The 115343-nt window shown below is 65.9% G+C and carries 97 protein-coding genes, 2 tRNA genes, 1 rRNA gene and 2 pseudogenes (1 of these 102 cut by a window edge); 35 read left to right on the forward strand and 67 right to left on the reverse strand.

Annotation, left to right across the window (positions count from 1 at the left end; translation table 11 throughout):
- Window positions 1–244: 244 nt before the first annotated feature.
- The 10 genes from LXE91_RS23575 to phnS all read right to left on the reverse strand — a co-directional run bounded on the left by LXE91_RS23575 (window position 245) and on the right by phnS (window position 9823).
- Window positions 245–320 (reverse strand) — tRNA-Ala (locus LXE91_RS23575).
- 38 nt (window positions 321–358) lie between these two features.
- Window positions 359–435, reverse strand: a tRNA-Ile gene (locus LXE91_RS23580).
- A gap of 63 nt (window positions 436–498) precedes the next feature.
- Window positions 499–2031 (reverse strand): 16S ribosomal RNA (locus LXE91_RS23585).
- Window positions 2032–2537: 506 nt separating this feature from the next.
- Entirely contained in the window at window positions 2538–3089 is a 552-nt protein-coding gene (locus LXE91_RS23590; protein ID WP_039339474.1) for a phosphonate degradation HD-domain oxygenase, read from the reverse strand.
- Between the two features lie 4 nt (window positions 3090–3093).
- A complete protein-coding gene (phnY, locus tag LXE91_RS23595; protein ID WP_039339476.1) occupies window positions 3094–4548 on the reverse strand; it encodes a phosphonoacetaldehyde dehydrogenase in 1455 nt (484 codons plus the stop codon).
- Window positions 4545–5852, reverse strand: coding sequence for a phosphonoacetate hydrolase (gene phnA / locus LXE91_RS23600; protein ID WP_039339477.1), 1308 nt, complete (start codon window positions 5850–5852; stop codon window positions 4545–4547). The genes phnY and phnA overlap by 4 nt, the downstream gene beginning before the upstream one ends.
- Window positions 5849–6709, reverse strand: coding sequence for a 2-aminoethylphosphonate ABC transport system, membrane component PhnV (phnV, locus tag LXE91_RS23605; protein ID WP_039339479.1), 861 nt, complete (start codon window positions 6707–6709; stop codon window positions 5849–5851). The genes phnA and phnV overlap by 4 nt, the downstream gene beginning before the upstream one ends.
- Window positions 6699–7619, reverse strand: a complete 921-nt coding sequence (locus LXE91_RS23610; RefSeq protein WP_039339481.1) for a 2-aminoethylphosphonate ABC transporter permease subunit — start codon at window positions 7617–7619, stop codon at window positions 6699–6701. Before LXE91_RS23610 ends, phnV begins: the two co-directional genes overlap by 11 nt.
- The gene (gene phnT / locus LXE91_RS23615; protein ID WP_039339483.1) at window positions 7597–8700 is read right to left on the reverse strand and encodes a 2-aminoethylphosphonate ABC transport system ATP-binding subunit PhnT; all 1104 of its coding nucleotides are present in this window, start codon (window positions 8698–8700) and stop codon (window positions 7597–7599) included. Before phnT ends, LXE91_RS23610 begins: the two co-directional genes overlap by 23 nt.
- 34 nt (window positions 8701–8734) lie before the next feature.
- Window positions 8735–9823, reverse strand: coding sequence for a 2-aminoethylphosphonate ABC transporter substrate-binding protein (gene phnS, locus LXE91_RS23620; RefSeq protein WP_039339485.1), 1089 nt, complete (start codon window positions 9821–9823; stop codon window positions 8735–8737).
- 259 nt (window positions 9824–10082) lie between these two features.
- Here phnS and LXE91_RS23625 point away from each other — a divergent pair, with 259 nt between their 5' ends.
- On the forward strand, window positions 10083–11192 hold the full coding sequence (locus LXE91_RS23625) for a 2-aminoethylphosphonate--pyruvate transaminase (protein ID WP_039339486.1): 1110 nt from the start codon (window positions 10083–10085) through the stop codon (window positions 11190–11192).
- Between the two features lie 312 nt (window positions 11193–11504).
- On the opposite strand, the gene LXE91_RS23630 is transcribed toward LXE91_RS23625, so the two are convergent.
- The 4 genes from LXE91_RS23630 to aroQ all read right to left on the reverse strand — a co-directional run bounded on the left by LXE91_RS23630 (window position 11505) and on the right by aroQ (window position 15349).
- Window positions 11505–12530: an IS110 family RNA-guided transposase gene (locus LXE91_RS23630; protein WP_046543588.1), complete on the reverse strand. Its 1026-nt coding sequence runs from the start codon at window positions 12528–12530 to the stop codon at window positions 11505–11507.
- 131 nt (window positions 12531–12661) lie between these two features.
- Window positions 12662–14005: an MFS transporter gene (locus LXE91_RS23635; RefSeq protein WP_039339244.1), complete on the reverse strand. Its 1344-nt coding sequence runs from the start codon at window positions 14003–14005 to the stop codon at window positions 12662–12664.
- 37 nt (window positions 14006–14042) lie between these two features.
- The gene (locus tag LXE91_RS23640; protein WP_039339246.1) at window positions 14043–14897 is read right to left on the reverse strand and encodes a shikimate dehydrogenase; all 855 of its coding nucleotides are present in this window, start codon (window positions 14895–14897) and stop codon (window positions 14043–14045) included.
- Window positions 14894–15349, reverse strand: coding sequence for a type II 3-dehydroquinate dehydratase (gene aroQ / locus LXE91_RS23645; protein WP_039339247.1), 456 nt, complete (start codon window positions 15347–15349; stop codon window positions 14894–14896). Before aroQ ends, LXE91_RS23640 begins: the two co-directional genes overlap by 4 nt.
- 256 nt (window positions 15350–15605) lie before the next feature.
- Between aroQ and LXE91_RS23650 the strand changes: the two genes are divergently transcribed.
- Both LXE91_RS23650 and LXE91_RS23655 read left to right on the forward strand, forming a co-directional pair.
- Window positions 15606–17498 carry a bifunctional sugar phosphate isomerase/epimerase/4-hydroxyphenylpyruvate dioxygenase family protein gene (locus LXE91_RS23650; RefSeq protein WP_039339249.1) on the forward strand — a complete coding sequence of 631 codons (1893 nt, stop codon included), beginning with the start codon at window positions 15606–15608 and terminating at the stop codon, window positions 17496–17498.
- Window positions 17499–17786: 288 nt separating this feature from the next.
- The gene (locus LXE91_RS23655) at window positions 17787–18050 is read left to right on the forward strand and encodes a hypothetical protein (RefSeq protein ID WP_039367795.1); all 264 of its coding nucleotides are present in this window, start codon (window positions 17787–17789) and stop codon (window positions 18048–18050) included.
- 78 nt (window positions 18051–18128) lie between these two features.
- Here the strand turns inward: LXE91_RS23655 and LXE91_RS23660 are convergent, their stop codons facing one another.
- Window positions 18129–18923, reverse strand: coding sequence for an AraC family transcriptional regulator (locus tag LXE91_RS23660; protein ID WP_039367798.1), 795 nt, complete (start codon window positions 18921–18923; stop codon window positions 18129–18131).
- A gap of 661 nt (window positions 18924–19584) precedes the next feature.
- Here LXE91_RS23660 and LXE91_RS23665 point away from each other — a divergent pair.
- Both LXE91_RS23665 and LXE91_RS23670 read left to right on the forward strand, forming a co-directional pair.
- A complete protein-coding gene (locus tag LXE91_RS23665; RefSeq protein ID WP_039367939.1) occupies window positions 19585–20721 on the forward strand; it encodes a branched-chain amino acid ABC transporter substrate-binding protein in 1137 nt (378 codons plus the stop codon).
- Window positions 20722–21041: 320 nt separating this feature from the next.
- The gene (locus LXE91_RS23670) at window positions 21042–22352 is read left to right on the forward strand and encodes an MFS transporter (protein ID WP_039367800.1); all 1311 of its coding nucleotides are present in this window, start codon (window positions 21042–21044) and stop codon (window positions 22350–22352) included.
- Between the two features lie 103 nt (window positions 22353–22455).
- Here LXE91_RS23670 and LXE91_RS23675 read toward each other — a convergent pair whose 3' ends face one another.
- The 4 genes from LXE91_RS23675 to garD all read right to left on the reverse strand — a co-directional run bounded on the left by LXE91_RS23675 (window position 22456) and on the right by garD (window position 25806).
- Window positions 22456–22893, reverse strand: coding sequence for a DoxX family protein (locus LXE91_RS23675; RefSeq protein WP_039367803.1), 438 nt, complete (start codon window positions 22891–22893; stop codon window positions 22456–22458).
- 193 nt (window positions 22894–23086) lie between these two features.
- Window positions 23087–23542, reverse strand: coding sequence for an RbsD/FucU family protein (locus tag LXE91_RS23680; RefSeq protein ID WP_039367805.1), 456 nt, complete (start codon window positions 23540–23542; stop codon window positions 23087–23089).
- Window positions 23543–23621: 79 nt separating this feature from the next.
- Window positions 23622–24023 carry a nuclear transport factor 2 family protein gene (locus tag LXE91_RS23685; RefSeq protein ID WP_039367808.1) on the reverse strand — a complete coding sequence of 134 codons (402 nt, stop codon included), beginning with the start codon at window positions 24021–24023 and terminating at the stop codon, window positions 23622–23624.
- 229 nt (window positions 24024–24252) lie between these two features.
- Window positions 24253–25806, reverse strand: coding sequence for a galactarate dehydratase (garD, locus tag LXE91_RS23690; RefSeq protein ID WP_039367811.1), 1554 nt, complete (start codon window positions 25804–25806; stop codon window positions 24253–24255).
- A gap of 229 nt (window positions 25807–26035) precedes the next feature.
- Here garD and kdgD point away from each other — a divergent pair, with 229 nt between their 5' ends.
- Window positions 26036–26950 carry a 5-dehydro-4-deoxyglucarate dehydratase gene (gene kdgD, locus LXE91_RS23695; protein WP_039367815.1) on the forward strand — a complete coding sequence of 305 codons (915 nt, stop codon included), beginning with the start codon at window positions 26036–26038 and terminating at the stop codon, window positions 26948–26950.
- Window positions 26951–27087: 137 nt separating this feature from the next.
- Here kdgD and LXE91_RS23700 read toward each other — a convergent pair whose 3' ends face one another.
- Window positions 27088–27639 (reverse strand): hypothetical protein, encoded by a 552-nt coding sequence (locus LXE91_RS23700; protein WP_039367818.1) that lies wholly within the window; start codon window positions 27637–27639, stop codon window positions 27088–27090.
- A gap of 451 nt (window positions 27640–28090) precedes the next feature.
- Window positions 28091–29668 (reverse strand): aldehyde dehydrogenase (NADP(+)), encoded by a 1578-nt coding sequence (locus LXE91_RS23705; protein ID WP_039367820.1) that lies wholly within the window; start codon window positions 29666–29668, stop codon window positions 28091–28093.
- Between the two features lie 303 nt (window positions 29669–29971).
- Between LXE91_RS23705 and LXE91_RS23710 the strand changes: the two genes are divergently transcribed.
- Entirely contained in the window at window positions 29972–30154 is a 183-nt protein-coding gene (locus LXE91_RS23710) for a hypothetical protein (protein ID WP_039367824.1), read from the forward strand.
- Window positions 30155–30232: 78 nt separating this feature from the next.
- Here LXE91_RS23710 and LXE91_RS23715 read toward each other — a convergent pair whose 3' ends face one another.
- Window positions 30233–30958 (reverse strand): site-2 protease family protein, encoded by a 726-nt coding sequence (locus LXE91_RS23715; RefSeq protein ID WP_039367827.1) that lies wholly within the window; start codon window positions 30956–30958, stop codon window positions 30233–30235.
- Complete coding sequence (locus tag LXE91_RS23720; protein ID WP_039367830.1) at window positions 30955–31917, reverse strand: DUF2167 domain-containing protein; 963 nt, start codon at window positions 31915–31917, stop codon at window positions 30955–30957. The genes LXE91_RS23715 and LXE91_RS23720 overlap by 4 nt, the downstream gene beginning before the upstream one ends.
- Window positions 31918–32113: 196 nt before the next feature.
- Here LXE91_RS23720 and LXE91_RS23725 point away from each other — a divergent pair, with 196 nt between their 5' ends.
- On the forward strand, window positions 32114–32959 hold the full coding sequence (locus LXE91_RS23725) for a helix-turn-helix domain-containing protein (protein WP_039367832.1): 846 nt from the start codon (window positions 32114–32116) through the stop codon (window positions 32957–32959).
- Window positions 32960–32966: 7 nt separating this feature from the next.
- On the opposite strand, the gene LXE91_RS23730 is transcribed toward LXE91_RS23725, so the two are convergent.
- From LXE91_RS23730 to LXE91_RS23780, 11 genes are all read right to left on the reverse strand, one after another.
- Entirely contained in the window at window positions 32967–34349 is a 1383-nt protein-coding gene (locus LXE91_RS23730) for a dihydroorotase (RefSeq protein ID WP_039367835.1), read from the reverse strand.
- A gap of 3 nt (window positions 34350–34352) precedes the next feature.
- Complete coding sequence (locus LXE91_RS23735) at window positions 34353–34913, reverse strand: gamma carbonic anhydrase family protein (protein WP_039367838.1); 561 nt, start codon at window positions 34911–34913, stop codon at window positions 34353–34355.
- Window positions 34913–35491 carry a 6-pyruvoyl trahydropterin synthase family protein gene (locus LXE91_RS23740; protein ID WP_039367841.1) on the reverse strand — a complete coding sequence of 193 codons (579 nt, stop codon included), beginning with the start codon at window positions 35489–35491 and terminating at the stop codon, window positions 34913–34915. Before LXE91_RS23740 ends, LXE91_RS23735 begins: the two co-directional genes overlap by 1 nt.
- The gene (folE2, locus tag LXE91_RS23745) at window positions 35485–36411 is read right to left on the reverse strand and encodes a GTP cyclohydrolase FolE2 (RefSeq protein ID WP_172625563.1); all 927 of its coding nucleotides are present in this window, start codon (window positions 36409–36411) and stop codon (window positions 35485–35487) included. The genes LXE91_RS23740 and folE2 overlap by 7 nt, the downstream gene beginning before the upstream one ends.
- A 58-nt stretch (window positions 36412–36469) precedes the next feature.
- Window positions 36470–37678 carry a zinc metallochaperone GTPase ZigA gene (gene zigA, locus LXE91_RS23750; protein ID WP_172625562.1) on the reverse strand — a complete coding sequence of 403 codons (1209 nt, stop codon included), beginning with the start codon at window positions 37676–37678 and terminating at the stop codon, window positions 36470–36472.
- Window positions 37679–37813: 135 nt separating this feature from the next.
- On the reverse strand, window positions 37814–39025 hold the full coding sequence (locus LXE91_RS23755) for an acyl-CoA dehydrogenase family protein (protein ID WP_039367850.1): 1212 nt from the start codon (window positions 39023–39025) through the stop codon (window positions 37814–37816).
- The gene (locus tag LXE91_RS23760) at window positions 39022–39864 is read right to left on the reverse strand and encodes a hypothetical protein (RefSeq protein ID WP_039367853.1); all 843 of its coding nucleotides are present in this window, start codon (window positions 39862–39864) and stop codon (window positions 39022–39024) included. The genes LXE91_RS23755 and LXE91_RS23760 overlap by 4 nt, the downstream gene beginning before the upstream one ends.
- A gap of 53 nt (window positions 39865–39917) precedes the next feature.
- Entirely contained in the window at window positions 39918–40574 is a 657-nt protein-coding gene (locus LXE91_RS23765) for a methionine ABC transporter permease (RefSeq protein WP_011353926.1), read from the reverse strand.
- Window positions 40567–41763 (reverse strand): methionine ABC transporter ATP-binding protein, encoded by a 1197-nt coding sequence (locus LXE91_RS23770; RefSeq protein WP_039367855.1) that lies wholly within the window; start codon window positions 41761–41763, stop codon window positions 40567–40569. Before LXE91_RS23770 ends, LXE91_RS23765 begins: the two co-directional genes overlap by 8 nt.
- Before the next feature lie 18 nt (window positions 41764–41781).
- Window positions 41782–43194, reverse strand: a complete 1413-nt coding sequence (locus LXE91_RS23775; RefSeq protein WP_039367857.1) for an LLM class flavin-dependent oxidoreductase — start codon at window positions 43192–43194, stop codon at window positions 41782–41784.
- A gap of 10 nt (window positions 43195–43204) precedes the next feature.
- The gene (locus tag LXE91_RS23780; protein ID WP_039367858.1) at window positions 43205–44035 is read right to left on the reverse strand and encodes a MetQ/NlpA family ABC transporter substrate-binding protein; all 831 of its coding nucleotides are present in this window, start codon (window positions 44033–44035) and stop codon (window positions 43205–43207) included.
- On the opposite strand from LXE91_RS23780, the gene LXE91_RS23785 reads away from it, so the two are divergent.
- From LXE91_RS23785 to LXE91_RS23810, 6 genes are all read left to right on the forward strand, one after another.
- Entirely contained in the window at window positions 44034–44366 is a 333-nt protein-coding gene (locus tag LXE91_RS23785) for a hypothetical protein (protein ID WP_157644949.1), read from the forward strand. The genes LXE91_RS23780 and LXE91_RS23785 overlap by 2 nt on opposite strands.
- Before the next feature lie 100 nt (window positions 44367–44466).
- The gene (locus LXE91_RS23790; protein ID WP_039367860.1) at window positions 44467–45831 is read left to right on the forward strand and encodes a 2-hydroxycarboxylate transporter family protein; all 1365 of its coding nucleotides are present in this window, start codon (window positions 44467–44469) and stop codon (window positions 45829–45831) included.
- A 127-nt stretch (window positions 45832–45958) separates the two neighbouring features.
- Window positions 45959–47842, forward strand: a complete 1884-nt coding sequence (locus LXE91_RS23795) for a sensor histidine kinase (RefSeq protein ID WP_039367862.1) — start codon at window positions 45959–45961, stop codon at window positions 47840–47842.
- Window positions 47832–49193: a sigma-54-dependent transcriptional regulator gene (locus LXE91_RS23800; protein WP_039367864.1), complete on the forward strand. Its 1362-nt coding sequence runs from the start codon at window positions 47832–47834 to the stop codon at window positions 49191–49193. The genes LXE91_RS23795 and LXE91_RS23800 overlap by 11 nt, the downstream gene beginning before the upstream one ends.
- Window positions 49194–49215: 22 nt before the next feature.
- Complete coding sequence (locus LXE91_RS23805; RefSeq protein WP_039367942.1) at window positions 49216–49545, forward strand: DUF3579 domain-containing protein; 330 nt, start codon at window positions 49216–49218, stop codon at window positions 49543–49545.
- Window positions 49546–49817: 272 nt separating this feature from the next.
- Window positions 49818–50669, forward strand: a complete 852-nt coding sequence (locus LXE91_RS23810; RefSeq protein ID WP_039367866.1) for an alpha/beta fold hydrolase — start codon at window positions 49818–49820, stop codon at window positions 50667–50669.
- Window positions 50670–50815: 146 nt separating this feature from the next.
- Here the strand turns inward: LXE91_RS23810 and LXE91_RS23815 are convergent, their stop codons facing one another.
- Window positions 50816–51259 carry a PACE efflux transporter gene (locus LXE91_RS23815; protein WP_039367945.1) on the reverse strand — a complete coding sequence of 148 codons (444 nt, stop codon included), beginning with the start codon at window positions 51257–51259 and terminating at the stop codon, window positions 50816–50818.
- A 100-nt stretch (window positions 51260–51359) separates the two neighbouring features.
- Here LXE91_RS23815 and LXE91_RS23820 point away from each other — a divergent pair, with 100 nt between their 5' ends.
- Window positions 51360–52250, forward strand: coding sequence for a LysR family transcriptional regulator (locus LXE91_RS23820; RefSeq protein ID WP_039367867.1), 891 nt, complete (start codon window positions 51360–51362; stop codon window positions 52248–52250).
- 23 nt (window positions 52251–52273) lie between these two features.
- On the opposite strand, the gene LXE91_RS23825 is transcribed toward LXE91_RS23820, so the two are convergent.
- On the reverse strand, window positions 52274–53248 hold the full coding sequence (locus tag LXE91_RS23825) for a LysR family transcriptional regulator (RefSeq protein ID WP_039367868.1): 975 nt from the start codon (window positions 53246–53248) through the stop codon (window positions 52274–52276).
- 161 nt (window positions 53249–53409) lie between these two features.
- On the opposite strand from LXE91_RS23825, the gene LXE91_RS23830 reads away from it, so the two are divergent.
- Window positions 53410–54714: an MFS transporter gene (locus LXE91_RS23830; RefSeq protein WP_039367869.1), complete on the forward strand. Its 1305-nt coding sequence runs from the start codon at window positions 53410–53412 to the stop codon at window positions 54712–54714.
- Between the two features lie 100 nt (window positions 54715–54814).
- Window positions 54815–56308, forward strand: a complete 1494-nt coding sequence (locus LXE91_RS23835; protein ID WP_039367871.1) for a M81 family metallopeptidase — start codon at window positions 54815–54817, stop codon at window positions 56306–56308.
- Between the two features lie 237 nt (window positions 56309–56545).
- On the opposite strand, the gene LXE91_RS23840 is transcribed toward LXE91_RS23835, so the two are convergent.
- The 5 genes from LXE91_RS23840 to LXE91_RS23860 form a co-directional block, all read right to left on the reverse strand.
- Window positions 56546–57547, reverse strand: a complete 1002-nt coding sequence (locus LXE91_RS23840; RefSeq protein WP_039367874.1) for an SLAC1 anion channel family protein — start codon at window positions 57545–57547, stop codon at window positions 56546–56548.
- Between the two features lie 416 nt (window positions 57548–57963).
- Window positions 57964–59505, reverse strand: coding sequence for a multidrug efflux transporter outer membrane subunit OpcM (opcM, locus tag LXE91_RS23845; RefSeq protein ID WP_039367876.1), 1542 nt, complete (start codon window positions 59503–59505; stop codon window positions 57964–57966).
- A 10-nt stretch (window positions 59506–59515) separates the two neighbouring features.
- Window positions 59516–62731: a multidrug efflux RND transporter permease subunit CeoB gene (gene ceoB, locus LXE91_RS23850; RefSeq protein WP_039367878.1), complete on the reverse strand. Its 3216-nt coding sequence runs from the start codon at window positions 62729–62731 to the stop codon at window positions 59516–59518.
- Between the two features lie 45 nt (window positions 62732–62776).
- Complete coding sequence (gene ceoA / locus LXE91_RS23855; RefSeq protein WP_039367880.1) at window positions 62777–63994, reverse strand: multidrug efflux RND transporter periplasmic adaptor subunit CeoA; 1218 nt, start codon at window positions 63992–63994, stop codon at window positions 62777–62779.
- 32 nt (window positions 63995–64026) lie between these two features.
- A complete protein-coding gene (locus LXE91_RS23860) occupies window positions 64027–64887 on the reverse strand; it encodes an alpha/beta hydrolase (RefSeq protein ID WP_039367881.1) in 861 nt (286 codons plus the stop codon).
- Window positions 64888–65061: 174 nt separating this feature from the next.
- Between LXE91_RS23860 and ceoR the strand changes: the two genes are divergently transcribed.
- Complete coding sequence (gene ceoR, locus LXE91_RS23865; RefSeq protein WP_039367883.1) at window positions 65062–66066, forward strand: putative multidrug efflux transcriptional regulator CeoR; 1005 nt, start codon at window positions 65062–65064, stop codon at window positions 66064–66066.
- A 408-nt stretch (window positions 66067–66474) separates the two neighbouring features.
- Window positions 66475–66768 (forward strand): DUF4148 domain-containing protein, encoded by a 294-nt coding sequence (locus tag LXE91_RS23870; RefSeq protein ID WP_039367886.1) that lies wholly within the window; start codon window positions 66475–66477, stop codon window positions 66766–66768.
- A 229-nt stretch (window positions 66769–66997) separates the two neighbouring features.
- Here LXE91_RS23870 and LXE91_RS43760 read toward each other — a convergent pair.
- Window positions 66998–67090 (reverse strand): annotated as a pseudogene (locus LXE91_RS43760) (hypothetical protein); the annotation flags it as partial.
- Between the two features lie 451 nt (window positions 67091–67541).
- On the opposite strand from LXE91_RS43760, the gene LXE91_RS23875 reads away from it, so the two are divergent.
- The 3 genes from LXE91_RS23875 to LXE91_RS23885 all read left to right on the forward strand — a co-directional run bounded on the left by LXE91_RS23875 (window position 67542) and on the right by LXE91_RS23885 (window position 69634).
- The gene (locus tag LXE91_RS23875; RefSeq protein WP_223274449.1) at window positions 67542–68105 is read left to right on the forward strand and encodes a PAAR domain-containing protein; all 564 of its coding nucleotides are present in this window, start codon (window positions 67542–67544) and stop codon (window positions 68103–68105) included.
- A gap of 61 nt (window positions 68106–68166) precedes the next feature.
- Window positions 68167–68853, forward strand: coding sequence for a M35 family metalloendopeptidase (locus LXE91_RS23880; RefSeq protein ID WP_039367888.1), 687 nt, complete (start codon window positions 68167–68169; stop codon window positions 68851–68853).
- A 13-nt stretch (window positions 68854–68866) separates the two neighbouring features.
- The gene (locus tag LXE91_RS23885) at window positions 68867–69634 is read left to right on the forward strand and encodes a hypothetical protein (protein ID WP_039367891.1); all 768 of its coding nucleotides are present in this window, start codon (window positions 68867–68869) and stop codon (window positions 69632–69634) included.
- A gap of 124 nt (window positions 69635–69758) precedes the next feature.
- Here the strand turns inward: LXE91_RS23885 and LXE91_RS23890 are convergent, their stop codons facing one another.
- From LXE91_RS23890 to selD, 3 genes are all read right to left on the reverse strand, one after another.
- Entirely contained in the window at window positions 69759–70838 is a 1080-nt protein-coding gene (locus LXE91_RS23890; protein WP_039367894.1) for a purine-nucleoside phosphorylase, read from the reverse strand.
- A 250-nt stretch (window positions 70839–71088) separates the two neighbouring features.
- A complete protein-coding gene (locus LXE91_RS23895; RefSeq protein WP_039367897.1) occupies window positions 71089–71679 on the reverse strand; it encodes a LysE family translocator in 591 nt (196 codons plus the stop codon).
- 73 nt (window positions 71680–71752) lie between these two features.
- Window positions 71753–72817, reverse strand: a complete 1065-nt coding sequence (gene selD / locus LXE91_RS23900) for a selenide, water dikinase SelD (RefSeq protein WP_076841442.1) — start codon at window positions 72815–72817, stop codon at window positions 71753–71755.
- A 116-nt stretch (window positions 72818–72933) separates the two neighbouring features.
- Between selD and LXE91_RS23905 the strand changes: the two genes are divergently transcribed.
- Window positions 72934–73770 (forward strand): DMT family transporter, encoded by an 837-nt coding sequence (locus LXE91_RS23905; RefSeq protein ID WP_039367901.1) that lies wholly within the window; start codon window positions 72934–72936, stop codon window positions 73768–73770.
- 34 nt (window positions 73771–73804) lie between these two features.
- On the opposite strand, the gene LXE91_RS23910 is transcribed toward LXE91_RS23905, so the two are convergent.
- Window positions 73805–74908: a porin gene (locus LXE91_RS23910; RefSeq protein ID WP_039367903.1), complete on the reverse strand. Its 1104-nt coding sequence runs from the start codon at window positions 74906–74908 to the stop codon at window positions 73805–73807.
- A 349-nt stretch (window positions 74909–75257) separates the two neighbouring features.
- On the opposite strand from LXE91_RS23910, the gene LXE91_RS23915 reads away from it, so the two are divergent.
- Genes LXE91_RS23915 through LXE91_RS23925 form a run of 3 tightly spaced genes read left to right on the forward strand, consistent with a single transcriptional unit; the run spans window position 75258 to window position 78489 of the window.
- Complete coding sequence (locus tag LXE91_RS23915) at window positions 75258–76157, forward strand: N-formylglutamate amidohydrolase (protein WP_039367904.1); 900 nt, start codon at window positions 75258–75260, stop codon at window positions 76155–76157.
- On the forward strand, window positions 76154–76927 hold the full coding sequence (locus tag LXE91_RS23920) for an IclR family transcriptional regulator (RefSeq protein ID WP_039367906.1): 774 nt from the start codon (window positions 76154–76156) through the stop codon (window positions 76925–76927). Before LXE91_RS23915 ends, LXE91_RS23920 begins: the two co-directional genes overlap by 4 nt.
- A gap of 29 nt (window positions 76928–76956) precedes the next feature.
- On the forward strand, window positions 76957–78489 hold the full coding sequence (locus LXE91_RS23925) for an SLC13 family permease (protein ID WP_039367908.1): 1533 nt from the start codon (window positions 76957–76959) through the stop codon (window positions 78487–78489).
- Between the two features lie 118 nt (window positions 78490–78607).
- Here LXE91_RS23925 and pdxR read toward each other — a convergent pair whose 3' ends face one another.
- Window positions 78608–80119, reverse strand: a complete 1512-nt coding sequence (gene pdxR, locus LXE91_RS23930; protein WP_039367910.1) for a MocR-like pyridoxine biosynthesis transcription factor PdxR — start codon at window positions 80117–80119, stop codon at window positions 78608–78610.
- A 126-nt stretch (window positions 80120–80245) separates the two neighbouring features.
- On the opposite strand from pdxR, the gene LXE91_RS23935 reads away from it, so the two are divergent.
- Together LXE91_RS23935 and gabD are read left to right on the forward strand one after the other, a co-directional pair.
- Window positions 80246–81529 (forward strand): 4-aminobutyrate--2-oxoglutarate transaminase, encoded by a 1284-nt coding sequence (locus LXE91_RS23935; RefSeq protein WP_083266220.1) that lies wholly within the window; start codon window positions 80246–80248, stop codon window positions 81527–81529.
- Window positions 81530–81621: 92 nt separating this feature from the next.
- Entirely contained in the window at window positions 81622–83091 is a 1470-nt protein-coding gene (gene gabD, locus LXE91_RS23940) for an NADP-dependent succinate-semialdehyde dehydrogenase (protein ID WP_039367913.1), read from the forward strand.
- 118 nt (window positions 83092–83209) lie between these two features.
- Here the strand turns inward: gabD and LXE91_RS23945 are convergent, their stop codons facing one another.
- Together LXE91_RS23945 and LXE91_RS23950 are read right to left on the reverse strand one after the other, a co-directional pair.
- Window positions 83210–84754, reverse strand: coding sequence for a methyl-accepting chemotaxis protein (locus LXE91_RS23945; protein WP_039367948.1), 1545 nt, complete (start codon window positions 84752–84754; stop codon window positions 83210–83212).
- 412 nt (window positions 84755–85166) lie between these two features.
- Window positions 85167–86711, reverse strand: a complete 1545-nt coding sequence (locus LXE91_RS23950) for a methyl-accepting chemotaxis protein (RefSeq protein ID WP_039367914.1) — start codon at window positions 86709–86711, stop codon at window positions 85167–85169.
- 324 nt (window positions 86712–87035) lie between these two features.
- Here LXE91_RS23950 and LXE91_RS23955 point away from each other — a divergent pair, with 324 nt between their 5' ends.
- The 3 genes from LXE91_RS23955 (at window position 87036) to LXE91_RS23965 (ending at window position 89059) form a co-directional block, all read left to right on the forward strand.
- Complete coding sequence (locus tag LXE91_RS23955) at window positions 87036–87893, forward strand: class I SAM-dependent methyltransferase (RefSeq protein WP_039367915.1); 858 nt, start codon at window positions 87036–87038, stop codon at window positions 87891–87893.
- Complete coding sequence (locus tag LXE91_RS23960) at window positions 87890–88450, forward strand: GNAT family N-acetyltransferase (RefSeq protein WP_039367917.1); 561 nt, start codon at window positions 87890–87892, stop codon at window positions 88448–88450. Before LXE91_RS23955 ends, LXE91_RS23960 begins: the two co-directional genes overlap by 4 nt.
- 108 nt (window positions 88451–88558) lie before the next feature.
- Entirely contained in the window at window positions 88559–89059 is a 501-nt protein-coding gene (locus LXE91_RS23965) for a 2-thiouracil desulfurase family protein (protein ID WP_095146163.1), read from the forward strand.
- An 88-nt stretch (window positions 89060–89147) separates the two neighbouring features.
- Here the strand turns inward: LXE91_RS23965 and pcaF are convergent, their stop codons facing one another.
- The gene (gene pcaF, locus LXE91_RS23970) at window positions 89148–90350 is read right to left on the reverse strand and encodes a 3-oxoadipyl-CoA thiolase (RefSeq protein ID WP_039367922.1); all 1203 of its coding nucleotides are present in this window, start codon (window positions 90348–90350) and stop codon (window positions 89148–89150) included.
- Window positions 90351–90578: 228 nt separating this feature from the next.
- Between pcaF and LXE91_RS23975 the strand changes: the two genes are divergently transcribed.
- Complete coding sequence (locus LXE91_RS23975; protein ID WP_039367952.1) at window positions 90579–91367, forward strand: IclR family transcriptional regulator; 789 nt, start codon at window positions 90579–90581, stop codon at window positions 91365–91367.
- Window positions 91368–91630: 263 nt separating this feature from the next.
- On the opposite strand, the gene LXE91_RS23980 is transcribed toward LXE91_RS23975, so the two are convergent.
- Together LXE91_RS23980 and LXE91_RS23985 are read right to left on the reverse strand one after the other, a co-directional pair.
- On the reverse strand, window positions 91631–92746 hold the full coding sequence (locus tag LXE91_RS23980) for a succinylglutamate desuccinylase/aspartoacylase family protein (protein WP_039367924.1): 1116 nt from the start codon (window positions 92744–92746) through the stop codon (window positions 91631–91633).
- Between the two features lie 60 nt (window positions 92747–92806).
- A complete protein-coding gene (locus tag LXE91_RS23985) occupies window positions 92807–93580 on the reverse strand; it encodes a transporter substrate-binding domain-containing protein (RefSeq protein WP_039367926.1) in 774 nt (257 codons plus the stop codon).
- A 136-nt stretch (window positions 93581–93716) separates the two neighbouring features.
- Here LXE91_RS23985 and LXE91_RS23990 point away from each other — a divergent pair, with 136 nt between their 5' ends.
- The gene (locus LXE91_RS23990) at window positions 93717–94637 is read left to right on the forward strand and encodes a LysR family transcriptional regulator (RefSeq protein ID WP_039367928.1); all 921 of its coding nucleotides are present in this window, start codon (window positions 93717–93719) and stop codon (window positions 94635–94637) included.
- A 46-nt stretch (window positions 94638–94683) separates the two neighbouring features.
- Here LXE91_RS23990 and LXE91_RS23995 read toward each other — a convergent pair whose 3' ends face one another.
- A complete protein-coding gene (locus tag LXE91_RS23995; RefSeq protein WP_039367931.1) occupies window positions 94684–96015 on the reverse strand; it encodes an MFS transporter in 1332 nt (443 codons plus the stop codon).
- Window positions 96016–96073: 58 nt separating this feature from the next.
- Window positions 96074–97264 carry a M20 aminoacylase family protein gene (locus LXE91_RS24000; RefSeq protein WP_039367934.1) on the reverse strand — a complete coding sequence of 397 codons (1191 nt, stop codon included), beginning with the start codon at window positions 97262–97264 and terminating at the stop codon, window positions 96074–96076.
- Window positions 97265–97922: 658 nt separating this feature from the next.
- On the opposite strand from LXE91_RS24000, the pseudogene LXE91_RS24005 reads away from it, so the two are divergent.
- Window positions 97923–98342, forward strand: a pseudogene (locus LXE91_RS24005) (helix-hairpin-helix domain-containing protein); the annotation flags it as partial.
- A gap of 123 nt (window positions 98343–98465) precedes the next feature.
- Here LXE91_RS24005 and LXE91_RS24010 read toward each other — a convergent pair.
- Complete coding sequence (locus LXE91_RS24010) at window positions 98466–99524, reverse strand: porin (RefSeq protein WP_052760104.1); 1059 nt, start codon at window positions 99522–99524, stop codon at window positions 98466–98468.
- Window positions 99525–99981: 457 nt separating this feature from the next.
- On the opposite strand from LXE91_RS24010, the gene LXE91_RS24015 reads away from it, so the two are divergent.
- The gene (locus LXE91_RS24015) at window positions 99982–100719 is read left to right on the forward strand and encodes a helix-turn-helix transcriptional regulator (RefSeq protein ID WP_039350043.1); all 738 of its coding nucleotides are present in this window, start codon (window positions 99982–99984) and stop codon (window positions 100717–100719) included.
- A gap of 63 nt (window positions 100720–100782) precedes the next feature.
- Here the strand turns inward: LXE91_RS24015 and LXE91_RS24020 are convergent, their stop codons facing one another.
- The 12 genes from LXE91_RS24020 to LXE91_RS24075 all read right to left on the reverse strand — a co-directional run.
- Window positions 100783–101466, reverse strand: a complete 684-nt coding sequence (locus LXE91_RS24020) for an ABC transporter ATP-binding protein (protein WP_039350041.1) — start codon at window positions 101464–101466, stop codon at window positions 100783–100785.
- A gap of 20 nt (window positions 101467–101486) precedes the next feature.
- Window positions 101487–103262 (reverse strand): branched-chain amino acid ABC transporter ATP-binding protein/permease, encoded by a 1776-nt coding sequence (locus LXE91_RS24025; protein WP_039350038.1) that lies wholly within the window; start codon window positions 103260–103262, stop codon window positions 101487–101489.
- A complete protein-coding gene (locus LXE91_RS24030; RefSeq protein ID WP_039350036.1) occupies window positions 103240–104085 on the reverse strand; it encodes a branched-chain amino acid ABC transporter permease in 846 nt (281 codons plus the stop codon). The genes LXE91_RS24025 and LXE91_RS24030 overlap by 23 nt, the downstream gene beginning before the upstream one ends.
- A 4-nt stretch (window positions 104086–104089) precedes the next feature.
- Window positions 104090–105274 carry a substrate-binding domain-containing protein gene (locus LXE91_RS24035; RefSeq protein WP_039350033.1) on the reverse strand — a complete coding sequence of 395 codons (1185 nt, stop codon included), beginning with the start codon at window positions 105272–105274 and terminating at the stop codon, window positions 104090–104092.
- 36 nt (window positions 105275–105310) lie between these two features.
- Window positions 105311–106732, reverse strand: a complete 1422-nt coding sequence (gene iaaH, locus LXE91_RS24040) for an indoleacetamide hydrolase (protein WP_046196360.1) — start codon at window positions 106730–106732, stop codon at window positions 105311–105313.
- 116 nt (window positions 106733–106848) lie between these two features.
- Window positions 106849–108081 carry an MFS transporter gene (locus tag LXE91_RS24045; RefSeq protein ID WP_198113719.1) on the reverse strand — a complete coding sequence of 411 codons (1233 nt, stop codon included), beginning with the start codon at window positions 108079–108081 and terminating at the stop codon, window positions 106849–106851.
- 151 nt (window positions 108082–108232) lie between these two features.
- The gene (locus tag LXE91_RS24050; protein ID WP_063779165.1) at window positions 108233–109285 is read right to left on the reverse strand and encodes a carbon-nitrogen hydrolase family protein; all 1053 of its coding nucleotides are present in this window, start codon (window positions 109283–109285) and stop codon (window positions 108233–108235) included.
- 151 nt (window positions 109286–109436) lie between these two features.
- Entirely contained in the window at window positions 109437–110396 is a 960-nt protein-coding gene (locus LXE91_RS24055; RefSeq protein WP_052760105.1) for an AraC-like ligand-binding domain-containing protein, read from the reverse strand.
- Between the two features lie 83 nt (window positions 110397–110479).
- Window positions 110480–111625, reverse strand: coding sequence for an alpha-hydroxy-acid oxidizing protein (locus tag LXE91_RS24060; RefSeq protein ID WP_039350027.1), 1146 nt, complete (start codon window positions 111623–111625; stop codon window positions 110480–110482).
- A gap of 125 nt (window positions 111626–111750) precedes the next feature.
- Complete coding sequence (locus LXE91_RS24065; RefSeq protein WP_039350024.1) at window positions 111751–112923, reverse strand: 4-hydroxybenzoate 3-monooxygenase; 1173 nt, start codon at window positions 112921–112923, stop codon at window positions 111751–111753.
- A gap of 114 nt (window positions 112924–113037) precedes the next feature.
- The gene (locus tag LXE91_RS24070; protein ID WP_039350021.1) at window positions 113038–114384 is read right to left on the reverse strand and encodes an MFS transporter; all 1347 of its coding nucleotides are present in this window, start codon (window positions 114382–114384) and stop codon (window positions 113038–113040) included.
- A 263-nt stretch (window positions 114385–114647) separates the two neighbouring features.
- On the reverse strand, window positions 114648–115343 hold the end of the coding sequence (locus LXE91_RS24075) for an aldehyde dehydrogenase (protein WP_039350017.1). The gene runs 756 nt beyond the window's last position; the window shows 696 of its 1452 coding nt (coding positions 757–1452); the start codon falls outside the window, past its right edge; its stop codon occupies window positions 114648–114650.

The raw sequence follows: 115343 nt of genomic DNA on the forward strand, positions 1-115343 counted from the left end.
TCGCGTTGTGCCGTATTCCAATTGAGTCAAACATAGAGTTCGAATCATCTTGAGATACATCGATACAATCACAACCCGGATAACTTTCACGTCCATCTCAAGACGCTTCCGCTATCCAAATTACTTACTTCTTCCAGATTGTTAAAGAACGACAGCCGATACATACTACGTATCACTCTGACTGGCTCAATCGCCAATGACAAAGACTCGAACAATCGTCATTCGAATGTTTGTCATTGAAGATTGGTGGAGGCAGACGGGATCGAACCGACGACCCCCTGCTTGCAAAGCAGGTGCTCTCCCAGCTGAGCTATGCCCCCATGAGTACAGATTTGCCTCAGGTGTTACCGCCAGACAATGGTGGGTCTGGTTGGATTCGAACCAACGACCCCCGCCTTATCAAGACGGTGCTCTAACCGACTGAGCTACAGACCCCTGAGTCTGTCTTTAAATTTACAGCCGATAAGCGTGAGCGCTCAACTTTGCGAGAAGCTCTGGAAAGGAGGTGATCCAGCCGCACCTTCCGATACGGCTACCTTGTTACGACTTCACCCCAGTCATGAATCCTACCGTGGTGACCGTCCTCCTTGCGGTTAGACTAGCCACTTCTGGTAAAACCCACTCCCATGGTGTGACGGGCGGTGTGTACAAGACCCGGGAACGTATTCACCGCGGCATGCTGATCCGCGATTACTAGCGATTCCAGCTTCATGCACTCGAGTTGCAGAGTGCAATCCGGACTACGATCGGTTTTCTGGGATTAGCTCCCCCTCGCGGGTTGGCAACCCTCTGTTCCGACCATTGTATGACGTGTGAAGCCCTACCCATAAGGGCCATGAGGACTTGACGTCATCCCCACCTTCCTCCGGTTTGTCACCGGCAGTCTCCTTAGAGTGCTCTTGCGTAGCAACTAAGGACAAGGGTTGCGCTCGTTGCGGGACTTAACCCAACATCTCACGACACGAGCTGACGACAGCCATGCAGCACCTGTGCGCCGGTTCTCTTTCGAGCACTCCCACCTCTCAGCGGGATTCCGACCATGTCAAGGGTAGGTAAGGTTTTTCGCGTTGCATCGAATTAATCCACATCATCCACCGCTTGTGCGGGTCCCCGTCAATTCCTTTGAGTTTTAATCTTGCGACCGTACTCCCCAGGCGGTCAACTTCACGCGTTAGCTACGTTACTAAGGAAATGAATCCCCAACAACTAGTTGACATCGTTTAGGGCGTGGACTACCAGGGTATCTAATCCTGTTTGCTCCCCACGCTTTCGTGCATGAGCGTCAGTATTGGCCCAGGGGGCTGCCTTCGCCATCGGTATTCCTCCACATCTCTACGCATTTCACTGCTACACGTGGAATTCTACCCCCCTCTGCCATACTCTAGCCTGCCAGTCACCAATGCTGTTCCCAGGTTGAGCCCGGGGATTTCACATCGGTCTTAGCAAACCGCCTGCGCACGCTTTACGCCCAGTAATTCCGATTAACGCTCGCACCCTACGTATTACCGCGGCTGCTGGCACGTAGTTAGCCGGTGCTTATTCTTCCGGTACCGTCATCCCCCGACTGTATTAGAGCCAAGGATTTCTTTCCGGACAAAAGTGCTTTACAACCCGAAGGCCTTCTTCACACACGCGGCATTGCTGGATCAGGCTTTCGCCCATTGTCCAAAATTCCCCACTGCTGCCTCCCGTAGGAGTCTGGGCCGTGTCTCAGTCCCAGTGTGGCTGGTCGTCCTCTCAGACCAGCTACTGATCGTCGCCTTGGTAGGCCTTTACCCCACCAACTAGCTAATCAGCCATCGGCCAACCCTATAGCGCGAGGCCCGAAGGTCCCCCGCTTTCATCCGTAGATCGTATGCGGTATTAATCCGGCTTTCGCCGGGCTATCCCCCACTACAGGACATGTTCCGATGTATTACTCACCCGTTCGCCACTCGCCACCAGGTGCAAGCACCCGTGCTGCCGTTCGACTTGCATGTGTAAGGCATGCCGCCAGCGTTCAATCTGAGCCAGGATCAAACTCTTCAGTTTAAACCTGTTACTGTTTTCGGTTCAGTTAAGAACCGGTCGCTCACTCAAAGCTGACAGGAATATGAATCACTTCATAAACCTGACTTACTTTAGTGTGAGACTCTTGATACTTTCGCTATCTGATCCGAGGATCAGCTCGCTGCCATCAAGCGCCCACACTTATCGGCTGTTAATTTTTAAAGAGCATTCTGCGAGGAACTTCGTGTTTCCCGGCAGCGCTGCGTTTTCAGCAGCAGAGAAGCGAGATTATGAACCGTGTTTCGCAGTTCGTCAACAACTTTTTACACTACATCGTTGCGACTGCGGGGCTCAACTTCCAGGCCGGCTGCGCGCTACAGACTGCTGCGCTCCACCAACCTTGCTTCCCTCTCCCGCGCCGCGTTTCCGTTAGCGCGAAAGAGGCGTGATTGTAGGCACCCGCTTCGATCTGCGCAAGGGGTTTCTCAAAAAATATAAGGCCCCGCACGCTACCGCGTGCGGGGCCTTATATAGAAGCAGCCGAACCGTCAGGCTGCGCGCACCTGGCGCGCGACGATCTCCATATAGTGATCGAGATCCGGCGTCACCTTGCCTTCTTCCTTCGCCGTGTCGTCCCAGCGGCGCAGACGCAGTGCGTCCTCCGCGAACGGGCGCTGCATGAACGCCGCGGTCTCCTCTTCACTGAAGATGCCGCCCTGCAGCGCGAGGCTACGCACCGAGTCCGGCGACAGGCTCTCGAAGTAGCCGGCGTCCGTGCGGCACAGGCAGCGCTTCGCGTCGACGTGCAGCCGGATCGGCTCCAGTACCGCGTCGGAAAACAGCGGCCGCAGGAACGGCAGCACGTAATACTGATGCAGATCGTCGATCCCGCGCGCGCTCGGCGTCTCGCCCTGGCGATTCAGCAGATGCCCGAGGTCATGCAGGAACGCCGCCGCGACCAGCGCTTCGTCAGCCCCCGCCTCTTCGGCCAGCAATCCGCTCTGCAATGCATGCTCGAGCTGCGTGACCGGCTCGCCGCTATAGGCCACATGGCCATGCTCACGATACAGCCCGTGGATCTCTTCCACCGTCAATGCCATTCATTCACTCCCAAGGCAGCGAAAACGTCTTCAGGTTCGTGAAGCTCTTCATCGCCTCCTGTACGCCTTCCTTGTAACCGAGCCCCGAATCCTTGATCCCGCCGAACGGCGAAAGCTCGATCCGGTATCCGGGCACTTCCCATACATTCACTGTGCCGACGTTCAGCTCGTTCACGAACCGCACGACCGCCGCCGTGCTGTCCGTACAGACGCCCGACGACAGCCCGAACGCCGTTCCGTTGCTGATCCGGATCGCGTCGTCGATCGTGTCGAACGTGATCACCGGCGACACCGGGCCGAAGGTCTCCTCGCGCACGATCGTCATCGATGGATCGACGTTGTCGAGCACGGTCGGCGCATACAGCGCGCCGCGCCGCACGTTGCCGGTCAGCAGGCGCGCGCCCTGCGCGACCGCCTCCGCCACTCGCGCCTCGAACAGCCGCGCCGCTTCCTCGTCGATCACCGTGCCCATTTCGTTGGCGGGATCGAACGGATCGCCGTACTTCCATGCGCGCGTCTTCTCGACGAGCAATTCGGTGAACGCCGGCGCGATCGAACGCTGCACCAGCATCCGCTTGACGGCCGTGCAGCGCTGGCCCGAATTCCGGTACGAGCCGAGCACGGCCAGCGACGCCGCGCGTTCGAGATCGGCATCGTCGAGGACGATCAGCGGATCGTTTCCGCCCAGCTCCAGCACGATGCGGCGGTAGCCGGCCCGCGCGGCAATCGCCTTGCCGATCGCCACGCCGCCCGTGAAGGTAATCAGCGACGCATGCGGGTGCGTGACGAGCTCGTCCGCGATCTCGCGCGGATCGCCGGTCAGCACCTGCAGCATCGGCTCCGGCAAACCGGCCTCGTAAAGCAGGTCGGCCAGGTAGAACGCCGACAGCGGCACCTTCTCCGAAGGCTTCACGATCACGCGGTTGTTGGTCGCGATCGCCGGCGCAATCTTGTGCGCCACCTGGTTCATCGGGTGATTGAACGGCGTGATCGCGACGATCACACCGTCGAGCGGCTGGCGCTGCGAGAACACGCGGCGCGCCTTGCCGTGGGGCGTCAGGTCGCACGAGAAACTTTGCGCATCGTCGCGCAACGCCTCGACCGCCGCAAACTTCAACACGTCGGCCACGCGGCCGATTTCGTAACGCGAGTCCTGTTTCGACAACCCCGATTCGAGCGTGATCAGGTCGGACGCTTCCTCGGTGCGCTCGCGCAGCAGCGCGGCCGCACGCTCGAGGATCTGCGAACGCTCGTACCGCGTGAGCGTCGGCCGGTACGCCATCGCGTAGTCGAATGCCACGCGCACATCGTCGACGCTCGCCAGCGGCGCCGTCCCGACACGCGTGCCCGTATACGGGTCCATCACGTCGAGCGTGCGTTCCCGCATCGCGCGCGTGCCGCACCAGCGCAGCGCCTCCGCGCGAAACGCCGGGTGATCGTGTCGGGGATGAGCCATCATGTCGCGACCCGGTTCAGCACGAAATCGAACACGTCGAAGTTGCGCGGGCGACGCGCAGGATCGTCCGGCTCGATACGGCGATTGAACAGCAAAGGTACTTCCTGCTCCGACACGCCGCCGTGCGAACGCAGCGGCACCGTGAGGCCCGACAGATCGTGTTCGCGCTCGCGCGTGCCGAGCGTCATGTCGCGGCGGCCGATTACGACGAGATCGCCGATCCGGTCGGGCGGCAGTTCGAAACGCGCAGCGGCTTCCGCGTTGTCGAGCACGAGCTCGACGCCGTCGAGGCCGCCGACGCGCCACATCGCCTCGGCCCGGTCGACGCCCGGCGCCAGATAGATGGTCGCAAACGACCCAAGCGCACCGTGGTGCACGACGTACGGATCCGTGATCGGCAGGATCACGCGCGCGGCCTGCGCGCCGTACCAGCCGTCGAATGCGTCCTGCAGATAGATGACATTCGGCCGGCCCGTCACGGGATCGTGCTTTGCGTTCATCCCGTGGTCGGCCGTGAGGCCGATCACCCAACCGAGCACGTCGAGCTGCGCGAGGTAGCCGTCCATCATCGCGTAGAACGCGTTCGCGCCGGCACTGCCCGGCTCGCACTTGTGCTGCACGTAATCGGTGGTCGACAGGTACATCAGGTCGACCTGGCGCGTCTGCGCAAGCCGCACGCCGGCTGCGAACACGAACTCGGACAACGCCGCGCTGTAGACGTCCGGCGACGGCAGGCCAACCCAGTCGAGCACGTCGACGATCCCGTTTTCGGCGAGATTCGCCTGCGCGGCCTTCTCGGCCGAAAAGCAGATGCCGTTCAGTTGCCAGCCGAGCAGCCGGCGCAGCTTGTCCTTCGCCGTCACGACAGCGACCCGCGCACCGGCGTCGGACGCCGCCGCGAGCAGCGTGCCGGCCCGCAGGTAGGCCGGGTCGTTCATCATGACTTCGGCGCCACGCCCGCCGTCGGCGGCCGGATCCCAGAAATAGTTGCCGCAGATCCCGTGGACCGCCGGCGGCACGCCGCAGACGATCGACAGGTTGTTCGGGTTGGTGAAGGTCGGCACGACGCAATCTGCGCGCCAGGCCGTGCCTTCCGCGATCATCCGGCCGATGAACGGCGCGACGCCCGCTTCCACCGCCCGTTCGAGATAGTCGTACTCGCAGCCGTCGACGCAGACGACGACGGTCGGTTCGGCCGGCAGCCGGTAGTGCCGGCCGTTGACGTCGACGGAACGTCCCGCGAGACCCGTCGACGTGCCGGCTGCCGACGCTTCACCCGGCTGGCGCAATGCGAACGCGGCGTTCATGATGCCACCCGCTTGCCGCGCGGCACGCGCGCGGCGATCAGCAGCAGCGCCGCGAGCGACGCGCCGAGCATCAGCAGCGACAGTGCCGATGCCGGAAGGTAATACCCGCGCTCCACCTGGCCGATCACGACGATCGGCACGGTCGCGAAGCCCGGCGGATAAACCGTGAGCGTTGCGCCGAGCTCGCCGAGCGACAGCGCGAAACCGAGCGCGAGGCTCGCGCGCAGCGCCGGCACGAGCTGCGGCAACAGCACGCGGCGCAGCACCATCGCGGGCGGCGCGCCAAGGCTTGCCGCCGCTTCGCGCAGCACGGTCAGTTCCGGACGCAGCGCGGCGGCCGCGCAGCGATAGCAGAACGGCAAAATCAGCGCGAGCTGCACGAGCACGACGATCGCCGCCGAACTCGACAGGTCGACCGGCTTCTGGTGATACGCGATCAGCACCGCGAGCCCGAGCACGACGCTCGGCACACCGTTCGGCACCATCACGAGCGCGTCGACCACCGCGCCGAGGCCGCGCCGGTCGCGCCCTTCGAGCGCCAGCGCAAGCCACAGTCCGAGGATCGTGCCGACCGCCGACACGCCGAAGCCGATTTCCAGGCTCGTCAGCAGCGCGTCGTATTCCGGCGACCCGAGCCGCTCGAACCAGCGCAGGCTGTAGCCGGCCGGCAGAATCGTGCCCGACCACTGCGTCGACACGCTCGACAGCGCGACAACGATGACGGGCAACACGAACAGCCAGAAGCACGCGAACGCGGCCAGCGCGAGCGCCACGCGCGACGCATGCTTGAGCACCGTGTCACTCCAGCCGATCTGGTGGCGCGGCACCGCTTGCCCGATACGAAATTCAGCGGACATCGTTTCCTCCCGTCGCACGCCGGTTCACCCGGCGATAAACCGCATACAGCGCCAGCGACAGCGCGAGCATCACGACCGCGCCGGCCGACGCGGTCGGCAGGTCGAGGTCGACCGTCGCGCTGCTGTAGATCGCAACCGGCAGCGTCACGAGCCGTGCGCTGCCGAGCACCAGCAGAATCCCGAATTCGTTCAATGTCAGCAGGAAGCACAGCACGGTGCCGGCGGCGATGCCCGGCCACGCGATCGGCAGCACGACACGGCGCGCCAGCATCCAGCCGGACGCGCCGAGGCTGCGCGCGGCTTCGATCAGCCGCAGGTCGAGCGTCGCGAACGACGCGAGCGTCGGGCGCACGACGAACGGCGTGTAGAACACGGTCTGCGCGAGGATCACGCCGCCTATGCCGAACAGGAAGTTCAGCGGCGGCTCCTCCAGATGAAACAGGTGCTGCAGCGCGATGCTGATCGAGCCTTGCGAGCCGTACAGGAAGATCAGCGTGAACGCGACGAGGAACGACGGGAACGCGACGTACAGTTCCAGGAAACGCGTGACGAGCGATGCGCCGGGAAACGGCTTGAAGAACAGCAGCGCGGCCAGCAGCACGCCGAGCACCGACGCGGTGCCGGCGCTCGCGAACAGCACGCCGAGTGTGGTCAGCAGCACGCCGCGGGTATCGGGGTTGCCGAAGAACGTGCGGTACGCCGCAAAACTCAGCCCGTGGTCGCCCGACACGCTCAGCAGCACGAGCCGCACCAGCGGATAGACGACGAGCGGGCCCAGCAGGATGATCGCGAGCGCGGCCAGGTGCAGGTCACCCATGCGCTTGCGGCGCCGCGCGGCGGCGGCGTGCGCGGCGGCCGATGCGAGCACGTGCGGCGGCAGGCCGGCTTCAGGGCTCGATAAGGACGACATCGTCTGCCTCGCAATGCAGGGAAACGCGCGCACCGCGCTCGGGAGCCGCGCCGCGGCCGCGTTGCATCGTGACGCGCACGGGCTCGTCGGGGGCTGCATCGATCGTGACCGCGATCGACAGGTCCGCGCCCTGCCATTCGACGGACGACACCGTGCCGTGCAGCCCGCCCGCGGCCAGCGGCATCAGGGTCAGGCGCTCGGGGCGCACACAGGCCACCTTGCCGCGCACTTCGTGGCGCGGATCGCCGAGCGGGAAGATCACGTGCGGCGGCAGCAGGTTCGCCGGGCCGAGATAGCGTGCGACGTAGCCGTCCTGCGGCGCGTCGTACAGCTGCTGCGGCGTACCGAGCTGCGCAATGTGGCCGTCGCGCATCAGCAGCGCGCGATCGGACAGCACGAGTGCGTCGTCGCGGTCGTGCGTCACGCAGACGACGGTCAGGTTCGGCAGGCGCTCGTGCAGCGCCTTCAGTTCGCTGCGCACCGACGCGCGCAGGTTGGCGTCGAGCGCCGACAGCGGTTCGTCGAGCAGCAGCACGTCCGGCTCGATCACGAGCGCGCGCGCCAGCGCGACGCGCTGCTGCATCCCGCCCGACAGTTGCGCGGGCAGGTGATGGCCCGCATCGCCGAGCTGCACGAGCTTCAGCGCATCGGCGACGCGGCGCGTCACTTCCGACGACGCCATGCCGCGTGCGCGCAGCCCGAATGCGACGTTCTCGAACACCGTCAGGTGCGGGAACAGCGCGTAATTCTGGAACAGCAGACCGAGATTGCGCTTGTGCGGCGGCGCATAGGTCAGGTCGCGTCCGGCCACGGTCAGCGTGCCGGTCAGGCCGTCGGCCTTCACGAACCCGGCGATGAAGCGCAGCAGCGTGGTCTTGCCGCAGCCGCTCTTGCCGAGCACGGTCAGAAATTCACCGGCACCGATCGACAGCGACAGATCTTCCAGCACCGTGCGTGCGCCGTAGCGCACGCTCAGGTGCTCGATCTGCACGCCGCCCGGCGCGCCGGACCGCAGCGTTGCCTGCGGTTCGGCGGCGCCGAATGCGCCGGGATGGGTCAGGGTGGTTTCCACCGGGTTCATCCTCTTGCTCACAAATACAGGCGGCGTGCGCCGATCACTTCGGCTTGACGACGTCGAGCTGCTTGCCCGAGCTGCCGATCACGTCCTTCTTCCAGCGCTCGATCCATACCGGCTTCTTCGCCATCACCTGGGCCCAGTCGACCGGGATCAGCTTCACGCCCGCGATCGCCTTCTTGACCGCTTCGCCGTTCTTGCCGGCTAGCGGCACGTCCGTGCGGCCCGGGATGCCGTACATGTCCGGCACCTTCGACTGCACTTCCGTCGACATCAGGTAGTCGATCAGCTTCTTGCCGGCGTCCTGGTTCGGGCCGCTCTTGATCAGGCCAATGCCGTACGGGAGCTGGAACGTGGTCGGCTGGTCGCCTTCCTTCGCGGCCAGGAAGATCGGCTTGACGGACAGCGCGCCGTGTTCGGCATCGTCGAGGTCCATCTGCAGGTCGCCGTTCGCGACGCTGATTTCGTTACGCGACAGCAGCACGTTCAGGTAGCCCGTGCCCTTCGTGTGGAACTTCACGCTCTGCGACAGCTTCGCGAGATAGTCGAACGCCTTGTCCTCGCCCATCAGCGACGTCGTCAGGATCAGCACGGCCATCCCGTCGCCGGCGGTGGCCGGGTTCGAGTACGCGACCTTGCCGGCATAGGCCGGAGCGAGCAGATCGGCGAACGTCTTCGGCTGGTTCTTCACGACGTCCGGGTTGATCGCGAACGAGAAGTAGTTGTTCACGAACGTCGCCCACGTGCCGTCTTCAGCCTTCGCGATGGCCGGCACGTTCTTGTAGTTCACGCTCTGGTACGGCTGCAGCAGGCCCATCTGGCCAGCTTGCTGAATGAACGGCGGCAGCGTGACGATCACGTCGGCCTTCGGGGAATTCTTCTCGATGTTCGCGCGGTTGACGACTTCACCGCTGCCCGCCGTCACGATGTTGACCTTGACGCCTTCCTTCTTCTCGAAAGCCGGCAGCACATCGCGATAGAGGTTCTCGAGACCGTCTGCCGTATACAGCACGACCGCGCTCGCCGCATGGGCGGGCAGCGCGGCGCCCATCAGACCGGCGACGCTGGCGGCCAGCGCAAGCTTGCGGAACGCACCGGCAGCGGTGCGCGAGGGTTTCTGCAGTGTCATCAGACTTCTCCGTAGGCGGAACACCAAATGGCCGGGGCACGATCCGGCTCTCCTGTTATCTCCGGGCGAGGCCGATCGACGGCCCGCCTCGCTACCGCGCCGAGGTGAGGTTTCGCGCGGCAAGCGAAGGATCACAGCGTTCGATGACAAACCCGTGACGAATGCGGCAATTTCCAAAAAATGACACATTTTGCCAATATCATGCAAGTCATTCAGAAATGCTTTCCGGCGTTTCTTCCGACCTTTGCAGAGGAAAACCATGTCCGATCCGATTCTTCTTACGCCTGGCCCGCTCACCACGTCCGCCACAACACGCCACGCAATGCAACATGACTGGGGCTCGTGGGATGCCGCTTTCAACCAACTGACGGCCAGCGTCTGTGCGGATCTCGTCGCGATCGCGCACGGCGGCGACGAGTACGTGTGCGTGCCGATGCAGGGCAGCGGCACGTTCTCGGTGGAAGCCGCGCTCGGCACGCTGGTGCCGCGTGACGACGTCGTGCTGGTGCCCGACAACGGCGCGTACTGCGCGCGCATCCTGAAGATCCTCGGCCGGCTCGGTGTCGAAGCAATCGCGTTGCCGTTCGGCGAGGACGCGGCCGTCGATCCGGCCGCGATCGAAGCCGCGTTCGTGCGCGAGCCGCGCATCACGCACGTCGCGCAGGTGCACCTGGAGACGAGCGCCGGCATCCTGAACCCGCTCGACGACATCGCCGCCGTGTGCCGACGCCACGGCAAGCGGCTGATCGTCGACGCGATGAGCTCGTTCGGCGCGCTGCCGATCACGCTGGCCGGCAGCGGCATCGATGCGCTGATCTCGGCGAGCGGCAAATGCCTGGAAGGCGTGCCGGGGATGGGATTCGCGATCGTGCGGCGCGACGCGCTCGACGCGAGCGAAGGCAACTCGCCGTCGCTCGCGCTCGATCTCCACGATCAGTACGCGTACCTGCGCAAGACGGGCCAGTGGCGCTTCACGCCGCCGACACACGTGATCGCCGCGCTGCGCGCCGCGCTCGACCAGTATCTCGCCGAAGGCGGCCAGCCGGCACGCGGCGCGCGCTATGTGGACAACTGCCGGACGCTGGTCGAATCGATGCACGCGCTCGGCTTCACGCCGTTCCTCGATGCGAGCGTGCAGGCGCCGGTGATCGTCACGTTCCACGCGCCCGACCACCCGGCCTACGATTTCCGCCGCTTCTACGACGCGGTGCGCGACGCGGGCTTCATCCTGTATCCGGGCAAGCTCACGCAGCTCGAAACGTTCCGCGTCGGCTGCATCGGCGCAATCGACTCGAACGATATCCGTCGCGCGGTCGCGGCCATTGCGCAGGCGGTCGAATCGCTCGGCATCGCGGTGCAGCGCGCGTAAGCGCCGTGCCACGCCAGCCGGCGGAGCCGCCGGCACGCGCATGCAAAAATCTATGGTCAGCCCGATTTTTGCAAGCGAGGCAGTGTTGACCTAAAGTGGACTTGCTCGAATCTATCCGGGGTCGCGGATGGGAAAGATCCCGCCCCATGATGGGAGCCGCGCCGGGCAAACCTCAAAAAGCCCACAGCATTGAGGTGCTGTTTTTTGTGTCAGGTTACTTGCCCGGCCGTTGAGTCGTTTATGCCTTCACGTATCTCGCGTCGCAAAACCAGAGGTGACTACTGAAACTGAAGCCGTAAGCGATAGGAAGCGTCAGACTGAGGGAACAGCCTCGATGCTCCGGTAGTGTGTCCCTTTGGCGAGGATGGCCCAGGCGATCCTCGCCAGTTTGTTGGCCAGGGCACAGGCCACCACGTTCGAGTGTCGCCGCGCCAACAGGCTGCGAATCCAGACGCCCAATGCATCCGTGCGGTGCTCGATGCGCTGCATGATGGCCCGCGCACATTGCACCAGCAATCGTCGCAGTTCCTTGTCGCCACGCTTGCTGATGCCCAGTAGCGTTGGTTTGCCGCCGGTGCTGTACTGCCGCGGCACCAGACCAACCGAAGCTGCAAACTGCCTTGCTGAGCCATATTGCTGGGCATCGCCCAACTCAGACATCAACACGCTGGCGGTCATCGGGCCAATGCCAGGAATCTCGAGCAGTCGTTCACTGCGTTCATCCTCGTGTAGCTGGGTAAGCAACTCACGTTCGAGCTGGTGGATCTGCTCGTCCAGATACTTGAAGTGCGCCTGCAAACGTTCGAGCACGACCACCAGCCTCGGCGGCAACGATTCTGCCTCGAGCACGGCAGGCAGTCGCCGGATCACTGCCATGCCGCGCGGCAAGCTGATACCGAACTCCAACAGAAACGCATGAATCTGATTGATCGTGCCGGTGCGGTCACGCACCAGCCGCTCGCGCACACGGTGCAAGGCTGAAACGATTTGCTGGGCTTCGTTGTGCGGGCTCACGAAACGCATGCTCGAACGAGCGGCTGCTTCGCAGATCGCCTGGGCGTCCGCGAAATCGTTCTTGTTGCCTTGCCGGAACGGTTTGACGAATTGCGGAGAAATCAGCTTGGCCTCATGGCCCAGCGCTTGAAGTCGACGTGCGATCCAGTGAGCACCGGCGCAGGCCTCCATGACCACAATGCAACGCGGAAAATTGCCCAGCAGCGTGAACATCTGGCTACGCGTGAGCTTTTTACGGAACACCATCCTGCCTGACGCATCCTGTCCATGCAGGTGGAAGCAGTGCTTGCCGAGATCGATTCCGATCAGCGATACCGTGTCCATGATGGCCCTCCAGAAGGACAAAATCCTCACTCAGCGTAGTCCACTGAGTGAGGATCGGGCTGACCATCCTATTAAGCCCGGCGGCCTTGCGGCTGCCGGGCTAACGCACAGGAACTGCGTGGAGCAGGTGCTTACAGCTCGATTCGCTTGATGTCGCCGACGACGAAGATGTACGACGCCGCGCCGACCAGCGCGATCACGCCGATGAACACGAGCGCGCCGACAAACGACCCGGTCGATGCGACGATGAAGCCGACCACGAGCGGCGTCACGATCCCCGCGAGGTTCGCCGCGAAGTTGAAGATGCCGCCCGTAACGCCGAGCAGGCCGTCCGGTGCGATGTCCGACACGAGCGTCCAGCCGAGTGCGGCCATCCCCTGCGCGAAGAATGCGACCGACATGATCGCGATCACGGCCTCGTTGCTCTGCACGTAGTTCGCGAGAATGATCGTCGATGCGAGCAGCAGGCCCGCGATGATCGGCAGCTTGCGCGCGAGGTTGGCGGACTTGCCGCGACGCAGCAGCCAGTCGGAGAAGATCCCGCCGAACATCACGCCGACCGACGCGGCGATGAACGGCATCACCGCGAAGAAGCCGATCTTCAGCCAGCCCATGTGGCGTTCGGTGGCGAGGTAGGTCGGGAACCAGGTCAGGAAGAACACGAGCGTCGAGTTGCCGGCGAACTGGCCGAGGCAGATGCCCGCGAGCTGGCGCTTCTTCACCAGTTGGCCGACCATCGACCAGCTGAACTTGGCCTGCGCCGGCTTGTCGCCCTTGTCACCGCTCTTGCGCGCACCGTGCACGAGACCGCCGCCCGCCTCGATATAGGCCAGCTCCTCCGAATTCGCACCCGGATGGTTGCGCGGTTCGTGATAGAACTTCCACCAGACCAGGCCGAACACGATACCCACCGCGCCGACGACCCAGAACAGCGAGCGCCAGCCGAACGCACCCATCAGCGCGAACAGCACCGGGCTGAAGAACGCGAGGCCGATGTACTCGCCGACGGTGTAGGTACCCGTCGCCATCGCACGCTCGTTCTGCGGGAACCACGTCGCGACGACACGGCTGTTGGTCGGGAAGCATGGCGCTTCCGTCACGCCGAGACCGAGCCGGCAAGCGAGCAGCGTCGCGACGCCCGGCACGAAGCCTTGCAGGAACGTGCACAGCGACCACAGCGTCATCGACCAGTAATAGGTGATCTTGCTGCCGAAGCGGTCGAGGAACAGGCCGCCGGGAACCTGCATCGCGACATACGTCCACGAAAACGCGGAAAACATGATGCCCATCACGGCCGCGTTGATGCCGAGCTCCTTGGTGAGCTGCGGCGCAGCCACCCCCAGCACGGTGCGGTCGAGATAGTTGATCATCGTGCCGATCGCGAGCAGCGCGAGAATCTTGTAGCGCGCCGAAGTGCGCCGGACGGTGCCGGACGCCTGCGCCGGCGCGGCGCTCGTGTGGGTGGTGTGCTGCATGGTCGTCTCCTGGTCTCTTTCTGTGTCTGTAAGGGGGTCAGCGCGCGACGAGCGACTGAAAGTGTTCGAACATCCGCTCGGCGTCGGGCGTGCGTCCGGTGAAGATCTCGAACGCGTCGACCGCCTGGTAGACGGCCATCCCGCCACCCGGCAGCGTGGCGCAGCCGGCCGCGCGCGCCGCGTGGATCAGTTCGGTTTCGAGCGGGAAGTACACGATGTCGGCCACCCACATGCCCGCATGCAGCAGGTCGGCCGGCAGCGGCAGGCCCGGATGCTTGGCCATGCCGGTCGGCGTGCAGTGGATCAGGCCGGTCGCCGCGCGCATCGCGGCCGCGAGATCGCTGCCCGGCGTGACCCGGGCGGCAGGGAAGCGCTGCTGCAGTTCGGCCGCGAGCGCGGTGGCGCGCGTGCCGTCGACGTCGAAAATCGTCAGTTCGGCCGCGCCCATCTGCAGCGCCGCATGCGCGACGGCCGCGCCCGCGCCGCCCGCGCCCAGCTGGACGACGCGTTCGAGCGACGCGCCGGGCAACCCGCGGCGGAACGATTTCGCGAAACCCGACCAGTCGGTGTTGTGGCCGATCCGCTTGCCGTCCTTGAACAGCACGGTGTTCACCGCGCCGAGCGCACGCGCGTCGTCCGACAGTTCATCGAGGTGCTCGATCACGCGCTGCTTGCACGGGTGCGTGATGTTCAGGCCGTTGTAGCCCATCCGCTGCGCGGCATCGAGCAGTTGCGGCAGTGCGTCGACGGTCACGCCGAGCACGTCGAGGTCGATGCGCCGGTAGACATAGCCGAAGCCCTGGCGGAACCCCTCTTCCTCGTGCATCGCGGGCGACAGCGAACCGCCGATGCCCTGGCCGATCAGGCCGATCAGAAACGACGGGCGGCTCATCGCGCGGCCCCCTGCGCGAACAGCGTCGCCAGACGCTGCAGCGCGAACACGTAGCCTTCGGTGCCGCAGCCGCAGATCACGGCTTCGGCGAGCGCCGATACGTAGGAATGGTGGCGGAACGCTTCGCGGCGATGGACGTTGGAGATATGCACTTCGATCACCGGCTTCGCGATCGCGGAAAGCGCGTCGGCCAGCGCCACCGACGTATGCGTATAGGCGGCCGGGTTGATCACGATGCCGTGCGTGTCGTGACGCGCGGCATGCAGCCAGTCGATCAGCTGGTGCTCGGCGTTCGACTGGCGGAACTCGATTTCCAGCCCGAGCGCCTCGCCCGCCGTACGGCAGCGCTGCTCGACATCGGCGAGCGTTTCCGCGCCGTAGATATGGGGCTCGCGTGTGCCCAACAAATTCAGGTTCGGGCCGTTCAGCACGAGCACCTTGTGCTTGCTCATCGTGTTTCTGCTCCTGAAACAGGGGCAGACCACGATCGGCGCCGCCCCGAAGACATCGGAATGTGGCGCTAGTGTGCGCTCGTGCAAGCGGGCTGTCTTTTCGGGTTTTCGCTAATTTGTACCATCTAGTTAGTTTGTACAATATGCATCACTAGCCTAGTAAATTCGGGATATGGCGTCCGCCAGGAACTCAACGACTGGTTCACTCAGGGTCGGTTCGGCCGACGCCACGCCCGCTCATCCTCAGGAATCGCCCATGCAGCGCTCGATCGCCACCGTGTCACTGTCCGGCACGCTCGCCGAGAAACTCGCCGCCGTCCAGGCCGCTGGCTTCGACGGCGTCGAAATCTTCGAAAACGACCTCGTCTACTTCGATGGATCGCCCGCCGACGTCCGGCGCATGGCCGCCGATCTGGGCCTCGACATCGTGCTGTTCCAGCCGTTTCGGGACTTCGAGGGGGTGAGCCCGGCCCAGCTCGCCCGCAACCTCGACCGGATCAAGCGCAAGTTCGACGTGATGCACGCGCTCGGCACCGACCGCATCCTCGTGTGCAGCAACGTGTCGGCCGACACGATCGCGGACGACGGGTTGCTCGTCGACCAGCTCGGCGCGCTTGCCGAAGCCGCGCGGCAGGCCGGCGTGGTCGCCGCGTACGAAGCGCTCGCGTGGGGCCGCGTCGTGAAACGGTACGGCCACGCGTGGAAGCTCGTGAATGCCGTGAACAGCCCGCATCTCGGCCTGGCGCTCGACAGCTTCCACACGCTGTCGCTCGACGATTCGCCGGACGCGATCGCCGACATCCCCGGCGACCGGATCGCGTTCGTGCAGATCGCCGATGCGCCGAAGCTCGCGATGGACGTGCTCGAATGGAGCCGCCATTTCCGCTCGTTCCCGGGCCAGGGCGACTTCGACCTCGCACGCTTCACCGCGCGCGTGATCGAGTCGGGCTATACGGGGCCGCTGTCGCTCGAGATCTTCAACGACGGCTTCCGCGCGGCGCCGACCGCGATCACGGCCGCCGACGGCCATCGCTCGCTGCTCTACCTGGAAGAACTGACGCGCGAGCGGCTCGCGCAGGACGGCCGCGCGCCGGCCGCCACCCAGCCGCTGTTCGCGCCGCCCGCGCCGCCCGCGCACGTCGGGTTTCAGTTCATCGAATTCGCGGTCGACGCGCAGGCGGCGGCGACCGTCGGCGAATGGCTCGGCCGGATGCGCTTCCGGCTCGCGGGCCGCCATCGGTCGAAGGACGTGACGCTGTTCCAGCACGGCGCCGCGTCGATCGTGCTGAACGCCGAGCGCGACTCGTTCGCCGACGCGTTCTTCCAGCAGCACGGGCTGTCGCTGTGTGCATCGGCATTCCGCGTCGACGACGCCAAAGTGGCGTTCGAACGCGCCGCCGGCTTCGGCTATGCGCCATTCTCCGGCCGTGTCGGGCCGAACGAACGCGTGCTGCCGAGCGTGCAGGCGCCGGACGGCAGCCTCGAGTACTTCGTCGACGAAGCGCCGAACGCGCCGACGCTGTACGAATCGGACTTCGTGCTGACCGACATCGACGGCCCGAGCGAAGTCGGCCCGCTGACCGGCATCGACCACGTGTGCCTTGCGCTGCCGGCCGACGCGCTCGATACGTGGATCCTGTTCTTCAAGACGGCATTCGGCTTCGAGGCCGAGCGCAGCTGGCTCGTGCCCGATCCGTACGGGCTGATGCGCAGCCGCGCGGTGCGCAGCGCGGACGGCTCGGTGCGGATCGCGCTGAACGCGTCGGTCGACCGTCACACGGCGGTTGCCGAATCGCTCGACCGCTACCACGGCACGGGGCTGAACCACGTCGCGTTCCGTACCGACGACATCGTGAAGACGATCGCCGCATTCGCGGCCGACGGCATTCCGTTCCTGCGCATTCCGCCGAACTACTACGACGATCTCGCCGCACGCTACGCGCTGCCGGACGACCTGATCGACACGCTGAGCACGCATCACCTGCTGTATGACCGCGACGAGCACGGCGGCGAATTCCTGCATGCGTATACAGAACTGGTCGACAACCGCTTCTCGCTCGAGATCGTCGAGCGGCGCGGCGGATACGACGGCTACGGCGCGACGAATGCGGCCGTGCGGCTCGCCGCACAGGCCCAGCGCAGGAAATAAGGGAAGGAAGCTGACACAGATTTAAGGGGCAAATCACCTTCGCGGGACGCGGCTGCTTCGAAGGGCCGCATCCCGCGCGCACCATCGTGGTGAATCACGCGGCCGCGCGCCCGCCCGCGCGGCTGGCCGCGATCAAGCCGGAAACCGCATTCCATGTGGCGTTACATCCGGTAACCCGTACCGCAGCGCAGCATCGCGTCGCCCACTGCGGTTTTAAGAATCGCTTAAGTCTTCGACGGCACCATCCGCAACCAGTACCCGATGGTTATCTCGAAAAGGAGGAAAGCGATGAGCGCCGTAGAAGCACCCGCGGGCCGCCCGGCCGCGCCCCCTGCAAAGAAGACGATGCTGCGCCGCCTGCTCAGTCATCATGAAATCGCGACGCTGCTCGTGCTGCTGCACGCGCCGATCGGCGCCAATGCCAAACCCGAACTGCCTGCGCTGCAGGAGGCCGGTCTCGTCGAGATGGTCAAGCTCGACACCGAAACGGCACCCAGCTTCCGGCTGACCGAAGACGGCACCGCCGTCCTGAAAGGGCTCGGCTACCGCTGAGCCGCCGTTTTCATCCCTGTCCCGTTTCCCCGCAGCACCCCGATCCCGGCGACCCGCCGGCCCTTTCGGCGTGTCGCGTCACCCTGCCCGCTCCTGCAGCATCAGCCGGTATTCCGTCGGCGTGACGCCGACTGTCGCCTTGAACTGGCGCGTGAACGCGCTGTGGTCCGTATAGCCGCATAGCGCCGCGACGTCGGTTACCTTGTCGTGCGTGACGAGCAGCGCGGTGGCCGCATCGAGCCGCGTCTTCAGCAGCACCTGGCGCGGCGTCAGGTGGAACACCTTGTGGAAGTAGCGTTCGAGCTGCGCGACCGACATCCCCGCCATCTGTGCGAGATGCTTCAGGTTCAGCGGCTGCACGTAGTGATCCTGGATGTGCTGGACGACGTCGGCGAGCCGGCTGTATGCCGGGTGCGATCCCTCGTGCGCCTTCAGGTCGCGCGAGATGCCCGCGAGGCCGACCACCCTGCCCGCGGCGTCGCGCAGCGGCTCCTTGCAGGTCAGGCACCAGCCCGGCTGACGGCCCGGATACAGGTGCAGTTCGAGCTGGTCCATCAGTTGCTGGCCGGCGTTGATCGTCGCCATGTCCTGCTCGAAATAGCTGCGGCCGAAGCGGCGCGGAAACACCTCGTCGGCCGTCTTGCCGAGCAGGTCGCGCTTGTCCTTGTAGCCGCAGCGCATCGCCAGCGTGCGATTGACGATCGCGTAGCGGCCGCTCGCATCCTTCACGAAGAACGCGACGTCCGGCAGCGCGTCGAACACCGGTTCGAGCAGGCGGAAGTGCGCAAGCATCGCGCCGAAATCGGCGTTGTCGGGCTGGTAGCGCAACGGTTCTGACAGGCTCATGGTCGGTACGGCAAGCAAGGGCGTCATCCCGGCAACCGCAATGCGAGTGGCAGATGGCGTCGATTATAGAAGCGCCCCTTCGATCGCGTCGCGCCGATCGCAAAGGCGGGCAAGGTGGCGGCGGCCGACGCAACGCGCCGCCGGTCGGCCGGCATCGTCACGCGACATACGTTGCGTGCGCAACCACTGCGCCGAGCGTGCGGTGGCCGACCGCGAGGCCACGCGCGTCGACGCAACAACCACGCGTGCGCCGAGGCCGACATGCCGCGCGCGGGCCGGCGCATTCGCGCACCGGCACCGCACGCTCGGACTCGCCAGCATAGAAATGCGAACGTGCAGCGTCTTGGCGCGTTTGCGCATTCGGCATGACGATTTCGGCATATATCAGGGTTATCGACGATATGCCGATATCGTCGCCGGCCGCGCATCGAACGCGCAAGACGCGCGCATTTTCGCTAACTAGACTTCGCTTCACGGTCACGAGACGACCTCATGCCGCGGCAGCAATCGGCACGCATGGCCTGCGGCATCGGCCACCAGGTGCGCCGATTTCGGCACAGCTCGAGCAGCATGCGGCATGCACGCACGGCCCTCGCATCGGCCTGCCGACCGAACCGTCTCGCCCGGTTTACCGGTGCCGGCCCGCCAGCCGGCGGCGGCCCAACCACGCCATCAAGGGGAAGTGAAAGTGAAGCTGAAGGTATCGCACGTCGCGCTGGCCGCTGCCTGCGCACTGTCGGGCGCGCACGCCATGGCCGCCGACGTCGTCAAGATCGGTTTCGCCGCACCGCTGACCGGCCCGCAGTCGAACTACGGCACGGACATGCAGAAGGGCGTGCAACTCGCGATCGCCGATTTCAATGCGACGCGTCCGACGATCGGCGGCAAGCCCGTCACGTTCCAGCTCGATTCGCAGGACGACCAGGCCGACCCGCGCACGGGCACGACCGTCGCGCAGCGGCTGATCGACGACAACGTCCGCGGGATCATCGGGCACTTCAACTCGGGCACGAGCATTCCCGCGTCCGACCTGTACGATCGCGCGGGGCTGCCGCAGATCTCGATGGCCACGTCGCCGCAATACACCGCGCGCGGCTACAAGACCACCTACCGGCTGCTGACGAGCGACGCGCAGGCGGGCCGCATCGTCGGCACGTACGCGGTGAAGACGCTGCGCTTCAAGCGCATCGCGATCATCGACGACCGCACGGCCTACGGCCAGGGCATTGCCGACGAATTCGCGAAGGCCGTCGAAGCGGCGGGCGGCACGATCATCAAGCGCGACTTCACGAACGACAAGGCGCTCGATTTCTCCGCGATCCTGACCAACCTCAAGGGGATGAGCCCGGACGCGATCTTCTACGGCGGCGGCGATGCGCAATCGTCGCCGATGATCCGCAAGATGCGACAGCTCGGGATGAAGTCGGCGTTCGTGACGGGCGAGATGTCGCGTTCGCCGACGTTCCTGAAAGTCGGCGGCGATGCGGCCGAAGGCGCGATCGTCTACATGGGCGGGCTGCCGAAGGAGAAGATGCCGGGCTTCGCCGGCTACGCGGCACGCTACAAGGCGCGCTTCAACGAAGACGTGATCACCTACTCGCCATACTCGTACGACGGCACGATCGCGCTGCTCACGGCGATGAAGGACGCGAACTCGACCGACCCGAAGGTGTACACGCCGTATCTCGGCAAGGTGTCGGTCAAGGGCGTGTCGGCCCCCAGCATCGCGTACGACACGAAGGGCGACCTGAGGGATGCGCCGGTGACGATCTACAAGGTCGAGCACGGTGCGTTCAAGCCGGTCGATACGATCGCCGGCAACTGATACGCAAAACCCTGCCCCGCGCGGCGCGCCAGCGGCTCACCGGCCGCGCGCGCCGTTGCGCCTGCTTCGGCTTCGCGATCCGAACCGTTCCTCGGCGCGCGCCCACGCGCGCTCATTTCGCGCTCCTGTAGAATCCCCCCACCCGCTTTGACGCTTCGTCCTCGCCGCGCCCCATCCCGGTGCGGCGGTGCGTGTTTCGTGCCTCACCCCGCACGCGGCACGCTTCGACGACGCAAGCCGCGCCTTGTCAGTCCATGCCGAAAAGCGGGCCCTGGAGACGCAGCACCGACAACTAAATTCCAAAACCGATCGTCCTGACCATGCAAGCTTCCGAATTGAGCGGTGTGCCTCGCGCCGCCGAACGCGCGCTCACGCGCAGCGACTACAAGACCCTTGGCCTCGCCGCACTCGGCGGCGCCCTGGAGTTCTACGACTTCATCATCTTCGTGTTCTTCGCGCCGGCGATTGGGCAACTGTTCTTCCCGCACGACATTCCCGACTGGCTGCGCCAGTTGCAGACGTTCGGCATCTTCGCGGCCGGCTATCTCGCGCGCCCGCTCGGCGGCGTGATCATGGCGCACTTCGGCGACCTGTTCGGCCGCAAGCGGATGTTCACGCTGAGCGTGCTGATGATGTCCGTGCCGACGCTGCTGATGGGCCTGCTGCCCACCTACGACACGATCGGCATCCTCGCGCCGGTGTTGCTGCTGCTGTTCCGCGTGCTGCAGGGCGCGGCCGTCGGCGGTGAAGTGCCGGGCGCATGGGTGTTCGTGTCCGAGCACGTGCCGTCGCGCCACATCGGCTATGCGTGCGGCACGCTGACCGCGGGCCTGACGGCCGGCATCCTGCTCGGCTCGCTCGTCGCGGCCGGCATCAACAGCCGTTACTCGAGCGCCGAAGTCGGTGCGTTCGCGTGGCGCATCCCGTTCCTGCTCGGCGGCGTGTTCGGCCTGTTCTCCGTGTACCTGCGCCGCTGGCTGCATGAAACGCCGGTGTTCGCCGAGATGAAGGCGAAGAAGGCACTCGCGGCCGAGATTCCGCTGAAGGCCGTGCTGCGCGACCACGGCCGCGCGGTGATCGTGTCGATGCTGCTCACGTGGATGCTGTCGGCCGCGATCGTCGTCGTGATCCTGATGACGCCCGCGCTGCTGCAGAAGCAGTTCCACCTCGCGCCCGCGACCACGCTGTTCGCGAACAGCATCGCGACCCTGTGCCTGACGGCCGGCTGCATCACCGCGGGTTCGCTCGCGGGCCGGATCGGCGCGAAGCGCGTGCTCGGCATCGGCGGCATCGGGCTGGCCGCGTGCTACTACCTGCTGTTCGTGCAGGTCGCGGCCGACGCGTCGACGCTGCCGCTCTACTACGGGATCGCGGGCTTCATGGTCGGCACGATCGGCGCGGTGCCGTTCGTGATGGTCAAGAGCTTCCCGGCCGTCGTGCGGTTCTCGGGCATCTCGTTCTCGTACAACGTCGCGTACGCGATCTTCGGCGGCCTCACGCCGGTGATCGTGTCGCTGATGATGAAGTCGAATCCGCTCGCACCGGTGGTGTACGTCGCGGCGATCTGCGTGCTCGGCGCGATCGCCGTGCAGTTCTCGAAGGATGCGAAGGACGTGAAGGCTACGCACTGAGCGCCGGCGCGCCCGCGCGCTCAATGAACAAAGGGCCGAATCCCGCGGGATTCGGCCCTTTTGTTTTGCTTCAGCGCAACGGCAACGGCGCGAGTATGTGCGATCAGCGCAGGCTGCCGTACGTCGTGCTCGGCCGGCGCAGGCCGTCGATGCTCGCGCCGCCGGCGCCGGTGACGAACAGCAGCAGGAAGCCGCCGGCGATCGCGATGTTCTTCCAGAAATGGATCACCATCTCGTGCTGGACCGCGGCGTCCGTCGCGTCCCAGAAATTGTGCCCGACCATCGCGGTCGCGACCGTATAGAACGCCATCAGCAGTGCGAGCGGTCTGACCTTGTAGCCGACGATCAGCAGCAGCCCGCCGAGCCCTTCGATCGCGACGACAATCGGCCCGATCACCTGCGGATACGGCACGTTCAGCCCGTGCAGGTAGCCGATGAAATCGCCGTAGCCGAGCAGCTTCATCACGCCGCCCCACAGGAACAACGCCGCCAGCGCCAGGCGCGCGAAAAAAATGACGCCGGAATCGACGGAACGCGTCATGCCTCTCTCCTCGTATGCAATTCGGCCGCCCGCGCGGGGCGCGCCCGGGCGGTTCGGCGCCGCGCGACCCTGCGGGGCCCGCGGCAAATGGGCCAGCATAGACAGAGTTTCGGCCGTGTCCAAGAAAAAGGTTGTAGCAAATCTTTACACGACGGCGGCCGCGCGGCCGCGAAGGCGGCGGGACGAAAAGCGTTTAGCCCGCGTCGCTCAACAACACGCCCTTCTTGAAGATGAAGCAGCCGTAGCCGCGCAGCTCGCCGGTGACGATCACCGCGTAGGCCTGCTGTGCGCGCTCGTAGAACGCGAAACGTTCGACGCCGGTCAGCGGCACAGCGCGCCCTTCCGCGCGATCGATCTCGGCCTGCACTTCGCGCTGCACGGGCGGCACCGCCGCCGCATCGCCGACGACTTCCATCCGCCATGCGGGCGTGTCGACGAACGTGTCGAGCGGCAGCACGGACAGCACCGCGCGCACGACGCGCGCCGAATCGGCGCCGTCGATCCGCAACGCGCGGCCGACCACCGTGTGCTCCGCGACGGATTCCGCCGGGAAATTCGCATCGCAGATCGCGATTTCGTCACCGTGGCCCATCGCGCGCAGCGTGTGCAGGATGTCGGCGTGCAGCAGCGGGTCGAGATTCTTCAGCATGTCGGCTAGTCTCCGGGATCAGGAACGAATCGCATAACGTTACCCGATCCCGGCGGCCGCTGCGCATGCATCGCTCACGTCACGACGCCGCGGCCGGCATTTCGTCGATGAAACCCGTCACTGACGCGAGGCGGCCCGACGCGTCGACGGTGCCGAAGTCCGAACCCTTCACGATCGCCGCGCCGTCGGGCGACACGAGCGCCCACGAGAACCGCAGGTGCTGGCCGAAGCCGTCGACGTCGGTCGTGCGGCGGAAGCGGAACGCGGGGAAACGCGCCTGCACGGCGGCGATCATCGTGTCGATGCCCGCGTGGCCGTCGCCGGCCATCAGCGGATCGCGATAGGCCGCGTCGCTCGCGTAGGTCGCATCGATCAGCGCACGGCGGCGCGCGACGTCGGGTTCGTTCCACGCGTCGATGTAGCGGTCGATCAGGTCGGCGTAAACAGACGAGGCGGACGAGGCGGACGGGGCGGTGTTCATGGCGAGGCTCCTTGTGTCGATGAGAGGACGATGTCGCGAACGTGGCGTGTTGCGTGTTCGCGTGCAGACATCGTCGCCGACCTCGCGCGGGCGGTCGATTACGTGACAGGTAAGGAATTCGCGCCGTCCGCGCAACAGGTGCTGCGTGCGCCGGATCGTGAATTCGCCGCCGCGATGTCAACGGGCGCCCGAAGGCGCCCGCATCTTTCGGCGGCAACGGCCGCTCGCGTCAGGTCACCGGCGCCGGATTGAACAGGGTCAGCGCATTCGCGAGCTTCCATTGCTCGGCCCACGTGCGGCGCTTGCCGCTCGCGACGTCGAGCATCAGCCGGAACAGTGCCCAGCCGGTGTCCTCGATCGTGGCCGCGCCGGTCGCGATCTGCCCCGCGTCGAGATCCATCAGGTCGTGCCAGCGGCGCGCGAGATCGCTGCGCGTCGCGACCTTGATCACCGGCACCTGTGCAAGGCCGTAGGGCGTGCCGCGGCCGGTCGTGAAAATGTGCAGGTTCATCCCGGCCGCGAGCTGCAGCGTGCCGCAGATGAAGTCGCTCGCGGGCGTCGCCGCGTACAGCAGCCCCTTCTGCTTCGCGCGATCACCGGGGCGCACGACACCGGCGATCGGCGCGCTGCCCGACTTCACGATCGAGCCCATCGCCTTCTCGACGATGTTCGACAGGCCGCCCTTCTTGTTGCCGGGCGTCGTGTTCGCGCTGCGGTCGACGCGGCCGCGCTGCAGGTAGCGGTCGTACCAGTCCATCTCGCGGATGATTTCGCGCGCCACGTCCTCGTTCGCCGCGCGCGACGTGAGCTGCGCGACGCCGTCGCGCACTTCCGTCACCTCGGAGAACATGATCGTCGCGCCCGCGCGCACCAGCAGGTCGGCCGCGAAGCCGACGGCCGGATTCGCGGTGAGCCCCGAGAACGCGTCGCTGCCGCCGCACTGCACGCCGACGACGAGATCCGATGCCGGGCATGTCTCGCGGCGGCGGCGGTCGAGCCGCTCGAGGTGCGATTCGGCCATCTTCATGATCGAGTCGATCATCGAGTTGAAGCCGACGTGCGCGGCGTCCTGCAGGCACACCACGCCGCCGTTGCCGGTCGCGCCGTCGGCCGCGACCGGAATCATGCCGGGCGGCAGCAGGCGCTCGGGCTGCAGCTTCTCGCAGCCGAGGCTCACGGTCATCACCTCGCCGCCGAAATTCGGATTCAGGCTGATGTTGCGCAGCGTGCGGATCGGGATGTCGGCGTCGGGCGCATCGATCGCCACGCCGCAGCCGTACGTGTGCTCGAGCCCGACCACGTCGTCGACGTTCGGATAGCGCGGCAGCATCTCGGCCTTGATCCGCTTCACCGCGTGCTCGACGACGCCCGACACGCACTGCACGGTCGTCGTGATCGCGAGGATGTTGCGCGTGCCGACCGAGCCGTCGGCATTGCGGAAGCCCTCGAACGTATAGCCTTCGAGCGGCGGCAGCGGCGGTGCGGCGCGTGTTGCGAGCGGCAGGTCGTCAAGCCCCGGCGGCTCGGGCATGCGCATCGTGCGTTCGTTGACCCAGCTGCCGCGGCGCAACTCGACCAGCGCGTAGCCGATCACCACGTTGTAGCGGACGATCGGGTCGCCGGCCGCGAGGTCGACCAGCGCAACCTTGTGCCCCTGCGGCACGCCTTCGCGCAGCGTCAGCCCATCGGCGAACGTCGCGCCCTCCGGCAAGCCGCCGTCGTTGACGACGATCGCGACGTTGTCGTCCGGATGCACACGGATATAGAGCGGGGAAGCAGTCATCGGAATTCCAGGAGGCTATCGGCCATATCATTAGTCATCATACGACATTCAACCAGGATCGGCGATGCTGCGTAAACCCTTACCCGGAAAGACCCTACTATTTATCGACCGGCAAACCGCTTGCGTCACGCCTCCCCTCGTTGTACGATGACATACAACGACATCGCCAATGTGGCTCGTATGCCGTTCCCGACGAACCCAGCACTCGCGCTAGACGGACGACCCAACCATGACCTCACCGCAAGAACTCAAACAGATCATTTCCCACGGCCTGCTGTCGTTTCCGCTGACGGACTTCGACACCGACGGCAGCTTCCGCCCGTCCACCTACGCCGAGCGCCTGGAATGGCTCGCGCCGTACGGTGCGAGCGCGCTGTTCGCGGCCGGCGGCACCGGTGAATTCTTCTCGCTCACGCAGCGCGAGTATTCGGACGTGATCCGTGTCGCGACGGAAACCTGCAAGGGCAAGGTGCCGATCCTCGCCGGCGCGGGCGGCGCGACGCGCGTCGCGATCGAATATGCGCAGGAGGCCGAGCGCCTCGGCGCGAGCGGTGTGCTGCTGATGCCGCATTACCTGACCGAAGCCAGCCAGGAAGGGATCGCCGACCACGTCGAGCAGGTGTGCCGTGCGCTGAAGATCGGCGTGGTGGTGTACAACCGCGCGAATTCGAAGCTGAACGCCGACATGCTCGAGCGCCTCGCCGATCGTTGCCCGAACCTGATCGGCTTCAAGGACGGCGTGGGCGAAATCGAAAGCATGGTGACGATCCGCCGCCGCCTCGGCGACCGTTTCGCCTACCTCGGCGGCCTGCCGACGGCCGAAGTCTATGCGGCCGCGTACAAGGCGCTCGGCGTGCCGGTGTATTCGTCGGCCGTGTTCAACTTCATCCCGAAGACGGCGATGGCATTCTACGAAGCGATCGCGAAGGACGACCACGCCACGGTCGGCCGCCTGATCGACGAATTCTTCCTGCCGTACCTGAAGATCCGCAATCGCCGCGCGGGCTATGCGGTCAGCATCGTGAAGGCGGGCGCGAAACTCGTCGGCCATGACGCAGGCCCGGTGCGTGCGCCGCTCGTCGACCTCACCGACGAAGAAGTGGCGGAGCTCGACGTGCTGATCAAGAAGATGGGCCCGCAATAAGCGGCGTTCGTCGGCGGCGCACGCCTTCATTGGCGCCGCGCCGCCAGTTCTGCATCGCGGCCGGCATTCGCCGGCCGCGACCTTTTGCGCGCTTTCCGCGATGACGCACGCATCCGCCGCGATGCGTGTCGCCACCGTCACATCTGCGCGATGACCCCGACGATCCGGTAACGCACGTTCCCCAGCTTGACGCGTGTCGCCTCGATCTGGTCCTGCGCACCCGATCGCGCGCGCGCATTCGATTCGCTGCCAAGGATCTGCCCGAGTACGTCGCGGTCAACGACCGCGTCGAAGAACCGACCGACCGTGATCGTCGCCGACTGCTTCGCGGTCGCGAGTTGGCTGTTCGCCTGCATCAACGCTTCGGTACGCAGGCCCGGATCGCGTTCATCGATACCGCGCCGGTACTGGAGCGCGAACACCAGCGCCTCCATGTCCTGCCGGAAACGGCGAACGGCTTGACCGAACACGAGCGAATGCGCGTCGGAGCCCGTGACGAGCCGCCCCTGGTTGATCGTGATGTCGAATTCGCTGCCGCCCAGGTCGCGCTGGAATTCCAGCAGCGCATTCGCGAGCACGCGTCCTTCGCTGTACTGGCCGATCTGCGTTCGCACGGATTTCGCGACGTCGCCGATCGCTTTCCACAACCCGGCCGCGAACAGGTGGTCGCCACGTTTGTTGATGTTCATGATGCCGTTCCCTCTTGGTCTTTTTCTGGATCTCTCAGGTTTCGCCCGCAGGTCGGTCGACCCGGGGCTCCGGTACTGTAGGAGAAAAGCGGGCGGCAGGAAAGCCGGCAGGATCAACGACCGCTTTTGCCCGCACGGCGGCAACGGCGCTCGCCCCGGACACCGGCCCCTCCATGCCGCCTCGGCACGAATGCGCACCTCCTCGCTTCGGTCCGACTGACCGGTGGAAGCAAGCTGTGGACGCGCGACCGGCGCCTGCCGGGCGCAGCAGACCGCCTGGGGCTCGCCGCGCATCCCGCCCACTGACGCTGCAAGATCGACACCACGCAAACCTGCCATGCAAAAAGGCGAAAGCGGCTCATTGGCCACTTCCGCCTTTTCGTTTTTGGCGACCGGCGCGCTCTCAGGCTCACCGGTCGCAGCCGATCGCTCCCTCAGCCGAGGTGCGTCATCACTCGGCCTTCCCGTCCCGCAGCCGCGGAATCGCGAGCGGATTGCTTTCCTGCAACCCTTCCGGCAGCAGATCGTCCGGGAAATCCTGGTAGCACACGGGCCGCAGGAAGCGCTCGATCGCCGTCGCGCCGACCGACGTGACGGCCGGGTTCGACGTGGCCGGGAACGGCCCGCCGTGCACCATCGCGTCACACACCTCGACGCCGGTCGGGTAGCCGTTGACCAGCAGGCGGCCGGCCTTGCGTTCGAGGACCGGCAGCAGCCGGCGCGCGAGCGGCTTGTCGTCGGCGTCCATCTGCAGCGTGGCCGTCAACTGGCCTTCGAGTGCTTCGAGCACGCGCGCGACTTCGTCGAGATCACGGCAACGCACGATCAGCGACGCCGGCCCGAACACCTCGTGGCTGAACGCCGGCTCGGCGAGGAACGCCTGCGCACCGACTTCGTACAGCGCGCCGCCGGCCTGGCAATCGGTCTGCGCCGCCTCGCCCGCGCCGATTTCGCGCACGCCCGGCAGTTCGGCCAGCTTGCCGCGGCCATTGCGATACGCATCGGCGATGCCCTGCGTGAGCATCACGCCGGCCGGCTTCTTCGCGAGCGCCTGCGCGGCGACGGTTTCGAAGCGGTCGAGATCGGGGCCGTCGATCGCGAGCACGAGGCCCGGGTTGGTACAGAACTGGCCGACACCGAGCGTCAGCGAATCGACGAAGCCCGTCGCGATCGCGTCGCCGCGCGCGGCAAGCGCCGCCGGGAACAGCACGACGGGGTTGATGCTGCTCATTTCCGCGTAGACGGGAATCGGCTGCGGGCGCGCGTTCGCGATCTGCACGAGCGCCATGCCGCCCTGCCGCGACCCCGTGAAGCCGACCGCCTGGACCGCCGGATGGCTGACGAGCGCCCCACCGATCACGCGGCCGGGGCCGACCAGCAGCGAGAACACACCGGCCGGCATCCCGGTTTTGGCGACAGCGGCGCGGATCGCGCGGCCGACCAGCTCGGACGTGCCGAGATGCGCCTCGTGCGCCTTCACGATCACCGGGCAGCCGGCCGCGAGCGCCGACGCCGTATCGCCGCCGGCCACCGAGAACGCCAGCGGGAAGTTGCTCGCACCGAACACGACGACGGGCCCGAGCCCGACTTTCTGCAGCCGCAGGTCCGAACGCGGCAGCGGCGTGCGCGCCGGCTGCGCGGGATCGATCGACGCGGCGAGGAAGCGCCCGTCACGCACGACGCGCGCGAACAGCCGGAGCTGGCCGACGGTGCGGCCGCGCTCGCCCTGCAGCCGCGCGACGGGCAGGCCCGTTTCGGCATGCGCACGCTCGATCAGCGCGTCGCCGAGCGCGACGATTTCATCCGCGATCGCTTCAAGAAACGCTGCGCGGGCCGCGAGCGGCTGCGCACGGTACGCGTCGAACGCATCGCGCGCGAGTTCGCATGCGCGCTCGACGTCGGCCTGCGCCGCGACGCCGAACACCGGCGCATCGATCGGCTCGCCCTTCGACGGGTCGAACGCGCGCAAGGTACCGGCCGAGCCGGCGACCGCTTCGGCGCCGATCAGCATCTCTCCAGTCAGTTGCATGGGGTGTGCTCCGTGGTTCGGGAATAGATCGTTCATTGTAGCTCAACAGATACGATGTCTGCCGACGACGTAGCGTCATTCTCGTCACCTGTGAAGGCATCGACGATACATCCTAAGGTCTTGCCCAGCCAGAGAATCATGACACTCCCACACTGTGATGCCGATCTTCGAGGGGAAAACCCGAGGTTGCCGAATTCGAGCATCCTCAACAAACTTTTGGCCATGTCATACGACGACGTACGTTTAAAGCGAGCAACCAGACCTCCCCTCGCGATTTTCCGCCCGACCGCGCGCCGGACCGCCGTGCGCTACTGGATCCTGGCGATGCTGTTCGTCGCCACGACGCTCGACCATGCGGACCGCGCAACGCTGTCGATCACCGGCGCACGCGTGTTCGTCGGGCCGAACGCACTCGTCACCATGTTCAGCTATCTCGTGATCGCGAAGGACATCAGGCGCGTCGAACTGCGTCATCGCGACGCCTGACGTTCGGCTTCAGGACAAAACAACGGCGGCCGCATGAAAACGGCCGCCGTTGTTGCATTCGACCCCAGGTATCCGCTGTCAGATCGACGAATGTGCGACGCGCAGCATGTCGTGCACGCCGGACGTCATCAGCGCGAGGAATGCGAGCAGGCCCACGTAGCAGAGCGCGTACGTCGTCTTCGTCTCGATCGACGTCGCGTAGTACATGCGGTTCTCAGGCGCGTCCGGATCGTAGCGCCACGCACGCTTCAACTGCGGCAGCGCGAGGATCGCCATCACGATCAGCAACGGGCTCGGGCGATACACGAACAGCGCGATCAGCACCGGCACGCCCGCGAACCAGATGCGCGGCGACAGCACCGCGGTGATCCGCCCGCCGTCGAACGGCGACAGCGGAATCATGTTGAACAGGTTCAGGAAGAAGCCCGTATACGACAGCGCGAGCAGCAGGTTGCTGTCGTAGTAGCGCGCGGCCGCGTAGCAGGCCAGCGCACCGAGCGTGCCGACGAACGGCCCGGCGAGCCCGACGTACGCCTCGGTTTCCGCGTCGTGCGGCATCTCCTTCAGCTGGATCCACGCGCCGACGAACGGGATGAAGGTCGGCAGCCCGACGTCGAGCCCGCGCCGCTGCGCGGCGATGTAGTGGCCGGCCTCGTGCACCAGCAGCAGCGCCACGAAACCGGCCGCGAACCGCCAGCCGTAGAACAGCGCGTAGACCGCGATCGACGCCAGCATCGTGCCCGCCGACACGAGCACCTTGCCGAGCTTGAGGCCGCCGAAGATCAGCAGCAACAGCTTCGTCATTCCTTGCGCTCCGTGCCGGACACGTCGGATACGCCGGATGCATCGGCGACGGCCGGCACCGCAGCCGCCTTCGGCTTGCGCCCGAAGAAGCGCTTCAGCGCCGCGCCGCCGGCCAGCAGCGCGACCGCGCCGATCTTGAAGAACTTCACCGCGAACGCGCCGATCAGCGCGAGCAGGCCGAGCTTCTTCGCGCCGACGCCGACGATCAGCGCCGCAAGGCCGTACTCGGCGACGTGGTCGGTCGACTTGTTGAAATCGGCGTAGCGCTTGCCGTCGTTGAAGCTGATGTTCGACAGCAACTCGTCGGCCGACGCCTTGTATTTCGGCAGATCGGCGAGCGTCGACGCCATCGTCAGCGACAGGTAGCCGTCACGGCCGAGCACGAGCGTCCGGTAGTTCACGCCGTCGTTCTCGGCGTTCGGTGCCGCGCCCTTGTCGCGGATGATCGCGGACCACACGAGCCGGTGCGTGGCCGCGTCGTATGCGGGCGCCTTCGCCCAGCCGACCACCTCGGTTTCCGGCAGGCCGCGCTCCTTGCGCCCCGGGTTGTCTTCCTCGGTGCCGGACTGCAGGCTCTTCAGCAGCTCGTCGGGCTTCCAGTCCTTCGCGTCGTCGTCGCGGATATAGCCGCTCGGCTCGAACGACACGACCGAGATCCAGTCGGCATCGGGATCGTCGGGCAGCACGAGGCCGACCAGCCTGGATTCGTCGATCGAGTTGCCCATCGAGCGCAGGTAGCGGCCGGCTTCGGCGGCCGGCACGAACGATTCGCCGGCTTTCAGCTTCAGCACGGCTTCGTGTTTCACGTCGATGTCGGTCGGGCCCTTCACGACCGCGTCGTTGGCGGCCGCGGCGGCGGCCCTCATTTCCACCTGCGCAGCTTCGGTCTGCGCGTGGCCGGTGGTCGCGGCGAATGCAAGCGTCGCCACGCAGGCGAGCCGGACGGCAAGTTTTTTCATTGTTGGATTCCCCTGGAATGCCTTGTCGTAAATATGCACGGCACCGGCCCAGGCGCTTTCAATCGCGGGTCCGGCGTCGTCTCTCAGTTGGCACGAGGGCTATGGTAACGCAGCGCAGCGACACGCCCGGGGAAGGGCGAGATGCTTACGTCGCAGGTAATGTCCAGGGTGCGCGGGATTGCCTATCATCAGCACCATGAACCCGACCGCCGCCCTTCATTCGCCCTCCCCGTCCGCCGGCCGCACGCCCGGTATCGGCCCACTGCTGCGCACGTGGCGGCAACGCCGGCGCCTCAGCCAGATGGCGCTCGCGCTCGACGCGGAAGTCTCCGCGCGCCACCTGAGCTTCGTCGAATCGGGCCGCGCGCAGCCGAGCCGCGAGATGGTGCTGCATCTCGCCGAGCGTCTCGACGTGCCGCTGCGCGAGCGCAATGCGCTGCTCGTCGCGGCCGGCTTCGCGCCGCTGTTTCGCGAACGGCCGTTTTCGGATCCGCAACTGGATGCCGCACGTCATGCGGTCGAAGCCGTGCTGCGCGGCCACGAGCCTTATCCGGCGCTCGCCGTGGACCGCCACTGGACGCTGCTCGCCGCGAACCGGATGCTCGGCGCGCTGGTCGCGCAGGCCGATCCCGCGCTGCTGCAGCCGCCCGTCAACGTGCTGCGGCTGAGCCTGCATCCGGACGGGCTCGCGTCGCAGATCGTCAACTGGCACGAATGGCGCACGCATATCCTGCATCGGTTGCAGCGGCAGATCGATGCGAGCGGCGACCGCACGCTGCACACGCTGCGCGACGAACTCGCCGCGTATCCGGCGCCGGCCGGCCAGCCCGACGACACGCATGCGCGCGCCGACTTCGCGGATATCGCCGTGCCGCTGCGGCTGCGCACGGCCGCCGGCGAACTGACGTTCTTCAGCACGACGACCGTGTTCGGTACGCCGGTCGACGTGACGCTGTCGGAACTCGCGATCGAGGCGTTCTTTCCGGCGAACCCGGAGACGGTGGAGGCGATGCGGGCGCTGGCGGACGCGTTGCCGGCGTAATGGGCGGCTAACCCGCCGCATCCAGAAACGTCACGGCCTGCCCTGCCGGCTCCCCGTTCAGCTCGCCATCGCGCACCACGACCTGCCCGCGCACGACCGTATGCACGGGCCAGCCTGTGACCGTGCGCCCGTCATAGGGTGTCCAGCCGCTCACGCTGGCGATCCATTCGTCCCGGATGGTGCGACGCGCACGCAAGTCGACGATGCTGAAATCAGCGTCGTAGCCCGCCGCAATGCGCCCTTTCCCCGCGATGCCGAAGACGCGCGCCGGCCCGGCGCTGGTCAGGTCGACCAGCCGTTCGAGGCTCAGGCGCCCCGCCTGCACGTGATCGAGCATCAGCGGCAGCAGTGTCTGCACGCCGGTCATCCCGCTCGGCGACTGCGGATAGGGCCGGCGCTTTTCATCGCGCGTGTGCGGCGCATGATCGCTGCCGATCACGTCGACCACACCATCGCGAACGGCCTGCCACAGCGCGTCCTGATGATGCCGCTCGCGCACCGGCGGATTCATCTGCGCGAACGTGCCGAGCCGCTCATAGCAATCGGGCGCGTGCAGGCTCAGGTGATGCGGCGTGACCTCGACGGTCACGCGATGCCGGTGTCGCGCGAGGAACGCCATTTCCTCGGCAGTGGACACGTGCAGCACATGCAGCCGCCGACCCGTCTCGGCAGCCAGCCCGACGATGCGCCGCGTCGCCGCCAGCGCGCTTTCCTCGTCACGCCAGCGATGATGGTCCCGCACGTCGCCGCTCGCTTCCACGAGCGCCCGGCGTTCGCGCAGCCGCGCCTCGTCCTCCGCGTGCACGGCCATGCGCCGCCGCCCGTTGCGCACGATCCGGCGCAACACGGCTTCGTCATCGGCCAGCAGATCGCCGAACGAACTGCCCATGAAGACCTTCACGCCCGCGCAGCCCGGCAGGTTTTCAAGTACCGGCAGCCGTTCGGCGTTCGCGGCCGAGCCGCCGATATAGAACGCGTAGTCGCACCACGCACGGCCGCGCGCGAGATCCAGCTTGGCCTGCAGATCCTGCGCGGTCAGCGTCAGCGGATGCGTGTTGGGCATCTCGAAGATCGTCGTGACGCCGCCGAGCACCGCGCCGCGCGTGCCGGCCTCGAGGGTCTCCTTGTGCGTGAGGCCCGGTTCGCGGAAATGCACCTGGCTGTCGACGACGCCCGGCAACACGTGCAGGCCGCCGGCATCCAGCAGGACGTCGGCGCTCCACGTGCCGTGCAACGCGCCCAGCGCGACGACACGGCCGTCCACGCACGCGATGTCGATCCGCTCGGCCCCGTTGGGTGTCATCGCCGTGCCGCCGTGCACGAGCAGGTCGGCGTGGCGTCGCTGCAGCGCGTCGCTCACGCCCCCTTCGTGTCGGTTGCGCTCGTCCATGATTCAGAACTCGTTCTGGATGTGCTTGTAGCCCAGCACCAGCGCATTGTTCGTGCGTGCGACGTCCTCGGAGAAGTCGCTCGCGTCGGCCGTCACCTGCGGCATGGCCGCGAGATCGGTTTCCGGCCCGATGCGCTCGGTCGAACGCACGTAGAAACCCGGCGGCAGGTGGCAGCCGTCGACGACCGCGTTGTAGCGCACCACGCAGCCATCGTCGATGGTGCAGTTGAACAGCACGCTGTTGAAGCCGACGAACACGCCGTTACCGACCTTGCACGGCCCGTGGACGATCGCGCGATGCGCGATCGATGTGTGCCGGCCGATGGTGACGCTCGCACCCGATTTCGAATGAATCACCACGCCGTCCTGGATGTTCGAATGCGCACCGATCACGATCGGTGCGATCCGGCCGCCGGCATCCGTTTCGTCGGCGCGGATCACTGCGTACGGGCCGATGAACACGTTCTCCTCGACGATCACGAGCCCGCACAGAATGGCGGTCGGATCGACGAAGGCGCTTGGGTGAATCTGCGGCAGGTCGCCGCGCGGGTTCTTTCTGATCATCAGGATTCCTGCCTTGAAAGTGGACAGTCGCGCTTGATCCGCTCGAACAGGCCCGGATCGCGCCACTGTCCGGCGACGGCCGGCGCGAACACGATCGCGTCCAGGTCGATGCGGCCCATGCGCGGGTTGAACGCATCGTCGCGAAAGCACTGCGCGTAACCGGTATCGGTTTCGTGAACGATGATCGAATGCAGCCGAACGTCGGCTTCGCCGTTCGTCATGCGGGTGCTGGACAGCACCGCATCGACGAGGCGAAAGAACACGCGCGAGAACTGCTCGGCGCTCGGCGACACGGGCAGCAGCACCCAGCGCTCGGAATGCCGGCGCATGCTCTCGACGTAGCACGGGTCATCCTCCGCCCACAACGTCACTGCGTGATCGAACGCGTCGATCAGGTCGCGCACGTCACCCTTGAGCAGCCCGAAGTCGTAGATCATCTGCCCGCGATCCAGCGCGTGCGCTTCCAGCAGCAGCTCGACGCGGTACGAATGGCCGTGGATCGAATGTGAGCAGCGCCGCGTGCTGCAACCGCGCACGACGTGCGCGTTCTCGAAGCGGAACAATTTGCGGATCAGCATGCGTCGGCGCCTTCGCGCACCGGCGCGGCCCAGGCCACCGCATCGTGCGGATGCAGGCTTTCCAGATGGCGCACGTGCACGTGCGGGGTCGCATCGTGGCCGAGGTCATCCAGCGCGGCCCGGACGCGGCGGGCGGCATCCTCGACGAACATCAGGTTCCCGCCGTTCAGCACCGCGAACGCCTGCTCGTCCGCACGCTTGACGGCCGTCTGCACCGGCGTGCCGAGCGCGTGCTCGATACGATCGATCAGGTCGATCAGCCCCAGCGTCGCGCGATCGGCAGGCAGCGCCACGCTGACGACGGCCTCGCTGCGCTGGCTGTGCGGCGTGGCCGCCGTCGCGCGCCGTTTCAGCCACGCGGCGATCGCCGCCGGCGCCACGCGATCGTCGCGGCCGAATGCCGCCAGGAACGCCTGCTCGACCCAGTGCCGCGACAGCGCCGCGGAGCACGGGCACGTCGACGAATAGGCGACCGTCACCTGCGCGCGCAGTTCGAACCGGGAGCCGGTCAGCGTCGCGTCGATCCGGACCGGATAGCCTTTCCATCCGGCCAGCCCGTCCGTCACCAGCGCGGCGCGGCGTGCCAGCAAGTCGAAGCGCAGCCGTAGCCGCGCACGGCGTGTATCGCAGTCGCGATGGCTGTCGACCATCGCATCCAGCACACGCTGAAGGCCGGCCGGCGACAGTGCCGCGCCGTCGCCGAGCCCGTCGAGCAGACGGTACAGCCGCGACATGTGGATGCCCTTCACGTGCGGCGCAGGCAGATCGACCTGCACGTCGGCGCGCGCATGCACGTCGCGCCGGCAGCCGGGCTCGGCCACCGCAACGGGCAGGTCGATGCCCTGCATGCCGACCCATTCGAGCGGGCGGCCGCCCGGTGCGGCATCAGTCAGGGAAATATCGGGAAGGGGTGCGTTCATGCTCGGAATCCGGTGGAGCGCCTTCTCCATCCGGATCGATGCAGGAAGCGCGGTCAAGTCAGGGCCAGTCGCGAAACGGGTTGTCCCACGTGGTCCAGTGCTCGGGGCCGGTGGCCATCTCGGCGTCGGTCAGCAGACACGCGTCGAAGCGCGCGCGCAGCGCGGGCTCGTCCATGTCCATGCCGATCAGCACGAGTTCCTGCCGTGCATCGCCGACGTGTTCGTCCCAGCGCGCGCGGATCTGCGCGACGGCTTCCGGGTCCTGCGGCCAGCGCTCGGGCGGCATGGCCGCCCACCAGTAGCCAGCCGGCCCGTGCCGCGCGACCGCGCCGGCCTGCGACCACGAACCGGCGACGGTCGGGTGCGTGGCGAGCCAGAAGAATCCCTTCGAGCGCACGACGCCCGGCCATTCGCTTTCGACGAGATCGAAGAAACGCTGCGGATGGAACGGCCGACGCGCGCGATAGACGAAGCTGCGGATGCCGTACGCGTCGGTCTCGGGCGCGTGCGTGCCGCGCATCTCCTGCAGCCAGCCCGGCGCGCGCGAGGCTTCGTCGAAGTCGAACAGGCCCGTGTCGAGCACGCGTTCGAGCGGCACCTTGCCGAATTCGGCGATCTCGATCCGTGCGCGCGGGTTCAAGCCGCGCAGCAGCTCGACCAGCCGCTCGCGCGCGTTTGCGTCGATCAGGTCGATCTTGTTGATCACGATCACGTCGCAGAACTCGATCTGGTCGATCAGCAGATCGACGACCGTGCGCGCATCCTCCTCGCCCATCGATTCGCCGCGCGACTGCAGGCTGTCGCGCGACGCGTAGTCGCGCAGGAAATTGAACGCATCGACCACCGTCACCATCGTGTCGAGCCGCGCGACTTCGCCGAGGCTGCGGCCGTCCTCGCCTTCGAACGTGAACGTCTCGGCTACCGGCAGCGGCTCCGAGATGCCGGTCGATTCGATCACGAGCTGGTCGAACCGCCCTTCGCGCGCGAGCCGGTCGACCTCGATGAGCAGATCCTCGCGCAGCGTGCAGCAGATGCAGCCGTTGCTCATCTCGACCAGCTTCTCGTCGGTGCGCGACAACCCCGCGCCGCCGTCGCGCACGAGCGCGGCGTCGATGTTCACCTCGGACATGTCGTTGACGATGACCGCGACGCGCCGGCCCTCGCGATTGTTGAGGATGTGGTTGAGCAGCGTCGTCTTTCCGGCGCCGAGGAAGCCGGACAGGACGGTCACGGGAAGCCGCGTGGACGGGGGAAGTGCGGGGCTCATCGGGCGATTCCGGTCGAGGACGTTGGAAAGAGAATGATATATTGTATCGCAACGATATAACATATCATTTTGGGCGTCCAGCAGGCCGGTCGGGTTTTGTCCGGAGCGGGCCCCGCCCGCTCCGGTGTCGGTCCTTCAGGTATAGAGCGACGCCGGCGGCCACTCCCCGGCCAGTGCAAACCGGCCCACGTCGCGCAGCCGGTAGTCGAGCGGGTCGTGCAGCGTATGCGTTCGCGCGTTCCGCCAGAAGCGGTCGAGGCCGAGCGACGCGGCCGTCGCGCGCGCGCCGCAGGCGTCGAACAGCGCCTCGCCGTTCTCGAGCGCCGCGCGCTGCGCGACGATCTTCGCCTCCGATACCGCGAGCGCCACCTCGGCGCGCTCGTCCGCCGTCAGCGCATCCTGCCGCGCCCATGCTCGCTGCAACGCGGCGGCCGCGCGATCGGCCAGCGCCGCCGCGGCGATCGCCCGCACCCGCATGTCGCCGAAGCGCTGCAGCGTGTACGGATCGTCGCTCGCCTGCGCGACCTCCGACTGGATCCACGGGCGGCCATGCTTCAGCACGTAGTCGCGCGCTTCCGCCAGTGCGCCTTCCGCGAGCCCGACGAACAGGTTGGTCAGCACCAGTTGCGACACGAGCGTGCGCAGCGTCGCGCGCGGCGTCGGCGGCGCCTCGGAACGATGCAGCACCTCGTCCGGCGCGAGCGTCACGCCGTCGAAGCGCACGCTGCCGCTGTCGGTCTGGCGCTGGCCGATCGGATCCCAGTCTTCGTTGACCGTGATCCCCGCGCGATCGGTCGGCACCACGCCGAACACGGTGCGGCCCGTGTCCGGATCGTGCGCGGACACCGTCATCCGCTGCGAGCCGCGCGTGCCCGAACAGAAGCCCTTCACGCCATCGAGCCGGTAGCCGCCGTCGGGCGTCGCCGTGGCCACGAGCCGCGTGTCGAGCGGATTGACCGCATTGCCCCACCACCATTGCTGCTCGACCGTGCCGCGCAGGTAACGCTCGCGCTGCGCGGCATTGCCCCACACGTCGACGCTCACCACCTGCAGGCACTGGAACCCGACGAGATGCGCGAGCGCGCTGTCGACGCGCGCGATCTGCCGGATCGCATCGTATATCTCGGGCCAAGCGGCTTCCCGTCCGCCGAACGCACGCGGCACCGCGAGCGTCAGCAGGCCCGCATCGGCGAGCCACTGCTTCTCCTGCGCCGCATGACCACCCGCGCGGTCGCGCGCGGCGGCTGTGGTGCGCAACGCGTCGATCGCCCGCGCCAGCGCGGCGGGGTCGAAGGCGGGCGTATCGGTATCGGGCGCGAAGGTCGCCGGGCCGCGTGGATCGTTCATGCGACGGCTTCCTGCGCAACCGCTTCACCCGACAGCGGGACGAGCGCGTCGAGCGGGCGGCCGGTCAGCCGCGACAGGATCTCGCGCCGCCAGTCGTCGTAGATCGCGCGGTATTCGGCGATATCCGCGCCGAACACGTGCGCGGTATGCGCGTACTCGTCGTGCAGGTAACCGTCGAGCCGCGCCTGCGTTTCCTCGTCGGCCGCGATCACGCGATCGATCAGCGCGTCACGCTCGGCCGCCGGCAGCGCCTTCAACGTGTCGAACCACCACTGGACGATCTGCACGCGATGCCATTCCTCGTCCGGCCGGATCCGGTTCTCGCCGTGCTCGCGCATCGCGGAATCGCCGATGCGGCCGGTCTTGCGCTGGATCCACAGCTTCGCGAGGATGTGCAGCTCGTAATGCCACTCGAACGCGAGAAAGCCGGCGATGTCGCGCACCGCGATGTCGCCGATGCGCGCCCAGTGCGCGGCGACGAGCCGGTCGACTTCCTGCAGCGGATCACGCCCCGTCAGTTCGGTCACGCGTTCGCGGCCAATCACCGCGTGCGCGCCGTCGTCGCCGAGCTGGCGCGACAGGATCAGCTGGAAATGCGGATCGTCGCGGAACAGCGTGTCGATCGCCTTTGCGACGACCTGCACGATGAACAGGTCGTGCGACGCCATCTTCGTGTAGTAGTCGGCGACGGCAGCCAGCTCGTCGTCGTTGTGCGGCTCGCGCGGCGGCGTGGCGAGCTTGGCCGGGAAGTCAGGACGATGGCGTCGCGCCACGTCGAGAAACAGCGCTTCCTCGAATTGTCCGTTCCATTCGCGCGGCGCGCCGATGGGCAAGGTCATAGGTTCTTTCTCTCAGGATCATGAATGAAGCGAGCAGACGCTTGTGGCGTCGCTCAGGTACGCCGGGTCACACGTCGGACCAGGCGGTCGCCCGTGATTTGCACGGCCGAGACGAGCGCGATCAGGATCACGATCACGGTCGCCATGACGGTGGTGTCGAAACGCTGGTAGCCGTAGCGGATCGCGAGATCGCCGAGGCCGCCCGCGCCGACGGCGCCCGCCATCGCCGTCGAGCCGATCAGCGCGACGACGGTAATGGTGAAGCCGCCGAGCATGCCCGGCAGCGCTTCGGGCAGCAGCACGTGCCACACGATGTGGCGGCGCTTCGCGCCCATCGCGAGCGCGGCCTCGATCAGCCCGCGGTCGACTTCGCGCAGGCTCACCTCGGCGATCCGCGCGAAGAACGGGATCGCGGCGATCGACAGCGGCACGACGGCCGCCCAGACGCCGATCGTCGTGCCGATCAGCACGCGCGTGAACGGCAGCAGCGCGACGAGCAGGATGATGAACGGCGTCGAGCGGAACACGTTGACGAGCGCGCCGAGCACCGCGTTCACGCCACGCCGCTCGTAGATGCCGCCGGGCGCGGTCGTCACGAGGATCACCGCGAGCGGGATGCCGATCAGCGCGGCAATCGCGGCCGACGCGGCGACCATCGACAGCGTGTCGCGGATCGCATCGAGCAGTTCGGGCCACCAGAGGTCAAACATAGCCGAGCACCTCCGCGTGATTCGCGTGGCGGCGCGCGCGTTCGAGCAGCGCGGCAACCGCACCGCCGCGCGACGCCGGCTGGCCGGCGTCGTCCGCGTGCGGCGCTGCCGCGATCACGAGCCGCCCCTGCGCATGCCCCTGGATACGCTCGATCCCGCCGTGCAGGAACCGTACCGAGCCGCCGAGTGCCGCCGCAAGCGCGCCGACATCCGGCTCGCCGCCGCTCTCGCCCGTATAGCGGACGTCGAGCACGACCTGCGCGCCGTCGGGCAACGCGGCCTGCTCGGGCAGCGGCTGCACGCGCGCCGCCAGTTCGGCCGGCAGGTCGTGCACGAGCGTGCTGAGCAGCGCGCGCGTCGCGCCGTGGCGCGGATCGCCGAACACGCGCCACACGGGGCCGGTTTCGACGACTTCGCCCTGCTCGATCACCGCGACCGTGTCGCACACAGCGCGGATCACTTCCATCTCGTGCGTGATCAGCACGATCGTCAGCCCGAGGCGGCGGTTGATGTCGGCGAGCAGCGCGAGGATCGACTGGGTCGTCTCGGGATCGAGCGCCGACGTCGCCTCGTCGCACAGCAGCACCTCGGGATCGTGCACGAGCGCGCGGGCAATGCCGACGCGCTGCTTCTGCCCGCCCGACAGGCTGGCCGGATACGCGTCGCGCTTCGCGGCAAGCCCGACGAGCTCGAGCAGCGCCTCGACCTTGCGCACGCGCTCGGCCTTCGGCACGCCGGCGATCTTCAGCGGCAGCGCGACGTTCTCGAACACCGTCTTCGCGGACAGCAGGTTGAAATGCTGGAACACCATGCCGGTGCGGCGCCGCAGCGCGACGAGCCCGTCCTCGTCGAGCGCGCCGACATCGACGCCCTGCACGCGCACGCGGCCTGAGCTCGGCCGTTCGAGGCCGTTCACGAGCCGCAGCAGCGTCGACTTCCCTGCGCCGCTGCGGCCGATGATCCCGAAGACCTCGCCGCGCCGCACGTCGAGCGTCACGTCGCGCAGCGCGGCGGCGTGGCCGCGCGGCGTCGCGAACACCTTGCCGACCTGCTCCAGCGACACGGCGGCGCCGCCGGCCGATTCAGCCGATTCGGCCGACGCAACCGCTGCGTCATGCGTCGCGGCAGCGGTGCCGGCGCGCACGGCCGACGTATCGATGAAACCCAGCGTATCGAACAATTGCGTCATCGCTTCGCTCCGTCACGTTCACGCATGCGCGGGATGCGCGGGCTCGGCCACGGCGGCCGGCCGGTGCTGCGCGCCCGTGTGCCACGCGGGCAGGCGCGGGCCCGCGCCGAACAGCTTCTCGCGCAGCGTGGGCGCGGGATCGTAGTCTTCCTTGTAGACGCCGCGGTTCTGCAGCTCGGGCACGACCCAGTCGACGAAATCCTCGAACGACTCGGGCATCACGGTGCGCGTCAGGTTGAAGCCATCGATGCCGGTCTCGTCAATCCACGACTGCAGTTCGTCCGCGACCTGCGACGGCGAGCCGACGATCGGCGCATAGCGGCCGCCGAGCGACATCTGTTCGAGCATGCGGCGCACGGTCCACGTGCCGGTCGTGCTCTTGCGCGAGATCGCGTCGACGGCCGACTGGATCGAATCGGTCTTCACGTACGAGATCGGCTCATCGAGGCCGTACTTCGCGAAGTCGATGCCGGTCGAGCTCGCGAAATGCGCGAGGCCGGCTTCGGCGCTCGCGTAGCGCCGGTATTCGTCGAATTTCTCGCGTGCCAGAAGTTCGGTTTCCGCCGTCACGACGCTCACGCCGGCAAAGATCTTGATCGACGCCGGGTCGCGGCCCTGCCGTGCAGCGGCCGCGCGAATGTCGAGTGTCGCCGCGCGCGCAGCGGCCTTGCTTTGCCCGTTCACGAACACGCATTCCGCGTGACGCCCCGCGAACTCGACGCCGCGCGCGGACGAACCGGCCTGGTACAGCACCGGCGTGCGCTGCAGCGACGGCTCGCTCAGATGAATCGCGTCGATCGAATAGAACGGCCCGTCGTGCTTCACGCGCCGCACCTTGCCCGGCTGCGCGAACACGCGCGCCTTCGCATCGCGGATCACCGCATCGTCGTCCCAGCTCTGTTCCCACAGCTTGTAGACGACGTCCATGTAGTCGTCCGCGCGCTCGTAGCGGTCGTCGTGGCCGATCTGCTGCGCGAGGCCCATGCCGCGCGCGGCGCTGTCGAGATAGCCGGTGACGATGTTCCAGCCCACGCGCCCTTTCGTCAGGTGATCGAGCGTCGACATGCGGCGCGCGAACAGGTAAGGCGGCTCGTAGGTGAGGTTCGCGGTCACGCCGAAGCCGAGGTGCCGCGTGACCTGCGCCATCGCGGGCACCAGCAGCAACGGATCGTTGACGGGCACCTGCACCGATTCGCGCAGCGCGGTGTCGGGCCCGCCGCCGAACACGTCGTACACGCCGACGATGTCCGCGAGGAAGATCCCGTCGAACTTGCCGCGTTCGAGCGTCTTCGCGAGGTCGGCCCAGTAGTCGAGATCGGTGTAGTGCGCGGAGCGGTCGCGCGGATGCGTCCACAGCCCGTGGTTGATGTGCCCGACGCAGTTCATGTTGAACGCGTTGAGCAGGATCTTCTTGCGGTTCGCCGTCGTCATGCCGCCTCCGTTACCACGCGATCGCGTACAGCGAGCCGAACGCGTTGTCGAGCGCCTTGCGCACCGCCGGCGAGTGCTGGTAGATCGAGATGAACTTGCGGATGCGCGGATCATTCACGCTGTCCGGCCGCACGACCCACTGGATCGCGAAGATCTTGTTCTCGGTGCCGTCGAACAGCAGCGCGCTGTTCGGGTCGGTCGTGCCGGCGAGCTTGATGAAGCTCGGGTAGCCCTGCGCGAGATCGACGTCGTCGAGCGAGCGCGCGAGCTGCGACGCTTCGAGCGGGATGATCTTCAGGTGCTTCGGGTTCGACACGATGTCGTGCGTCGTCGCGCGGTAGTCGGCGCCCGGCGTCAGCGTGATGAGCCCCGCGCGCTGCAGCAGCAACAGCCCGCGCCCGCCGTTCACCGGATCGTTCGCGATCGCGACTTTCGCGCCGTCCTTCAGCTCGCTGAAGCTTTTCACCTTCTTCGAATAGAGGCCGATCTTCATGATCGTTCCGGGCGCGATCGACACGAAGTTGTAGCCGCCCTGCTTGTTCGCGTTCTCGAGGAACGGGATGTGCTGGAAGTAGTTGACGTCGATGTCCTTGTTCGCGAGCGCCGCGTTCGGCGTATTCCAGTCGGTGAACTCGACGATCTTCACGTCGAGCCCCTGCGCCTTCGCCTCCTTCGCGGCGACCTTCAGCGCTTCGATCTGCGGGCTGGTCGAGATGCCGACCTTCAGCGGCGCGGTGTCGGCGTGCGCGCCATTGAGCAATGCGACGCCAAGCACGGCGGCGGCCAGCAGGCGCGCGACGCGGCCGGCGGAAAAGCGGGCGGAAAAAACGGCATGCAGCATGAAACCACTCTCCTGTCCAAAGACGGTATCGATGGATGAGCGACGCCGCGGCGAACGCACGGGCGTTCTCCGGACAGAGGTCAAACGCATCGGAAAAGATCAGCCGATGATAGAGAGCGGCGCGGGGGCGGTCTACGAAGCGTTTGTGCGAAGAAAATCGCGCGCGGCGATATGGCGGAAGCCATGCGGGATCAGGGGCACGACCGGGCGCCCGGCCGGCCGGCTGGCCGAAATCTCGGCCTGGGCGGCGGGCGAATTCCGAAATCTCGGCCAGCCCGTCGGGCCGATCTTTCAGCAGACGAAACAAACCCCTTATGAATCAATGAATTAAAAATATTCCGGCAGGCCGGATTTCTGGCACGGGGGTTGCGTAATAGACGGCACACGATGCCGCGAAGCCATGCAGGCATACCAACATCAGGAGACACGTCTTGCAGACCTCTATCCATACCCCGTCCCATCCGGAGCCGGTTTCCGATGCCGTCGCCGCCCCGCGCGAGCGCTTCTGGCCGGAAGGCTGGTGGAAACTGATGGAAATCCGCATCGGCATCATTCCGCTGCCCGTCTACTTCATCCTGCTCGCGCTGATCGTCGGCTTCTCGGTGACCGGCAAGGTACCCGGCGAGATCTCGATGGCGATCGCGGTGCTCGCATTCTTCGGCTTCACCTGCGCGGAACTGGGCAAGCGCCTGCCGCTCTTGCGCAACATCGGCGCGGCCGCGATCTTCGCGACCTTCGTGCCGTCGGCGCTCACGTACTACCACGTGCTGCCGAAACCGGTGCTGAACCTGACCGTCGAATTCACGAAGTCGACCAACTTCCTGTACCTGTTCATCGCGTCGATCATCGTCGGCAGCATCCTGAGCATGGATCGCCGCGTCCTGATCCAGGGCTTCGTCAAGATCTTCATCCCGCTCGCGGCCGGCTCGGTCGCGGCCGCGATCGTCGGCACGGCGGTCGGCACCGCGCTCGGGCTCGGCGCGCGCCACACGCTGCTGTACATCGTCGTGCCGATCATGGCGGGCGGTGTCGGCGAAGGTGCGATTCCGCTGTCGATCGGGTATTCGGAACTGATGCACCTGCCGCAAGGCGAGATGTTCGCGATGGTGCTGCCGCCGGTGATGCTCGGCAGCCTGACCGCGATCATCCTGTCGGGCGCGCTCGACATGATCGGCAAGCGCTTCCCGCACCTGACCGGCAACGGCCGCCTGCAGGTCGGCGAATCGGGCGACATGACGCCCGAGAACGAGGAAATCCGCGGCCACGTCGACGTCTCGCACATCGCGGGTGCCGGCATCACGGCGATCACGCTGTACCTGGTCGGCCTGATGGCGCACAAGCTGTTCGGCCTGCCCGCGCCGGTCGCGATGCTGTTCCTCGCGGTGCTCGTGAAGCTCGCGCGTGCGGTGTCGCCGCCGCTGCAGGAAGGCGCGTTCGTCGTCTACAAGTTCTTCTCGACCGCCGTCACGTATCCGCTGCTGTTCGCGATCGGCGTCGCGATGACGCCGTGGGACAAGCTGACCGCCGCGTTCACGATCGTCAACGTGGTCACGATCGTGTCGACCGTCGCGACGCTGATGGGCACCGGTTTCGTGGTCGGCCGCCTGATGAAGATGTACCCTATCGACACCGCAATCGTGAACGCCTGCCACAGCGGGCAAGGCGGCACCGGCGACGTCGCGATCCTGACTGCCGCGAACCGGATGCAGCTGATGCCGTTCGCGCAGATCGCGACGCGTATCGGCGGCGCGATCGTCGTCACGGTCACGCTGATCCTGATCGCCCACTTCGGATGACGCGCCGCCGCGCGCACCGTCGCGCAGGCCGCTTTGCACGCGCCGCCGCCGGCCCAGCCGGCGCGCGGCGCGCGTCGTTCGGGGCGTCGTTTCGGACGTCGTGCCGTGCGGACGATTGCGGGCTTCGATGAGGGCGAACGTGCAGAAGAGCTTCAAGGGAATCCCGTGGTGGGGCTGGGCATCGGCCGGCGTGCTGTATGTGTGCGTGGCGGCCGCGGCCGTCGATTTCGCGTGGGAACGCGCGATCGACGCGCTCGAGGAAGCCGGCGCGCACCGGCTCGACCTGTATGCGTCGAGCCTGAAGAGCGAGCTCGGCCGCTTCGAGATCCTGCCCGGCCTGGTCGCGCGGCAGGACGGCGTGCGCACGATGCTGAAAGCCGCGCCGCACGACGCCCCCGCGCTCGTGCACACGGTCAACACCTACCTCGAAGCGGTGAACCGCGACGCAGGCAGCGGCGCGGTCGATGTGATCGACCTGCAGGGTGACGTGATCGCCGCCAGCAACTGGAACGAGACGCTCAGCTTCGTCGGCACCAACGTGTCGTACCGGCCGTACTTCAAGGACGCGCTCGCGCGCGGCAGCGGCCGCTTCTTCGGCATCGGCACCAACACCGGCGTGCCGGGCGTCTACTTCGCCAGCGCGGTGCGCGACGCGGGCGTGCCGATCGGCGTGGCCGCCGTGAAGATCAGCGTCGATCCGCTCGAATCGGCGTGGCGCGCGCCGGGCGTCGCCGCGATGGTCGTCGACCGCAACGGCGTGGTCGTGATCTCGACCGAACCCGCATGGAAATTCACCGCGCTGCGCCCGATCACCGCGCAGCAGCAGCACGACATCCAGGCGTCGCGGCAATACGCGGGCCGCACGGTCGACGTGCTGCCGTACCGCCATATCGGCGACCGCAGCGCGGCCGCGTGGTTCGGCACCTTCCCCGATACGCGCCACAGCGGCCGCACCACGCGCTATCTCGTGATGTCGCGCCCCGCGCCGCAGGCCGGCGATTCGCTGATGGTGCTGCTCGACATCGCGGGCGCGCGGCGCCAGCAGCAGACGGCCTTCGTGTTCGTCACCGGCGCGTTCCTGATCGCCGCGCTGCTGGCCGGCTACGCGATCCAGCGACGCCGGGCGATCGTCGCGCGGCTGAACGCGCAGGACGCGCTGCGGCGCGCGAACGACCAGCTCGAGCTGACCGTCGCGCAGCGCACGGCCGCGCTGACGGCCGCGAACGAACGGATGCAGCGCGAGATCGTCGAGCGCGAGCGCACCGAGCAGCGGCTGCGCGCATCGCAGCAGGAAGTCGTGCATGCGGGCAAGCTTGCGGTGCTCGGGCAAATGGCCGCCGGCCTCACGCACGAGCTGAACCAGCCGCTCGTCGCGATCCGCACGCTGTGCGACAACGCGCGCACGTTCTTCGAGCGCGGCCAGCCTGCGCCGGCGCTCGCCAATCTCGAACGGATCGGCAAGCTCGTCGACAGCATGGCGGTGCTCACCGGCGAGCTGAAGACCTTCGCGCGCAAGCCCGACGTCGAGCGCGTCGCGGTGTCGCTGAACGAGGCCGTCGCGCATGCGCGGCTCATCTACGATGCGCGGATCCGCGACGAAGGCGTACAGCTCGACGTGAACATCGCGCCCGGCACCGCCGTGTCGGCCGAGTCGAGCCAGTTGCAGCAAGTGATCGTGAACCTGCTCGGCAACGCGCTCGATGCGGTGCACGATGCGCCCGTGCGCCGCATCGTCATCGAGGCCGCCGGGCCGGACGAGGCCGGCCGCGTGCGCTTCACGGTGGCCGACAGCGGCGCGGGCATCGCGCCCGACGTGCTGCCGCACCTGTTCGAGCCGTTCGTCACGACCAAGCTGCGCGGCCAGGGCCTCGGACTCGGCCTCGCGATCACGTCGCGCATCGTCGAGGCGTTCGGCGCGAAGATCGCCGCGACGAACCGCGACGAAGGCGGCGCGCAGTTCAGTATCGAATTCGCGGCGGCCACGCTGCAAAGGACAGAGCATGGAAGATGAGATTCGGGTGCTGGTCGTCGAGGATGATGAAAACGTCCGGATCGGCGTCGAGCAGGCGGTAGCGCTTGCCGGCTTCGCAGTTGACGCGTTCGCGTCGGCCGCCGACGCGCTGCATCACGTCGCGCCCGGCGCGCCGGTCGTGATCGTGTCGGACGTGCGGATGCCGGGCATCGACGGGCTGCAGCTGCTCGATCGCGTGATGGCCATCGACGCGCAGATCCCGGTCGTGCTGATCAGCGGCCATGCCGACATTTCGACGGCCGTCGGCGCGATGCAGGTCGGCGCGTACGACTTCATCGAGAAGCCGTTTTCGTCGGACGTGATCGCGGGGCGCGTCGCGCGCGCGGTCGAGAAGCGCCGCCTGACGCTCGAGGTGCAGGGGCTGCGCGCGGCGCTGAACAACTGGCAGGGCATCGAGGCGTTCGTGCTCGGCAAGTCGCCCGCGATGGCCGACGTGCGCAAGAAGATCCTGCGCCTCGCCGATACGTCGGTGTCGGTGCTGATCACCGGCGAGACGGGCACCGGCAAGGAGCTGATCGCGCGCAGCCTGCACGACTTCGGCGGCCGGCGCGACGCGCATTTCGTTGCGGTGAACTGCGGCGGCCTGCCGGAACAAGTCTTCGAGAGCGAACTGTTCGGCCACGAAGCCGGCGCATTCACCGGCGCGATCAAGAAGCGCATCGGCAAGATCGAATGGGCGGACGGCGGCACGCTGTTCCTCGACGAGATCGAGACGATGCCGATCCCGCTGCAGGTCAAGATGCTGCGCGTGCTGCAGGAGCGCGTGGTCGAGCGGCTCGGTGCGAACGAACTGATTCCGGTCGACTGCCGCGTGGTGGCCGCGTCGAAGGCCGATCTCGCCGAGCTCGCGGCCGACGGCCGTTTTCGCGCGGACTTGCTGTATCGCCTCAACGTCGCGCAGATCGAACTGCCGCCGCTGCGCGAGCGGCGCGAGGACGTGCCGCTGCTGTTCGAACACTTCGTGCTCGCGGCCGCGCGCCGCTTCGGGCAGCCGGCGCCGGTCGTCACGGCTGCGCAGGTGTCCGAACTGATGACGCATGCGTGGCCCGGCAACGTTCGCGAGCTGCAGAACGTGGCCGACCGCTTCGTGCTCGGGCTGACCGGCGACAGCCTGCTGTCGTCCGGCGGCACGCCGGCCGCGGGCGGCACGCTCGCGGAGCAGCTCGCGTATTTCGAGCGGATGCTGATCGAGGACATGCTGCAGCGTCACAACGGCAACGTCGCGGACGCAAGCGAAGCGCTCGGGATGCCGAAGAAAACGCTCTATCACAAGCTGCGCAACCTGCGGATTCCCGCGCGCGGCGATGCGGCTGCCGATGGCGGCGAATGACGCGAACGAGGACACGCACGGCATGGATCGCATCGAAGTCACCGAACAGGGCCGCATTACCGGCCACCTGATCCGCGGCGTCACGCACGCGCAGAAAACCTTCCGTCCGAGCGACTGGCCCGAGCGGCTCGCGGGCGTCATCACGCTGTTCGTCGGCGAACGGCGGCCCGGCTATCCTTGCGCGCTGTCGCGGCTCGCGATGCCCGTCGTCGACGGCAACGTCAAATGCCTGTTCGTGTCGGACGAATTGCGCAGCGTGTGTGCGGACGCATTCGATTTCGCGATGCAGTTCGCGGCCGACAACGACCTCCCCGTCGTGCTTCAGACCGCGCCCGCGCTGGCGGTGCGCTGACGCGTGAGCCGCTTTCGCGGCGGCTCACGGCCTTCCTTTTCCCTGGTTTCGATGCGCGGTTGCGCAGGCCGCCGCACGCCCTTTTCCGGCCTTTCGGGCGCCGCGACCAATCGTTAGACGATTGAAAGCATCGACACCCATCCCCTTCCGACAAGGCTTTGCGGCCGAGCCATCAATAAAATTGATCGTCACGATGAAAATTATGCGTTTTCCTTGCAGGTCGCCGTGATGCATAGTTGCGTCGTGTTGACGCACCTTTGAGTCTTTCAGTCATGAACATGCGAATCGAGCCTTCGGTGCTCGCGAACCCCGACCTGCAATTTGCGACGCTTTCGTCAGGCATCAGCCTGCCGTATGTCGAGCGGGGCAGCGGCGCGCCGATGGTGTTCGTGCACGGCTCGCTGTGCGACTACCGCTACTGGGATCCGCAGCTCGCCGCGCTGTCGGCCCACTACCGCTGCATCGCGCCGAGCCTCAGCCACTACTGGCCGGCCGTCGAAGCAGGCATCCAGGACGAGTTCAGCTGGCAGAACCACGTCGACGAGCTCGCCGAATTCATCGACGCGCTCGATCTCGGCCCCGTGCATCTGGTCGGCCACTCGCGCGGCGGCAGCGTCGCGTTCAACGTCGCGCGCCAGCATCCGCACCTCGTCGAATCGCTGACGCTCGCCGATCCGGGCGGCCCGCTGCAACAGCCGGGCGTGCGCGAAGCCGCGCTGCCGGCCGCTGCGATCGCGCTGCGCACGCAGGCCGTGAACCTGATCGGGCAAGGCGAAGTGGAAGCCGGCCTCGAGATGTTCGTCGATTCCGTGAGCCTGCCGGGCGCGTGGAAGAAAAGCACGTCGCGCTTCCGCACGATGGCGATCGACAACGCGAGCACGCTGCCGAAGCAATTGCGCGACCCGCTGCCCGCGTATTCGCAGCACGCGGCCGGCGATATCGCATGCCGCACGCTGCTGATCGACGGCCAGCGCAGCCCGAAAATGTTCCGCAACAACGTCGATACGCTGTCGCAGTGGATCGGGAATGCGCAACGGCAGACGGTTGCCGGCGCATCGCACGGGATGAATGCGGCGAGCCCCGCCGTGTTCAACCGCTTCGTGCACGAGTTCGTCACCGCGTAAGTGCTCCCGGGCGGCTTCTGAGCCGCCCGTTCTCCTCGCTGTTCAATGACGATGCGGATACGCGCCGCATCGCCGCTTCATCAACCGCCGTGCGTCACCGGCGCGTCCGTTCCGTCAATCTGCCTGCGCAATTCCGCGAGTGCGGCTTACCGCACTGCCGGCTCCGCCTTGCGCGTGACCGAATCCGGCAACCCGAACACGCTGTCGAACGCCCAGTTGTACGTGAACGTGAAGATCGGGAAGAACACGATCAGCACCGCGTCGTACAGGAACGCCTGCAGCAGCGATACGTCGAGCCACCACGCGATCAGCGGGATCAGGAACGTCACGAGCGCGACCTGGAAGCCGATCGCATGCAGCACGCGGCGCCCGACCGTGCGCGTCGTCGCAGCACTACGCCGCTCCCACGCCTCGAACGCGAGGTTGTACAGGAAGTTGACGGTAACGCCCGTCGTCGAGATCATCACGCCCATCAGGCCGCTCGTCGCGACGCTCGCGCCGCTCAGCATGCCGAGCACCGACGATGCGATCAGGATGCCGAGCACCTCGAACATCACGACGTAGACTATGCGTCTCTTCCACCCTTGCATGACCATCCACCTTCTGTCGAACAAGGTGGCGAGACTATCAGCGGGTAGCGTGTCCGCAAAAGTCAGGTCCTTTCAATTTTTCTGACAGGAGGCTCGGCGCATGCTGACCAGCGACCACATCGACATGCTGCTGACCGTCATCGACAAAGGCTCGTTTTCCGCCGCCGCGCGGGCGCTCGGCCGCACGCCGTCGGCAATCAGCATGGCGATCGCGAACCTCGAGGCCGAACTCGATCTCGTGCTGTTCGATCGCGGCACGCGCGAACCGACGCCAACCGCCGCGATGATCGCGCTGCTGCCCGATGCGCGCTCGATCGCCGAGCAGTTGCAGGTACTGCGCGCCCATGCACAACACCTGTCGGAAGGTGTCGAAGACACGTTGCGGCTCGGCGTCGCGGCCGAAATCGACCCGGCGCCCGTCGCTCGCGCACTGACAGCGGTCGCCGAAAAGTATCCGGCGCTTGCAATCAGCGTCGTCACGGCGCCGCAAGACGCGATCGTCGACGCGCTGCATCGCACCGCCGTCGATCTCTGCGTGGCGTACTGCGGGCTCGACCTTCATCCGCAGGAGCAGATTCATGCGCTGTGGACCGAGACGCTCATCGCAGTCGCCGCGCCGAACCATCCGGCGATCGCCGAAGGCGCGCGACCCGAAGCGATCGAGCGGTTGTCGGGCTTTCGGCAGATCGTGATCGCCGATCCCGAGCGGCCGCTGACCGACGTGCGGCCGTTGATCGGCAATCGCACGTGGAAGGTGACCGACATGGCCACCGCGATCGCACTCGTCAAGGCCGGACATGGCTGGGCGAATTTGCCGGCCTCCGTGATCGGCCGATACGTTGCAGACGGCGAACTCGCGCCGCTCGTGTTCGCGAACATCCGCAACGGGCTGTCGTTGCCCGTGTATCTGCGCCGGCCGAAGCATACGGGGCTCGGCAAGGCCGCGAGCGAGCTGGTGCGGGCACTGCGGGTGGAACGCGACGACGCCTGAGCAGAACCGCCGGCGGCGGCACGCTATCGCCTGCGCTTCGCCTTCGTCGCGCGAGGCGGTTTCCCGGTCGCACTGCGACGCGTCGCCGCCCCCGCGAACATCGTCATGTCGCGCAGCAGGCAGTTCAGCAACGTATCGGCCGCGACGCCAAGCGGCCGCCCCACCTTCACGAGCAGCCGCGCTTTCGCGGAATCGAACAACGGATGCGCGATCGGCAGCGCGACGAGTTCGCCGCTCTCCAGTTCGCGATAGGCCGCAAACGCGCCGATCAGCGTGATCCCGTCGTGGCGCTTCACGAAATGGCGCAACACCGCGAGGGAATTGGTCGTCAGCGTCGGCCGGATCGGCAGGTTCTCCGTGTAGGCGAGCATCTGCGCGACCTGACCGAGGCCGAACGCCGGCGGCATCAGCGCGAGCGGATATTCGCCGAGTTCGTGCGCGCGCACCGCGCCGCCCCGCACCGCGAGCGGATGGCCGGCATGAACGAGCGCCACCACCGGCTGCGACGACGTGGCGAGATATTCGATCTCCGCATGGGCCGGCGGGTTGTACGCAAGCCCGATGTGCGCGCGGCTCTCCGCCACTTCCTGCAGCACGTTGTTGACCGGCAGGACGTCGACGATCACGTCGAGCTTCGGATAACGCATGCAGAAATCGGTGAGCACCTCGTCCATCAGCACGTCGACATAACCCTCGCTGGTGACGATGCGCACGTGGCCGGATTGCAGCCGCCGCAGTGCCTGCAGGCGCTCCTCGAACAATTCCTGCTGCGAGCGGCACCCGCGCCAGTACTCGAGCAGATGCGCGGCTGCCTCGGTCGGCTGCACGCCGCGCGCCTGCCGCTCGAACAGCTCGACGCCGATCTCCTCCTCGAGCAGACGGATCTGCCGTGTGATCACGGACGGCGCGGTGTTGATGCTGTCGGCCGCGCCGCGGATGGAGCCGTGGGTCAGCACCTCATGGAAGTAGCGCAGGCGGCGCTGGTTGAGTTCGCGCATGGCGTGTCCGGTCAGCGTGACGTGTGCGTGGCGATGGGGCGATCGTTGCCCGGTGAGCAACATTAGATCACTTAAGTTGCTATTGCTGTGCTTTTTCGGCGCTCCGACGATGCGGCAATCGGAACCCATCCCGCAACACGCTCACGCCACCGGAGAAAGACATGTCCGCCGTCCCGTCCTCCCGCCATACGGTTGCGCACGACAGCGCGCCGGTGCAGGCGCTGTACCGCAAACTGAACTGGCGCCTGCTGCCGCTGCTGTTGCTCTGCTATACGTTCGCGTATCTGGATCGCGTCAACATCGGCTTCGCGAAGCTCCACATGCAAAGCGCGCTCGGCTTCTCCGACGCGGCCTACGGCCTCGGCGCGGGCATTTTCTTCCTCGGCTACGTGCTGTTCGAGATTCCGAGCAACCTGATGCTGCCCCGGATCGGCGCGCGCAAGACCATCAGCCGGATCATGGTGCTGTGGGGGCTGACATCCGCCGCGATGATGTTCGTGCACGACACCACGTCGTTCTACGTGCTGCGCTTCCTGCTCGGCGTGTTCGAAGCCGGCTTCGCGCCGGGCATGATCTTCTACCTGACCTATTGGTACGGCCCGCGGCGCATGGCCGGCGTGATGGCCGTCGTGATGCTGGCCGGGCCGATCGGCGGCATCGTCGGCTCGCCGCTGTCGACCTGGCTGATGACCGCCCTCGACGGCACGCACGGGCTGGCCGGCTGGCAGTGGATGTTCGTCGTCGAAGGCCTGCCGTGCGCGTTGCTCGGCCTGTTCGTCCTCAAGGTGCTGGCCGACCGGCCCGCCGATGCCGCGTGGCTGACCGACGACGAAAAAAGCCTGCTCGCGTCCGAACTGCACCCGCCGTCGTCCGGCCACCAGGCGTTCGGGCAGGCGGCGCGCGACCCGCGCGTCTACCTGCTGGCCTTCGCCTACTTCACGATGATCTGCGGGATCTACGCGGTCAGCTTCTGGCTGCCGTCGATCCTCAAGGCGAACGGCGTGACCGACACGATGCAGATCGGCTTCTACTCGATGATTCCGTATATCGCCGCCGCAGGCGCGATGCTCGCGATCGGCCGTCGCTCGGATCGACTCGGCGAACGCCGGCTGCACAGCGCGGTGTCGGCGCTGATCGGCGCGGCCGCGCTGGCCGCCGCGACCTTCTCCGACGGCAACCTCGCGATATCGCTCGTCTGCATGACGATCGCGACGGCGCTGACGTGGGCGGCCTACACCGTGTTCTGGGCGATCCCGTCGCAATACCTGACGGGTAACGCGGCCGCCGGCGGCATCGCGCTCATCAACACGATCGGCCTGATCGGCGGCTTCCTCAGCCCGACCGTCATCGGCGAGATCCGCACCGCGACCGGCAGCATGCAGGCCGGGTTGCTGGTGATCGTCGCACTGATGGTCGCAGGCGCCGCGACGCTGATCATGAACCGCCTGCCGGTCGCGACGCGCTGATACGGCGCATCGCCCCAGTTACCCCATACGGCGCCGTACGGCCGGCTCCTGCCGATAGCCGCGCGCCGCCTGCACCGACCGTTTTCCAGGAATCAGACTCATGACCACACGCATCCTGATTGCCGGTTTCCAGCATGAAACCAACACCTTCGCGCCGACCAAGGCCGCCTATGCGAACTTCGAACGCGGCGAAGGCTTTCCCGCCATGGCGCGCGGCGCGGACGTGCTTGCGCTGCGCGACGTCAACATTCCGGCAGGGGGCTTCATCAATGCAGCGGCACGGCACGGCTGGGCGTTGCAGCCAGTGATCTGGGCAGGCGCGAGCCCGTCGGCGCATGTCACCGAGGATGCGTTCGAACGGATCGCCGGCGAGATTGTCGACGCGGCGCGGCGCGGCGGCTTCGATGCGGTGTATCTCGACCTGCACGGCGCGATGGTCGCCGAGCATACCGACGACGGCGAAGGAACCCTGCTCGAACGCGTACGCCACGCGGTCGGCCCGGCCGTGCCGGTGGTCGCGTCGCTCGACCTGCACGCGAACGTCACCGAACGGATGTTGAGCTGCGCCGACGCGCTGGTCGCCTTTCGGACGTACCCGCACGTGGACATGGCCGAGACCGGCGAGCGCACGGCCGTGCTGCTCGAACGCCTCCTCGCGGGCGGCGACCCGTTACGTCGCGCCGCACGGCGGCTGCCGTTCCTGATCCCGATCAACGGAATGTGCACGCTGCTCGATCCCGCGCGCGAGATGTACGCGTGCCTCGCGGCGCTGGAGACGGACGGCGTCGCATCGCTGTCGTTCGCGCCGGGTTTTCCGGCAGCGGATTTCCCCGAGTGCGGGCCGGTGGTCTGGGGCTATGGCGACGCCGGCGCAGTCGACGCGGCCGTGCAGGCGCTGTACGACAAGATGCTGGCCGACGAAGCGCAGTGGCAAGTCCCGTTCCTGTCGCCCGACGACGCGGTGCGCGAAGCCATGCGGCTCGCGGAAGGCGCGAGCCGGCCCGTCGTGATCGCCGACACGCAGGACAACCCGGGGGCGGGTGGCGATTCCAATACGACCGGCCTGCTGCGCGCGTTGCTGCGCAACGGCGCGCAAGACGCAGCGCTCGGCCTGCTATGGGATCCGGCCGCAGCGGCGGCGGCGGCGCGGGCCGGTGTCGGTGCGCGCATCGAACTGTCGCTCGGCGGCTCCGGCGTACCCGGCGACGAGCCGCTTCGCGGACACTTCGAGGTCGTCGCGGTATCGGACGGCGTGTGCCGCTACGACGGGCCGATGATGAACGGCATGCTGGCCGACGTCGGGCCGGTCGCCTGCCTGAAGATCGACGGCGTGCGGATCGTCGTCAGTGGCGGCAAGGCGCAGATGCTCGATCGCAATCTGTACCGCGTGGGCGGCATCGATCCGGAAGCGATGAAAATCCTCGTCAACAAGAGTTCGGTGCATTTCCGCGCCGACTTCCAGGGCATCGCGCACGCCATCCTGATCGCGAAGGCGCCGGGACCGATGCAAGCCGACCCGGCCGACCTGCCGTGGACGCGGCTCGCGCGCGGCATCCGAACGAGGCCGATGGGCGACGCGTTCGCGGGCGCGTGACGCGTGCATGTCCAGACGGACGGACACGTGTCACACCCGCGTATCCGGCACCGCAGTCAAAGGCCCCGTTCCGTCCCGGGTCCTGCGGGCGGCAGTGCCTGACCGGCGCGGACGGCGTCCGCACCGCTGGAAGGTGCCGGCACGGATTGACCATTAGTTGCAACATGGCGATGTGCGACATCCCTCCATCAAAGGGGCATTGCAATGCCCCCTTGCCCGCCTCCCCCACCGATACATTCACGTGCTGAGTGTCCGCAACTCTCCACGCGCAATGCCCCAGGCGGTGCGCAGGAACAAGGCCGCAATCACGAGACTGGCCAATCCGAGCAGCACGGCAGCAATGGCATCCGCCGACGGGTGTTGCGCGAAGCCCGCATATTTCAGCGCCGCCACGGCAGACGCCGCCAGCGGAAAACTGACGGCCCACCACGACACGCGAAACGGGCAGCAACGGCCCAGATGCCACAGGCGTGTGACGAGCACGGCCAGCACGAAAAGCATCACCATGTAGAGGCCCGTGGCGAAATCGTCGATCACGCCCGTGGTGGCCACGTAGGCCGAAAATCCGACCGCGAATGGCGCGCACAGGATCAGAAGCGATGGCCGCATCGCATCGGGAAAGGGTTCGGCGAACATCAGGCGCGACACGATCATCGTGAACAACGGCACCGCGAAAAACAGGCCGACCGCTGTCCCGAATGCCATCAATCCGTGCATGCCGTGCGCCCAGCCCAGCGCGGGTGCAGCCAGCGGAATATCGAGCATGCCGACGACGGGAACGATCCAGGCCGGCGTTGCATGTTCGGGCTGCTGTCGTACGCTGATCCAGCGCATGACCATCCACCACGCGAGCAGCGTCATGCCCGCGACACCGATACACCAGAGAACACGCGCCAGCAGCAGATGCTGGTCCACCAGCAACAGCGGGATCAACAGAAGACTGATCATCGGCGCGCCGAACATGTTGCCTGCGATCGGATGCGCGAATTCCGCGCGCACCCGGTCGGGATGAATCGCCAGCTTCGCAAGATAGGCGGCGGCGAGCACCACGAATACAGCCAGCGCGATCGCGCCGACCACCTGTGCCACCCACGATGGCGCGCCGAAATGAACCTGTGCGAGCCGCCAGGCGACGGCCAGTCCGGTCAGCCCCATCACCGAACCGAACAGGGCGATGGGCAAATGGGCGAGCGTACTGCCCGAATCCAGGGCGGTGGAGGTGGGTACGGCGGTCATCATCGTGTTCTCCCGGAAAAAACGATCGACTCGGCTTGCGCGCCAGGCGCGGCAACCGCATCCCCGACACGCACGAAACAAGTCATGGCGCGAATCATTCGGTGAATGCGACAGGTGTTCCGGTTCGACATGATGTCCTTGAGCGGCGGTCGTGACAGAGTCGCTAGTATGCGCAGCGCGTCGATATCTTTTGCGCTATTCCGTCTTGATATTTAGCGAATTCGTCTCATGGATGCGCGATCACGACAGGCCGCGTCAGCGCAGCCCCATGAGCGATATCGGCATGACCGTGGGCGCGACCGGTCCGAAGCGACGTCCGGAACGATAAAAAAAACCCGATCCGCGTCGCCACGGATCGGGGTTGTTCAGGCCGCGCTGGCAGCGGCGGCCCGACACGGGCCGTCATGCGCGTCGAATCGTCAACGCGCAGCGACCTCCGCCTTGCCCGTCGTCGCATCGCCGACCGCGGCCGCCGCCGGCGCCGCCCCCCATCCGCCGCCCAGCGCGCGGATCAGGTTCACGGTCGACACGGCCTGCGCGCCGGTCAACTGGTTCGACTGCAACTGCGACTGCAGCACCGAGCGCTCGCTGTCGATCACGTCGAGATACGCGACCTCGCCTTCCTGGTACTGCGTGCGCGACAGCGTCGCCGCGCGCCGCGACGCGTTGACGGCCGCATCCTGCGCGCGGATCTGGTCGTCGAGCAGGCGCAGGTCGGCGAGATTGTCCTCGACCTCGCGGAACGCGACGAGCACCTGCTGCCGGTAGTTCGCGACCTGCTCGTCGTACTGCGCGCGCGCCTGCTGCACGCCCGCCGCACGACGCCCACCGTCGAACAGCGGCAGCGTCAGCGCGGTGCCGGCGAACGGGCCGAGCAGGAACGTGCGGCTCGACCACAGGAACAGGTTGCCGAGCGTCGACGCTTCATACCCGAACGCACCCGTGATATCGAGCTTCGGGAAGTACGCCGACTTCGCGAGGCCGATCCGCGCGTTCGCGGCCGCCATCGCGCGCTCGGCCGCCGACACGTCCGGGCGCCGTTCGAGCAGCGCGGACGGCAGGCCCGGCGGCACCTTCACCGCGACCGGCACGATCGGCGTTTCCTTGAACGCGAAATCCGCAGGCGCCTTGCCGAGCAGGATCGCGAGCGCATGCTCGGACGCCGCGCGCCGGCGCGCGACGCCAACTGCATCGGCCTGCGCGGTCGCCAGCTCGTTCTTCGCGCGCGACACGTCGAGCTCGCTGATGTCGCCTTCGTTGAAGCGGCGCTGCACGAGCTTCAGTGCCTGCTCGCGCAGCTCCACCGTGCGGCGGTACAGGTCCTGGTCGGAATCGAGCTGACGCAGCTCGAAGTAGTTCTGCGCGACGTCCGCCTGCAGCGCGAGCTGCACCGAACGGAACAGCGCCTCGCTCTGCGCCTGGTCGGCACGCGATGCCTCGACGTTGCGGCCGACGCGGCCGAACAGGTCGGCTTCATACGACACCGTACCCTGCGCACGCCACAGCGTCGCATTGGTCGGGCCCGTGCCCTGCGGCTGGAACTGCGACGCCGACGACAGCCCCTCGCGCGTCGGCCCGAAACCGGCGCCGATCTGCGGGAACCACTGCGAGCGCGCGGTCCGGGTAGCCGCCCGCGCTTCCTCGACCCGCGCGGCCGCGGCCTTCAGGTTCTGGTTCGCGGCGAGCGCCTGCGTCTCGAGCGAATCGAGCACCGGGTCGCCGAACACCTTCCACCATTCGCCGCGATGCGCGTCGTCCGCCGGCTCGGCCGTCTTCCACGTGCCGGCCTGCTCGCCGGCGGCGAGCGTCGGCGCTTCCTTGAACGCCGTCGGCGTCGACACATCCGGGCGCTTGTAGTCAGGCCCCACCGCGCACGCGGCGAGCAGCGTCGCGAGCAGGGTGCTCGCGGCCGCCACCTTCGCGAAGCGCATCAGGCCGTTCGTGTTGTGCAAGTTATTCATCTTCCTGTCCTCAAGCATCCGAAGCCGGCACGCCCGCAGCCGGTACGCGCTGGGACGGCACACCGTAGCCGGCCGAGTCCTTCCCGGCGACGTGAATCTTGCCGCCCGCGAGCGTGCGCAGCACGACGTAGAACACCGGCGTCAGCATCAGCCCGAACAGCGTCACGCCGAGCATCCCGAAGAACACCGCGACCCCCATCGCATGGCGCATTTCCGAACCGGCACCCGTCGACGTGACGAGCGGCACCACACCCATGATGAAGGCGATCGACGTCATCAGGATCGGGCGCAGCCGCAGCCGGCTCGCCTCGATCGCGGCCTCGAGCGGCGTCCTGCCGTCATGCTCCAGTTCGCGTGCGAACTCGACGATCAGGATCGCGTTCTTCGCCGACAGCCCCACCAGCACCATCAAGCCGATCTGCGTGAAGATGTTGTTGTCGCCCTGCGTGAGCCACACGCCCGTGAGCGCCGACAGAATGCTCATCGGCACGATCAGGATCACCGCGAGCGGCAGCGTCAGGCTTTCATACAGCGCCGCGAGCACGAGGAACACGAGCAGCACGCTGATCGGGAACACGTACATCGCCGAATCGCCCGCAAGAATCTGCTGGTACGTGAGGTCGGTCCATTCGAACCGCACGCCGCGCGGCAGCGTTTCATGCGCGATGCGCTCGATCGCGGCCTGCGCCTGGCCCGACGAGAAGCCCGGCGCCGGGCCGCCGTTGATGTCGGCCGCCGTGTAGCCGTTGTAGCGCACGACCATTTCAGGGCCGAACGTGGGCGTCACCGTCACCAGCGACGACAGGGGCACCATCTCGCCACGGTCGTTGCGGGTCTTCAACTGCAGGATGTCGTCCGCGCGCTGGCGGAACGGTGCATCGGCCTGCACGCGCACCTGGTACACACGGCCGAAGCGGTTGAAGTCGTTCACGTACAGCGAGCCGAGATACACCTGCATCGTGTTGAACACGTCGGTCACCGGCACGCCGAGCTGCTTCGCCTTCACGCGATCGAGATCGACGTTGAGCTGCGGCACGTTGATCTGGTAGCTCGTGAACAACGGGCCAAGCTCAGGCGCCTGCTGCGCGCGCTTGATGAAGTCGTTGGTCGCATCCGCGAGCCGCGCATAGCCGACCGCGCCGCGGTCTTCCACCTGCATCTTGAACCCGCCCAGCGTACCGAGGCCCAGCACCGGCGGCGGCGGGAACACCGCGACGAACGAGTCCTTCATCGCGCCGTACTTCTGGTTCAGCGCACCCGCGATCGCGCCGGCCGACAGCGCCTTGCCGTGCCGCTCCGAGAAGGGCTTCAGCGTGACGAACACGATGCCCGCACTCGAGCTGTTCGTGAAGCCGTTCACCGACAGCCCCGGGAACGCCACCGCGCTCTCGACGCCCGGCTGCTTCAGCGCGATCGAGCCCATGTCGCGAATCACCTTCTCGGTGCGGTCGAGCGATGCACCGTTCGGCAGCTGCGCGAACGCGATCAGGTATTCCTTGTCCTGCGCGGGCACGAAGCCACCCGGCACGACCTTCGACACGAGCACGGTCGCGCCCACCAGCACGAGGTACACGCCGAGCATCAGCGTCTTGCGCGACAGCACGCCGCGCACGCCGCGGCCGTAGTTCTCCGCGCCGCGATGGAACACCTTGTTGAAGCCGCGGAAGAAGCCGCCGAGCACGCGGTTCATCACGCGCGTGAGCCAGTCTTCCTTGTCGCCATGGCCCTTCAGCAGGATCGCGGACAGCGCCGGCGACAACGTCAGCGAGTTGAACGCCGAGATCACCGTCGAGATCGCGATGGTCATCGCGAACTGCTTGTAGAACTGGCCGGTCAGGCCCGACATGAACGCGAGCGGCACGAACACGGCGACGAGCGTCAGCGCGATCGCGATGATCGGCCCGCTCACTTCCTGCATCGCCTTGTAGGTCGCCGCCCGTGCGTTCATCCCGCTCTCGATGTTCCGCTCGACGTTCTCGACCACCACGATCGCATCGTCGACCACGATCCCGATCGCGAGCACCATCCCGAACAATGACAACGCGTTGATCGAATACCCGAACGCGAGCAGCAGCGAGAACGTGCCGATGATCGACACCGGCACCGCGATCAGCGGAATCAGCGACGCGCGCCAGGTCTGCAGGAACACGATCACGACGATCACGACCAGCGCGATCGCTTCGAGCAGCGTGTGCACGACGGCCTTGATCGACGAACGCACGAACTGCGTCGGGTCATAGACGATCTTGTAGTCGACGCCAGCGGGCATGTCCTGCTTCAGCTCAGCCATCGTCTTGCGCACTTCGTCCGAGATCTGCAGCGAGTTTGCGCCCGGCGACTGGTTGATCGCCATCGCGACGGCCGGCTTGTTGTCGAGCAGCGAGCGCAGCCCGTATTCGGACGCGTCGAGCTGGATCCGCGCGATATCGCGCAGGTGCGTGACGCCGCCGTCCGGCGTCGTCTTCACGACGATGTCGCCGAACTCGTCTTCCGTTTGCAAGCGGCCGCGCGCGTTCACCGACAGCTGCAGCGGGGTGCCCGGCAGCGACGGCGATGCGCCGATCACGCCGGCCGCGACCTGCACGTTCTGTTCGCGGATCGCCTGCACGACGTCCTCGGCCGACAGCCCGCGCTGCGCGACCTTCTGCGGATCGAGCCACACGCGCATCGCGTAGTCGCCCGAACCCCACAGCTGCACCTGGCCGACGCCCTGGATCCGCGACAGGCGATCCTTCACGTTGATCAGCGCGTAGTTGCGCAGGTAGGTCATGTCGTAGCGGTTGTCCGGCGAGATCAGGTGGACCACCATCGTCAGCGTCGGCGAGCTCTTCACCGTCGTGATGCCGAGCCGCTGCACGTCTTCCGGCAGGCGCGGCAGCGCCTGGTTCACGCGGTTCTGCACGAGCTGCGTGGCCTTGTCCGGATCGGTGCCGAGCTTGAACGTGACGGTGATCGTCATGTTGCCGTCGCTGTTCGCCTGCGACTGCATGTACAGCATGTCCTCGACGCCGTTGATCTGCTCCTCGAGCGGCGACGCGACCGTCTCGGCGATCACTTTCGGGTTCGCACCCGGGTACTGCGCCTTCACGATCACGGAAGGCGGCACGACTTCCGGATACTCGGAGATCGGCAGCAGGAACATCGCGATCACCCCGCCGAGCAGGATGATCACCGATAGGACTCCTGCAAAGATCGGCCGGTCGATAAAGAATTTTGAAATGTTCATGTGTGGCTCTGTCTGGTTGAACGCGGATACGAAGCGGCGAGCCGCTTACGAATCCGCCTTCGCCGGGGCGGCCGGCTTCGCGTTGCCCGCCAAAGGCGCGGACGGCGCGTCACCGCCCGTCATCGGGACCATGTGCGGCTTCACCTGTTCGCCGGGGCGCACGCGCTGCGTACCGTTCACGATCACGCGATCGCCGGCGGAGAGCCCGCTCACGATCACGCGCCGGTTGCCGTGCTGCATCCCCTGCTGCACTTCGCGGTACGACACGCGGCCTTGCTGGTCGACGACGAACACGAACTTCTTGTCCTGGTCGGTGTTGATCGCCGCGTCGTCGACGAGCAGTGCCTCGTGCGGCGCGCTGCCGCCCACCTTCACGCGCGCGTAGAGGCCCGGGACGAGCGCGCCGTCGGCGTTGTCGAAGCGCGCGCGCACGCGGATCGTGCCGGACGACGTGTCGAGCCGGTTGTCGACCGAATCGATCTCGCCGCTGCGCGAGTAGCCGGTTTCGTTCGCGAGGCCGAGCTCGACCGGCACCTTGCGGCCGTTGCGCGCGCCGTTGATGTATTGCAGGTAGGTCTGCTCGTCCGCGTCGAACGATGCGTAGATCGGCGACACCGACACCAGCGTCGTCAGCGGCGCGGCCGATGCGCCGGCCGACACGACGTTGCCGAGCGTGATTTCCGCACGCGACACGCGGCCCGACACGGGCGCGGTGATGCGCGTATAGCCGAGGTTGATGCGCGCCGTTTCCAGCGCGGCTTCGGCGGCTTTCAGGTTCGCCGTCGCCTCGCGGGCCGCATTCTGCTTCTCGTCGTAGTCGCGCTTCGCGATCGCGTTGTCGCCGATCAGCCGCTGCGCGCGCTGCCAGTCGGTCTGCGCGTAGCCGTTGCGCGCCTGCGCGGCCGCGAGCTGCGCGGCCGCACGGTCGGTTTCGGCCTGGTACGGGCGCGGATCGATCACGAACAGCACGTCGCCCTTCTTCACGAGCGCGCCGTCCTTGAAGTTCACCGCGACGATCGTGCCCGACACCTGCGGGCGCACGTCGACTTTCTCGACCGCTTCGAGGCGGCCCGAATAACTCTGCCAGTCGGTCACGGTCTGCGGCACGACGGTCGCGACGTCGACTTCGGGCAGCGGTGCGGCTGCTTTCTCGGGCGCGTTTGCGTTCACGCGCATCGCGCCGAATGTTCCGAGGCCGACGACGGCGAGCGTCACGATCGCCGCTGTCGCGATTCGGGAACGGGAGGTGCGTAGGATGGCCATGTGGATCTCCAGTAAACGTGGATTGGTTTTGGTTATTCGGAACGGTTCGGCTGGCGCGCCTGGAAGCGGCACTGGAAGAAGCGCACGGCTTCCTCGAAGGCGGCTTCGTGCGTCGCGAGCGCGGCGTGCGTGATGTCCGGATAGCGGATCACCTGCGTGAGCACGCCCGACGAGATCAGGCAGCCCGCATATTTCTCCGCCTCGACGTGCAGCACGTCGTTCTGCGCGGTGACGACGAGCGTCGGCGGCAGCCCCGCGAGGCGCACCGATTCGAGCGGCGCCGCGTACGGGTGCATGCGTTGCGCGGCCTGCGGCAGATACGCGCGATAACAGGCCGCGCATTCGCGCGGGGTGATGTCGGAGGCGAGGCGATCGGCGTCGCCGATGCGCGTCATGCTGGGGTCGAGCATCGGCCCGAACAGCGCTTGCGCGACGATCTGCACTTCGCCGCGATCGCGCGCGATGAACGCGAGGCAGTTCGCGAGCTGGCCGCCCGCGTCATGCCCCGCGACGCCGATCTTCTTCGGGTTGCCGCCGAACGCACGGGCGCGCGTCGCGGCCCACACGGCGGCGCGATACGCATCCTCCGGCGCGGCCGGAAAGGGAAAGGCCGGTGCGAGCGAATAATCGACCGACACTACGAGCGCTGGTAAGCGTTCTGCTAAAAAACGCGCGGCGAAATCGGCGTCTTCGAGCGAACCGCGCACGAAGCCGCCGCCGTGGAAATAAAGCACTACTGGCAACCCGGTCTTGTCCGGGCGGCGGTAGAGGCGCAGCACGATGTCCTGCGCGTAGCCGGGAATTTCGACTTCGGCGACCGTCAGCGCCGCGCCTGCCGTGGCTTGCACGGGCAACGCGGCCTTCAGGAATTTGCTGAATTCAGAAGCGTCCATGACGATGCAGCATCCATTTCGAGATGGAACGAATTCTGGGTCCGGCAGACATTGGGATAAATGCCTATAATCCGGCAACACAATTCAACGCCCCCGAACAATCCGAGGCTGCGTTTACCCACGAGGTAGCGCAGCCTTCTTGTTCCGGAGGCTCATTAGATTGCGGAGGTTGTGATGGACCGGCTTCAGGCCATGCAGGTGTTTACTCGCGTCGTCGATACAAGCAGCTTCACCAAGGCGGCAGAAACGCTCAGCTTGCCGCGAGCGTCCGTCACGACGATCATCCAGAATCTCGAAGCGTTCCTCGGTGTGCGGCTGATGCACCGGACCACCCGCCGGCTGTCGCTCACGCCGGACGGCGCCGCGTACTACGAACGATGCGTGCGGATCCTCGCGGACGTCGAGGAAACCGAGGCAAGCTTCCAGGCAAACAACCGGAAGCCGCACGGAAAGTTGCGTATCGACATGCCGGGTTCGATCGGGCGGCTGCTCGTAATTCCGTCGCTGTGCGAATTCCATACGCGCTATCCGGACATCGACCTGCAACTCGGCCTGTCCGACCGGCCGGTCGACCTGCTGCAGGAAGGGGTCGACTGCGTGATCCGCGTCGGCGCGCTGCAGGACTCGTCGCTCGTCGCGCGCCGGGTCGGCCTGTTCGAATGCGTGACGGTCGCGTCGCCCGACTATCTCGAGCGCCACGGCGAGCCGCAGACGATCGACGACCTGAACCAGCACAAGGCCGTCAACTACTTCTCGAGCCGCACCGGCCGCACGATCGACTGGACGTTCCTGACCGACGGCAAGGAAGTCGAGATGAAGATGGAAGGCATCGTGTCGGTCAACGACGCGGATGCGTACGTGACCTGCGGGATCGAAGGCTTCGGGCTGATCCAGCCGCCGCTCTTCATGGTGCTGCCGCATCTGCGCGAGGGCCGGCTCAAGGAAGTGCTGCCGGGCGTCAAGCCGCTGCCGATGCCGATCTCGGTCGTGTATCCGCACAGCCGCCATCTGTCACCGAAAGTGCGCGTGTTCGTCGACTGGATCGCCGAGGTGTTCGACCGCTGCCCGCTGCTGAGCGGCAAGGGCAGCCTCGACGCGACGTGCAGCAAGCGCACGTTCGAGGAAGCCGAACGCGCGCCGGCGCTCGACACGCCGGTCATCAACGAGTGGGTCGCATAAGCGCCTGAACTGAGCAACCGAACCGCACACGCGGGCCGCCAGGCCCGCGTGTCGCCCCGCCTCCGCGCCCCATTTCCCGCCCGGCGCACCCGATCCTTCCCGAATCCGCAGCAAACCTTTGTGCCACGCGACGCAATCGTCCGCGGGCATCGCCGCGCGCCGTCGTCGCTCCCGTGCGAGGCCCGCTGCAAGCGGGTTCGGGCGATTTCCGCATAACCCTGCCGGGTGTGCGGATGTCGATTGTTCCACTGACACGACAATTCAATTCGCATCTGCCGCATTTATCGCGACGGAACAGATACCTAGAGTAAACCCTGTCGCGCACCTCGTTGCGCATCGAACAGATCCCGCTTGATGGGACCGGAGTAAGCGCTCCAGCGCCAGCTCCGAAATTCCAGGAGTCTCGCCATGAACCGCCGCCATCTTCTCTCCGCCCTCGCCCTCACGCTCGCCGTGTCCGCACCGGCCTTCGCCGATTCCGGCACCCCGCACGCCGGCGACTACGGCAACACGTCGTGGTACTCGCAGCACAACGGCCCGCGCACGCGCGCCGAAGTGAGCGCGGAAGTCGAGCAAGCGCGCAAGGACGGCACGCTCGCGTACCTGCGCAAGGCGACTTCGTATCCGCAAGGGCTCGAACTGGCGCAAGGCCCGTATCGCTCGATGCCGGAAAGCAACCAGCTCGCCGGCGGAGGCCGGTAAATGAGCAACGCCGCGCACCGGGTTGCCCCGCGCGCGGCGTTTCGAATCATCCATCGACGACTCGCCGAGTCAGTCAGCTAGATAGTTAGTTGCAGGAGGACATGATGAACGATCAACTCCCTTCGCCGCTCGATCACTGGGACGACACCACGCCGGTGTGGACGCCATTCCGTTCGGCCCCGCATTCGCACTGATAGCCGGCCGAATCGGCCGAATCGTCACCCGGCCTTTACCGGCGCGGCACCCCGTCACGCCATTCGCCCCAGTGCGTCACGATGTCCTGTACAAGCGGATTGCCCGCTCGATACAGGTTTTCGGTCGCCGGGGCGTAGTTTCATCTCGGTTGCCCGCGTATTCGGCGGGCAACCGGGATGTCCGTTGTCGAACACCGATCATGCGGGCCGCGATGGCAACGCAAAAGTCGTCTCGTCGACACGGTCGCTAACATTGGTCGCCGCGAATTCGGGAATCCGGTCCCGCCGTCCCTTGGTCAAGCGCTTGACCAACGCAGACTTGCGTAACAAGTGCCTCTCGCGAGCAGGCCCTATCGCCGGCAGCCGCGCCGGCCCTTGCCCACAGCTGTTCTGATCCTCTTCCCGACACGTCACGTCATACACGTGGGTTCGCCTTTACAACGCCAACGCGCCGTATCATCGCCTTCCCCTTTCACACTTTCCAACGATCGGTGTCGCGTCGTTCGCATTTCAGCGAGTTCTCCGCAAGCACCGAGTCCTTAGCATGAGCGCTCCGGTCATACCCGAATGGAGACTCATATGACTACGTCGGCTCATACCCGTGAAATGGATGGCGCAAGGCAACGCAAAGCCGTCGTGCGCAATGGCGACCCAACCACGACGCGAGGGCATGTCATCGCCCACTCATCGACGATGTTCGACCACGGCAAACATATAGCGCTCAGCGAAGACCGCGCGTCATGCGGCATCTGCGAAGGTCATTTCAGCATTGTCGGGACGGGGAAGGGGATTTCCGAGGGCGGCCGCAACGCCGTAGTCGATGGCGATTCCGTGTCGTGCCCTTGCGGCAAGAACCGCGTGATGGCGGGAAGCGATTCGAGCATCTTCCTGGAACGACATTTGGCCTACAACCGAACTCCGCTCTCGTCCCGCGAGCCGTCTGCGCCCAATTCAGCGTACAACGAGCAGTTTCGGTTACTCGACCAATCGACAGGACATCCGTTGAAGAACGTCCGCTATCGAATCACATCCGATAGCGCGCCTGATTCCGTCATTACGGGGACGACCGATGTGGAAGGCCGCACGCAACGTGTCAGCCTCGCCAGCCACGGCAAACTCCATCTCGACATTGCCGCCAGATGAATACGCGTGCATTCCGGCACGCAACGCCGGGATGTGCGTTCCTTCCCTGTCAGGAAAGCCCATGCCTTTGAACGATCCCGACGCAACGAACGATGAAGAATGGATCCGCATTGCAACCGTATCGGTCAACACGATCCGCGATTCCGTCGTTTCCATACCGCTATCGCTCGACGGACCGCCGATATGCCCGAACATGACGGACTCGACGTTCAGAAAGCGGATGCTCGAATTGCGAGACGAGGCTGTCGCCGTCACGCGGCAACGAATCCGGGAGCTGGCTCGATGGAGCCCCGCCACCGAAGCACGCGTCATCGACTGGTTCGGCACATCCGACATCGAAACCCGACGCACGCTGATAAACGGACTCGACGCCCTGGCTGACGTCATGGCAAGGCTGGATGCCAGAAACTTCGTCCGCACTGGATCAGATGCCGACCGCGCCACCGGCTGTCTACCCAATATGAAAAATCTCGATGCGGAAGTCGCTCATGTGTGCCGTCCCGATACGTCTACCCATACCATCGCCATCAGTCTCCCGTTCTGTTCACTCCCAGAGCGTTCGGCCGGAAACCTGTCCTCGCAGCAACTGACGATCGTGCACGAGTGCACTCACTTCGAGGACACGTTCAACGCGGTCGACCATTCGGGTGCGTATGGGCGGACCGCATGCATGCATTTCGCCAAACACCACCCCAACGATGCTTTAGGCAATGCGGACAGCATTGCGTGGTTCATTCTTGCTCGCTAACCAGGCCGAATCCATGAAGCGTACCTTCGTCTCCTTGCTGATTGCCCTTTTGCTTGGCCCGGTGCAAGCAAACGCGTGCAAAGTCCTGCTCACCGACAGCATGCAGTTGCCGTTGAACTCGACCGAGATAGGCAACAGCGCGAGGCTCAGCCTCGTCAGGCACTATCTGACGGCGCGAGAGTGGACACAGGAAGGCGTGATGGCCACGATCGATGCGCTTGCTTACGAATGGGAGCACAAGCCGGCTCAATTGGCCAGGCAACGTGGCGAACAGATGAAATCTTTTCTCGTCGAACTCGGTATGGCACCGGACGATGTCTACGTACAAGAACGGATCTTCGCTCGCAAGGACGGCGAACTCGACGCCGACAGCGCGAAGCAAATCTGGGTGCAATTCGTTCCGAAATGTCCACCGGCCGGATGTCAGCAACTTTGCAACACGCCGGGGCTGGAGGGAGTCGCCAGCTACGCAATAACACCTGCCACGCCCGGGCCGCCCCCGGATGCCGACCGTCTGACGTGCGGCGACGATCCTGCCCCTGCGCGCACCCGCGTCGTGACCACCACGCGCTGGACCGAACGGACGAACGATAACCCGCTGACGCTTCTGGATGATCAAAAGCGGCCGCTCGCACGGACCTGCTATTGGATCAGCACGAGCGCCGCCCGATATTCGGGCATGACCGATGAACGTGGTCGAACCGGGCCCGTGCAGTTATTGGGGCCCGAATACACGAAAATCGAAGTCAGGATCGAGAGACCGGACAGGCCGACGCCGTAGCAGACCCCGACCTTTGCTCATCGCCGGCGGCGCGGTCGCCTCCTCCGCTGCCGGAGGCCCATCCGGCCCACTTGATCGACGGGACTGCACATCAATCTGCACCGTCCCATCGGATCAAATCAGCTCAACGGCGCGGCACCCCATCACGCCATTCGCCCCAGTGCGTCACGATGTCCTGTACAAGCGGATTGCCCGCTCGATACAGGTTTTCGGTCGCCGGGGCGAAGCCGCCCTGGTCCGCGTAGTTCAGCAGGTTGTCGGCACTCGTCTGCCCTGCATACGGCCGGTCGAAATCGGACCCGGTGCGCAGCACCGCGACGCGCGACAGGTCGACCCGCTTCACGCTCGCCGCGCGCTTGAGCGCTTCATACGTCGCGTTGTCTTCCTGCGCGGTCATGCAGTACGTGCCCTTGCCGTCGGTCAGGATCTTCGTCCACTGGCGCGCGCGCTCGCCGATCAGCGTGCCCGAGAACCACGTGTTGCCCGATGACGTGTCGCACTGGATCACCGTCGGCGGCCGGTTCGCCGGCGCATAGTTGAACTTCGCGCGTGCGGCCTGCGCCTGCGCGCTGTCCGCCAGGACGACGTTGCGCGACAGTGCGACGGCGGCATCGGTCAGCTGCGGGTTGAGCTGGAACACCTCGGTGCGATAGTCGAGCGGCGGCTTGTCGTTCGGGCTCTTCGTGTTGATGCCGAGGAAGCCCGTATTCCAGCCGGCCGGAATCTCACGTGCATCGAGCTCCCACTGCAGGCTGAAATCGACGAGGTATTTCGACCACGCGGCCGAACCGACCGTGCCTTGCGCGGGATCGACACCCGCGATGCCGGAGATCAGGAAATACGTGCGGCGCAGATCGAAGCGCTGCGAAAACGTGAGCGCCATGATCGTTGCCGACGCGTTCGCGTAGCCCATGCCGGTCGTGACCACGCAGACGTCCTGCTTGTTGCAATGCACGTTCGGATAGTCGGGCGACAGGCCGGGCACGGCGATGTCGCGCCACGGGCCGATCCGGTCGAGCCAGGCCTGGCCCTCCGGACCGAACATCGTGATGATCATGACCTTGACCGGGCGGCCCTGTGCACCGGTCTCGGCGAATGCATTGTTGCCCGCGTTGTTGCCCTGGCTATCCTGCGCGATTGACGGCGCGGTCGCACAGGCTGCGAGCGAGAATGCAGCGGCGGAAAGAATGGAGCGAGTCAGCATCGGCGTTCCTTGTTTCGATGATGTTGGGTGAGAACGGCTCTCGTAGACTGCGCGTCGGAGTATAAAACGCGCGTGCCCGATGCGGAACCCGACTACGAAACGGCGACGGTGCATCGGTGCGGGTCTGGAACGCGCGGGAATCACGAAGCAAATGGTCTTCGTGCGTCGACACACCATCAGGAATACTATCCGGTTGCCCGACACCGGCCCGTCGATCGCACTTGCAAGCGTGCAACCCGGCGGCGAACCGCTACAACCGCGCCAGCCCCGCCACGCCGTAACCCAGCACGACAAGCGCCGCGACCACATGGCTCGCGGCGAGCAACCCCGGTGACTTCACGATCCGGCCGATCACGCTGCCGCCGAATGCGAACACGAGCTGCCCCGCGAGGCTGCCGGCAAACACGCACGCGGCACCCAGCAGCCAGTGCCGGTGCGCCCCGGCGGCAGCCGTTGCATAACCATAGAACAACAGGATCGTGAGCGGGTTCGCCAGCGTGACGAAGAACATCGATGAAAACGGGCGGCTACCTGGCGGCCGTGCATCACCGTCGAGCGTGCGGCGGCGATCCCGCAGCGCCTGCCACAGCATCCGCGCGCCCATCGCGAGCAGCACGAGCGCGCCGACCAGCCGAAACAGCAACAGATGCGCGGCGAGCGTGCTCGCGAGCATCGCGCCGAGCGTGAACGCGATAACCGCATAACAGCCGTCGGCCGTCGCGACGCCCACCGCCGCGCGCACGCCGCTTGCGGTGCCGGCGCGCATCCCGTAGTTCGCGATCATCAGCGCAACGGGCCCGACCGACAGCGCGATCATCAGCCCGAACAGGAAGTCGTTCATCGGTCGTCGATGCCTTCTCGATGGAAGGAATCGATTCTAGCGACCGCAGAAAAACCGGTGTGCCGCTCGAGCGTCACGCGACGTCGACGCGCGCAGGCCCGTCCACCATCTCGCCGATCACGCCCGCGCGGTCGAAGCCGTCGGCACGGAAGCATGCGAGCACGTCGTCGACGGCCTCCGGCGCGCACGCGACCAGCAAGCCGCCCGACGTCTGCGGGTCGGTCAGCAGCGCCTGCGCGACGGGCGGCAGCGTAGCGGCCAGTTGCACGTCCGCGCCGTACGCGGCCCAGTTGCGGCCCGACGCACCGGTGAACACGCCATCGGCGACGAACGCCTCGACGCCCGCGAGCCACGGCAGCGACGCATAGTGCACGCGCGCGGTGAGGTGCGCGCCGCGCGCCAGCTCGAGCGTATGGCCGAGCAGCCCGAAGCCCGTGACGTCGGTCAGCGCATGCACGCCCGGCAGCGCGGCGAGTTCGGCGCCCGGCCGGTTCAGCTTGGTGGTCGTCGCGACCATCTGCGCATAGCCATCGGCATCGAGCTGGTTCTTTTTCAGCGCGGCGGACAACACGCCGACGCCGAGCGGCTTGCCGAGCACGAGGACGTCGCCCGCGCGCGCGGCCGCATTGCGCTTCACGCGCGACGGGTGCACGACGCCGATCGCCGCGAGCCCGTAAATCGGCTCGACGGAATCGATCGAATGGCCGCCCGCGACCGGGATGCCGGCGTCCGCGCACACCGATTCGCCGCCGCGCAGCACGGCCGCGATCGTCTCGTGCGGCAGCACGTTGATCGGCATGCCGACCAGCGCGAGCGCGAGGATCGGCTTGCCGCCCATCGCATAGACGTCGGACAGCGCGTTGGTCGCGGCGATGCGGCCGAAGTCGAACGGATCGTCGACGATCGGCATGAAGAAGTCGGTGGTCGCGACGATCGCCTGCTCGTCGTTGAGGCGGTAGACGGCCGCGTCGTCGGACGTCTCGGTGCCGACCAGCAGATCCGGGAACAGCGCGGGCGGCGTCGCGCGCTTCAGCAGCTCGGACAGCACGCCCGGCGCAATCTTGCAGCCGCAGCCGCCGCCATGTGACAGGCTCGTGAGGCGCGGAACGGCAGGCTGGGCTTGGGTGGCTTCGGTCATGGTCGGCATCCGGTGAATAACAACACGCCATTATCGACAATTCCTTGCGAGTGCGCCCGATACCCACATAATGACCGCGCCCCCCTCCGCTCGCGCGCCTGTCCGCCCGTTCGTTCATGGACCACCTCTTCATCGGCCTCGTGCTGTGCTCCGCGTTGCTGCACGCGATCTGGAATGCCTTCCTCCACGTCAGCGAAGACCGGCTCGTCCAGCTCGGCACGATGTCGCTGCCGTATTTCGTGTTCGGCGTCGCCGGCGCCGCGCTGCTGCCCGCGCCAGCGCCTGCCGCGTGGCCGTATATCGCCGGGTCGGCCGTGCTCGAGGTCGCGTACTGCTTCACGCTGGCGCGGGCGTACCGCAGCGGCGAATTCGGGCAGATCTACCCGATCGCACGCGGGATTTCTCCGCTGCTCGTGTCGGTACTCGCGCTCGCGATTCTGCACGAGCGGCCGACGCCGTTCGGCTTCGCGGGCATCGCACTCGTGTCGTTCGGCATCATGTCGCTCGCACTGCGGCGCGGCTTCCGGTTCTCCGGCGAAGGCGTGCCGTTTGCGCTGCTCACGGGCGTGTTCATCGCCGCCTATTCGATCTGCGACGGCATCGGCTCGCGCGTGTCCGGCAGCGCGCTCGGCTACATCGCGTGGGTGTACGTGCTGTGGAGCGTGCCGCAGTTCGTGCTCGTGTGCGCGGTGCGAGGCGGCCCGCGCGCGGTGCTCGGCTCGCGCACCGCACTCACGCAGGGCGCGATCGCCGGCACCATTTCGCTCGCCGCGTACGGCATCGTGATCCTCGCGTACCGGTACTTGCCGGTCGGGACGGTATCGGCGCTGCGCGAAACGAGCTCGATCTTCGCGGTCGCGATCGGCTGGCTCGTGATGCGCGAGCGGCCCGGCGCGCAGCGGCTCGCCGCGTGCGCGTTGGTGGTGGCGGGCGCGGCGCTGATCCGGCTATAAGCAGCAAGTTCTGACGCCGCAGTCTGCCGCCGCGTCAGAACTTGTGCCGGATGCCGGTCACCGCGACGATCTGCGTGCGCGTGCTCGACGGATTCGAGATTCCTTCGATCGCGGCCACCGTGTTCGACGACGCACGCTGGTAGAACGCGTTCACGTAGATATCGGTACGCTTCGACAGGAAATACTGCGCACCGACGCTCGTCTGCAGGTAGTGCGAGCTCGGCTTCGGCCCCTGCGATGCGAGCACCTGCGTGTAGGTTTCGCCGAGCGCGAACTGCAGCGCGGGCGTCATCAGGTAGCGCACGCTGCCCTCGTAGTTGTTGAAACGCATCGCGCCGCCCGTCTGCAGGTTGAACAGCGAGCTCGTGTACAGCAGCCCGAACGTCGCAGCGCCCCACGCGTACGCGCCGCCCGCGCCCCAGATCTGCTGGCGTGTCACGCCCTTGATGAACGTGTAGTAGTTGTCGGACGCCGCCGCGCCGGCGGTGTCGAGCGCCGGATGATCGACGCGCACGTACGCCGCACCAAGTTGCAGCGGCCCGTTCTCGTAGCTCGTGCCGATGCTCCACACGCGGTTTTGCGCGAACGACGTCGAATTCGAGAAGCCATACAGGCCGACCGCGCGCAGCCCGTACCACGTGGGCGTCTGGTACTGCACCGAGTTGTTGGTGCGGAACGTGTTGTTCAGGTCGTCGGTATCGAACGGATGCAGCGCGTACTGCGTGAGCGCGGTGGTCGCGCCGATCTGCAGCGGCTCCAGCACTTCCTGCGCCGCGTTGTACTGGCGGCCCATCGTCAGCGTGCCCCAGCGGTCGTTCTCCAGCCCGACGTATGCGCGGCGCCCGAACAGCCGGCCGCCCTGGCTCGCGGCGCCGCTCTCGATGTTGAAACCGTTCTCGAGGCGGAACACCGCGCGCGTGCCGCCGCCGAGGTCTTCCTTGCCGAGCAGCCCGAAGCGCGTGCCCTGCTCGTTGCCGCCGGTCGCCTGCCACGCGGCATGCCCGTTCTGGTTGTTCGTGTACGTGATCCCCGAATCGACCACGCCGTACAGCGTCACGCTCGACTGCGCATGCGCGTGCATCGCACCCGCCGCCGTTGCGATACCCGCCAGCGCGACCGCCATTCCTTTTTGCTTCATCTCCGACCCCTTTTTTCGATTGAATATGGGGAGCGATTTATTTCGCTCGATACGTGTTTTATTGAATAAAACATCGTCTTATTCATTGTCGAATTCGGCGATTTGAAGCGTCAAGCGACGCCAAAAATCGCACACGGGAGTCGAATACCTCTGAATCGCCAGGCGTTTCAAAGAATGAAACAAGCCCAATATCTACGGGCGTTACAGCCAGATCGCGATGCGTAATCCCGGTATCGCAAAAAGCCCTTGACCGCGATTTTCAGTCGTTGTGAAATATTGATACGCTGTTTTAATGATTAAAACAAACGCACGAGACGTTCTGAAATACTAGGTAAAGAACCTGATCCCCATGCTGACGTTTAATTGCAACAACGCGACTGCCGGCGCATCGCCTGCGTATTTCGTCGCGACGCCGACGGTGCCGGCCCTGCCGATCGTCGTCGACTCGCCGCACAGCGGCATCGCGTATCCGCCGGACTTCGCCACCGTCGCGCCCGATGACGCGATCCGCACGACGTGGGACGCGTACATCGACGAACTGTGGGCCGGCGCGCCCGCGCGCGGCGGCACGCTGCTCGGCGCGACGTTTCCGCGCGCGTACATCGACCCGAACCGCGCGGAAACCGACATCGACGCGACGCTGCTCGCCGAGCCCTGGCCCGAGCCGCTGTCGCCTCAGCCGTACACGCAGCGCGGGATGGGGCTGATCCGGCGCGACGCGCTGCCCGGCGTGCCGCTGTACGACCGCAAGCTGTCGCTCGAAGCAGTCCGCCACCGGATCGACGCGTACTACCTGCCGTACCGCCGCGCGCTCGCCGGCATCGCCGAGCCGCTGCACGCCGCGCACGGCGCGCTTTGGCATATCGACTGCCATTCGATGAAGTCGCGCGGCAACGCGATGAACGTCGACGCGGGCGCATTGCGGCCGCACGTCGTCGTCAGCGACCGGCGCGGCACGACCGCCGACCCGGCCTTCACCGCGTGGACCGCGCAGTGGTTCGCCGAGGCCGGCTATCGCGTGCAGGTCAACGACCCGTACCAGGGCGGCGACCTGCTGACCGCGCTCGCCGATCCCGCGCGGCAGCGGCACAGCATCCAGATCGAATTCAATCGCGCGCTGTACATGGACGAGGCCGCGTTCGCGAAACACGCAGGATTTGCGACGCTGAAGCGCTCGGTCGACGCCTATCTCGACGCGCTCGCCGATTACGTCCGCGCGCGCATCGCGCCGCAGGGAGAAATCGCATGACGACCTATATCGTCGACGCCGTCGACAGCGCGCTGAAGCTGCTGACCTACGTGGCCGAACACCCGAACCTCGGCGTGACCGAGCTCGCATCGCAGCTCGGCATCAACAAGTCGCGCACCTACCGGATGCTGTGCACGCTGGAACTGCACCGTTTCGTCGTGCAGGACCCGCGCACGTCCACCTATGCGCTCGGCCCGCAGGCGTTCGTGATCGGCGTGGCCGCGTCGCAGCAGAACGCGCTCGTGCGCGCCGCGCACCGGCACATGCTCGCGCTCAACCAGGCGATCAACGAGACCGTCGTGCTGCGCGTGCGCGAAGGGCTCGAATCGGTGTGCGTCGCGCGCTGCGAAACGACGCATGCGGTGCGCACCGTCGGTGCGGTCGGCAACCGCCGGCCGATCAATTTCGGCGCATCGGGCAAGGTGCTGCTCGCCTTCGCGCCCGATCCGGTGCGCGACGAATACCTCGCGCAACTGCGCCGAAACGGGCACGCCGACGATCCGGCGAAGCTCGCCGGCGAACTCGACGCAGTCGCCCGCAAGGGCTACGCGGTGAGCAGCGGCGAGGTGACGCCCGGCGCGGTCGGGATCGCGGTGCCGGTGCGCGACCTGACCGGCGCAACGGTCGCGTCGGTCAGCGTGACGGGGCCCGAGGTGCGCGTGAGCCACGCCGACATCCCCGACTATCTCGAGCGCCTGCAGGCGTGCAGCCTCGCCATTTCCGCCGAACTCGGCTACGTCCCGGCGCGCGCCGCGCTGCAACCGGCCTGACGGCCCGCTCCTTCTTCGACGAGGATCCGATGTCCGCCTCTTCCCCGAACCCGGCCGGCGCACGCGCCGCCGACGCCACCCCGCTCGCGGCACCGGCTGATGCAGCGACCCACGACGCGGCCGGCAATGCGCCCGGCGACGCATCGGCCCACGCCGGCCGCGCGCCGCATCCGCACGGCAAGATGCTGCATCCGGTCGTGATGATGCTGTGGGTGCTGGCCGTCGCGATCGCACTCACCTGGATCGTCGATTCCGGCCGCTTCGAGCGCAACGGCCGGCTTGTCGTGCCGGGCACCTATCACGTGGTGCCGAAGACCACGGCGCTCACGACGCTCGTTGCACCGGCAGTCAGCCACAGCACGCCCACGCATGCGATGCCCGCGAGCCTCGTCTCGGCATTCGTCGCGATACCGGAAGGATTGCTGAAGAATGCGCCGCTGATCGTGATGGTGATGTTCGTCGGCGGGATGTTCGGCGTGATGCGCCGCACCGGCGTGGTCGACGCGGGCATCGACCGGCTGCTGCAGCTCACCGGCAACAATGCGTACCTGCTCACACCGATGCTGATGATCCTGATCGGGCTCGGCAGCACGCTGCTCGGCTTCATCTCCGAGTACCTCGTGATCATTCCGATGGTGGTCGTGATCGCACGGCGCCTGGGTCTCTCCGACCTGTTCGCGGTCGCACTGGTCGCGCTGGCCGCGAAGATCGGCTATATCGCGTCGGTCACGAACCCGCTCGCGCTGGCCGTCGCGCAGCCGCTGGTCGGCGTGCCGCTGTTCAGCGGCGTCGCGCTGCGCGCGGCCGTGTTCGTCGTCTTCCTGACGATCGGCATCCTGTACCTGCTGCGCTACGTGCGCAGCACCGGCTATCGCGCCGGGCAAACCGCAACCGGCCATGTAGCACAAGCAACCGCGAAGCTGTCGCTGCGCCACAAGGCGACACTGGTCGTGTTCGCGGCGGCGGTCGCGATGCTGATCTACGGCACGCGCGAACTGAAGTGGGGCAACGTCGAGCTGGCGGCGTTCTATACGTTCGTGAGCATCGCAACGGCCGTGATCGGCGGGCTCGATTCGCGCAGCGCGGCGGACGCGTTCGTCGACGGGATGAAGAACATGATCCTCGCGGCGCTGTTGATGGGGCTCGCCGCTTCCGTCGAACTGCTGCTGCAGAACAGCCTCGTGCTCGACACGCTGATCAACTTCTTCACGCGGCTCGCGGATGGTCAGTCGCCGGTGTGGGTCGCGAACGGGCTGATGGGGGTGCAGATGGTGCTCGACGTGTTCATTCCATCGGTGTCCGGCAAGGCGGCGGTCAGCATGCCTATCATCGGGCCGATCGCGCAGCTCTCGGGCGTGAGCGGCCAGACGTCGGTGCTCGCATTCGTGCTCGGCGGCGGGCTGACGAACCTCGTCACGCCGACGTCCGGGATGCTGCTCGCGTATCTGGCCACCGCGCGCGTCGATTTCGGCGCGTGGATCCGCTTCGTGCTGCCGCTGTTCCTGACGCTGCTCGCGCTGTCGTGCGTCGTGCTGACGTTCGCGGTGTGGATCGGGTATTGAGGTTCGCGGCAGGGTCTGCAGCGCGCACGTGCTCTTCGCGGCGCGAAGCGCTCGGCGCCGTCCGGTATCGATGGCCGCGGCAGGCATCGCAACGCGATACCGCCACCGATTGCGCCGCTCAAGCCACCTCGACCACCCGACCAAACGCCCGCTCGTCGATCGCCTCGGCGAGCGTCGCGAACGCGGTCGCGATCTCGTCCTCCGGCACGCACGCGTAGCCGAGCAGCAACCCCGGCGCCGCACGTTCGCGGTCCGCGTAATAGCCGGACAACGGCCGCACGACGATATTGCGTTCGAGCGCGGCCTGCGCGACCGCGCGATCGTCGACGCCTTCCGGCAACTGCGTGACCAGATGCAGCCCGGCATCGCTGCCGAGCGCGTGCAGCGTGTTGCCGTAGCGCTGCGCGACCGCGTCGAGCAGCACCTCGCGGCGCTGCCCATACAACGTGCGCATCTTGCGGATGTGCGACACGAAGTGCCCTTCCGCGATGAATTCGGCCAGCACCGCCTGCTGCAGCAACTGCCCTTCGCGATACAGCTCGGCGCTGGCGGTCGCGAAACTTTCCGCGAGCGGCTCCGGCGCGACCAGGTAGCCGACCCGCAGCCCCGGGAACAGCGTCTTGCCGAAACTGCCGACATAGATCACCTGCCCGGCCGTATCGAGACCCTGCAGCGACGCGAGCGGCCGGCTGCCGTAGCGGAATTCGCTGTCGTAGTCGTCCTCGATGATCCAGCAGCCGTGCTGGCGCGCGTATTCGAGCAGCATCCGCCGCCGCGCGAGGCTCATCACCATCCCGAGCGGATACTGGTGCGACGGCGTGACGAGCATCAGCTTCGGCGGTTCGGCGAGATCGGCGGCCGACGGCGCGATGCCTTCGTCGTCGACCGGAATCGGCCGCGTCGTCAGCCCCGACACGTTCAGCACGCTGCGCACGCCCCAGTAGCACGGATCCTCGGTCCAGATCGCGTCGCCCGGGTCGGTCAGCAGCCGCACCGCGAGGTCGATCGACTGGTGGATGCCGGTCGTGATCACGATCTGCTCGGGCGTGCAGCGCACCGAGCGCGACGTGCGCAGGTAGTCGGCCAGCGCCTCGCGCAGCAGCGCGAGCCCGCCGCCCGGCGCATAGGTCAGCAGGTCGGGGCGCAGGCGCCGCCAGTACTTGTTGTGCAGCCGCGTCCACACGCGCGCCGGAAATCGCGACACATCGGGCACGCCCGGCATGAACGCGCCGCCCTGCCGTTTCGATACACCGGCGCCTTCGACGAGCCGCGTGCCGCGCGCGGACAGCCGCCGCACGGAAGCCTGCACGAGCGCCGGGCGGGCGGCGGCCGCGTCGGGCGGCGCACCGACGATCTCGTCCGGCGCGCTGTCGGCGACGAACGTGCCGCGGCCGGTTGCCGAGTTCACATAGCCTTCGAGTGCAAGCTGCTCGTAAACCTGCGTGACCGTGTTGCGCGCGATCCCGAGCTCGGCGGCCAGGAGCCGCGACGACGGCACGCGCGTGCCGGCCGGCAGTTCGCGCGACAGGATCGCCTGTTGCAGCAGCCGGTGAAGCTGCCGGTAGATCGGCTGTTCGCCGCCGCGCACGAGGCGCTGCGCCAGCCAGTCCGACAACACGCTCGCGCGCATGATTGGCTCCTGAATATTTATTGAAATGGCTCTGATTGCCAGAGCCAAATGTGATTATAGTCGCCTCCATGGGCTGCCAACGCGGCCGTTTTTTATCCCACCGGACAGAACATCAAGGAGATGACCGTGAAGAATGCCGACCTGCAGGCCCGCAAGAACGCCGCCACCCCGCGCGGCGTTGGCGTGATGTGCGATTTCTACGCAGCCCGCGCCGAGAACGCGGAACTGTGGGATGTCGAAGGCCGCCGCTTCATCGATTTCGCCGCCGGCATCGCGGTGCTGAACACCGGCCACCGCCACCCGAAGATCGTCAAGGCGATCGCGGATCAGCTGAACAACTTCACGCACACCGCTTACCAGATCGTCCCGTACGCGTCGTACGTCGAGCTGGCTGAAAAGATCAACGACCGCGCGCCGGGCGATTTCCCGAAGAAGACTGCGTTCTTCACGACCGGCGCGGAAGCCGTCGAGAACGCGATCAAGATCGCGCGCGCAGCAACCGGCCGTCCGGGCGTCATCGCGTTCTCGGGCGGCTTCCACGGCCGCACGATGATGGGCATGGCGCTGACCGGCAAGGTCGCTCCGTACAAGCTGAACTTCGGCCCGTTCCCGGGCGACGTGTTCCACGCGCCGTACCCGAACGCCGTGCACGGCGTGACGACCGCCGACTCGATCAAGGCGATCGAGATGCTGTTCAAGGCCGACATCGATCCGAAGCGCGTCGCCGCGATCATCTTCGAACCGGTCCAGGGCGAAGGCGGCTTCAACCCGGCGCCGGCCGAGTTCGTGCGCGCGCTGCGCAAGATCTGTAACGAGCACGGCATCCTGCTGATCGCCGACGAAGTGCAGACGGGCTTCGCGCGTACCGGCAAGCTGTTCGCGATGCAGCACTACGACGTGCTGGCCGACCTGATCACGATGGCGAAGAGCCTTGCAGGCGGCATGCCGCTGTCGGGCGTCGTCGGCCGTGCGGACGTGATGGACGCGGCAGCGCCCGGCGGCCTCGGCGGCACGTACGCGGGCAACCCGCTGGCCGTCGCATCGGCACACGCGGTGCTCGAGATCATCGACGAAGAGAAGCTGTGCGAGCGCGCAACGCAACTGGGCGACGTGCTGAAGGCGAAGCTGAACGCACTGCAGGCCGACGTGCCGCAGATCGCCGACGTGCGCGGCCCGGGCGCGATGATCGCGGTCGAGTTCCTGAAGCCGGGCTCGGGCGAGCCGGATGCGGAATTCACAAAGCGCGTGCAGACGCGTGCGCTCGAGCGCGGCCTGCTGCTGCTCGTGTGCGGCGTGTACTCGAACGTCGTGCGCTTCCTGTTCCCGCTGACGATCCCGCAAGCCGTGTTCGACGAAGCGCTCGTGATCCTCGAGGAAGTGCTGAAGGAAACGGTCGGCGTGCCGGCCTGAGTGTCCGTCGACTTCATCAACTGATTGCGCCGCCGCCGTCTTCGTGACGGCGGCGGCCGTTTCATCCGTCCTATTCGAAGCAGGTGATTCATATGAGCACGGTTCAGGAAACCCTGGCACTGAAAGACCCGTCGCTGTTCCGCCAGCAGGCGTACGTCAACGGCGAATGGCAAGGCGCGACGAACGGCGAGACGTTCGAAGTCCGCAACCCGGCGACGGGCGGCCTACTCGGCACGGTGCCGGCGATGGGCACGGCCGAGACGCGTCACGCGATCGAAGCCGCGAACGCCGCCTGGCCGGCGTGGCGCAAGAAGACGGCAAAGGAACGTGCGGTCGTCCTGCGCAAGTGGCACGACCTGATGATGGAAAACGCCGACGACCTCGCGCTGATCCTGACCACCGAGCAAGGCAAGTCGCTGGCCGAAGCGAAGGGCGAGATCGCCTATGCCGCATCGTTCCTCGAATGGTTCGCGGAAGAAGGCAAGCGCGTGTACGGCGACACGATCCCGACGCCGGCGAGCGACAAGCGCATCGTCGTGACGAAGGAAGCGATCGGCGTGTGCGCGGCGATCACGCCGTGGAACTTCCCGGCGGCGATGATCACGCGCAAGGTCGGCCCGGCGCTTGCCGCAGGCTGCCCGATCGTCGTGAAGCCGGCTGAAGCGACGCCGTTCTCGGCGCTCGCGATGGCCGTGCTGGCCGAGCGCGCGGGCGTGCCGGCGGGCGTGTTCAGCGTCGTCACGGGCGACCCGAAGGCGATCGGCGGCGAGCTGACGTCGAACCCGATCGTGCGCAAGCTGTCGTTCACCGGCTCGACGCCGGTCGGCCGCCTGCTGATGTCGCAGTGCGCGGCGACGGTCAAGAAGGTGTCGCTGGAACTCGGCGGCAACGCACCGTTCATCGTGTTCGACGACGCCGATCTCGATGCGGCCGTGCAGGGCGCGATCGCGTCGAAGTACCGCAACAGCGGCCAGACCTGCGTGTGCACGAACCGTTTCTACGTACATGAAGCCGTGTACGACCAGTTCGCGCAGAAGCTCGCGGCGGCCGTCGGCCAGCTGAAGGTGGGCCGCGGTACGGAGCCGGGCGTCACGCAGGGTCCGCTGATCAACGAAGCCGCGGTGCTGAAGGTCGAGGCACACATCGAGGACGCGCTCGCGAAGGGCGCGACCGTCGTGACGGGCGGCAAGCGCCACGCGCTCGGCCACGGCTTCTTCGAGCCGACCGTGCTGACGGGTGTCACGCCGGCGATGAAGGTCGCGAAGGAAGAGACGTTCGGGCCGCTCGCGCCGCTGTTCAAGTTCGGCAGCGACGACGAAGTGATCCGCCTCGCGAACGACACCGAGTTCGGCCTGGCCGCGTACTTCTACAGCCGCGACATCGGCCGCGTGTGGAAGGTGGCGGAAGCGCTCGAATACGGGATGGTCGGCGTGAACACGGGCCTGATCTCGAACGAAGTCGCGCCGTTCGGTGGCGTGAAGCAGTCGGGCCTCGGCCGCGAAGGCTCGCACTACGGCATCGACGACTACGTCGTGATCAAGTACCTCTGCCTCGCCGTCTGACGGTTCGGGGCCTGGCGCCGCTTCGGTGACAGGCCCTGACCGCCCGGCCGGAACCGGGCGGTCCGACGCGGGCCGGTACCCCTCTCCGCCGTGCCCGCGTCACTTCTTCCACCGCTCATCACCGAAACACGTTCACCGCCTCCACCAGCCGCGTCGCCTGCTGCTTCAGGCTCTCCGACGCCGCCGTGCTCTGCTCGACGAGCGCCGCGTTCTGCTGCGTGATGTTGTCCAGATGCACCACCGCTTGGTCAACCTGCGCGACACCGGTGCTCTGCTCGGCCGTCGACGAACTGATCTCCGCAATGAGGTCCGACACGCGCTTCACCTGCGTGACGATGTCCTCCATCGTCTTGCCCGCGCCATCGACGATCCGTGCGCCCGATTCGACCCGCTCGACACTCGCGCCGATCAGCGTCTTGATCTCCTTCGCCGCATTCGCGCTGCGTTGCGCTAGCGCCCGCACCTCGCCCGCGACCACCGCGAAACCACGCCCCTGATCGCCGGCCCGCGCGGCCTCCACCGCCGCGTTCAGCGCAAGGATGTTGGTCTGGAACGCGATGCCGTCGATCACGCCGATGATGTCCGAGATCTTCCGCGAGCTGGCCGTGATGTCGTTCATCGTCGCGACCACCTCGCTCACCGCCTGCCCGCCGCGCTCGGCCGCGTCGCTCGCCGATACCGACAATTGATTCGCCTGCAGCGCCGTCTCCGCATTGCTCGACACGGTCGCCGTCATCTCGGCCATCGACGCGGCCGTCTGCTGCACGCTCGTCGACGCCTGCTCGGTACGCGCGCTCAGGTCGTTGTTGCCCTGCGCGATCTCGTTGCTCGCGCGCTGCACGTTCAACACCTGTTCGCTGACGTCGTCGACGAGCCAGCGGAACATCAGGCCGAGCTGGTTGATCGTGCGCAGTGTCATGCCGATCTCGTCGACGCGGTTCATCCGCACGCCGCTGCGGCTTTCGCCGGTCGCCACGCGCAGCGCCTCGTCGCGCAACTGCATGAGCGGGCGCGCAATCTGTGCATCGAGCCACAGCCCCGCAGCAGCAGCAGCACCGACCGTCACCGCCGCGAACGCGGCGAGCCCGCCGCCGGCCAGCCCGCACGCCCAGCCGCCGGCCACCACCACCGGCGCAAGTACGCACAGCGACGCATGGAGCCGCGCACGCACCGACATCGTCTGGAACAGCGACGTGAATCCGGCCAGGCCCTTGCGGACGATCAGCCCCTTGTGAAAATGCCGGTTGCCGCCCCGCCCTTCGCGGAATTCCTTGTAGAGCGCCTCCGCAGCCGCGATCTCGTCGCGCGTCGCCTTCGTGCGCACCGACATGTAGCCCTTCGGCTGGCCGTTACGCATCACCGGAATCGCATTCGCGCGCACCCAGTAGTGATCGCCGTTCTTGCGGCGGTTCTTCACGAGTGCGGTCCACGGCTCGCCGCCCTTGAGCGTCGCCCACATGTCGGCGAACGCCTCCTGCGGCATGTCCGGATGCCGCACGACGTTGTGCGGCTGGCCTTCGATCTCTTCGGGGGAAAATCCGCTGACCTGCATGAAGGCCGCGTTCGCGTAGGTGATGTAGCTGTTCGCGTCGGTGGTCGACATCAGCGTCGCGTCATCGGGAAAATCGAATTCGCGTTGCGTGACGGGCTGGTTGTTGCGCATGGTGTGGAGCTCCGGGTGACGGATCTTGCGTCCGCTCGTCGATTGATTCGAGACCCCGCGCATTGCGGCTTATCCGCATGCACGTTGGTCCTGCTCCTGCGCTTTCGGCAAATTCCACGAAAACATTATGGTGTATTCGGGAAAATATGCATTAGAAACGCATCATCTTTCCTTTACCAAACATCTTGTTTACATATGAAACTAAACACCAATACAGGCAACGGTTTGGCGGATATTCGTCTTACGATTTAATGCAATTCGCCAAAATTGATCCAAATCAAAAACGTGAAATTTGAATACGAATATTTCTCGTTTGGCGCATTTCAAATTAATCTAAAACCCTGAACGCGCATTGCGCGCGTCGACCCGGATGTATTGATTTGGCGCGCACATCACGTGCGCGCCCCGACGATCACCGGAACACGTTCACCGCATCCACGAGACGCGTTGCCTGCTGCTTCAGGCTCTCCGACGCTGCCGTGCTCTGCTCGACCAGCGCTGCGTTCTGCTGCGTGATGTTGTCCAGATGCACGACTGCCTGATCGACCTGCGCAACCCCCGTGCTCTGCTCGGCCGTCGACGAGCTGATTTCCGCGATCAAATCCGACACACGCTTCACCTGCGCAACGATGTCCTCCATCGTCTTGCCTGCCTCGTCCACACGCCGCGCGCCCGATTCGACGCGCTCGACGCTCGCGCCGATCAGCGTCTTGATCTCCTTCGCCGCATTCGCGCTGCGCTGCGCGAGTGCCCGCACCTCGCCCGCAACCACCGCGAAGCCGCGCCCCTGCTCGCCTGCGCGTGCCGCTTCCACGGCCGCGTTCAGCGCAAGGATGTTGGTCTGGAACGCGATGCCGTCGATCACGCCGATGATGTCGGCAATCTTACGAGAACTGGCCGTGATGTCGCTCATCGTCGTGACGACCTCGCCCACCGCCTGTCCGCCACGCCCGGCCGCCTCGCTGGCCGACATCGCGAGCCGGTTCGCCTGCAGCGCGGTCTCGGCGTTGCTGTCGACGGTCGCGGTCATCTCGGCCATCGACGCGGCCGTCTCCTGCACGCTCGACGCCGCCTGCTCGGTACGCGCGCTCAGGTCGTTGTTGCCCTGCGCGATCTCGTTGCTCGCACGCTGCACGTTGTGCACCTGCTCGCTGACGTCGTCGACGAGCCAGCGGAACATCAGCGCGAGCTGGTTGATCGTGCGCAGCGTCATGCCGATCTCGTCGACACGGTTCATCCGCACGCCGCGTCGGCTTTCACCGGTCGCGACGTTCAGCGCCTGGTCGTGCAGCCGCTTCAGCGGACGCACGATCTGCGCATCGAGCCACAGGCCGGCCGCCGCCGTCACGCCGACCGTCACGCCGGCAAACGCCGCGAGCCCGCCGCCCGCCAGCCCGCATGCCCAGCCCGCGCCAACGACCGCCGGCGCAAGCACGCACAGCGCCGAGTGCACACGCGCGCGCACCGACATCGTCTGCGACAGCGACGCGATGCGCATCAGCCCCGTGCGGATCACCAGCCCCTTGTGGAACCGGCGCTGGCCGGCCTTGCCTTCGCGGAACGCGCGATACAGCGCATCGGCAGCCTCGGACTCGTCGTGCGGCGCCTTCGTGCGCACCGACATGTAGCCTTGCGGCTCGCCGTTGCGCATCACGGGAATCGCGTTCGCACGCACCCAGTAGTGATCGCCGTTCCTGCGGCGGTTCTTCACGAGCGCGGTCCACGGCTCGCCGCGCCTGAGCGTCGCCCACATGTCGGCAAACGCTTCGCGCGGCATGTCCGGGTGGCGCACCACGTTGTGCGGCTGGCCGACGAGTTCCTCGTTCGTGAAGCCGCTCACCTGTGCGAACGTCGTGTTGGCGTAGGTGATGATGCTGTCTGCGTCGGTCGTCGACATCAGCGTGACGTCGTCGGGAAAATCGAATTCCTGTTGGGTAACGGGCTGGTTATTGCGCATGCAAGGCTCCGAAAAGCGGATCTGACGTCCGCGTCGCGCTGACTTCACGCTCAGTAGCCGAAAAACGGTTTATCGCTTTACGACGGTCTTCATCTGACTGTCGGCATATTGGGGAAAAACCTTACCCTTTCTTCGCATAAAATATTCAATTCGGCGGCCACCATGATTTCGATCAAATAATCCGGCAATATTCGCCACGCGCGTTCATTCATATGCCACGCCGCGCCGCCCGGCCAAGCCGCGCGGCAGGTCAATGCGATCGGCCGTTACACTCGGCGAAACGATTCCATCTATCCTGCTCTATTCAACCAGCATTCGAATTCGATGAAAAAGGCATTGCACGAACTGAATCGGCTGTCCTGGAATACGGCGACAGTCGCGCATAACAGCCATAAAGGCGATCAGGCCGCATTTTTCCGCGCAGGCGGCTCGACGCTCTTTCCGGAAGAACGCGAACTGCTCGGCGACGTCAGCGGGCTGCGGCTCCTGCACCTGCAGTGCAACGCGGGACAGGACACGCTGAGCCTCGTGCGCGCCGGTGCGGACGCGACGGGCGTCGACATCTCCGACGAAGCGATCGCCTTCGCACGACAACTGTCGGCCGACGCGGGCCTGCCCGCACGCTTCGAGCGCGCCGACGTGCTCGACTGGATGCCCGAGGCCGCCGCGCGCGGCGAGCGCTTCGCTCGCGTGTTCACGTCGTACGGCGCGATCTGCTGGCTGTCCGACCTGAACGCGTGGGCACGCGGGATCGCTGCGCTGCTCGCGCCCGGCGGCCGTTTCGCGATGGTCGAGTTCCATCCGTTCGCGCTGTATTTCGACGAACACTGGAAGCCGCACTACGACTATTTCAAAGGCGATGCGACCGAGGAGCCGGCAGGGGTCGGCGATTATGTTGCCGCATCCGGCACGGGGCTCGGCGCGCAGCACGACCATCCGGGCGTCGTCGATTTCGCGAACCCGCATCCGAGCTACGAGTTCATGTGGGGCATCGGCGAAGTCGTGAACGCGCTCGTATCGGCCGGGCTCGTGATCGACCGCCTGACCGAATATCCGTATGCGAACGGCTGGAAAGGCTTCGACGGCATGCGTGAGCTGGACGGCCGCCGGATGGTGCCGCCCGACGGCATGCCGCGCCTGCCGCTGATGTTTGCGATCGCCGCGCATCGGGAGGCCGCATGACGCGCCGCACCGCCGCCGAACGCGACGCACTGGTCGCCCGCCGGCTCACGCGCGACGACGTGCCGCTCGTGTGGACCATCGACCGGCGCGAGATCATCGAGCACCTGTACGTGCTGCGCGACGGTGCGCTGCATCTCGTTCCCGACTTTTACGACGTCGCGGGCTGGCCCGACGGCGAGGCCGACCACTACACGCCGATCCTGCTCGACTGCCACGATCGCGGCGGCTGGTGCGTCGGCATGTTCGACGGCGCGCGGCTCGTCGCGGCGGTCTTCGTCGACAGCCAGCCGCTCGGCCCGCGCGGCGACATGCTGCAGTTGAAGTTCCTGCACGTGAGCCACGACTGGCGCGGCTGCGGGCTCGGCGAGCAGCTCTACCGCGCGGCGCGCGAGCAGGCGCGCGCGATGGGTGCTGCGCGCCTGTACGTGTCCGCGACGCCGTCGCGGAACACGATCGACTTCTACCTGCGGCTCGGCTTCACGGTCAGCGCATCGCCCGACCCGGCGCTGTACGCGCTCGAGCCGGAAGACATTCATCTGGAAGCGCCGACCGCCTGACGCACCGGCGCACGGGTGAAACGTAGAATATCCCGCTTTGCCGCGGCCTCCATCGGCATCACGGCATCACGGAGAGCAAAATTGCAGGACGAAGCGCAGCAGCAAGCCATGCCGAAGATCCTCGTCAGCATGTGCGTGGTCGGTCATCCGGTCCGTTACAACGGCTCGGCCAAGACCGCCGCGCACGAGGCGCTCGAACGGTGGCAGCGCGAAGGGCGCCTCGTGCCGGTCTGCCCCGAACTGGCCGGCGGCTTCAGCGTGCCGCGCCCGCCCGCCGAAATCGCCGACGGCGAATCGGGGCAGCGGGTGCTGGCGGGCGCCGCGCGCATCGTCGATGTCAACGGCGCCGACGTGACCGCACCGTTCGTGTCCGGCGCGCACACCGCGCTGGCCCTCGCGCGCGCGCACGATTGCCGCTTCGCGATCCTCGCCGACGGCAGTCCGTCGTGCGGCAGCACGTTCATCTATGACGGGCGTTTCGAGAACCGGCGGCACGCGGGCGCCGGTGTCACGGCGGCGTTGCTGCGCGAGCATGGCATCGAAGTGTTCGCGGACACCGAGATCGATGCGCTCGATGCGCGCCTCAAGCAGTTGTCGCAGGCCGGTTAACGACGATGCGCGGCATGAGAACCCTCGTGCCGCGCATCGTTTCGGACAGCGCGAAGCGGTAACCTGCCGCTTCGCCGTGCGACGCAGGTCAGACGCGTTCGATTGCGATCGCGATGCCCTGGCCGACGCCGATGCACATCGTGCACAGCGCAAAGCGGCCGTTCGTGCGATGCAGCTGGTACATCGCGGTCGTCACGAGACGCGCGCCCGACGCGCCGAGCGGATGGCCCAGCGCGATCGCGCCGCCGTTCGGGTTCACGCGGGGATCGTCGTCGGCCACGCCGAGCATGCGCAGCACCGCGAGACCTTGCGACGCGAACGCCTCGTTCAGCTCGATCACGTCGAACTGGTCGATCGTCATCCCGAGCCGGGCGAGCAGCTTCTGCGTGGCCGGCGCGGGCCCGATGCCCATCACGCGCGGCGCGACGCCGGCCGTCGCGATACCCAGCACGCGTGCGCGCGGCGTCAGGCCGAAGCGCTTCGCGGTTTCTTCGTTCGCGAGCAGCAGCGCGGCAGCGCCGTCGTTGACGCCCGACGCGTTGCCGGCCGTCACCGAGCCGTCCGGGCGCACGACGCCCTTCAGCTTCGCCAGCGTTTCGAGCGATGTTTCGCGCGGATGCTCGTCGCGCGACACGACCAGCGGATCGCCCTTCTTCTGCGCAATCGTGACCGCGACGATTTCCTCGGCGAGCGTGCCGTCCTGCTGCGCGCGCGCGGCCTTCTGCTGGCTGCGCAGCGCGAACAGGTCCTGGTCGGCGCGGCTGATGTTGTAGTCGACCGCGACGTTCTCGGCCGTCTCCGGCATCGAATCGACGCCGTGCAGCTGTTTCATCAGCGGATTGACGAAGCGCCAGCCGATCGTCGTATCGTAGATGTCGGCCTGGCGCGCGAACGCGCTCGCGGCCTTGCCCATCACGAACGGCGCGCGCGTCATGCTCTCGACGCCGCCCGCGACCATCAGCGCGGCCTCGCCGGACTTGATCGCACGCGCGGCCACGCCGACCGCATCCATGCCGGAACCGCACAGGCGGTTGATCGTCGAACCCGGCACGCCCTGCGGCAGCCCTGCGAGCAGCGCCGACATGCGCGCGACGTTACGGTTGTCCTCGCCGGCCTGGTTCGCGCAGCCGTAGATCACGTCGTCGATCGCCGCCCAGTCGACGTCGCGGTTGCGCTCGACGAGCGCCTTGAGCGGCACCGCGCCCAGGTCGTCGGCGCGCACGCCGGACAGTGCACCGCCGTAACGCCCGATCGGCGTACGGATCGCATCACACAGAAAAGCTTCGGTCATCAGTGTCTCCGGTCCCAGGACAGGCTGGGGGAATGAACAGGGCGCGCCCCTTGCATTGCCCGTCGGGATGCGCTTAAATGTTCTATATACGAACATAAGATCGTGTATCGAACGTTCAACGCATCATAGGGAGTGCGGGGACGACCTGTCAAGCGCGCGGTCCGCCGCGCGGTTGGCGTGTCAGGCCCCATGCGCTATCTTCTCGGCTGCACGATATTCCAGGCGCTCATGACAACCGAAGACACTCAGACGAAACCCGGCGACTCCTATGTCCAGTCGTTCGCGCGCGGCCTCGCGGTGATCCGCGCATTCGACGCGGCCCGCCCGGAGCAGACGCTCACCGAGGTCGCGTCGGCCACCGGGCTCACGCGCGCGGGCGCGCGCCGGATCCTGCTCACGCTGCAGACGCTCGGCTACGTCGAGGCCGACGGCCGGCTGTTCCGGCTCACGCCGAAGATCCTCGAGCTCGGCTTCGCGTACCTCACGTCGATGCCGTTCTGGAATCTCGCCGATCCCGTGATGGAGCAGCTGTCGGCGCAGATCCACGAAAGCTGCTCGGCAGCCGTGCTCGACCGCACCGAGATCGTCTACGTGCTGCGCGTGCCGACCCGCAAGATCATGACGATCAACCTGTCGATCGGCAGCCGGCTGCCCGCGTACTGCACGTCGATGGGCCGCGTGCTGCTGTCCGCGCTCGACGACGCCGAGCTCGACGAGACGCTCGCGCAAAGCGGCATCCGCGCGCATACACCGCGCACGATCACCGACCTCGGCGAACTGAAGGCGGCGATCGCGCAGGTGCGCCAACAGGGCTGGGCCGTGGTCGACCAGGAACTCGAAGTGGGCCTCATGTCGTTGTCCGCGCCGATTCGCAACCGGCGTGGGCAAATCATCGCGGCAATGAACATCAGCGGCAACGCGCAGCGACATACCGCGAAGCAGATGGTGAAGGAGTTTCTCGGGCCGCTGCAGCAGGCCGCGCAGACGGTGTCGGAGCTGGTGGCGCGGCGGGGGTGAGTAACGGGCGGGGCCGTCACGACGTACGGCTTCCCGAAAAACCGATGCAACGACGGGTCCGGCTCGATTGTCATATCACTGATACGACAATCGAGCAAAAAAACGGGCAGCCCAGGGCTGCCCGTATCAACTCCACGTGATTGCAACGTTCTTCTCACGGAACACGGAGCGAGCTCCGCGCCGCACAATTTAGTGACGCGCGGAATGGCGGTCAATTTGACAAGAACGAAATTGCGCCGCGCACCGGTAGGACGGCGCACCGCTCACGCGCCGAGCAACATCCCCTTGCGCACCGGCACCGTGCCCGTCACGCGGCCGAGCGGCGCGCCGGCCGTCACGAAGCGGATCGCGCGGCGCATATAGAACACGCCGTCGGTCGCGCTCGAGATCGTCGTGATCTTGTCCGTCAGCGGATCGACGATGTCGAACAGCGGATCGCCGGCGCGGATCGTCGCGCCGATCGCCGCGCGGTGTACGAGGATCCCGCTCACCGGCGCATGGAACTGCTCGCTGCCTGCCAGCGGCGTGGCCGGCGCGGCGAGCGGCGGCAGCGGCTTGCGTTCGCCCTGCACCGCGCCGCGCCATACGAGATAGTCGACGAGCGCATCGGCATCGCGTTCCGCATGGTCGTACGTCACGTCGCGCTGGCCACGGCACTCGACCGTCACGGCCACGGTGCCGGCCGCCATCGGCGTGCCCGCCGGCAAGTGCTGCCGCAACTGCGTCCACAGCAGGTGATGCGCATCGTCGAACGCATGCCCGCCCGAATCCTCGGCGAGCAGCGACACCTCCGAGCCGAGATAACGCGCGAGCGGCTCGACTTCCGGCCATGCGGTATCGCTCGTGTACACGTGCATCACCGCTTCGAGCGAACAATGCAGGTCGATCACCACATCGGCGTCGAGCGACAGCTTCAGCAGCGCCAGCTGCAGTGAATCGAACTCCGTCCGCGGCGCGATCTCGTCGAGCGCCGCGCCGACGCATTCGCGCACGATCGCGCGATTGCGTTCGCCGTCGTCACCGAGCCGGTCGCGCGCACGCGCGGCGATTTCCGCGAGCGGCAGGAAGCCGCGATTGAAGTTGCGGCCGCTCGCCAGATCGAAACGGCCGATGAACTGCCCGAGCAGATGATGATTGAGGCCGACCGGATTCGCGACCGGCACAAGCACGATCTCGGCTGCCAGCCGGCCGTCGGCATCGAGTTGCGCGAGACGCTGCTTCAGCACGAACGCCGCGAGCATCGCGGGCGTCTCGTCCGCGTGCAGCGCGGCCTGCAGGTAGATCTTGCGGCCGGTGTCGGCCGGCCCGAAATGAAAGCTCGTCAGCGTGCGCTGCGTGCCGATCGACGGCGACAGGAGCGGCGTGGTGCGAATCTGCATCGATGGTCTCGAACGAAATGAAAACGAAGAAACGGGTGAAACGTCAAGGTCGCACGGCGCTCAATCGCCGTACGGGTTGAAGTCGAAATACTTCTTCGCGATCCGGTCGTACGTGCCGTCCTTCAGCATCGACGCGATCGCGCCGTCGATCGACGCCTTGAGCGCCGTATCCGACTGCCGCATGCCGATGCCCACGCCACGATCGCCCATGTCGAGCGGCGCACCGACGAACGCGAAACCGTTGCCCTTCGGCGTGCGCAGGAAGCCGTAGTCGGCTTCCACGGTGCCCAGCAGCGCCGCGTCGAGGCGGCCGTTGACGAGATCGGCGAACACGTCGTCCTGGCTCTTGTACGGCACCACGCTGACGCCGGCCGGCGCCCAGTGCGCGAGCGCCCACGATTCGAACTGCGTGCCCGACTGCACGCCGACGCGCTTGCCCGCAAGCGACGCGGTCGTGCTGTCGACGCCGCTGCCGGGCCGCGCGACGAGCCGCGACTTGAAACGGAACAGCTTAGACGAGAACAGGATCTGCTTCTCGCGCTTCCCGGTGATCGCCATCGACGACAGGATCGCGTCGATCTTGCGCGCCTGCAGCGCGGGAATCATCCCGGAGAATTCGAGCTCGATCCACTGGCAGCGCAACTGCGCGCGGCGGCAGATCTCGTTGCCCAGATCGACGTCGAAGCCCTTCAGGCTGCCGTCGGGCGCCTTCGAATCCATCGGAGGATAGGTCGGATCGATGCCGAGGCGCACGGGGCGCGCATCGAGCGCGTGTGCGGCGCCGGCCGCGAACGCAAGGCACAGGGAAACGAGCGGAAGGAGAGTACGTTTCATGGTCGACGAAGGGCAGGACGAAGGGCAAACGGCACGAGCCGGACTGCCTGCGATCGTAGTGCGCACGCGCCGCCGCCGGAATCGCCCGCTGCCTTATCATGATCACTTTTCCCGATCACCGGCCCCGCGCTCGCACATGGCGTTCACGCTCTCCCAGCTCCGCATCTTCCAGGCCGTCGTCGAGCACGGCAGCCTGCGCGCCGCCGCACGCGCGCTCGATCTCGCGCAGAGCGGCGTCACGCAGCAGTTGCAGAGCCTCGAGGCAACGCTCGGCGCGACGCTGTTCACGCGCACCAATCGCGGGATCGTGCCGACGGCCGTCGGCCAGCGGCTGCTCGCGCGCTCCGGTTCGATCCTCGGCGAATGCGAGCAGGTCGAGCGGGAGATCCGGCAACTGAGCGGCGCGTACGAAGGCACCGTTACGCTCGGCCTCGTGGCCGAGCCGCTGATCGATGCGTTCGCGCCGGTGCTGAGCGCGTTCCGCGCGCGCTTCGACAAGGTCGACGTGCATCTGCGCACCGGCACGTCGCGGATGATGATCGGCTGGCTGCGCGAAAGCGCGGTCGATTTCGCGATCGCGCTCGTCGCGAAGCAGACCGACACGACCGATCTCGCGGTCACGCCGCTGCGCTCGTCCGCACCGGTGGTCGTGTGCCGCCACGGGCATCCGGCAATGCACGCGAAATCGCTCGCCGAGCTGGCCGACTACGCGTGGGTGTCGACGCGCTCGCCGAACCTGAGCGCAGACCCCGTCGTCAACCGGCTGCTCGCGTACTTCGACGTGCACGGCCTGCCACCGCCGAAGATCCTCGCCACCGTCGAAGGGATGTTCGAGACGCTGCAGCTCGTCACGCAGACCGATTGCCTGTCGCTCGAAACAGAAGCCGTGACGCGGCACGGGCCGTTTGCCGGTGCGCTCGCGAAGGTGCCCGTGCGCGAACAGGCCGAATCGCAGGACATCTGCCTGCTGCAACGCGCGGCCGTGCCGCTCACGCCGGCCGCGCAGGAACTCGCGACGATGCTCGCGTCGTACCTGAGGGTGGTGCGCGGGCGGTAAGCGCGTAAGACCGTCTGCCGACCGTCATGCTGCGCCGCGCTGCGCGTCAGTCCATCGAATCCCGCGCCGTCTCGCGCAGCATCGCCACCGCGATCAGCGACAGCACCACGCACGCGGCCACGTAGCCGGCCGGCGCGAGCTTGCTGCCGGTCGTCTTCACGAGCCACGTCGCGATCAGCTGCGCGGTGCCGCCGAAGATCGTCACCGCGAGCGCATACGCGATCGAGATGCCGGTCGCGCGCACGTGGCGCGGCAACGACTCGCACATCAGCGCCATTTCCGACGCCGAGCCGAGCGAATAGAACAGCAGCATCAGCGCGGTCAGCGGCAGGATCACCGACAGCGTCGGGTGATGGTTCATCAGCCAGAACGCGGGGAACAGCAGCGCGACCAGCACGCCGCGGCCGACGAAGATCGGCAGGCGCCGGCTGCCGAGCCTGTCCGACAACCAGCCGAACAGCGGGCACGTGACCAGCATCACGCAGCCCGATGCGACGCCGACGAACATCGACAGCTTCATCGGCAGGCCGAGCGTGTGGATCGCATAGGTCGGCATGTAGAACGTCAGGATGTAGGTCGACACCGTGCCGCCCATCACCGTGAGCATCAGCAGCAGCACCGTGCGCGTGTGCTTCGAGAACAGCTCGTGCAGCACGCCGCGTTCGATGCCGTGATGGCGGTCGCCGGGCGCGTCGTCCGCGAGCCGCCGGCGCAAGAACATCCCGACCGGCGCGATCAGCACGCCGACGAGAAACGGTAACCGCCAGCCCCAGCCTTCCAGCGCGTCCTTCGTCATCGTGTTCGACAACAGCGCCGCGAAGCCCGAGCCCATCAGCGCGGCGCCGCCCTGCGTCGCGAGCTGCCAGCTCGCGCGGAACGCGCGGCGCGACGTGCCGCCCTGTTCGAGCAGCGTCGATGTCGCCGCGCCGAATTCGCCGCCCTGCGAGAAGCCCTGCAGCAAGCGCGCGAACACGACCAGCAGCGGCGCGGCCACGCCGACCTGCGCATAGGTCGGCGCGATCGCGATCAGGCCCGTGCCGAGCGCCATCAGCATGATCGTCAGGTTCAGCGCGGCCTTGCGCCCCTTGCGGTCCGCATAGACGCCGAGCACGACGCTGCCGAGCGGCCGCGTGAAGAAGCCGGCCGCGAACGTCGCGACCGACAGCAGCAGCGACGTGGTCGGGTCGCTCGACGGGAAGAACAGCTTGCCGATCAGCACCGCGAAGAAGCCGTACACGGTGAAATCGAAAAATTCCAGCCAGTTGCCGATCACGGCCGCCGCGATCGCACCGCGCCGCGTGACGGCAGGCGTGCTGCGCGTGTCAGTGACGGTGGCTTCGGCCGGGCCGGGGTGCAGCGCGAGATGGTCTTTCTGCATCGCTATCCTCTACTCTGAATGCGGCCGGAAGCGCCGGCCGCTCGCCCCGCCGCCGGCATCATTGCCCGAGGTAACGCTCCACCAAACGCGTCCAGAACGCCGCACCGATCGGCAGGTTGCGATCGTTGAAGTCGTATTTCGGGTTGTGCACCATGCAGCCGTCCTCGCCTTCGCCGTTGCCGAGCCGCACGAACGAGCCCGGCCGCTGCTGCAGCATGAACGCGAAATCCTCGCTGCCCATCAGCAGGTCGGTCTGCTCGACCACATGCGCGTCGCCGACGAGTTCGCGCGCTACCTGTGCTGCGAAATCCGTTTCGGCGTCCGTATTGACGACAACCGGATAGCCTTCGATGTATTCGACGTTCGCGGTCGCGCCATAGCTCGCCGCCTGCGTTTCGGCCAGCTCGGTGATGCGGCGCTTGAGCAGCGCGCGCACTTCCGGGCTGAACGAGCGCACGCTGAGTTCGAGACGCGCGCCGTTCGGGATCACGTTGTTCGCAGTGCCCGCATGCATCGAGCCAACCGTGACGACCGCCGGCTGCGCGGGGTCGACGTTGCGCGCGACGATCGTCTGCAGCGCCATCACGATGCTCGCCGCCACGACCACCGGGTCGACCGTCAGGTGCGGCCGCGCCGCGTGGCCGCCGACGCCTTCGATCGTGATGATCGCCTTGTCGCCGGCCGACATGAACGGGCCGCGCCGCGTGAGGAACACGCCGGGGGCCGCGCCCGGATGGTTGTGCATGCCGAATACGGCATCGCACGGGAAGCGCTCGAACAGGCCGTCGTCGATCATCTTCTTCGCGCCGCTGTCGACGCCGTGCTCTTCCGCCGGCTGGAAATACAGATGCACGGTGCCGGAGAAATTGCGTGTCTTCGCGAGATGCTGCGCGGCGCCGAGCAGCATCGTCGTGTGGCCGTCGTGGCCGCACGCGTGCATCTTGCCGTGCGTGCCGCTCGCGTACGGCAGCCCCGTCGCCTCGATGATCGGCAACGCATCCATGTCGGCGCGAATACCGATGCTGCGCGTGCCGTCGCCCACGCGCAGCGTGCCCACCACGCCCGTCTTGCCGACCCCGCGCGTCACCTGCCAGCCCCACTGTTCGAGCTTCTCGGCGACGAGCGCGGCCGTGTCGTGCTCCTCGTACGCGAGTTCGGGGTGGTGGTGGATGTGATGACGGATCTCGCGCAACCCGCCGGCGGCGGGCATCAGATCCTCGACTTCGGTGAATCGGGTATCGGTGGACATCAAGGGGCTCCGGCTGTTTGTCTGCGCACGCAACGGGTGCGTGCGGGAAAGCGAGCCACTATATCCAGCCGATATCGGTTCAATAAGATGCGGAATTTTTCACCGTGATAAGTGTTTTTAATCAGGGTTAGTACGGACGTGCGCGACCCGTGTGTGGCTTTCGATTAGATATGAATACAACTTTCGATTAGATGCGGATACAGGCATCCGATACAGGCCCGGTACGCCCGAGGCACATGGCGTATCCGCATCTAATCGAAAACGGCTTTGCGCCCTGGGCGAGAAGCCGAGTGACATTTTTACGTGCAAGTCAATAGCCAGTCCAATGGGAGGCCGTACCGGCTGTCTATGACACAACGCGCTGCCCGACCGACCGAGGAATCCATGTGCACGCCAGGCGTGCGTATGGCGACGCGAAGGAGATTGATCAAACATACCGGAAGCTACGCCTCCGACTAGCCGCCGACCTCATCTCGGATGAGTGGACGGAAGTGGATGAGGTCGACGCCATCAACTACATGGTCTCTAGCGTATTTGATTTTGCTACCCGCCCCGTCTTTTGCACGCACTGCAGCTTTGCGCACTCGGACAGGGATTGGTTCGCGGTCCATCCCCATCGCCGCCATCAATGTCATGGGTGCGGCTTCCAGTTCTCCGAGGCGGTTACTCGCCGTCGCAGCTGCTGCAGGACGCGAAGCGCCGCGGCGTTGAAGTGCTGCCCGTCGACGTCAACGTCAGCACATGGGATTCGGCGATCGAAGGGCCGACGACGTCGGCGCCCGTGCGTCTCGGCTTTTCGCTGTTGCGCGGCATGCGCGAGGATGTCGCCGGCCGCATCGAGCTCGCACGCGCAGCGCGCCCCTTCGTCGACGTCGCGGACCTCGCGCGCCGTGCGCAGCTCGACCGGCACGACCTCCAGGTGCTCGCGCGCGCGAATGCACTTCGCTCCCTCGCTGGCGGCAACCGACGCGCTGCGCTTTGGCTCGAGGCCGCCGCGGCTCCGGATCGCGATCTGTTGCGCGGCACCGAGCGCGACGACGCGGTGCCGGCGTTGCCTCACGCATCGGAGGGCCACGAGAGCCTCTGCGTTGACTTCGACAAAGTGATGTCGATCCCTGCGGCCGTCGACGACGGCCGCAGGGGGATCACCTGCCTTGCCCAACCCAATGCACGATACACATGCAGTTTTCACTCGACAGAGTTAGAACTTGTGCCGAATGCCAATCCGCGCCGCAGTCTGAAAACTCGTGCTGGACGGCGATCCGAGCGCAGCTTCAATTTGAGCGCCGTGTGCATGATCGTGCGCGAACGCACCAACGAAATAAACGTCAGTTCGCTTGGAAATGAAGTAATCCGCCCCGATGGTTACCTGGTTTGCACTGCCGACGCCGTTGTTGCGCTGTTGAAACTGGAACCCGGCGCCGAGCGAAATATCGGGCCTGACAAAGTAAGTCATGCCACCGTCGTAGGTCAGCGCCCGAGCTTCGGTGCCACTGCTCAGCTGGACATCGGTTACTACGCCAAATATCTGCGCTTTCCCCAGGGTGTAAGTTGCGCCGCCGGCGTATTCCGTCAAATTTGCGGAAGTCGTCGCGTTATGCTGCTTGAAATACGACAGCGATGCAGCAAGCCCGCCTTGGCTGTAGTTCAGCAGAAAATTCATCGAACTGTTGGTGCCCAACGAGCCGGCGACATTACCGAAACCATACATCGCGCCGACACTGAAACCCGCAATCGTCGGCGAAAGATACTTCACCGAGTTGTTGACGTTATCGCCCCACAGCCGGTTATCGAGCGTATACCCTCCGGCAGCGTACGCCGGGATTCCCCATCCCAGGATACCCGCCGCCGTGTTCCCCGCAATCGAGTACGCCGGGAAAATATCGCCGATGAAGTCGTACTGCCGACCGAGCGTCAGCGTCCCGAAGCGCCCGTCAAGGCCGACAAAGGCTGCGCGATTGAACAACAGCCCGCTCTGCGCCAACGCGCCGTTGGAAAGTTGAAAACCGCTTTCGAGCGTGAAGATCGCCTTGAGTCCGCCACCCAGGTCCTCTTTACCCGTCAGCCCCCAGCGATCTCCCTGCGAAGACCCGGACGCAAACTGCACGAGCGCGCCATGTCCGGTGCTCGATTTCGCATTGTTCGTGTACGTAATACCCGCATCCACCAGCCCGTACAGCGTCACTGAGGACTGCGCATGTGCCACGCCGCACCCGACCGCGGCGCACACCACCATGCTTCGCTTGATGACCGTATTCATATCGCTTTCCTAATTTTATGGCGTAGCTTTCGTTGACGAAAATGACTGAGGAAAACGTCCCGCTGGAAATGCATCGGAATCGTTTGGTCAATGGGCAGGCGTCTCCGGGTAATCCTCCAGCTTGCCTCGCTACAACGAACAGTCTCAGCACGTCCGCTTCCCACTGCGCGTCTACTCTATGGGCAGCGTTTTTTGAGCCCCATCGTTAGAAATATCGACAGGGAAACCTTGGCCTGAGCCCGCGCTCACGACGCTCAGAGGCTCGCGCGGGCATCCCTTTCGATCTGCAATAGGCAGTGGACCTGACTGCGGCATGAATACAACGGACGGACAGAGGCAGCGAAGGTCGTTGCTGATCTGGTTTTTTTGCGCTGCTATGCTTGGTGTGTAATGCGAACCAGTCTTTCAAGGCTGTCACGCATGCTGTCTCCTGATTCTTCCCACCGATGAGGCACCCTTGAAGCCACAAGTTCACGATCTCACGCTCGACGAACTCCGACTTTTCGGCGACATCATCGGACGGCTCGAAGAGCTCGGACCGATCGTGGATGTCAGGCGCGTCGTTTTGTCAGACTTGACCCGGCTGCTGCGATCCGATTTCTGCGTCTCCTACAACTGGGATGCCGAAAAAGGAACCTACGTCGACCCGATTGCGGTCAACGTCGACTCGGATCATGTGCGTCGCTACACGAGCTGGTACCAGCACAACGACCCGATGACGGCGCAGCTCTGCAAGCTGCGCAGGGCCACATTGGTGGAGGAAGTGATGGACCGGCCTGCACTGGAGAAAAGCGAGTTCTACAACGAGTTTCTCGCGCAGGACGGTTTGCATCACGGGATCAACGTGTTTGTCTTCGACGGCGAACGCCAGCTCAGCGACCTGAGAATCTGGCGAACGAGGAATCGGCCTGAGTTCGAGATGCGCGACAAACTCGTGCTCGATGCGATCGAGCCGTTCCTTTGCCGCGCCATCAAACGTCGGGCAGGCAGCGCAACGGGACTCACGGACCGTGAGAGCGAGATCGCGCAGCTGGTCGCAAAGGGGTGTACCGATCAGGATATTGGTCGTCTTCTCTGCATCAGCCTGTCGACCGTGCGCACCCATTTGCGGCGGATCATGGACAAGAAGGGATTCTCCAACCGCGCGGAACTTGCTGCCTGCGTCGCCGCGGCCGTCACGACCGCGCCGTCGTGACGATTGAACGGCACGGTCGACGGCAACGCACGCACGACGCGACGAATCGCCCGATACGGGAGACTAGACTGCCAACACCGCTTCGAGCCGGTCGCGAGACATATCGATCGAGTCGCCCGACAGCACGACCTCTCCATGATCCAGACCGAGGAAATGGTCGGCGATCGACGTGAGAAACGTCAGATTCTGTTCGACGACCACGAACGCCGCCCCGTCCGCGATTCGAGACCGGATGACCGACGCCATCCGCTCCAGATTCTCCTGCTGTACACCTTCCGACGGCTCGTCGATCAGCGTAAGAGGCGAACGCTCTGCGATGATTCTGGCGAAGGAAAGCAACTTTTTTTCGCCGCCGCTCAGCTTCCCGGCCGGCTGGAACAACCGCTCTTTCAGACGCGGGAAAATCCGGAACAGGTCGTCGTATGCGTCGAGACTCCTGGTCTTGAATCCGAGTGACAGGTTGTCCGCGACACTCAAATTGTCGAAGACGACCCGCTCCTGCGGCGCATAGCTCATCCCCAAACGTCGCCGTTGATGCGACGGCACTTTGCCGACGTCACTGCCGTTGACGATGACGGCACCGGACGTGGGCTGGATGACGCCCGTCAAAGCGCGCATGAGCGTCGACTTGCCCACACCATTGCGGCCGAATACACCCAGCACGCTACCAGCGGTCACCGCGCCGCTGATCCCCTTGAGCACCATCGTGTCGCCATAGCCCGCGACGATCGACGAAAACCTCAGCATTGCTTGTCCCCGGAGCTCGCTCACTTTCTTCCTCCCGAGTAGACGGCCTTGACGTCTTCCGACATCTTGATTTGCGCCAAAGATCCGACCGCGAGGCTTCTTCCCTGATGCAGGACCACCACGTTGTCGGCGATCTTTTCGAGCGCGCTCATGTCGTGCTCGATCACGATGGCTGACGCGTCCAGTTCGCTCACGGTCGACGTGATCGCGTCCATCATGTGACGGGTTTCGTGTGCCGACAGGCCGGCGCACGGTTCGTCGAGGAGCAACAGACGCGGCTCGGTGATCGCCACCATCGCGAACTCCAGCATCTGGCGCATCCCTTGAGAAAGATCGCCCGCACGAGCCGCCATATTCGATTCAAGAAACCCGAATTTTTCAAGCGTGCGAACGCGTTGAAGCGAATTCCAATGCAGCGGCGCCGCAGTCAGCATCTCTCGAGGGCGTATCCGATTTGCCCACAGCGCGATCTGAAGATTCTCGTTGACGGACAACTGCGCAAAAACCGTGGGAATCTGAAACTTGCGGCCGACGCCCAGTCGGGAGACCTGCCACGCCTGAGAGGACGAAATCTCGGCCCCGCGAAAGCGGATTTCACCTGAACGGACGGGCAAGCGGCCCGTCATTGCGTTGAATGTCGACGTCTTGCCGGCGCCATTCGGCCCAATGAAACAATTGACGACCCCTGCCCCGACTTCGAGATCGAGCCCGTTGAGAATGTTGACGCCGCCCTGGCTGACCTCCACCTTCCTGAAGCTGAGCAACGTGGACTCAGCCGGTCGTAGGTCGATCATCGCGATGTCGTGAGCCTCTATCCGTTTCTCCGGAATGCTGTTCGCGACGCGTAGACCCGCCATTCGGGCAAGCGCAGCGGCGGCACCGGCCAGACCGTCGGGAAAGAGCCGCACCACGCCGATGAAAATCAGCGCAACCAGCACTTCCCAATAGGTGAACAGATCACGCCACGTCGCCGCGAGGAGCCCGATCACGACTGCGCCGAGTTGCGCGCCCAACGGACTGCGCTTCCCGCCGACGGCCGCCCAGATGACGAACTGCGCCGACAACGCCACGCCGACGGCTTGCGGACCGACCAGACCCTCGTGAGGTGCATACAGGGCGCCACCCAAACCCGCGATCGCGCCCGAGAGGCCGAAGGCGGCAGCCTTCAGCTTGTGCGTCGCGAATCCAAAGAACTGGAGGCGATCTTCGTTCTCCGAGATGGCTGTCCAGAGCGTCCCGATCGGCCTGCGGTTCAACCAGGTGATCAGTGCGGTGACGACCACCGCAGCCGCCGCGATCACGTAATAGAGATTTCCATACCTGTCGGTCATCGGCAGGTCCGGGATATCGGTCAAGCCATTGAAGCCGCCGGTTACGCTGCTCCATTGATTGGCCAGCAGAAACCCCAACATGCACAACGCAAGTGTAATCAGCGAAAAAAACGGCCCGCTGTCGATCCGGCGCGCAAAGACGATGAATCCGATGGCATAGGCCAGAGCCGCCGGTACCGCGATTGCAAACGGAAGCAGAATGATCTGCCATTCGCCGCCGGCCGCGGCGGCGGAGCGCAATACGAAGGCGCTGACATACGCGCCCAGCCCGAAGAACAGGCTTTGGCCGAGCGGCAAAAAGCCCGAATTCCCCCAGCACAAAGCAACGCTTTGCGTTGCCATTCCATACAGCAACAGAAGCCCGATCTGGTTTGCGCTGTAGTCACCGGCCCACAGCGGCAAGCTCAGAAGAATCGCCGCCGTGGCAACCTGGAGGGCCGTTTCAACGGCGCGAGACGAGGCCATTTGGGCGACTCCACAAGAAATAGATGGACAGGATCAGAACAGCGGTATAACCCGACGTCTGATCGATGAAACTCGACACCGCGACCTGCGTTCCGCCTATGACGAACGTGCCTACCGCGAGACCAAGCAAGCTGCCCAGGCCGCCGACGACGAGCACGAAAAACGAATTGAGCAGATAGTCGAGGCCCATGTACGGCTCGACCCGCACGATCGGTGCGAGCAGCACCCCCGCCAATCCGGCCAGGACCACACCCGTGATGAACGTGCCGCTGGCCAGTCGGGTCGTATTGATGCCGGCCGCCTTCGCAAGAAGGGGATTCGCAACCATGCCTCGAATCCGTGCGCCCGTCTGGCTGCGGCTGTACCATGCCGCGAGCCCGGCGAATGCGACGCCCACCGCGAGCATCATCGCAAGCCGGAATGCCGGATACGGGGTGCCCAGCACGTCGATCGATGCGCCATCCGCACCGGTCACGTCCTGGTAACCCTTTCCGAACAATGCGACCACGCCTTCGCGCAGCAGGATCGAAACGCCCCAGGTCGCGAGCAAGGTATCGAACGGACGCTGATACAAAGGGCGAACCAGCAGGCGCTCGACGATCCACCCGACAACAACGCATACGACGATCGCCAACGGTATGGCAAGCAAAGCGGGTAACCCGAGACGCTGCACGACGACCACCGAGTACGCGCCCAGCATGATGAACTCGCCATGCGCCATGTTCAGCACGCCCAGCAACCCGAACACGATCGCCAGGCCTATCGTCGTGAGCGCGAGGGCCGCACACGCGTAACCGAGATTGAGAAGAGAGGAGAGCAGCATGACTTCAACCCGCACCCGCTCCGCTCGCACAGGTCTCGGCCGAGCCGAGTTGCGAGAACGTCTTGACGATGTCGTAGCGGACGCCTGATGCCTTCGCGAGGAAGATGTCGGCCGTCACGTTGCGCGACTTCATCGTGACCACGCCGCGCGGGCCTTTGTAGCTTGCCCCATCGGACGCCTTCGCCAGATCGCCGATCGACACGGCATTCGCCTTCCTGGCCATCGCGTCATACATCAGGATGCCTTCGTACGTCGACTCGCCGATGCTGCTCAACACCGCTGAAGCGCCGAACTGCTTGTGATAGCGCTCCAGAAACTGCGCGGACGTTGCGGTTGACGTCGAGAAAAAGCCGGAAGCAGAGTAGAGGTTCCGAGAGTTGGATGCACCGATGCCGATCAACGTGTTTTCTTCGATCATCGTGCCGAAACGGATCATCTTGTCGCTGAGGCCGAAGCTCGCGAAACTTCTGTTGAACGTGACGGCTGATCCGCCCACCAGCGTGATGAACACTGCATCCGCCTTGCTGTCCCGGATCTTGCCGAGTACCGCGTCGAAGTTGTCGACGTCGAACGGCACGTACTCTTCGCCGACCACGGTCGCGCCGGAACCCTGAATCGCCTTTTTCGCCACTTCGTTCGACTTGTGCGGCCAGATGTAATCGTTGCCGATCAGGAACCAGCGCTTGACCTGGTGTTTGGCGGTGAGCCACGGGATGACCGGCGTCAGTTGCTGCGCGGGCGTCTCGCCGACGAAGAAGGTCCCCTTCGCGCAATCGCCCCCCTCGTACATCGGCGTGTAGAAGTAAGGCACCTGGCCTCGGAACAGGCTTTCCAGCGCCGTGCGGACAGCACTGTCGTGCGATCCGACGAAGACCTCCGCCTTGTCGCGCTTCCAGAGACGGAGTGCCGTCTGCGCCGACTCGGAAGGTGCGGCGCCGGCGTCCCCCACCAGCAACTCGAGCGGGCGCCCCAACACGCCCCCGCGCGCATTGATCTCCTCGATTGCCATCGCCGCGCTGTTTTTGCAGGCTTGGCCGAAAAATGCGGCCGGCCCGCTCATCGGCGCCATCAGCGCCAACTTCAGCGGCTGGTTTGCCGCGCGGGCCGATACCGGCACGAGCCCCCCGACGCCCACCGCGGCGCTTGCAGCACCGAGCGCAATACTTTTCAGGATACTTCGACGATTCATTTGCTTGCCTTTCTCGTTAAGCCGTTGCCGGATGGATCAAACGTGTGCGTCGAGACGCGGGAACGTCGCGGCACACAGAACACGCTCCATTTCCTTGCCGATCCGCAGGATTCGCTGATCCGAATGCGGCGCACCGTCCAGCGCCAATCCAACCGGGAGCCCATCCTGGGTCAGACCTGCGGGCACGGTGATGCCGGGTACCCCTGCGTTGCTGCCCGGTTCGGTATTGCGTGTGTACGCGGCAAAAATACCGAGCGACTCAGACCCGACCGCCACGGTTTCAGCGCCGATGCTGCAGGCCGGAATCGGGACGGTGGGAAACAGCAGGGCGTCCGCGCCCACTTCGCGAAGACATGCCACGTAAGACGTGCGCGACTGCTCTCGCGCGAGAAGCGCTTCGGCATATTCGGTCGCGGAAATCGCACCGGCCCCCAGGATGTCGCTGACGATCCGGACCACGTCCGGACTCTTGATCTGCGCAACGATCTCCGGGAACGTCACGGCCACGCCCTCTGTTTCCAGGTAGCGGGACACAGCGCCGGCAAACTCGAAAAAAGGGATGGTTGCGCTCTTCTGCGCACGAAAAAACGGATAACGTCGCAGGTCCACGTCGACCAGTTCGAATCCTGCGTCCTCGAGTTTCTGCAGCGCACGTTCGAGTACAGGCCCGGCATCGGGTGACAGCCCCTCCCACATCGTCGAGTACGGGACCGCCAGCCGAAAGTCGCGTGCACCGTCGACAACGGGAAGCGCCGAACCACTTCCCGACAGGATCTCGTCCAGCAACATCACGTCGGAGACGGTGCGGGCAATCGGACCGACCGTGTCGCGCGTGGGCGATATCGGGACGACGCCCCCGGACGGATAGCGTCCATGAGTGGGGCGAAAGCCGACCAGCCCGCATAGCGCCGCCGGTATTCGCACCGATCCGCCCGTATCGGTGCCGAGCGCCGCCGGCACCGCCCCGCTCGCCACCAGCACGGCAGATCCACCGCTGCTTCCCCCGGGAATTCTGGACGGGTCATACGGGTTGCGGGCCGGACCAAAGAATCCGTTGTCGTTGGTGCAGCCGAACGCGAGTTCGTGCATGTTGGCCTTGCCGGCGGCCAACGCACCGGCTTCGATCACGCGTGCCACGACTGGCGCGTTCGCTCGCGGGACAGCGTGGCGGAGCGCTGCCGTTCCCGCGGCTGTCGGCATGCCCGCGCAGTCGATGTTGTCCTTGATTGCCAATGGAATACCGGCAAGCGACAGCCGGCCTGTCCGGGCCTCGAGCGCTTCGTCGTGCGCCCGCGCCCCTTGCAACAGCGCCTCCGGGTTGAAATACACGAACCCGTTCAGCGACTCGGTTTTGGCCTGTTGATCCACCAGCGCCTGAACGTATTCCAGGCAGGAAATCTCGCGTCGATCGATCGCGCCTTGTGCGTCGACCACTGAAAGCTGCGGCAGGGTTGGCATCTACGTCTCTCGTGCATGTCGGTCTTCGTAGATTGCGCGCCGGCTTTTTTGTAGCGCATCGTCAGAAATGACGACGACGCAGTCAACCCAGGCAGCGTCGCCTCATCGCCTGACGTTCAGGCCGCGTCGACGTTCGAGACAGCATGCGTCGACGTCGCGGCGGGAACCGTTTCGTCGAGAAACATCCCCACGAACGCGCTCACCAACGACACACACCCGACGATCAGCATCGGATAACCCAGACCGAACGTGTCGGCGAGCCCACCTGCCACCACCGGCATCAGGACGCCGCCAATGAGTTCACTGACGGCGGTCGGAACGCCCACGGCGGAGCCGGTCAGCGAAGACGGTACGGACTCGCAAGGAATCACGGCAAGAAAGAGCGGCGCGATGCCGAAGCCGAAAATCCCGGCAGCAAAGAGGTTGGCGAACATCACGACCGGGGAGGCGTGACAAAGCACGAACGCCAACATCAGGATGCCATAGCAAGTCGCGGAGACGACGAGCACGATACGCCGCCCGAACCGATCCGATATCGCCGGAACAGCGATCATCCCGATAAACCCGCCGAACCCCCACCCGGAGATGATCAGGCCGACCGTGCCGAGGCTGAGGCCCACCACTTTGGTCAGGTAGAGCGCGACGAACGTCGAGAACACGAACAGGCCCGTCTGGAAAAGCGATCCGATGACCGTGGTCAACCAGATGTTCTTGTATCTCAGCACGGTCAACGGGCCGCCCGATGCGGACCGGACCTGCTTGTCGCGACCGGCCTCCGTCTTGCGCATGGTCCTGCCGATGAGGAAGGTCAGCAAAAGCCCCGGAATCCCGAGCACGAAAAACACCCACTCCCAGCGCATGTGCATCACCAGCTGGGTGGCGATGATCGGCCCGAGGCCGATACCCAGAAGCGGGAAAAACGACTGGTGAATGCCCAGGTTCAGGCCACGCCGGCTCGGCGTCGATATTTCGTCGATGGTCGCGACACTGGCGCTGAACACTCCGCCCTCGCCCACGCCAAGGAGGCCTCGCACGAGCAGCATGCTGTGGAACGACTTGGCGACGCCAGTAAAGGAGGTCATCACCGAGAAGAAGATGGACGACCCGAGCAGAATCTTGCGACGCCCATGGCGGTCAGACAGACTCCCGAGCACCCATGTCGAAATGGCCCAGGTCAGCGCGAGAACCGACGCGATGGCGCCGGCCTGCGTGTTGTTCAGCTTGAGCTCCGGCAGAAGGACCGGAAACAGATACACGATGACCAGACGGTCGAGACCCACGATGCCGAACAGCACCGCCAGAAAGATGACCATCTTCCATTCGTAGCTTCTATTTTCCCTGTAATTCATATCGATATCCTAAATATATCGTCGTGACTGGCTGGCCGTTGTTTCGAGGAAAACTCATCCGGTTTCAATCGAAATCAAGCAAACACTGCTGCGACATGAAAACGTCTGCCCCGGCTCGCCATGTGATGACATGGCAAGCGCGACGGTCCCGCTACTGATCTGCTTCGCTTCCCGCAAGCTCGGACAAGCAGCCGTCGTCCGATGATGTCTGATCGTCGGCGGCCGTCGCTAGCGGCGTTCTGTCGAGAATCTCGGTGACAGGGGGGCGCGGTCGCCGGTCGATCAGCAACCGCAGGACGTCAGGCCGGGAGTAATGCCCCACCGGATCGAACACGCACTTCGAAAGCGATTGCAGGCCGAGATCGATGTCGGCGTAGAGCAGGCCTTCCGCGGTTTCGTCGATCTTCTCGAACAGCTCCGCCCCGTCGGGCCCATAGCCAACGCTATGGCCACCGCCCGCCCGCAACAATTGACGTTTGTCCGCGGTGTCGCAAAGGCTCTCGACCATCTCCTCGGTGACGACGGTCGAAGGCGCGAGGACGAAGCACCCTCCTTCGACCGCGTAGGTCCGCGAAACCGCGTTGTTCACCTGGTGGCTCAATGCGCTGGCAAATTCATAGAGGGAAAAGCTCGGCCACGCGGCGACGTGGACCTGTTCGCCTTGCGCATACATGGCGGCTTTGGTCAAAGGTTGCACATGTTCGGCACAGCACAGCGCGCCGAGCTTTCCCAGCGGGCTGTCGACCACGGTCAAGCCGCTGCCCTCCCCGTCACCGAACACGGTTCGCTCGAGGTGGGTGGGCTTGAGTTTCTGTCGCTTCAGGAGGGTTTCCCCGTCGGGGCCGATCATCCATTGGGAGATATACAACGAGTGGCCCTTGCGCTCCGAGAGTCCCATCACCACCGTGATTCGGTTTTTCCTCGCCGCGTCCCTCAGTGCATCGGCTTCCGGGCTATCGTAGCTCAGCGAGTTGTCGAAGTAGCGCTGAACATAGCCTTTGCTCATGTACCAGGCCGGTGTACCGAGCCAGACGTAGAACGGGTAGCCCGGCAGCCACACTTCGGGGAATGCGATCAGGTCGGCGCCGGCCTGCGCGGCCTCTTCAATCAGGCGTATGGACTTTGCGATTCCGGCCTGAAGATCGAGGAACGCCGGAGCGGCCTGCACGACAGCCGCTCTGAATTGGGGATGGTTGAGAGCCAAGATACTCCTCCACGACTCGCGGGACGGGACGCCCGCAACGTTGTAGAGAAAGTGTCCGGGGCCAATATGGCGGACGCTTGACTCTGACAGAACAGGATTTTTACTTATGCTGCCCGCAGGCTCGATCGCCGTGCAGCCGACTCATGGCGCTTCAAACAGCGTCGCGATGCTTCGCCCGGTAGTCGCGCGCAGACATGCCGAAGTGACGTCGAAACGTACGACTGAAATGCGATGCATTATTGAAACCCCATGCCATCGCAATATCGGTAATCGAGCGGTTCGCGTACGCGCGTTGCCGGAGCCACTCCCCGCACCCGTTGAGCCTGGCCGTACAGATGGTCTCGCCGATCGACTCTCCGGCTTCAGCGAACAGTCGGTAGAGGTAACGGCTGGACACCCCCAGTTCATCGGCGATCTGTTCGGGTCCCAGTTCCGGCTCGTGAATCCGATCCTTGATCAACGCGCGTGCCCGGAGCAGATGCATCTCTTTCACGTTGGATCTGGGCAGCGGAACCGCGTTGAAATAATCCGCCAACGCCAGCGCGACCAGGTTGGCGGACACATCGCCAAGCCTCTCGCAACCGGTCATGGCGCCTTCGTCCGACGAAAGCGCTCGGTGCAGCGACGCGACATGGTCCGCGGCGATTCGGCGTATCCCGGTGGCCGCGGGAATCCGCACTGCGGTGTGCTGCCGGCCGCACGGCACCAATTTCTCCAGCGCCTGCCGGGGAAAGCGGATCGTGTAATGTTGCCCGGAGAAATGCCACACGAAATTGCGCGACGAGTCGAACAGCACCATGTCTGTAGGGCCGACGAACGCCGTGCGGGCATCCTGCTCGATCGCACCGCGTCCCTCGGTCTGTATCGACACGAGCAGGTAGTCGTCCGCCGTGCGCCGCACGTCGTCCCAGTCATGCGCGGCGACGTGATCGACCGCCGAGATCCGCGACACACACACACCACCCGTGGTCACGCTGGAAATCTCGCCACGAAACCCCTGATCGGACTCGGTCCTGAAAGCCATGGGGACGCAACTGGCCCGAACCTGATCGGCCCATGCCAAAAGCCTGTCGTCGCGATGGTAATGATCCGTGGTCGTCACTGTATTCATGGCACAAGGTTCCGGCGGCAAATACGCGGGATCGCTATCCCGAACGATTGCGCATCCAGAATCCGCCGTCAATGCGCAGTTGCCTATGACAGCCGCTTCGAAATGTAGCTGCGATCCAGATCACCCACCGAACGACAACCGATGAGCGCGAGCGTCCGGTCTGTTTCCTGCCGGATCATCTCGATGACGTCGCTCACGCCGATTTCCCCTCTGGCAGCCAGCCCGTACAAGGTGGCGCGCCCCAGCATCACGGCATGTGCCCCCAGCGCAATCGCCTTGACGACATCGGCGCCCGTCCGGATGCCGCTGTCGAGCACGACCGTCGCTCCCGAGGTGCGCTCGACGATATCCGGCAGCACGTCGGCCGTCGCGGGAAGATCGGCGAGTTGCCTGCCGCCATGGTTCGAAACGATGACGCCGTCCGCGCCGAGGTCGACGCACCGCGCGGCATCGTCGGCCGTCAGGATGCCCTTGACGAGGAGTTTGCCCGGCCATTCGTCCCGCAGACGGCGCAGGTCGTCCCAACTGAAACTCGCATCCATCTGCCGGCGAAGAATCGCGGCCTGGGAGGCCGTGTCCGATGCATCGTCCGTCGCGAAATTCTTCAGCTCCGGCATGCCGTTCGTCAGATAAGACCAGAGCCAACGCGGGTGCGACAGTCCATCGACGGCCGCACGTGCGCTAGCCTTGAACGGCATGGCAAAGCCGTTACGAAGATCGCGGCGGCGAAAGCCGTTGACCGCGACATCGGTGGTGAGGATCAGGGTCGAATAGCGAGCCGAGCGGGCACGATTGACCAGGCTCTTCGCGAGGTTGCGATGAACGACGTACAGTTGAAACCACAGCTCCCCGTCAGCCCCTTTTGCCACCTCTTCGATGGACATGTTGGAAGCCGTCGATAGCGCAAAGGGAATACCGGCCTTGCCCGCTGCACGCGCGAGTGCGAGGTCTCCCTTGGGCCAGAATGCGCTATTGAGACCCGTCGGCGCGATCACCAGCGGCAAGGGGATACGCCGGCCCAAAAGCGCCACAGACTGCTCCCGCGTGCTGACGTCCGACAGTCGGCGTGGCAACAACTGCAATCTGTCGAACGCCGAACGGTTATGCCTGAGTCCCGATTCATCGTCCGCCGCGCCTTCCAGATAGTCGAACACCATTCGCGGCAGCCGCCGCTTGGCTTGGTCACGATAGTCGCTGACGGAGAAAATGCCGGGAAATCCTGTTGTCATGATTTGCGTACTGTCAGAGTAAATCGTGATGCGAAATGCATGAGGCACGCTGTAGTCCGGTTGCGCGCGCCTCTCGCGATCGTTCGAACCGGAAGACGACCGAGCAGCGGCACACACGGCGAAAGCTAGACGGCAACGCTCCCGACATAGTTTTCCGCCATGGACCTCGCCGCAGTCTCGGACGTGGTCACATGCTCGAGTTCGGCAACCTGCAACTGCTGCTCGAACGGTGATGCATCATCGAGGCGATGCATCATGCGGGTCATCCAGTAGGAGAAATGCTCCGCGCGCCAGATCCGTTTCAGCGCAAGCTGACTGTACGAAGCGAGTTGCGCTTCATCGCCGATCCGGTAATACGCGTCGAGTCCGCTGCTCAGGATTCGTACGTCGGAGACTGCCAGGTTGAGACCTTTGGCTCCGGTAGGAGGAACGATATGAGCGGCATCGCCGGCAAGAAATAGTCGTCCGTGCTGCATCGTCGTCGAGACGAAGCTCCTCATGCCGACGATATTCTTCTGAAAAATCTTCCCGTCGACAACGCACTGACCATCGGCAGAGTCGACGCGTGCATGCATTTCGGCCCAGATCCTGTCGTCGGACCAATTGTCGACGGAATCTTTCGGGTCGCACTGGAAATACATGCGCTGAACCGTCGGCGAACGCGTGCTGACCAACGCAAAGCCGCGATCGTGACGTGCATAGATCAGTTCGTCGGCGGACGGCGCACCTTCGACCAGAATGCCGAACCAGCCGAACGGATAGACGCGCTCGAAATCGCGGCGAACGCTCTCGGGAATCATCGAACGGGACACCCCCTGCGAACCATCGCATCCAATGACGAAATCACAGTCCAGCGTATGCGACTGCCCTTGATGCACGAACTGTATCGACGGAGCCGATGTATCGATGTCGCGAATCGAGACATCCGAGACACCAAACAGGATCGCACCGTCTGCAGCAACGCGAGCCGCCACCAGATCCTTGATGACTTCGTGCTGCGCGTAGACGGTGATGGACCGCCCGGTCAACGCCTTGAGGTCGATACGCCGCCGCTTTCCGTCGAACGCAAGTTCAAAGCCGTGATGCAATGCACCTTCCGCCTTCATCCGTTCACCGACACCCGACGCTTCGAGCAGATCCATCGTCCCCTGCTCGAGTACGCCCGCCCTGATCGTCGATTCGATCTGCTCGCGTCCGCGGGTTTCGAGCACGACGGACTCGATACCCTTCAGATGCAGAAGATGAGAAAGAAGGAGGCCGGCAGGACCGGCGCCAATGATGCCTACTTGAGTGCGCATGAGATCTCCAACTATAGGTACTGTCAGACGCTTTCCGTCATTCGGTTCAACATGAGCGACGTCGCTACCTGCTCTGCGCAGAACCCGTAGCAAACGTCGCCCTAGACACTGAGCTCACGCGCTCTTGATGGGCGGAATATGGCGGCGCACGATCATCAGGCAGATAAAAACCATCGCCATCGCGCCGCCCAGCATGCCCAGATACGCAGACGCCCCACCCTGCGTGATCACGAAGGCCCCCGCAAATGCGCTGAGAATCGCGCCGAGCCGCCCGAACGCGAGCGCGGATGCGGTACCGGTCGCGCGAACCTCGGTCGGATAGATGTACGCGCAAAGGGCGTACATCGTCGACTGAACGGCGTTCACGAAGAGGCCGTGCAAGCCGATTCCGAACACGAGCAACGTCGAGTGGGCAGAGACGTCGAGACCGCGCAGGAAAAGCGCGCTCGCGGATGCCATCAGGCAGCACACGAGCAACGGCCAGCGTGACCCGAACCGACCGATCGCCACCGCGCAGCCCATCGCGCCGAGTACGCCGCCGAGGTTGTAGGCGGTCAAACCTGAACCCGCCACCGAAGGGCTCAGGCCCTCGCCTGCAAGCATCGTCGGCAGCCAGCTGAATGCGCTGTAGACCGCGACCAGGTTCATGAAGAAAGCGACCCAGATCGCAAGCGTGTCGCGGCCTTGATGGTCTGCGAACAGAGCACGAAAGCCTGGACGCTGCCCTGCCTTCTGCTCCTTCTGATCGGCGAACACGGCGTCCGGCTGAATCGAGCGGGACATCCGGGTCAGCAGTTGACGCAGTTCATGCCAACGTTCGTGACGGCGGGCAAGATAACGGGGCGATTCCGGCATGACGAAGTACAGCAGGAGCGCCAGAGCGACGGGCAGCGTGCCGCCAATGAGAAAGAGTCCCCGCCAGCCATAGTGAGGAAGCACGACGCTCGCGAACAGCCCGGCCAGCATGCCGCCCAGCGGTACGCAGACGATGGTTGCGGTCACGGCGAGCGTCCGCCGGCGGGCAGGCGTAAATTCCGCCGTCATGGTCGTCGCGCTCGGCAGTGCACCGCCGATACCCAGTCCCGCGAAGAAGCGCAGGATGGCAATGGTCATGACGTCCGGCGACAATGCGATCGAACTCGTCGCCAGGCCAAATACCAGTACGCTCCCGATGATTGCCCAGCGCCGACCGAACCTGTCCGCGAACAGCCCCGCGAACGCGCTGCCGATCCCCATGCCGACGAGGCCGGCGGCAACGGCAGGCGCAAATGCGTTGCGCGTGATGCCCCATTCCTTGATCAAGCTGGGAATGGCGAACCCGATGAGTTGCCCATCGAATCCATCCATCACGATCGCAAGCGCGGCGAGCAGGACGACCATTCGCTGGAATGCCGAGAACGGTCCGTCATCGAGGGTGCGGCCGATGTCTACGGTCGGCAGACGCGGATTACGATCGTTCATTTCGCTCTCCCGGCCAACCCGATGAAGCCTGAATCGCAGTCCTGCATAATCCGTCTTCCAACGTGACGGTCGAACTGGAACCGGGTGCGATCGGGCGAGAACTCGAAATCGACGACAGGCATTGCAGTCTCCTTGAGCCGATCGCTCGTCGTTCCAGGAGCGAAGGCGTTTCAACGGTATAGGGTTGTTATTTTGTTTGCGCCGACCATGCGGAAGCCCATCGCTTCCACGATGAGAAACACGCGCGCTGACCGCCGCAACCATCAGAACGGATAGTGCCGAGGCGTCGTTTGCACGGTGATCCAGCGCAAATCGGTAAATTCCGCGATTCCGGCCTTGCCGCCGAAATGCCCGAAGCCACTGGACTTCATCCCGCCAAACGGCATTTGCGCCTCGTCGTGAACCGTCGGCCCATTGACGTGACAAAGCCCGGACTCGATACGCTTCGCCACCGTCAACGCACGCGCGACGTCACGGCTGAAGACTGCCGCCGACAGACCATATTCGTTGTCGTTTGCACATGCGATGGCCTCTTCGTCTCCGTCGACGCGAACGATCGCCTTGACGGGCCCGAACGACTCCTCCCGATAGATATGCATGTCCGCCGTCACGTGATCGAGCAACGTGGCGGGCATGAGCGTGGTCTCGGATTTCCCTCCGCATACCAGCGTCGCGCCTTTGGCCAGCGCGTCGTCGATCAGGTCGTTGCATCTCCTGACGGTCGCCATGTCCACGACGGAGCCGAGCACGGCCGGGCCCTTTCTCGGATCGCCGAGCGGCAGGCTCTTTGCCTTTTCGGCTAGTCGCGCAACAAATTCATCGGCGATCGCCGCGTCCACGACGATGCGTTCGGTCGACATGCAGATCTGGCCGGAATTGGCGAACGCCCCGAATGCCGCGCCTTGAACGGCAGCGTCGATATCGGCATCGTGAAGCACCAGAAACGGCGCCTTTCCACC

The sequence above is a fragment of the Burkholderia contaminans genome (assembly GCF_029633825.1).
GTDB lineage: Bacteria > Pseudomonadota > Gammaproteobacteria > Burkholderiales > Burkholderiaceae > Burkholderia > Burkholderia contaminans.

What these genes read in the sequence shown, in the direction of transcription:
- LXE91_RS23590 (WP_039339474.1), bottom strand. Translation starts at nt 3,089, where the DNA reads ATGGCATTGACGGTGGAAGAGATCCACGGGCTGTATCGTGAGCATGGC.
- phnY (WP_039339476.1), bottom strand. Translation starts at nt 4,548, where the DNA reads ATGATGGCTCATCCCCGACACGATCACCCGGCGTTTCGCGCGGAGGCG.
- phnA (WP_039339477.1), bottom strand. Translation starts at nt 5,852, where the DNA reads ATGAACGCCGCGTTCGCATTGCGCCAGCCGGGTGAAGCGTCGGCAGCC.
- phnV (WP_039339479.1), bottom strand. Translation starts at nt 6,709, where the DNA reads ATGTCCGCTGAATTTCGTATCGGGCAAGCGGTGCCGCGCCACCAGATC.
- LXE91_RS23610 (WP_039339481.1), bottom strand. Translation starts at nt 7,619, where the DNA reads ATGTCGTCCTTATCGAGCCCTGAAGCCGGCCTGCCGCCGCACGTGCTC.
- phnT (WP_039339483.1), bottom strand. Translation starts at nt 8,700, where the DNA reads ATGAACCCGGTGGAAACCACCCTGACCCATCCCGGCGCATTCGGCGCC.
- phnS (WP_039339485.1), bottom strand. Translation starts at nt 9,823, where the DNA reads ATGACACTGCAGAAACCCTCGCGCACCGCTGCCGGTGCGTTCCGCAAG.
- LXE91_RS23625 (WP_039339486.1), top strand. Translation starts at nt 10,083, where the DNA reads ATGTCCGATCCGATTCTTCTTACGCCTGGCCCGCTCACCACGTCCGCC.
- LXE91_RS23630 (WP_046543588.1), bottom strand. Translation starts at nt 12,530, where the DNA reads ATGGACACGGTATCGCTGATCGGAATCGATCTCGGCAAGCACTGCTTC.
- LXE91_RS23635 (WP_039339244.1), bottom strand. Translation starts at nt 14,005, where the DNA reads ATGCAGCACACCACCCACACGAGCGCCGCGCCGGCGCAGGCGTCCGGC.
- LXE91_RS23640 (WP_039339246.1), bottom strand. Translation starts at nt 14,897, where the DNA reads ATGAGCCGCCCGTCGTTTCTGATCGGCCTGATCGGCCAGGGCATCGGC.
- aroQ (WP_039339247.1), bottom strand. Translation starts at nt 15,349, where the DNA reads ATGAGCAAGCACAAGGTGCTCGTGCTGAACGGCCCGAACCTGAATTTG.
- LXE91_RS23650 (WP_039339249.1), top strand. Translation starts at nt 15,606, where the DNA reads ATGCAGCGCTCGATCGCCACCGTGTCACTGTCCGGCACGCTCGCCGAG.
- LXE91_RS23655 (WP_039367795.1), top strand. Translation starts at nt 17,787, where the DNA reads ATGAGCGCCGTAGAAGCACCCGCGGGCCGCCCGGCCGCGCCCCCTGCA.
- LXE91_RS23660 (WP_039367798.1), bottom strand. Translation starts at nt 18,923, where the DNA reads ATGACGCCCTTGCTTGCCGTACCGACCATGAGCCTGTCAGAACCGTTG.
- LXE91_RS23670 (WP_039367800.1), top strand. Translation starts at nt 21,042, where the DNA reads ATGCAAGCTTCCGAATTGAGCGGTGTGCCTCGCGCCGCCGAACGCGCG.
- LXE91_RS23675 (WP_039367803.1), bottom strand. Translation starts at nt 22,893, where the DNA reads ATGACGCGTTCCGTCGATTCCGGCGTCATTTTTTTCGCGCGCCTGGCG.
- LXE91_RS23680 (WP_039367805.1), bottom strand. Translation starts at nt 23,542, where the DNA reads ATGCTGAAGAATCTCGACCCGCTGCTGCACGCCGACATCCTGCACACG.
- LXE91_RS23685 (WP_039367808.1), bottom strand. Translation starts at nt 24,023, where the DNA reads ATGAACACCGCCCCGTCCGCCTCGTCCGCCTCGTCTGTTTACGCCGAC.
- garD (WP_039367811.1), bottom strand. Translation starts at nt 25,806, where the DNA reads ATGACTGCTTCCCCGCTCTATATCCGTGTGCATCCGGACGACAACGTC.
- kdgD (WP_039367815.1), top strand. Translation starts at nt 26,036, where the DNA reads ATGACCTCACCGCAAGAACTCAAACAGATCATTTCCCACGGCCTGCTG.
- LXE91_RS23700 (WP_039367818.1), bottom strand. Translation starts at nt 27,639, where the DNA reads ATGAACATCAACAAACGTGGCGACCACCTGTTCGCGGCCGGGTTGTGG.
- LXE91_RS23705 (WP_039367820.1), bottom strand. Translation starts at nt 29,668, where the DNA reads ATGCAACTGACTGGAGAGATGCTGATCGGCGCCGAAGCGGTCGCCGGC.
- LXE91_RS23715 (WP_039367827.1), bottom strand. Translation starts at nt 30,958, where the DNA reads ATGACGAAGCTGTTGCTGCTGATCTTCGGCGGCCTCAAGCTCGGCAAG.
- LXE91_RS23720 (WP_039367830.1), bottom strand. Translation starts at nt 31,917, where the DNA reads ATGAAAAAACTTGCCGTCCGGCTCGCCTGCGTGGCGACGCTTGCATTC.
- LXE91_RS23725 (WP_039367832.1), top strand. Translation starts at nt 32,114, where the DNA reads ATGAACCCGACCGCCGCCCTTCATTCGCCCTCCCCGTCCGCCGGCCGC.
- LXE91_RS23730 (WP_039367835.1), bottom strand. Translation starts at nt 34,349, where the DNA reads ATGGACGAGCGCAACCGACACGAAGGGGGCGTGAGCGACGCGCTGCAG.
- LXE91_RS23735 (WP_039367838.1), bottom strand. Translation starts at nt 34,913, where the DNA reads ATGATCAGAAAGAACCCGCGCGGCGACCTGCCGCAGATTCACCCAAGC.
- LXE91_RS23740 (WP_039367841.1), bottom strand. Translation starts at nt 35,491, where the DNA reads ATGCTGATCCGCAAATTGTTCCGCTTCGAGAACGCGCACGTCGTGCGC.
- folE2 (WP_172625563.1), bottom strand. Translation starts at nt 36,411, where the DNA reads ATGAACGCACCCCTTCCCGATATTTCCCTGACTGATGCCGCACCGGGC.
- zigA (WP_172625562.1), bottom strand. Translation starts at nt 37,678, where the DNA reads ATGAGCCCCGCACTTCCCCCGTCCACGCGGCTTCCCGTGACCGTCCTG.
- LXE91_RS23755 (WP_039367850.1), bottom strand. Translation starts at nt 39,025, where the DNA reads ATGAACGATCCACGCGGCCCGGCGACCTTCGCGCCCGATACCGATACG.
- LXE91_RS23760 (WP_039367853.1), bottom strand. Translation starts at nt 39,864, where the DNA reads ATGACCTTGCCCATCGGCGCGCCGCGCGAATGGAACGGACAATTCGAG.
- LXE91_RS23765 (WP_011353926.1), bottom strand. Translation starts at nt 40,574, where the DNA reads ATGTTTGACCTCTGGTGGCCCGAACTGCTCGATGCGATCCGCGACACG.
- LXE91_RS23770 (WP_039367855.1), bottom strand. Translation starts at nt 41,763, where the DNA reads ATGACGCAATTGTTCGATACGCTGGGTTTCATCGATACGTCGGCCGTG.
- LXE91_RS23775 (WP_039367857.1), bottom strand. Translation starts at nt 43,194, where the DNA reads ATGACGACGGCGAACCGCAAGAAGATCCTGCTCAACGCGTTCAACATG.
- LXE91_RS23785 (WP_157644949.1), top strand. Translation starts at nt 44,034, where the DNA reads ATGAAACCACTCTCCTGTCCAAAGACGGTATCGATGGATGAGCGACGC.
- LXE91_RS23780 (WP_039367858.1), bottom strand. Translation starts at nt 44,035, where the DNA reads ATGCTGCATGCCGTTTTTTCCGCCCGCTTTTCCGCCGGCCGCGTCGCG.
- LXE91_RS23795 (WP_039367862.1), top strand. Translation starts at nt 45,959, where the DNA reads ATGAGGGCGAACGTGCAGAAGAGCTTCAAGGGAATCCCGTGGTGGGGC.
- LXE91_RS23800 (WP_039367864.1), top strand. Translation starts at nt 47,832, where the DNA reads ATGGAAGATGAGATTCGGGTGCTGGTCGTCGAGGATGATGAAAACGTC.
- LXE91_RS23805 (WP_039367942.1), top strand. Translation starts at nt 49,216, where the DNA reads ATGGATCGCATCGAAGTCACCGAACAGGGCCGCATTACCGGCCACCTG.
- LXE91_RS23810 (WP_039367866.1), top strand. Translation starts at nt 49,818, where the DNA reads ATGAACATGCGAATCGAGCCTTCGGTGCTCGCGAACCCCGACCTGCAA.
- LXE91_RS23815 (WP_039367945.1), bottom strand. Translation starts at nt 51,259, where the DNA reads ATGCAAGGGTGGAAGAGACGCATAGTCTACGTCGTGATGTTCGAGGTG.
- LXE91_RS23820 (WP_039367867.1), top strand. Translation starts at nt 51,360, where the DNA reads ATGCTGACCAGCGACCACATCGACATGCTGCTGACCGTCATCGACAAA.
- LXE91_RS23825 (WP_039367868.1), bottom strand. Translation starts at nt 53,248, where the DNA reads ATGCGCGAACTCAACCAGCGCCGCCTGCGCTACTTCCATGAGGTGCTG.
- LXE91_RS23830 (WP_039367869.1), top strand. Translation starts at nt 53,410, where the DNA reads ATGTCCGCCGTCCCGTCCTCCCGCCATACGGTTGCGCACGACAGCGCG.
- LXE91_RS23835 (WP_039367871.1), top strand. Translation starts at nt 54,815, where the DNA reads ATGACCACACGCATCCTGATTGCCGGTTTCCAGCATGAAACCAACACC.
- LXE91_RS23840 (WP_039367874.1), bottom strand. Translation starts at nt 57,547, where the DNA reads ATGATGACCGCCGTACCCACCTCCACCGCCCTGGATTCGGGCAGTACG.
- opcM (WP_039367876.1), bottom strand. Translation starts at nt 59,505, where the DNA reads ATGAATAACTTGCACAACACGAACGGCCTGATGCGCTTCGCGAAGGTG.
- ceoB (WP_039367878.1), bottom strand. Translation starts at nt 62,731, where the DNA reads ATGAACATTTCAAAATTCTTTATCGACCGGCCGATCTTTGCAGGAGTC.
- ceoA (WP_039367880.1), bottom strand. Translation starts at nt 63,994, where the DNA reads ATGGCCATCCTACGCACCTCCCGTTCCCGAATCGCGACAGCGGCGATC.
- LXE91_RS23860 (WP_039367881.1), bottom strand. Translation starts at nt 64,887, where the DNA reads ATGGACGCTTCTGAATTCAGCAAATTCCTGAAGGCCGCGTTGCCCGTG.
- ceoR (WP_039367883.1), top strand. Translation starts at nt 65,062, where the DNA reads ATGGACCGGCTTCAGGCCATGCAGGTGTTTACTCGCGTCGTCGATACA.
- LXE91_RS23870 (WP_039367886.1), top strand. Translation starts at nt 66,475, where the DNA reads ATGAACCGCCGCCATCTTCTCTCCGCCCTCGCCCTCACGCTCGCCGTG.
- LXE91_RS23875 (WP_223274449.1), top strand. Translation starts at nt 67,542, where the DNA reads ATGACTACGTCGGCTCATACCCGTGAAATGGATGGCGCAAGGCAACGC.
- LXE91_RS23880 (WP_039367888.1), top strand. Translation starts at nt 68,167, where the DNA reads ATGCCTTTGAACGATCCCGACGCAACGAACGATGAAGAATGGATCCGC.
- LXE91_RS23885 (WP_039367891.1), top strand. Translation starts at nt 68,867, where the DNA reads ATGAAGCGTACCTTCGTCTCCTTGCTGATTGCCCTTTTGCTTGGCCCG.
- LXE91_RS23890 (WP_039367894.1), bottom strand. Translation starts at nt 70,838, where the DNA reads ATGCTGACTCGCTCCATTCTTTCCGCCGCTGCATTCTCGCTCGCAGCC.
- LXE91_RS23895 (WP_039367897.1), bottom strand. Translation starts at nt 71,679, where the DNA reads ATGAACGACTTCCTGTTCGGGCTGATGATCGCGCTGTCGGTCGGGCCC.
- selD (WP_076841442.1), bottom strand. Translation starts at nt 72,817, where the DNA reads ATGACCGAAGCCACCCAAGCCCAGCCTGCCGTTCCGCGCCTCACGAGC.
- LXE91_RS23905 (WP_039367901.1), top strand. Translation starts at nt 72,934, where the DNA reads ATGGACCACCTCTTCATCGGCCTCGTGCTGTGCTCCGCGTTGCTGCAC.
- LXE91_RS23910 (WP_039367903.1), bottom strand. Translation starts at nt 74,908, where the DNA reads ATGAAGCAAAAAGGAATGGCGGTCGCGCTGGCGGGTATCGCAACGGCG.
- LXE91_RS23915 (WP_039367904.1), top strand. Translation starts at nt 75,258, where the DNA reads ATGCTGACGTTTAATTGCAACAACGCGACTGCCGGCGCATCGCCTGCG.
- LXE91_RS23920 (WP_039367906.1), top strand. Translation starts at nt 76,154, where the DNA reads ATGACGACCTATATCGTCGACGCCGTCGACAGCGCGCTGAAGCTGCTG.
- LXE91_RS23925 (WP_039367908.1), top strand. Translation starts at nt 76,957, where the DNA reads ATGTCCGCCTCTTCCCCGAACCCGGCCGGCGCACGCGCCGCCGACGCC.
- pdxR (WP_039367910.1), bottom strand. Translation starts at nt 80,119, where the DNA reads ATGCGCGCGAGCGTGTTGTCGGACTGGCTGGCGCAGCGCCTCGTGCGC.
- gabD (WP_039367913.1), top strand. Translation starts at nt 81,622, where the DNA reads ATGAGCACGGTTCAGGAAACCCTGGCACTGAAAGACCCGTCGCTGTTC.
- LXE91_RS23945 (WP_039367948.1), bottom strand. Translation starts at nt 84,754, where the DNA reads ATGCGCAACAACCAGCCCGTCACGCAACGCGAATTCGATTTTCCCGAT.
- LXE91_RS23950 (WP_039367914.1), bottom strand. Translation starts at nt 86,711, where the DNA reads ATGCGCAATAACCAGCCCGTTACCCAACAGGAATTCGATTTTCCCGAC.
- LXE91_RS23955 (WP_039367915.1), top strand. Translation starts at nt 87,036, where the DNA reads ATGAAAAAGGCATTGCACGAACTGAATCGGCTGTCCTGGAATACGGCG.
- LXE91_RS23960 (WP_039367917.1), top strand. Translation starts at nt 87,890, where the DNA reads ATGACGCGCCGCACCGCCGCCGAACGCGACGCACTGGTCGCCCGCCGG.
- LXE91_RS23965 (WP_095146163.1), top strand. Translation starts at nt 88,559, where the DNA reads ATGCCGAAGATCCTCGTCAGCATGTGCGTGGTCGGTCATCCGGTCCGT.
- pcaF (WP_039367922.1), bottom strand. Translation starts at nt 90,350, where the DNA reads ATGACCGAAGCTTTTCTGTGTGATGCGATCCGTACGCCGATCGGGCGT.
- LXE91_RS23975 (WP_039367952.1), top strand. Translation starts at nt 90,579, where the DNA reads ATGACAACCGAAGACACTCAGACGAAACCCGGCGACTCCTATGTCCAG.
- LXE91_RS23980 (WP_039367924.1), bottom strand. Translation starts at nt 92,746, where the DNA reads ATGCAGATTCGCACCACGCCGCTCCTGTCGCCGTCGATCGGCACGCAG.
- LXE91_RS23985 (WP_039367926.1), bottom strand. Translation starts at nt 93,580, where the DNA reads ATGAAACGTACTCTCCTTCCGCTCGTTTCCCTGTGCCTTGCGTTCGCG.
- LXE91_RS23990 (WP_039367928.1), top strand. Translation starts at nt 93,717, where the DNA reads ATGGCGTTCACGCTCTCCCAGCTCCGCATCTTCCAGGCCGTCGTCGAG.
- LXE91_RS23995 (WP_039367931.1), bottom strand. Translation starts at nt 96,015, where the DNA reads ATGCAGAAAGACCATCTCGCGCTGCACCCCGGCCCGGCCGAAGCCACC.
- LXE91_RS24000 (WP_039367934.1), bottom strand. Translation starts at nt 97,264, where the DNA reads ATGTCCACCGATACCCGATTCACCGAAGTCGAGGATCTGATGCCCGCC.
- LXE91_RS24010 (WP_052760104.1), bottom strand. Translation starts at nt 99,524, where the DNA reads ATGAATACGGTCATCAAGCGAAGCATGGTGGTGTGCGCCGCGGTCGGG.
- LXE91_RS24020 (WP_039350041.1), bottom strand. Translation starts at nt 101,466, where the DNA reads ATGCTGAGGTTTTCGTCGATCGTCGCGGGCTATGGCGACACGATGGTG.
- LXE91_RS24025 (WP_039350038.1), bottom strand. Translation starts at nt 103,262, where the DNA reads ATGGCCTCGTCTCGCGCCGTTGAAACGGCCCTCCAGGTTGCCACGGCG.
- LXE91_RS24030 (WP_039350036.1), bottom strand. Translation starts at nt 104,085, where the DNA reads ATGCTGCTCTCCTCTCTTCTCAATCTCGGTTACGCGTGTGCGGCCCTC.
- LXE91_RS24035 (WP_039350033.1), bottom strand. Translation starts at nt 105,274, where the DNA reads ATGAATCGTCGAAGTATCCTGAAAAGTATTGCGCTCGGTGCTGCAAGC.
- iaaH (WP_046196360.1), bottom strand. Translation starts at nt 106,732, where the DNA reads ATGCCAACCCTGCCGCAGCTTTCAGTGGTCGACGCACAAGGCGCGATC.
- LXE91_RS24045 (WP_198113719.1), bottom strand. Translation starts at nt 108,081, where the DNA reads ATGAATTACAGGGAAAATAGAAGCTACGAATGGAAGATGGTCATCTTT.
- LXE91_RS24055 (WP_052760105.1), bottom strand. Translation starts at nt 110,396, where the DNA reads ATGAATACAGTGACGACCACGGATCATTACCATCGCGACGACAGGCTT.
- LXE91_RS24060 (WP_039350027.1), bottom strand. Translation starts at nt 111,625, where the DNA reads ATGACAACAGGATTTCCCGGCATTTTCTCCGTCAGCGACTATCGTGAC.
- LXE91_RS24065 (WP_039350024.1), bottom strand. Translation starts at nt 112,923, where the DNA reads ATGCGCACTCAAGTAGGCATCATTGGCGCCGGTCCTGCCGGCCTCCTT.
- LXE91_RS24070 (WP_039350021.1), bottom strand. Translation starts at nt 114,384, where the DNA reads ATGAACGATCGTAATCCGCGTCTGCCGACCGTAGACATCGGCCGCACC.